The organism is Candidatus Rickettsiella isopodorum (assembly GCF_001881495.1).
Classification (GTDB): Bacteria; Pseudomonadota; Gammaproteobacteria; order Diplorickettsiales; family Diplorickettsiaceae; genus Aquirickettsiella; species Aquirickettsiella isopodorum.
The window spans coordinates 1-115,343 of the sequence record NZ_LUKY01000033.1 but is presented as its reverse complement, the minus strand read 5'-3'; the positions used below and the strand labels follow the sequence as shown (position 1 = coordinate 115,343).

Sequence of the window (115,343 nt, the reverse complement as noted above, 5' to 3'; positions counted from 1 at the left end):
AAATCTAATTTTAAGATTTAATAAGAATAAAGAGCTTTTAGATATATTCGACTTTATCAATTTCTAAATTAACCAAACCAGCAGGAGTTTGCACATCTACACTGTCGCCTTCTTCTTTTCCAATGAGTGCACGGGCAATGGGGGAGGCGACTGATATTTTTGAGTGTTTGATATCTGCTTCGTCTTCGCCAACGATTTGATAAGTAACCTCTTCATCCGTCTTAGTATTAAGTAGATGTATGGTAGAACCAAAAATAATTTTGCCATGATTATTTATTTTGGTGACATCAATGATTTGCGCATTGGCTAATTTATTTTCGATTTCGGTGATACGACCTTCGATGAAGCCTTGCATTTCTTTCGCGGCATGATACTCGGCATTTTCCTTAAGATCACCGTGTGCACGCGCTTCTGCAATAGCCGCAATCACTTGTGGTCGTTTTGAGGTTTTTAATTGATGAAGTTCTTCCTTTAAATGTTCAGCACCGCTGATAGTCATAGGAACTTTTTTCATGATTTCTCTCTAGCTTTGCTTATTGTATCTTTCTTCAGCATTCATACTGAATCATTGATATATTCTTCGCACTTGAATTTTTGACTGTGTTGTCACTCAATTCGCGAAATCCCCATGTATCTTGAATACATTCCGGTTGCTTCATTCTCACGGCGCCTTGCTAAAAATCCGATTGTTGTAAGTATAAGATCGATGATACCTTTTTTAATCTAATTTTTCGAGTTTCAGTTTTGCTTACTGAAAAATTTCCTTATATTTTCAAACCACGCTTTTGCTTTAGGATAGTGATTTCCATTTTGTAACTCCTTTTCCAGCGTCATGATTAATTCTTTTTGTGTTTTGCTCAGGTTAACGGGTGTTTCTACAATAACACGACAAAGTAAATCACCGGTTACACCAGGGCGCCCAGGGACTCCTTTACCACGCAAACGTAATACCTTTCCACTTTGTGTTTCGGCTGGTATGTGTAAGTTTACCACGCCTGTTAAAGTGGGAATTTGTATATCACCACCTAATAGTGCAAGCGTTAAGTTAATAGGAACATCGCAATATAAATGATTACCTTCACGTTTAAATAAAGGATGTGGTTTCAGATGAATTTGAACATACAGATCGCCGGGCGGTGCGCCACGACTACCTGCTTCGCCTTCACCGGCTAAACGAATTCGGTTGCCTTCGTCTATACCGGCTGGAATCTTTACTGACAAAGTCTTAGTTTCTTGAATTTGGCCTTGACCATGACAGTCTGGGCAAGGATCAGTAATAATGCGTCCTTCACCATGGCATTCAGGACAGGCTTGTTGAATAGTAAAAAAACCTTGCTGTATGCGAACTTGACCTTGGCCTTCGCAGGTTTTGCAGATAGTGGGTTTAGTGCCTTTACGCGCACCTGATCCATGGCAGCTTTTACAGGTAACAAGACGCGGAATGCGGATTTGTACAGTGGCACCATGAATTGCAGATTCTAAATCCAATTCTAGGGTATAGCGTAAATCGGCACCGCGTTGTGTGCGTTGGCTTTGTTGGGGGCCACCACGATTACCGAAAATATTACCAAAGACATCACCAATATCACCAAAAACATCATTAAAGTTAAATCCATGTGCACTTTGTGAGCCACCCATTCCCGCAGCATCTACGCCAGCATGACCAAATTGATCATAAGCAGTCCGTTTTTTAGAATCTGATAAAACTTCGTACGCTTCACTGATTTCTTTGAATTTTTCTTCAGCATCTTTTGCTGATTTATTCTCAGCAGCATGATGTTTATCAGGGTGATATTTCATTGCCAATTTGCGATAGGCTTTTTTTAGTTCACTATCTGACGCGTTGCGTGAGACACCCAGTGTTTCATAATAATCAGCTTTTTTTGCCATAAGTAAGGACCAAAGATAAATCCCTAGCTAGTATCGCTAGGGATTTTGATATTTTTAATGGAAATATATATAGGGTTCGATCTCTTTACTGACTTTAGCCAGCAAGGAGAAGAGGTGGTTACTCTTTATCCTTATCATTATCTTTTTTATCCTTGTCTTTGTCTTTCACTTCTTCGAATACCGCATCAACAACATCATCTTTATTGTCTTTAGCGCCGTCCTGAGCAGTGTCAGTTTGACTTCCAGCATCACCTGCTTCAGCATTAGGTTGTGCATAAAGACGATCAGACATTTTTCCGGATAGCTCTGTAAACTCTTTAAGTTTAGCTTCTATGCTTTCCTTATCAGTGCCTTTTAGCGCTTCTTTCAATTCCTCTATTGCCTTCTCTAATTGAGCTTTTTCATCAGCACTAATTTTATCGCCAACGTCGGTTAGTGCTTTGCTAGTGGTATGAATTAAACTGTCTGCTTCATTACGCGTTTTGGTGAGCTCGCGGAACTTGCGATCATCGTCCGCATGGACTTCAGCATCTTTGACCATTTGTTGAATTTCCTCTTCAGATAAACCACTACCTGACTTGATAACAATTTTTTGTTCTTTCCCTGTGGTTTTATTTTTAGCAGATACGTTAATAATACCGTTTGCATCGATATCAAAGGTGACTTCGATTTGTGGTGTACCACGCGGGCCTGGCGGAATATCTGTCAGATCAAAACGCCCCAATGTTCTGTTGTCCTTGGCTTGCTCACGTTCGCCTTGCAATACATGAATCGTAACTGCCGGTTGATTATTTTCTGCAGTGGAAAATACTTGGCTTTTCTTAGTAGGAATAGTGGTATTTCTTTCAATCAGTGGAGTCATTACACCACCTAAGGTTTCTATTCCTAAAGAAAGTGGAGTGACGTCTAACAATAGGACGTCTTTAACATCACCACCTAATACACCACCTTGAATAGCAGCACCAATAGCGACTGCTTCATCTGGGTTGACGTCATGACGAGCGTCTTTCTTAAAATAAGCTTTAACCACTTCTTGTACTTTAGGCATACGGGTTTGCCCACCAACCAAGATGACTTGTGATATTTCGCTGAGAGAAATTTTGGCATCTGAAATAGCTTTTTTACAAGGCTCAATAGTGCGTTCAATTAAATCTTCTACCAGTGACTCTAGTTTGGCACGCGTTAATTTAATATGTAGATGTTTAGGACCACTGCTGTCGGCGGTAATGTAAGGAAGATTGATCTCTGTTTCTTCAGTTGAAGAGAGCTCAATTTTTGCTTTTTCAGCGGCTTCTTTCAGACGCTGTAAAGCAAGTGGATCCTTATGTAAATCAATCCCTTGATCTTTTTTAAATTCATCCGCTAAATAATTGATAACGCGTAGATCGAAGTCTTCACCACCAAGAAAGGTATCGCCGTTAGTAGCCAACACTTCGAATTGATGTTCACCTTCAATTTCAGCAATCTCAATAATAGAGATATCGAAAGTACCTCCTCCTAAGTCATAAACGGCTATCTTGGAGTCACCACGATTTTTGGCTAAACCGTAGGCAAGTGCAGCGGCTGTGGGTTCATTGATAATGCGTTTAACTTCAAGTCCTGCAATGCGGCCTGCATCTTTAGTCGCTTGACGTTGTGAGTCATTGAAATAGGCGGGTACCGTAATAACAGCTTCTTTTACTTCATATCCTAAATAAGCTTCCGCATCTCTTTTTAATTTCATTAAGATTTGCGCAGAAACTTCCTGGGGCGATAGTTTTTTACCATTTACCTCTACCCAAGCATCCCCATTCTTGGCTGGAATGATTTTATAGGGGACCATCTTGATATCTTTTTGTACGGCCTCATCATCGAATTTCCGACCTATCAAACGTTTTACTGCATAAATGGTTTCTGCAGGCTTGGTGACTGATTGACGTTTTGCCACTTCGCCTACTTTAACCTCATTATGGTCAAAACTAACGGTAGAGGGAGTCGTTCGCCGCCCTTCTTTGTTCTCGATTACTTTTGCTTTGCCGCCTTCCATAATGGCCATACAAGAGTTTGTAGTACCCAAATCGATGCCGATTATGGTGTTTCTTGGTGGTTGTGCACTTGCCATAAATTTCTCCGCGTTAAGTAGCTAATTCTTTACTGGTATCAATTGAGTTGAAAATGATTTGTTGATTGAAAATTAACAACTCCTATTAAAGTTGGGTTAGGAAGTTTAATTTTCAAGATACAGGATCATGAAGTTTTTTCTTTAGCTTTTGAAACCACGACCAAAGCAGGGCGCATAAGCCTTTCATTAAGCAAATAGCCTTTTTGTAGTACCCTTATAATCGTATTCGGCTCCAGTTCATCATTTTCTTCAGCGAGCATTGCTTCATGAAAATGCGAATCGAAGGCTTGGCCAGCAGGATCTATGGATTTTACGCCGTTTTTTTCTAATAAGTTTTGTAGCTGTTTAAGTGTCAGTTGGATGCCAGATAAAGCAGCATCCTGTTCTTCAGCCTTGGCATGATCGAGAGCGGTTTCTAGACTATCTTTTATAGGTAGCAATTCTTTGATAAATTTTTCTAATGAAAATTTATAGGCGTTTTCAATGTCGCGTTTAGTACGACGTTGGATATTGTCCATTTCAGCCAATTGATAAATTTTTTGCTCTTCTAATTTGGCTAATTGACTTTTATATTCACTGAGTCGATTTTCCGCCTTAAGTAACTGTTCTTCTAAGGCATCATAAGAAGGATGGGTTAATTGTTTCTCCTGTGCTGATTTTTTCTTTTCTTCAGAGGGAGATTTTCCCTCCTTAGCAGATTTAGAGGAATCTTGTTTTGCTGTAATATTGAGTTTTTCCCAAGTGGATTTTTTAGATGGATCTTTTTCGGTCATTTCTGACAGGCTCCTATTTTTTAAAGGAAAAAAATATCTGCTCTATATTAAGATAGAGATACCTACGTAAATTATGGAGACTCGAGTGCTTGGATTCAAGAGTTTGAGCTTTAGGCAAGATAAAAATTTAACTAAAAATCTAATCAAGACTAATATAGAGGTATTCCTGTTGACTCCCCTGATAGTTTCGACCAGGATATTTCCAATTTTTAATATATGAAATAAAGCTATGAGCAAAATTTTTACAACCATCGGTTTGATCGGCAGACAAGGAATGAAGGATGTCAGTGATACACTCATCGCAGTATTGGATTATTTGCAATCTCATCAGTATGAAGTATTGGTCGAAGAAGAAACGGCACATTGTTTTAAAAATCGCCAATTCACGTCTAGTGCACGCGAGCAATTGGCACAAAAAGTTGATCTGCTGATTGTGGTAGGCGGTGATGGGAGTCTTATCAACGCAGCCCATAGTGCGGTAAAGCATAATACACCTGTGTTAGGCGTTAATCGTGGCCGTCTCGGTTTTCTTACTGATATTCATCCTCAGGATTTAGAAAAGAAAATAGGTGAAGTATTAAATGGAAATTATCAAGAGGAGAAGCGCTTTCTATTAAATGCAGCGATAACCATGCAATTAGATAAGCAACAAGCAGGTATTGCTTTAAATGAAGTGGTGTTGATGCCGGGTAATGTGGCGCGTATGATCGAATTTTCTATTACGATCGACGATCAATTTGTTTGTGCTCAACAAGCAGATGGCTTAATAGTGGCGACACCGACGGGATCAACTGCTTATGCCTTATCAGGTGGAGGTCCAATTTTATACCCACAACTCGAGGCTATCGTATTAGTTCCCATGTTTCCACACACCTTAAGTGCAAGACCCATTGTTGTTTCGGCAAAAAGCCGTATTGTGATTCATATTGATACACACAGCACGGCGGCCCCTTGGTTAAGTTGCGATGGCCAGGAGCGCATTTCAGTTCCTATAGGTGCTAACATTAGCATTCAAAAAAATGATAAAGCACTCAGGTTAATCCATCCCTTAGATTATAATTATTTTGAAACCTTACGTAGCAAGTTACATTGGCATAAACATAATCATACGAAATAAAGAAAAATAGAATGGTTTATTTTTTAAATAAATAATTTTTGTTTTAAATTTAATTATTTAAAATTATTTTTTATTGATTGATTGTTTTTATGATTTTTTGTATTCTTTCAGTAAAAAATAATAATGAAAATAAGAGTTTTTTATGTCCGACCTGAATCCTCCCAGATTTGATAGCACTGTAAATGAGCTTAGTGTTTTCCCCAATCTAAAAGCAACTAAGGACTGGTTGGAAAATAACGAACTAGATACCAGTGATACGACTATTTTAGTTCCTTTTAAAGATAAAAATAATAAAATACATTTTTTAAAACCGATCAATCCTAATTTTTTTTCAGATCCAAAAAATGAAAAAATGATCAATGAAACTAACAAAGATATTCGAATTATAGGAGCAGCGAATAGTTGCCATATACACGGATTTTTTGAAACTATTCAAGCCCTCATTACTACAAAGCGTGTTCCTCATTTGAATGAGTTAGAAGGAGAGACTATCAATCTTGCCGATCATGGCTTTATTATTATTTATAAAAAAGGAGAAAAAAAAGCCGGACGTGATTTCTTTAATTTTTTTGAGAACGAAAGGAAAAGGTTAATTGAAGAGATTAAAAAAGCACAAACAAATGAGGCAGCACATATTAATCAAGCTGAATTTTTAGAAGCTCTTTCTAAATTGGCTCTAGATTTGAAAATAAAAGGAGGGATGTGTTATTTTTTTGGAACAGATAAAAATGGTAAACAACGGGTTTATCGAGAAATTTTTAGACAAAATGCGAATAATACAAAACTTGCTAGATATTTAGAACAAGAAGCAAAATGGCATGAATCTAAAAGACTTAAAGTAAAGGAACATAAATCACAGAACCATCATATAGTGCGATTTTTAATCGATTGGTGTAAGTGGACAATTTTTGCAGTGATCACTGCAATAGGGACAGGGTTGATACTTGGGTTTTTTATTCCTCCGCCGATAGGAACTATTGCTGCAGCAGTTATAGCGGTTGTTACGTTTGTTGGAATGAGTAGTATCGGATTTGCTAAAGCAGATAAAAACAATCCTACTACGATAGAACGGAGCGATCCAGAATTTGAAGAAGAATCTGAAATTACTTTTTCTTCTCAAATAAAGCAGAGGTTGGCTAGTTTAAAAGATTTTTTTGCTAGAAAAGCAAGCAGAATTATAGTTTCGCCTGCTGAGAATATTGGCAGTGAAATATTCACAACTACCGTTGATGTCACGACTGAGTCTAAATCATACCAATCTTGTACAACACTAGTTAAATCAAGTTTTCAATTAAGCTTACTATTTAAAGAAGAAAATAATGTTTCCATCATTGAAAATAATCACTGCGTAACACTTACACATCATTGAGAAACGAATGATATTTATTTGCAACCACAGTAAAAAAGTAGTTTGCTCGGTTAGTATGCATTAAAGAAAATAACAAGGAAGTTTATGTTACTAAGTCAATTAAACAATCAAGAGACACAAAAAATATTAGTCGATTTACTTTTTAAAAAAGGCTATTGTTTATGTATTCCAGATACAAAACTTATTAAGTCACGCTTCGAACAGGTATCTCCAAACTGGCTACAAAAATTTTTCTTAAGTAAAAATGCGTTTGGGCTTTCAGTAATCCCGATGTTCATGCTTATTTTTGTAAAAAATAAGCATTTAACAGCGGATCAAAGTAAGCATTTACTTGAATTATTGCAGGTATTAATGTCGCAAGCAGAAATCGATACTATCGATCAAATATTCTTTGATACTAAAGTGAAGCGAGTAGCTTGGGCTTATTATATCTTAGATGAGTTATTAAAATTTACGTTAGATGATTTTGTTATATCGGATAAATATAGCAGCAGAATTATGACGATGGCGGAATGCATAGCGTTTTTTTTTGATAAGGCGAGCGTAGTGGCTATAACCAAATTAACTTTAAATAGCGAAAATACCGGTTTTAATGTTATCCACAAACTCATGTATGTTATAGCTTATGAGAATTTACACCCCAACCAGGTGACTTATTTAAGTAATATTAGTAAAAAAATAATTGATAAAACGACAAATTTTGAGTTGCAAACATTAATTTTTCAGACGCAACGTAATGGCTATAGTTTCATTTGGTGTGTTTTAGGGACATGGTTGCAGCTAGTTTTTGAATGCGAAAATTCAAATCAATTTAAAGTTAGCCATTATACACAATTGATTAATTTTTTATTTGAAAAAATCGATTGTGAAAATTTACCCTCAATTTTGTTAGAAAATGAAACGAAAGGATATATAATTATTTTACGTTACCTATTTTTCAAACGATTTGAGCTGGGTACATTTCACTATGATTTAACAGAATCGTTCACTTTTTTTAAGCAATGGTGTAAAAAGATATTTTCTATACTTACCATCCAGCAAATTGAATTTATCTTAGATAATTTACCGCTATTATTAATTAATGATTTAAGTCTTTCTAATGATGATCGGCGATATTTAATACGAAATTTTTTTGCGTATTTGTTTGAGTTTTGCAAATTACAACCCCAGGAGATTGCTCTATTAAAAGATTTGCAAGAACGAATAGAAGAACGTTTTCCCTCTCGTAGTAAAATAATAAAATTCTTTCGGCAAGTAAGAGCACCTTGTCATTTTTTTAACTGCACTCATTTCCGGAATCTAATAAATAAAGAGGATGAAATTTCTCTTGATGAAAGCAGTCATCTGCTAAGTCCTTATTGTGCTAGACTAAATCCTAATTATTTGACAGTAAGTCTATAAGGGGGAATTTAATAATGCGCAAACAATATGTCATCGGCAATTGGAAGATGCATGGTAGCAAGACTTTCGTGACTGAATTGTTAAGCAACATTAAGGAGTTTGTACAAAAAAATCAATCAAACGTAAACATAATTGTGTGTCCCCCTTATGTTTTCCTTGATCAAACGCAAATAATGCTAAAAAAAAGCCAGCTGCAATGGGGCGGACAAAATATGGCTGCCGAGCAAGAAGGTCCCTACACGGGTGAGATATCGACGTTGATGCTATACGAATTTGGTTGTCGATATGTTTTATTAGGTCATTCAGAACGACGTCAATTATATGGAGAAACGAATGCCCAAATCGCAAAAAAATTTAATTTAGCTATAAAATCTGGATTGACTCCTATTCTTTGTGTGGGTGAGACATTAGCGGAACGTCAAGCCAATCAAACCCACGCCATATTGCAAACCCAACTAGAAAAAATAGTGGATTATGGTAGCGATGTTTTAAAACGAGCTATTATCGCTTATGAGCCTGTTTGGGCTATTGGCACAGGATTGTCAGCCCAACCTGAGCAAGCCCAAGAAGTACACCAATTTTTACGTGAGTACATTAAATTTTTGGGCTCGGATCTTGCACAAGAATTACCTATCCTGTATGGTGGCAGCGTTAAAGTCAGCAATGCGGAAGCTTTGTTCCAGATGCCTGATATTGATGGTGGGCTGATTGGTGGAGCATCATTAGATGCGGTAGAGTTTTTGCATATTTATAGAATACTTGTTTCAATAGCAGATCGTAAAGTTTAATTATCATTATATAACTCATAAGGTTTATGTTACAGCAGTTTTTAGTTTTAATGCACGTTATTATTTCGATAGCATTGATTGCTTTGGTTTTAATACAACAAGGTAAAGGTGCCGAGTTAGGTGCAACATTTGGAAGCGCTGCTTCACAGACAGTCTTTGGCAGTCAAGGATCAGGGTCTTTTTTACTTAAATTAACCGGTTTACTGGCATTATTATTTTTTGTTACCAGTCTTAGTTTAGGTTATGTAGCGGGGCATACTAGGAAACAGGATCCCATCCAAAAATTAGCTAGTATGGCTCAACAATTGCCATCCACAATTAATAAAACTAATAATATAGCATTGACAGAAAAGAAAAATTTACCTTTAAACAAAAATTCAGGAAAATCAACTTTCGAGCATAAACAATCTTATCCCTTACCCTCTGAATTTTCTTAATATTCTTCGTTGCCGAAGTGGTGAAATTGGTAGACACGCCGTCTTGAGGGGGCGGTGGCGAAAGCTGTGCCGGTTCGAGTCCGGCCTTCGGCACCAACTACTTATATTCAACCCTTCAAGGTACGAATAGATACCTTGAAGGGTTACCAAAGAATTTTTTATTTAATATCTTCTGGTAATACAGATGAATGATGAGATGAAATCAGCCATTTGTGCCCATTCCAATGATAAGTAAATGTATAACGCGAGTGAACCTTTTTTCCATCTTTTAAGGTAAAAGTATATAAACCGGTATCTATAGCTTTATTACAGCCTATCTTTATGGTACGAGAATCGATTTTTCCAACCGGATGTTTACTTAAAAAACCTTTAAAATAAGCAATCCGCTCTGTATTATTTACTCGGGGCTTATTCGATATGGTGGCCAATAATATCGCGTTTTCCATATAATTAGCATTAACTTTAATCGGGTTTCTTGTTTTGAGGGATGCGTTCCAGCGATCAAATAAAGCAGCTATTTCTTGTTCGTTAGTTTTAACACAAGCAATATGGTTAGTTGAGCTCATAGCCATAATGGTAGAGGTTGTTAATAAGCTGCTTAATAATAAAACAGTTGTAAAAATAGACTTCTTACGCATAGTAAAATCCTTAAAAAATTAAACTTAATAATAGTAGGTTAGTTATTTGATGTCTGTAATTAAATTAACTATCTCTAAGTAATTCATTAATTGCAACCTTGGCTCGGGTTCGTTCGTCAATTTGTTTGATAATAACTGCACAATTGAGATGACAATGTCCCGTTTTAGAGGGAAGGCTTCCAGCGAGCACTACCGAGCCTGCGGGGACATGACCGTAAATGATTTCGTCTGTTTTCCGATTATAAATAGGCGTATTACTTCCAATAAAAACACCCATCCCAATGACACTATTTTCTTCAACTATGACACCTTCTACCACTTCAGAACGTGCACCAATAAAACAATTATCTTCAATAATAGTTGGTTTGGCTTGTAGCGGCTCTAATACGCCACCGATTCCGACACCGCCAGATAAATGAACATTTTTGCCAATTTGTGCGCAGGAACCAACCGTTGCCCAGGTGTCGATCATGCTTCCTTCATCGATATAAGCACCTATATTAACAAATGACGGCATGAGGATCGTATTTTTAGCAATATAAGCACCTTGTCGGACACTCGCATTGGGTACGATACGTAAACCCTGTCGTTGAAATTGTTGTTTATCGTAATGTGCAAATTTTAATGGGATTTTATCAAAATAATGTGTATAGCCTGCATCCAGTAATTCATTCTTAGCGATTCGAAAAGATAATAAAATAGCTTCTTTTATCCAGGTATGAACTAACCATTGATGATGTTTTTTTTCAGCGACTCGCAATTTACCTTTATCAAGTAAATCAATAACTTCTAGAACTGCTGATTTACTTGCGTTATCAATCGTTTCAGCATTAATTACATTTATAGTTTGATAAGTTTTTTCGATAATGGTTTTTAATGGCGTCATGGGTAAGAAACTCACTTGGATTTAGATAAAATAATTACTCGTTGGCAATGATCGTTTCAGTTGTTTCATCTTCTTTTTCATTAATTTTATCAGGACTTGGTTTGGAATGATAAGCCAAAGTATAGACTACCGGCAAAATAAATAAGGTGAAAAGAGTACCAAGAGACATTCCTCCCAAAATAACCCAACCTAATTGATTGCGCGCATGACTACCGGGACCATGCGCAAGCGCCAATGGGACTGCTGCAAGTAACATGGTCGCTGTCGTCATAAAAATAGGACGTAAACGTAATGAAGCGGCTTCAATGGCGGCTTCTTTTACAGAAATAGTTCGATTTTTTTGTAATTGTCGGGCGAATTCCACGATTAAAATACCATGCTTAGTAATGAGCCCAATTAAAGTAATTAAACCAATCTGCGTATAAATATTTAAACTGCCATGGGTTAAATAAAGTGCTAATAAAGCGCCTGTGAGTGATAATGGCACTGCAATAAGTATAATCAAAGGAGCACGGAAACTTTCGAATTGAGCTGCAAGGACCAGAAAAATAAATAACAAAGCAAACAAAAAGGTTTGCTCCATGTTATTTCCTGCTTGTATAAATTGACGAGTTTCTCCAGAAAAATCAATTTGTACGTTATGAGGAAGAATTTTCTGTGTCAAAGTTTTTAAATAGTTAACAGCAGCACCAATGGTATAACCTGGGGAAAGATTAGCGCTAAAGGTCACAGCGCGTAATTGTTGAAAACGATTGAGACTTAAGGCGGTAGAAGAATTTTCTATATGAACGAAATTAGCTAAGGGAATCAATTTGTTATTTTGTCCACGTACGTTGATGAGTTTCAGCTGTTGATCAGTACGCATAAAATTTGGATATAATTGGGGAATTACTTGATAACTACGACCATTCCAGTTAACTAAACTCGCTTGTGGAGCGCCGATCAATATATTTAAACTATTAGCGATATCGCTCATCGAAATATCTGACGAATTGGCTTTGTCTCTATCAATATTAAGTTGAATTTGATTCGCATCCATTTTGAGATCCGATTGTAAACCTAAAATACGAGGATTATTTTTGGTAATGGCTAACTGAAGTTTTTTACTGAGTTGATACAGGGTCTTATAGCTGGCGGTACTTTTAAGAACAAACATCAGAGGCGCATGACCCGTAGCACCAGGTAGAGCATGGGGATTAAATGCAAATGTTTGTAGACCAGTAACCCTAGAAAAACGCTTAAATAAAGTTTGAATAATGTCGATACTTGTTTTACTTCGTTCCTGCCAAGGTTTTAAAATTAAAAAAGAGAGTGCGTTATTGGTGATAGGCATTCCTATTAACGTAATATAAGTAGCTATCTCAGGAGTGGATTGATAGATGGCTTGAATTTTAGCCATATATTTTTCCATATAGGCTAGGTTAGCAGAGGTGGGTCCCGTTGCTGTACTTATAATAAGACCTTGATCTTCTTGTGGAGCTAATTCGCTAGGTAAGGTTTTAAATAATCCGAAACAAACAAGATAAACGACTACACCCATACCTAAAATGATATTTCGATGATTTATCGCTAAAAGTAAATATTTTTTATAAGCGGTTATTGTGATCTTAAAAAAAAGATCGATTTTTAAGCTAAAACGAGAGGCTTGCTGCTCAGATTTTAAAAGCTTAGCACACATCATCGGTGATAAGGTTAAAGCAATGAAACCTGAAATAATGACCGCTGCAGCTAAAGTAAAAGCAAATTCACGAAATAATAAACCGGTCATATCGTTGATAAAACCAATCGGTGCATAAACGGCTGCTAAGGTTAACGTCATGGCAATGATGGCAAATCCAATTTCTTTGGTGCCAATGATGGCGGCGTTTTCCGGTGTTTTTCCTAAGTTAATATGACGATGAATATTTTCTAGCACTACAATCGCATCATCCACGACTAATCCAATTCCTAACACCCACGCTAAAAAGGTTAATACGTTTAAGGTGTATCCTAAGGCCCACATCGCGGTACACACACCCATTAACGATAAAGGGATTGTGACCAATGGAATTAAACCTGCGCGAAAATTAGCAAGAAATAAAAAGAGGATGCAAAATACAAATAAACAGGCTTCAAAAATAGTTTTTTTAACATCATGTAAGGATGCAGCAATAAATTTTGAAGTATTCCACACTAAATGAATTTTTATATCGGCTGGAGCTGATTTTTCTAATGTAGGTAACAGTGCGATTACCACTTTGGAAACATCTAAAGGGTTAGCAGTGCTAAGAGGCACGATGCCCATAATGACTGATTGTTTATTCCCATTCACATTGGCGCTGCTTTCATCGGATTCGACACCAAGAACAGCTTGACCCACATCGGACAAACGCACTAAATAGTTATTTTGTTTTTGGATAACTAAATTATTTAACTCAGCTACAGTACGTATATCCGTATTGGTATTGATATTAATGATTTGATTAGGAGTAATCAGTGATCCGGAAGCCGATTGAATATTATTTTGCTGTAACGCAGTGATAATATCACTCGCCGTTATCTGGTGAGCGGTCATTTTTATTGGATCGAGCCAGATTCGCAACGCATAATTATTATCCCCGAATATTTGTGCTTGACTGACACCAGGAATAGTTTGTAGTTGAGGTTGAATAACACGTGTTAGATAATCAGTTATTGCAGGAAGACTTAACGTATCACTAGAAAATGAAATAAAAAGTGTTGGATTCGCATCCGGATCTTTGGTATTGATAACGGGATCTAAAACTGCTTTTGGCAGTTGTTTTCGTACGGAAGCAATCGCATTACTGACATTAGTCATCGCTTTAGTGAGGTCATAACCGAGTTTAAATTGTAGGGTGATTTGGCTAATACTTTGTTTGCTTGAAGAATGCATAATATCTATCCCTTCAATACCGCCTAAAGCATTTTCTAGAGGGGTAGTAACAAAACTTTCCATTAATTGGGCAGGCGCACCTGGATAAGTGGTTTGTATGTTAATGACAGAAGGAGATATAGAAGGATATAAGCGTATAGGCAAGGATAAAAATGCTTTAAAACCGACTAGCAAAATAAATAAACTTAAAACAATACTTAATATCGGTTTTCGGATAAAAAGTTCTGTGAATTGCATGGATTTATTTCTCAACTAAGACGACAGAGTTTGCTTGTACTTTAAAGCCACCCACACTAATGATCTGATCACCGGCATGAATATCACTACTTAATAAACCCATTTTTCCATCTTTGTGAAAACAGATATTGACACATGTTTTAACTGCTTTATGATTAATGACGCGATATATAAAGCTACCTTTTTCATCCGTATTAACGGCGGTTTCTGGGACGATAAATAATGTTTGTGGTTTGCCGATTTCTATTTGGATATCGACGAAAGCACCTGGAAGTAGTTTTTGTTCGGCATTATTAAGACTTGCACGGACCGCTATACTGCGTGTGTCGTTATCGATGTGTGAATCTAACGCATAAATACTGCCCACAAATGTTTTATCTGGATAAGCACTGGCGTGAATCAATACCTTACTGCCAATAGCGATTTTGCTAGCTTCTGTTCCCGGTAAATTGAAATCTACCCATAAGGGATTAATGGCTTCCAAATCGACAATAGGTTTTGTAGGATCAATCATGTCACCCAAATTGATTTGACGCAGACCTAATCGACCACTGAACGGTGCACGTATTAATGTTTGATTAAGAAGGGCTTGAGTTTGCGCTTGTTTAGCGAGATTGATTTGGTAACTTGCCGAAACTTTATCAAGGTCTGCTTGTGCAAATACCTTTTTTTTAAAAAGTGTTAAACCACGTTCATAATCCGCTTTACTTAATTTGGTTGCTGCCTTGGCGCCATCTAACTGGGCTTTTAAAATATCCGGATTAAGCTGTAGTAAGGGAGTACCTACTTTAACATTTTCACCGGAACGGAAATAAATGGCAGTAATCCGACCAGTTGTTTCTGCTTTAATGACGGTGCCTTGACTGGCGGATAGGCTTCCGACAGCTTGAGTCTTTTTCTGCCACGCTTCTAAGCGTGCAGGTATCGCCTCAACTAATAACGGGGGGGGCTGGCCAGCCGCTTTTTTATTATAAGAAACGACACTTGCCGTACTGGCGACAATTAAAATACACAGAAGAATAGCGTAAATGAAGCGCATATTATTATCTTTATTTTGTGACGCTTTTATTTCAGTCAATACTGAGGACTAAGGACTATATAGGCCAAATAGTTTGAAATCAACTAAACTACTTTGTAAGTGCTTAATAGAGAGTAGAGAGCTACTATTAAAGACTAGATAATGCCTTGTTCTTCGCTGCGCTTGGTTAACACTTCATACCCCGTGTGGGTAACGAGTAGTGTGTGCTCCCATTGCGCCGACAAACTATGATCTTTAGTAACCACTGTCCATTGGTCAGGCATGAGTTTAATAAACTGCTTACCCGCATTGATCATCGGCTCGATAGTGAAAGTCATGCCAGGGATTAATTGAATGCCGGTACCGGCTTGACCATAGTGTAGCACTTGCAGATCTTCATGAAAGAGTCGTCCAATACCATGACCACAATATTCACGTACCACAGAAAATCCTTCTGATTCGGCAAAGTGTTGTATGCAGGCACCAATGTCACCCAGATAAGTGCCAGGTTTGACCAAGCGTATGGACTTATATAAACCTTCTTGCGTTATTCTTGATAAACGCTGCGCTAATATCGAAGGTTTACCGACAAAAAACATTTTACTTGTATCACCATGGTAACCGTCTTTAATAACAGTGACATCAATATTAATCATATCACCGTCTTTTAGTACTCGATCGCTAGGAATGCCATGACAAACTTGATGATTGATAGAGGTACAAATTGATTTTGGAAAACCACGATAATTTAAGGGAGCAGGAATCGCCAGCTGATTATTGACTATATAATCGTGGCAGATTTTATCGAGTTGATTGGTTGTAACGCCCACTTTCACATACGGAGCAATCATTTCTAAAACTTCTGCCGCTAATCGACCCGCAATACGCATTTTATCGATTTCTAGTGGAGTTTTTATAATAATAGGTGACATATTATTTGGTTAAGATTTGCATATACTCTTCGCCCTTGAATTTTTGTCTGTGTTGCCGCTCAATTAGCAATCCTCATGTATGTCTAAATACACTCCGGTTGCTTCATTCTCGCGGCGCCTTGCCAAAAATACCATTGCTGTGAGTATAAATTAATTGATTTTACCATGGCAATGTTTATATTTTTTTCCAGAGTCGCAAGGGCAAGGATCATTGCGTCCCGTTTTATTAGTATTTCGCGTACTAAGTGTGGATGCAGTTTCATTAGTTAACGAAGTCTCATCGGCTGCCAGTAAATCTTGATGTTGAAAATCGAGTAATTGTGGCATTTGTTGGCGTCGTTGTTCCTCTAAGCGTTCGGCATCTTCAGGTGTTCTTATTTGCAGACAGCTCAGTAAACTAATGATTTGATATTTTAACTGTTCTAAAAGTTCAGCAAATAACAAAAAGGATTCGCGCTTGTATTCTTGTTTCGGATTTTTTTGTGCATAGCCACGCAGATGTATCCCTTGGCGTAAATGATCCATAGCCGCGAGATGATCTTTCCACAAAGTATCGAGTGTTTGTAGCATTAAGGTTTTTTCAACTTGACGTAGTGTCGGAGAACCAAATAAATTTTCTTTTTCAGCGTAAGCGTTTTGAGCGGCGAGTAATATTTTTTCGCGGAGATTTTCTTCTAAACAATTCGGATCTTCTAACCAAGTGTCTATGGGTAAATCTAGACAAAAATCTTGTTTCAACTGATTTTTTAAGTTGGATATATTCCATTGCTCTTCTAAACTTTGCGGCGGAATAGAGTGTTCAATAGCGCTATAGATAACATCAGTCCATAAATTATTAATGACAGGTGAAATATCTTCTGTAGCCAATAACTCGTTACGTTGTTCATAAATTACTTTACGTTGTTCGTTAGCCACGTTATCAAATTCTAATAATTGTTTACGTACATCAAAATTACGACCTTCAACTTTACGTTGTGCATTTTCTATAGCACGTGTTATCCAGCGATGCTCAATGGCTTCGCCCGGTTGCATGCCAATCTTTTGCATAATCATGGCAACTCGATCCGATGCAAAAATCCGCATTAAATTATCTTGTAAGGATAAATAAAAACGTGAAGAGCCTGGATCACCTTGTCTTCCCGAACGACCTCGTAATTGATTATCGATACGACGGGATTCATGTCGTTCGCTACCAATGATATGTAAACCACCTGCGGCAATTACTTCATCATGTTTTTTTTGCCAGTTGAGTTTATGCTGTGTAATTTCTTTGGCAGAGCTACCACTCGGTAAGGCAGCGAGTTCAGCTTTTAAATTACCACCTAAGACGATATCTGTTCCTCGGCCAGCCATATTGGTGGCAATGGTTACTGTGCCAGGACGACCGGCTTCAGCAATAATTTGTGCTTCTTTTTCGTGAAACTTGGCATTCAGTACTTGATGCGGAATGTTTTCTTTTTGCAGAAGTTGCGATAAATATTCTGATGTTTCTATCGATGCAGTCCCGACTAATACCGGTTGTTTACGTGCCTGACAGGCTTTAATATCATCGATAATGGCATTAAATTTTTCGTCTTTAGTCAGGAAAATTTGATCGGCTAAATCTTGGCGAGAAACCGGTAAGTGCGTGGGAATCACGACAACTTCTAAATTATAAATTTGTTGGAATTCATAGGCTTCAGTATCGGCTGTACCGGTCATTCCCGCCAATTTATGATACAGGCGAAAGTAGTTCTGAAATGTAATTGAAGCTAACGTTTGATTTTCGTTTTGAATGTTTGCTTTTTCTTTGGCTTCAACCGCTTGGTGTAAACCATCAGACCAGCGTCGACCCGACATTAAACGGCCAGTATGTTCATCGACAATGATCACTTGATTATTTTGCACGATATAATCGATGTCACGTTGGAATAAATAATGTGCACGTAGTGCCGCATAAACATGATGCATCAGGCCAATATTAGTGAGATGGTATAAATTTTCACCGGAATTTAATAAACCTTGTTTTACTAATAACTCTTCTAATTTTTGATGTCCTTCTTCTGTTAAATAGGCTTGTTTCGCTTTTTCATCGAGATAAAAATCGCCAGGACCGTCTTCTTCTTTTCTTAAAACGAGTTTAGGTATAATTTGATTGATTTTGATATAAAGTTCAGAACTTTCTTCACTGGCTCCTGAAATAATTAATGGAGTGCGTGCTTCATCGATTAAGATGGAATCCACTTCATCGACAATGGCAAAGTTTAAAATGCGTTGTGATTTCTCTGCCAAAGAAAAAGCCATATTATCGCGTAGGTAATCAAAACCAAATTCGTTATTGGTACCATAGGTAATATCAGCCGCGTAAGCAGCTTGACGCTCAGGAAGTGGAAGATCGGATACGATAACCCCCGTACTTAACCCTAGAAAATTATAGACTGGTCTCATCCATTCCGCGTCGCGTTTGGCTAAATAGTCGTTGACAGTAACGATGTGCACGCCTAAACCACTTAACGCATTCAGATAAGCAGGTAGAGTTGCGACTAAGGTTTTACCTTCGCCGGTACGCATTTCAGCAATTTTTCCGCTATGTAAAACCATACCACCAATTAATTGTACGTCGAAATGACGCAAACCTAACACCCGAGTACTCGTTTCACGCACGACAGCAAATGCTTCTATTAGCAATTCATCTAAAGAACAACCCTCTTTTAAACGAACTTTAAATTCGAAAGTTTTAGCTTGCAGTTGCGTATCGGATAAGCTTTGCATGCTGGGTTCTAGCGCATTTATCGCAATCACAGTTTTTTCAAATTGTTTGAGTAGTCGTTGATTACGGCTAGGAATAAATTTACTTAAAAGCGTAGAAATCATAAATATAAAAAAGTCTCAGTGTGACTCAACAAAAGCCCAGAAAGTGTGCTCACTCTACTAAAAAGTAAGTGATAGTGCTAGTCGTTGTTCAATAGCGGACAAGATAGTGGCGGCATCTAAATCTACTTGTGCAAGTAATGTATTAGGGTCACCGTGCTCAATAAATCGATCAGGTAGCCCTAAGATTAATACATCACAAGGAATACCTTGTTGATGTAAAAACTCACTCACTGCTGACCCGGCACCCCCTACCTTAACATTTTCTTCTAAGCTGACCAATAAACCATGTGTTTTTGCTAGATTACGCAACAATTTTTCGTCTAAAGGTTTGACAAAGCGCATATTGACGACAGTGGCACCCAATGATTCGCCGACAGTGAGAGCGGGGCGCAACATAGAACCAAAGGCCAGCAAGGCTATCGATAGTCCTTTGTGGCAGATTTCAGCTTTACCAATAGGGATACACGACATGTCTTGTTTAACTAAAGTCCCTATCCCTGCACCGCGCGGATAGCGTACCGCACAAGGTGTTGTTAGCTGAAACCCAGTATAGAGCATTTGCCTTAATTCATTTTCATTACTCGGTGTCATGATCGTTAGATTGGGAATACAACGTAGATAGGATAGATCAAAGCAGCCATGGTGAGTAGCGCCGTCTCCACCGACAATTCCGGCTCTATCTAAAGCAAACAATACCGGTAGATTTTGTAGTGCAACATCATGTATCAGTTGATCATAAGCACGTTGCAAAAAGGTAGAATAAATGGCAACAACAGGTTTTTGACCTGCGCAGGCTAGGCCTGCTGCAAAAGTGACCGCATGTTGTTCGGCGATGCCGACATCAAAGTAGCGATCCGGATAACGTTCTGAAAATTCAATCAGATCAGAGCCTTCACGCATTGCGGGCGTAATCGCGATCAAGCGATCATCGATGGCGGCCATATCACAAATCCAACGTCCGAAAATATTGGCGTAGGTTATAGGTTTGGGTTTATATGCGTTAGTGGGTAATGTAGGCGTTAAAAACGTAGGATTGACGGCGTGATAAGCAATAGGGTTTTGTTCTGCAGCAGCATAACCTTTGCCTTTGGTCGTAATGATATGAACCAGTTGAGGACCAGATAATTGACGTAAATTACTTAAAGTATTGAGTAATAAAGGTAAGTCATGCCCATCAATCGGCCCAATATAATTAAAACCTAATTCTTCAAACAAAGTACCCGGGACTAACATTCCTTTGACGTGCTCTTCGGTGCGTTTAGCGAGTTTACGTACACTCGGAATAGACTCCAAAATTCTTTTGCTACCTTCTCTAACGCTAGAATAAAGTTTACTTGATAATATTCGTGCAAAATAATTAGATAAGGCGCCTACATTGTTGGAGATCGACATGTCATTATCATTCAGTACCACTAAAAGATCCGCATGGATATCGCCTGCGTGATTTAAGGCTTCAAAAGCCATACCCGCGGTCATCGCCCCATCTCCTATGACGGCAATTGTTTTTTGAGCGGTTCTATTTTTTTTTGTTGCGACACTAAATCCTAATGCGGCGCTAATCGAGGTACTGGAATGACCGACACCAAAACTATCAAATGAACTCTCTTCACGCGAAGGAAAAGGAGCTAAACCATGAGTTTTCCGAATTGTACATAACTGTTCGCGGCGACCGGTGAGTATTTTATGTGGATAAGCTTGGTGACCGACATCCCAAACGATATGATCGTAGGGCGTATTAAATACATAATGCAAAGCGATCGTTAATTCCACGGTTCCTAAGTTAGCAGCAAAGTGACCTCCGCATTGATCAAGCGTTTGAATGAGAAATGATCTGAGCTCCGTTGCTAATTGTGGTAATTGCGTAGGTGTCAATTTACGTAACTGTGCGGGAGAGTTAATCTGTTCTAATAGACTCTTCGTACTTGAGTTTTTATCTGTGTTGTCGTTCAACTCGTAATCCTCAAGGTTGTTGGATACCCTCCGGTTGTTTCACAACGCGGTCCATTCCCAAAATCCCAATTGCTGTGAGATATTAAAGAGCCTATGCTATTTTTAAGGTCCATGTAGGTTATGTTTATAAGATATAAAATTATCCTGATGTTTGATTGGCGTTATTGATGTTTTGTGCTTGCTGTATGAGTTGCGATCGCCCTTGATTATTGAGCTCTAATACTAAGACTGACATAGTAGCGAGTAAACGCTCTAAAGTCATCCGTGTTTGATAGCTTTCCGCTAAATTTTCTGCTAATAGTTCGACTTGTTGGCGCTGCAAGGTAGCCGGATTTTCTTGGATCAAATCATTTTTATACCAATTTTTATCAAGAATTCGGCGCGTTGCCATAAAGTTTTCTAATTTTAGCAAACTAACGGGAGCTTGAGTTTGATTACTTAATGCGACTAATGCAGGCCTAACTGCAGGATCTGCTCTGCTAGGATCTATCGGTTGCCTTTCTGTATAGAGTTGATAAAGATTACTCATCGCGACACCTTGTATGGCTAAATAGCTGCGCAAGCTCGCGAGATAGTCTCGTATGGGTTTTTCATTCAGTTTAATTCTTAGGTTATTTGCTTTATCTCCATTTAGATTAGCAACCAGTTGGTTGAGGTTGATAGTATTGATAGGCGTTAGAGAAGAATTTAAGGCGTTAATAACATTTTGAGCTTCAATGGCTTCGGTACCATTATAACTAATAGGTTGTAGCAGGCTATTGATATCTATCGATTGTAAAGGATTTTTTTCTACACTAGGATTGGTTTTTGTATTCGGGTTCCAAGTAAAAGCGACGATATTATTACTTTTATCGCTTAAGTTAGCAAATTGCGTTAGTACTTGCTGTGTCAATAAACTAACTAAAGGTGAACTGGGATATAACAAATAAGCAGCTTGGGCATTGTTAATCGCAATGGTTAAGTCATCACCTATCGGCGCAGTGTTCATCGTGTTGGCTTTGATGGCGATTTGTCCATAACCTGCGACAAGCTTATCAACACTACTATTATTACTGGAAGTATCGGCATGGCTAGAAAGACTAAAAAAGCTTAAGCTAGCTAAGCTAATACTTAAAATACTATTTTTTAACGTTTTTATTTTTGATGAGTGAGACATAACAACATCCTCATGGAGTTTGAAAGTAAAGCGTCTTAGAAATTAGCATGGGGTCGCACTTGGTTTGTATTAGAGTTGGGTTGTGAATGGGCAAAAATATTCGGAGGAGCAGGAGTAGTTGCATTAGCAGAAACATTGGGCGTTGTAGGCCCAGGAATAGGTGCATTCGCATAAGGGTTTATTTTAGCGTTTTTTTCCCAAATATTAGGAGGTTGTTTTGCCCAGGGATTAGGTTGCAACCAAGGATTTTTATCCGATGAATGCGTTGAGTTTGCAGGGGTATTATCAGGGATAAAAGCTTTATCGTTATTTGAACGGGGTGTCGGTTTTGCTGTAGGAGATACCGTTTGATTTTGTTGAGTCACATTTTCTGGATCGGCATTGGCTTTTAAGGCATTCAGAACGGCTTGTGAGGCATTAGTTTCAGACTGTTTGATTTCATCTCGATAGGTTTGCAAAGGATCGCTTTTTGTTGATTCAGAATAGGCATGTGCTAGACCGATGAAGGAGTAGCTGAGAAAAATTATAGCGCATCTAGATAGCCAAGCTTTTAACATAATTATTCACCTTCTAGTGCTTTTAAAACGAAATCCAAACGTTCTTGTGAAAAAACTCTAGCCAATAGCCGTAAGCGTTCAAAACTAATATTTCTACGTAAAAATAAACCCGCTTCATCTTGTGGGCCATTACTGATTTCTTCGGCATGCATGAGCAGTTTAGCAGCAGAACCCGGATGTGACGTGTCTAAAGCTTGGAGGAGGTGCAAGGTACGAGACATACCTAAATGATTACCTAAGCGGATAAACAAAGCTTGTTGGGAGAGTTTATCGAGATCGACTTTATCGATATCATTAAGTTCTTTACCCAGCTCTAGAATGCTTGCTTCAAGCGCGTCATCACCATCTTTAGTCCAAGACTCTACGCTTTCCATGAAACAAAGAACTCGATAGATCAAGGGATCTTGATAGTGTTTCCAATAGAGGTGTGAACCTTTGTGAGTGAGATCGGGCATAAATAGTATCTTTTTTATTGGTCTACTTTAATAAGTATAAAGCCGAAAAGGAATCTTGATTATCCAACTTAATGCAAGCTAAATCAAACTCTAAAAAAAAATCAACTGGATTTCCTAAGCTAATTTTTTATCGTAGGTTCCTGTATGGCCCTCCATGTATCGTGTCATTAAAATTTGCAAGTTGGTTTCGGTCAAGATAATATAGGCGATTAAACCGCGGAGTAGCACGTGAGTTTTTTTGGTAGTATAAAAAAAATAATTAAGCCTGCTGTCGATGTCCCAAAGTGGATAGGCTATCGACAATTGGTTAAAAGCAACCGCTTGTTTTTCGGATTTATTAAAAAATTCTTCATTCCCGATCAAGCTAAGACCGAGGAATCCTTTGAAGAAGCACTATTACGTCTTAAGCTGACTCCAGCTGATTTAATTCAACGTAGCAAAGAATTTACACGTTTGATGAAGGTATGGATTTTTCTTTTCTTTCTTAGCATTAGCTATGGCATTTATCTTTTTTATAATCATGCTTTGCGAGGGTTTTTTCCTTGTCTAGGCATTAGTATTATTATTTTAACGCAAATTTTTCGCTATCATTTTTGGCTTTTTCAAATTAAACAGCGTCGTTTAGGTTGTGGTTTTCGTGATTGGTTGGGCAGTCAATTTATTATTGGAAAGAAAAAATAATGAAAAGGTTTCTATTAAGTGGCTTTCTTTACTTGTTTCCATCCTTGTTATTAGCGGATACCTTAAGCTTAACACCACCCAGTACCGATTTATCCATGTCGTATTTAGCGACTATTTTCGGCGTGGTGGATGGCGTATTACATGGAACAGGAAGTCAGATTTTAGGAACAATGTTTGGCGCATTTAATTCCATTATATTAGTCATGGCTTCCATGATATTAAGCTATGTCTTATTTGTATCTATCTTAAATACCTCACATGAAGGCGAATTTCTAGGTAAGAAATGGTCTTCGATTTGGGTGCCAGTTAGAACGGTTATGGGAGTTGGTTTATTATTACCTAAGGCAACCGGTTACTCCTTTATACAAATCATGGTGATGTGGGTGGTAGTACAAGGAATAGGTGCGGCGGATGAAGTTTGGAATGTCGCCTTAAATTATATGAATCGTAATGGAACTATTGTCGAGCCTATCCAATCCTTAGCACCTAATCCAGATTCTGGTAAAGCAAATAATACTTTTCTTATCAATAATGCAGGAAGTATTTTGAAATTAGAAACCTGCATGCTAGCGGTACAAAATGCTTTAAAACGTCAAAATACATCGTTTGTTGAAGTACCTTCTCATTCAGCAGGAGTTACTCCTTCAACGTTGTCTGTTCCCGATTTTATGAGTTCTCTGTCTGTGACAGGTAAAGGTCCTGATGGATTAAACACCGGTTTACCGATAAATTACTCAAAAGACACAGGTGGTTTTATAACATTTCCTGGAAAAGAAGGTTTGATCAATACACCTTACAATAAATATATCGGTATGTGTGGAAATGTTTCTTGGAACTTTATTGGAAAAAGTGATAATGACCAAGTTTATAACCCAGCACAATTGACAGCGAATGATAGTGCCAGTATTGCAGCGAGACAAATGACGTTAGATTTAGGCGGATTAGCTAAATCAATTGCGAATGAATTAGTACCCCCCTCTGCAGGAAAACCGGTAATTCCAGTTCATTTAAAGCCAGAAGATAGTATTTTTAATCCGGATGCCTTAGTGGATACGGGGGATGATTATCTTGGTATTGTAAAACCCGCTTTGCGATCCTTAGATGACGAGGCTAATAAAAAATATAAGGAATTCATCAAGAAGGCTAAAGATACAGGTTGGATACTGGCAGGAAGTTACTACTATAACATGGCGCGTTTAAATCAAAGTATCAAAAATAATACAGGAATGCTGGCTATTAAGGATAAATTGATACCTCTGTTTAATCCAGCCTACGAGAAAGGTAGTTTTAATGATATCGTTGACGATAATGTTAAAATTAATTTAAAAAATAATTTGCCGATTAATAATGGGGTTATCGACCAATATGTTACTGCCGAGATTGCCAGGGCAGGAATGAATAACAACCCAGGGCTTAATCCAGATCCTTCTTTCCCAGCTAATTCAGGAGAACAATTTGGAGGGACTATCGTATCTGGAATAATGCATATTATATTCCCGCGCGTATATGACTTCGAAAAAACGTTTGCAGATAATATAAATAAAAAAAATATGGATCCTATTTTTGCTTTAGTCTCGGTAGGAAATGGCCTAGTCACTATGGTTGAGCAAATATGGATATCTATTTTGGCCACTGTTGCAGTATTAGGGGGAGTAGGTGGTGTGGTTTCGTTTTTCTTCCCTGGGCCTGCAATTGTAGCGGGTTTGGTTGCTATGCTCATCGTATCGTTAATAATGCCATTAATTACTATTTGGATGGGAGTTAATTTGGTTCTGGGTTCGGTATTATCTTATTACGTACCGCTTATTCCATTTTTCCTATTTACGTTTGGTGCTATTACATGGTTTGCAGTCGTATTAGAGGCAATTTTAGCTGCACCATTAGTAGCATTAGGTATTACTCACCCTGAAGGGCATGACTTTTTAGGAAAGGCAGAGCAATCGGTTATGTTGCTGGCTAGCGTTTTCTTACGGCCCATGCTAATGATATTTGGTTTAATTTTCGGGATTATTTTATCCTATGTTGCGCTGTCAGTATTTAATCGTGGTTTTGCTATTGCAGTACAATTTTTAACGGAATATAACGGCGATATATTCAGTATTGTTTATCAGTTAGCGATGATGGCTATTTATACCGCCGCAATATTAGCTATTGTTAATCGTAGCTTTGCGATGATTTATGAGGTGCCAAATAAGGTACTGCGCTGGATCGGTGGCCCACAAGAAAGTGGTCATGAGGAATCCATGTTGCAGAGTATTCGCGGTCAACATGATCGTGATATAGGTCAAGTGGGTCAATTAGCACCTAACAATCAAACGATTAGTGAGACGGCTGCAGCGGGTTCACAGATGTCAAATGCTATGTTGCCAGGCAACCAAACCTCTGCTAGCAGCTCTGGCGGCACAGAGGGTGGCGATGGATCACCTCCTACTGGTGGAGGAGGAGGATCAGGTGGTGGCGTACCTCCTGCTGGCGGTGGTGGTGGATCAGCCGCAGGTGGTAGTGGTGCTAGTAGCGCTGCGAGAACTGCAGCTGAGGTAGCCGTCTGATAGTTTTTATATTAAAAAAAGGTTTAATGATTCATGAAAGATGCTGAATTCAATTTAAATTTAGATGAGCTATTTACCCAGCTTGCTGAAATTACACAGAATTCAGAGATTAATCCACAAGCCTATGTGTATTTGTTGCTTTTATGGGGTTATTTTGAAGTTTCTGTGGAGGACGGAAGCCAAGGAGATAGTTCAGGAAGCGGAAGCGCAATATTATCCAGGCCAAATATTATCCAAATTGAACAAGGTTATCAAATTTTTGATTATGGCACACATCTGAAAACAGCTGCTGGAAAATATTATGGCAGTTACACAACGGGAAGATTACTGATAACTGTGAGGGCGATAATTAAGTTGTTGAGTGAACGCGGAGCTAAAAAGCTACAATTTGATGGATTGGACGCAGCCAAGCGCTTTGCTTGGCTCGAATGTGAAAGGTACAAAATAAAAGTAACTAATTTTACACCCGATAATAAAACCCAAATATTACATAATCGCTTACCGCGTCTAGACAGTTTACGCAGCAGCATTCCTTACACATCAAGTAAATAAAATCCTGTTTTTTTATTTCACCCGAATAGCCAATCGATACATGTATTTTTTCATTTAGGCATAGTTTTTGAAAAGAAACTAGGGTCCTCTTGATCTTAAGTAGGGTATTACTTCCTCTTCTTCGGTCTCTGAATTATAACCAGAATCGCTTGAAGTAGGAGTTATTGATCCCGGTTTTTTATTCGTTAATAGTTGTCGATGGTGTTCAGACAAGTCTTCATTTCTTTTATCCATAATTGACTGTAATCTTTTTATACTGTCAACATCTAAAGGACCTACTTCTTGAGTAATTTTCCCCTTTTCATCAGAAGTTGCTGGAGAAGTTGCCTTAAATCTTATTTTGCTAAGATCGATTTGATGACCTTCTTGGATGAGTTCCTCTAAGGCTTTAACAATTCTATTTTTATTGTTATAGATACCCCTAAGCAAAAATAAAATGAGTAAATAAAGTAGGGCTAAAGCCGGTGTTCTATGTTGAATACCAATATCAGCTATTTTCTTGAACATTGCATAATCTTCAGCATCAATGAGCTGAAGAACTATGTCGTTGTTTCCATTGGCTATATCAATCCGAATTTGTTTTTTGATATTTTCTATGTCAACCTTGCGGTCTATTTTTGATTCTGGTTTTGTTGGAACTTTTAATTCTTCAAGCGCTGGTAACGGCTCAACTGTAAAATTTATATTTTTTTGTTGTTTATTTCTGATTGATATATTATCTGAATGAAACTGAAGTTTGGCGAAAGTAGAGGGTAGTAAGGTTTTCCATTTCTCTAAATAATCGTTCAGCTGGTTATAATTTTTATTGAGATGTTCATTGAAAGCCGCTTTAATCTTATCCTTATCATCGGTAGTAAAAACGAGTCCATTTGTGTTTAACATACCGGTTAAATCTTTTAGCAAATTTTCTTTAGTTCGATTTAACTTAGCTTGTGCATTACTAAGTGCCGGATCTAAGCTAAAGGTTGTTAGAAATTCTTTTCTAGTTTCAGTAAATATTTTTTCATGAGTCTCTCTAGCCGCGTTAAATTTTTCTAGTACTGGGCTAGTATCAGTTTGCTTTAATATCGCAAAGGTTTCTTTTCCTGCAGCAGAAAGTTGTTTCTGAAATTCCGGTCCAAAGGCTTCTAAAAACTCGTCTCCAGTAAATTGGGATAAGTCATTTGGTGATTTATTGTTAATAACCAAAGCAGATAAGATATTATTATATATAGTGTCTATGTTTTTCAACATGGTTTTATCCTCTTGACCGTATTATTTGATGGCTAATGGATTCAGCTTTTAGTTTTTCGGATATATCTACCAGTTCATTGGCATGCAGAGTAAATTTTTCTTTAAATACTTCTTCTAGCTTAGCGTATTCTTCTTTCCCAGGTTCATTTTTAATATGACAAAGTATTCGTGTTCCTTTTAGAAGGTTACTATTATCGAGGAGTTTGTTATAGGTCTGAGAGAAAACATAAAGTATTTTCTGCATTTTGGGTGAACAATTGCCAAAGGTGAGTGTATAAGGAGTACTCACTTCACTTACTTTAAAGCTATTAACGAGATGCATCATTTGTGCAAAGCTGACTTCCTCTAGATAGCTATCTTTGTTTCTAAAAAATTTCTTAATTGTTTTATAGGCTAAGCATTGTTCATTACTGCGTGTGACAGCCCACTTACATTCGCTTCCATTGGTTAATGCTTGTGCAAATGTAACTGTTTGACCTATCGTAAGCGCGTTTTGTTTATAAAAAGCATTTTTGTCGATTCGGACCTCATAAGACGAAGGTTCCATTACTATTAGATCGGGTTTTGATGAGTTAGCAATGATACGACACTTATAAGGGAGATACACTCCTTTTGGCGTAACCATAGTTCTTTTTTCTTCGGGGTCGTTCTTTTTAAGCATCTGCATATTTTCAAGTTTAACTATTCTAGTATTTATTTCCTTGCTAAAATGATTATTCGATCGCAGCTTTTCTGTTAAAGCATAAAGCTGGTGAATTTCGTTTTTCCATTTTTTTCTTTCTTCAAGTGTTTTTTCGAGATCATGAAATTTATATAATATCTCCAATGCATTGGTAACGAGTAATGAGATAGCTTCTTTATTAGGTCCAAATTGATTTGCATGATGAGTCAGAATATCGTTAGTAATTTCTTTAGCGATATTATTGCTAATTAACATCCATTTGCTCACATCATTTTCTAATCGATGGTTTATCTGATCAAATAAGGCTGTAATTTGTTCATCGTTAAGGTTAGATCTTTCATTGTCGTCTTTAATTGGAAAAGTAAGAGGTAAAGAGTTATTTAGATTAGCTTTGAAAACCGCATAGTCATCAACTAAATGGGGATATTTTTTTAGTTGCGTTTCAATTTTCGAAATTATCTTATAAATCGTCGCTGGGATTTCTGCATTTATTTCGTATAATCTTTTTAATTCTTTAGTTAATTCAATAAGCGATTTTTGTGTAATGGCTTCATCTACTATGTGTGGTAGTGGAAATATGTTATTAAATTCATTATTCAAATTTTTTTGTTGCTTTTGATCGAGTTCTAAATTAATAGATTTGTTTGTTACTATTCGCAATGCTTTCTCTAACCAAGCTTTTGGAGATAAACTAATTATGTCATTATCAGATGGCATAGCTTGATTAGTCTCGACTAAAGCTTTTTTGCGAAGTATTAAGCGTAACTCCTTGAAGGTATCATCATCTATTTTACTTTCATAATCAGAAGGTAAATGAGGATACTTAACCCGTAAACCTGAGACAAATTCTTGTGCTGAATCGACATATTGTAGTTCTGATGGAAACATTAGTTTTTCATCTTCTGTCAGAAGATGGTCAATGGGTAGTTTCTGTGGATCATTAGCCGGTCGAATATGATTTGTGTTAATTTTTTCTAAAATAGGATCTAAATGAACATTAGGAAAATAATGATTAAAAGTTTGATCAATTTCTTGTGAAAGTTGTTCGTACAATTTTTGTCTGCTTGCTTCTAAAAGATTCAAATTATCAGCGGCACAAGTACTTTTTGTCTGTTCTATAATACCTTTTATACTGTTTGTTTCCAGTAGCTGGGTTACTAATTCCTTAGTAGCTTTTTTTATGGTTTCCGTATGTTCCGTAGGTAGTAGTAACCCATTTCTAAAAATTTTATCTTCTAATGTTTTTTTAGCAGCTTCTTTAAGATTAGCTTTTTCCGTCGTTTGCAAATTTTTAATGCAAAGAGTTATTAGAAGATCTCTGCCTATTTCGGCTATATGATCCTTGAAATTTTTTTGATTTACCCACAAAGTTGGAAAAATATATGAAGCTAAATCTTTTACCTCATCTAAATAGGTTGAAGCCATTAAACCATTAGTATGTATTTTTTCTATAGTTTTAGTGAGTAGCTGTGTTTTATTAGATAATGCAAAAATTAAGTTTTTAATTTCATCTGCTGAGATTTTCTGAAGTTTATCTTTAAAGTCAGATAATTCACTTCTATCGATAGTGTCATTGAATAAATTTTTGGCAGCCGTAGAAGCTATTTGTAAAAATTCTGTAATGAAAGCTTGACTAATTTCCGGGTGATTGTCTTCATTCAATGTACCGACTATCTCTTCCGCATGTTGTATCAGACTTTCAGCGTTATCACGATTTTTTCTTAGGATGTCGTTCAATAAATTTGCACAAGCTCCATTTATAAAAGAATCAGGAAAGATTAATGGAGCTAATACGCTATTTGCTTTTTCTTGAGTTAATAAATCAGCATGCCCAGTTTGAGTATGTAATTCAGTAAGTACGGCTCTTATTTCAGCTTTAGTATCGTCATTCTTAAGTAACCTATTAATGGTATGATTAGCTAAAGTTTTACGATTTAATTCTTCACTCTCTAACTTTAATAAATTATTAAATAAATCGGAATTACTATTTAATAGGTCGTGATCCTGAAAAACCTGCGCATATTCATCATTAAGGTATTTTAGTAGTTCTACTTTAAGCTTTTCTTGAAACTCCTCATTTGAGATTATGTTTTCTATGGGGGTTTCTTGTGTTAAAGGTATGAGCGTAGCACCATTTATAGAATTTATTATCGGTGCTATAGACGCTTCTTCAATGTGTTCAACACTTTTAAAGTTTATCAAATCTTCGCTTGAAGAATGATTTTTGACAAGTATCGTACCTTGTTTATTCCTGAACTGCTTCAAATCAGGTGAACTATGTGATCGACTTAGACTCGAATTGGACGAATGAGTGGATGTTCTGAATGAATTCGGCTCAATAAATGAATTCAGCTCAATAAAAGCTTCATCTTCGCTTTCATCTGAAAAGTTGTTAAAGAATTTATTTATATTTTCATTAGAAATTTTAGAGGTCGGAGAATTCGAAGAATCAGAAGGGTGTCTTGATGAACTCTCTGAGCTAGCGCTATTTTTTTTACTCAAATTAGTATGATGGGCTCGATTAAGATAGTCTTCATGTATAATTTGGTGTTCTAAATCGATTATATCGGTTTCGTTTTTTGGCATACTCCACTCTCCATGTTTTATGTTTTTTACTAGAATTTCTTTTAATTGTTTTTCTTCATTTTCAAATTCAATTTTATTTGATTTATTATTTTTTACAGATAACGCCCCTTCACTAAGATTAGCATAATTTGTTTGTAAATAACTGTCATCCTTTTGACTAGATTGGAGTTTAATTTTTTTTGAGTTATTTGTTTCACTATGGCCCTCTTGTCGTGCTACTTGGTTTTTTTCTAAAAGTTGATTATCAGTAAAGGTACTGTTTATAAAGAAATCATCATAGAAGAAGGATTCATCGTCTTCGTTTTCATGATGATCTTGCTTGAATGTTTCAATAACATGCTTCTCAAGCTTTTTTATTTGATACTTAAGCTTTTTTATTACATCTTCTGATTTTTGAAGTTCTTTTTGTAAGACGGTTATTGCTTTTTCTTTAATAGCGGTAAGCTGTTGTTCTTTTGCTGTAAATTGGTTTAAGGTATTTAAGTTTGAAATAATTTGCTGCGCTAACAAGTTAAGTTTTTCAATGATTAAATCGTTATTAGAAATACCATCTTTTTTATCGTCATCAAACACTATTTTTAGATAGTGCTGCATAGGTGATGATAATTGTTTTTTCACTTCCTCTGACATGGTTGATTCAGTGAAATTTTCTTTTTCTTCTCTTATCTTTTGCGTTGGATTTGATTTTTCTAAATAATTTTGTATTACTTGGACGAATTCATTGACTGCCAGATGAAGTTCTTTTGATTGTTGATCTAACTCTTCTCTTTCTGGGGGATCGGATAGTGGCATTTTTTATTCCTTGTATTGAATTATTATTCTTATTGTTAACAAAGATTTTTTACTTATTTAATTCTACGTGATGAACATTAAGAAACTCTTAAGGTTTTCTTAATGAAAGGTTACGACAGCTTAATATTAAAAGGCGAAGACAATTAATTTAGTTCTATAAGCCAAAGAAATGGGAGAAAAGCTAGAAATTTGAATTATTTAAAAAAATTATTTCATCGGTAAATTATAAAATTGAGCGATAATTTTCCAGGCTTGTTCGGCACTTTCAACATAGTGAAATAATTTTAGATCTTTGGCATCGATCATTCCTTCGCTAAGCAAAAATTTAAAATCGATTAATTTTGACCAATATTTTTTGCCAAATAATAGTAAAGGAATAGGTTTGATTTTTTTGGTTTGTAACAGTGTTAAAGCTTCGAACAGTTCATCTAAGGTGCCGTAGCCTCCGGGAAAGCAGACTAAGGCTCTGGCACGGATCAAAAAATGCATTTTTCGGATGGCAAAATAATGGAATTGAAAACAGAGTTCTGGTGAAATATAAGGATTATGGGTTTGCTCGTGGGGTAACACGATATTTAAACCGATACTTTTTGCTTTGACATCCTGTGCACCACGGTTGGCTGCTTCCATGATACCGGGACCACCGCCGGTGACAATGACAAAATGGCGACGTCGATTTTTTTGGCAGCGTTCAGAGACTATTTGGCTAAAACGTTGTGCTTCTTGGTAATATTTACCCTTTTCGAGTTGATTTTTAAGCAATTTTTCTGTTCTTCTGGTCGCTATACGAGTGGGGTATTGCTTTAATTTTTGTTGTACTTGCTTTAATTGTTGCTTGGTTACTTCAGGATCGACCACTCGCGCGCTACCAAATACGACAATGGTGGACTCTATTTTTAATTTTTGTTGGGAAAGCTCCGGTTTCAATAACTCCAATTGTAAACGTACTGAGCGGAGTGACTTATGCAGCAAAAAATCATGATCTAAAAAAGCCAGCTCATAGGCAGGCCAGGCTACTTTTTGCCGACTACGCTTTTTAACTTCAACTTTTGCTGATGAAAAGGGTTTGGAATCTGCAGCATCCATTTACATTAACCTACTAGGTATAAATGTTAAGTATATCAGCGCTAATCCAGTGTGCCTAATGCAAATAATGATAACAATGTTATGTGAAACGATATGCATAAAGAGAGTATTTGGGTGAGAGCATCGTGAGCAGTAGATATATCCGATAGAGCGCTGGATGAATTAGCTAAAAAAATGACGTAACTTAGCTATTAATCTGTTGATAGAGTTCGATTAGCTCTTGTGTTGAAGAGTCAAAACGTTCAGTGAGTTGTTGGTTTCTAGGGTTATTTAAACTTTGATAAATCTTTTTATTTAATTGTTTGCCGAATTCAACACCCCATTGATCAAAGGGATTAATCTGCCAGATGACACTTTGCACGAATACTTTATGTTCGTAAAGCGCGATCAGTAATCCTAAACTAAAAGGATTAAGTTCATTCAACGCCAACATATTATTAGCATGATTTCCAGGCAGATTTTTGTAACTAATATTGCTGTAGTAACCTTCCATAAAAGCTTTACTTTGACTTAAAGCACTGGCGATGACGTGTTGATGATGCTGAATATTAAGTTTGGGATCACGTAGAGTGCAAATAAAATCAGCTGAAAAATGCGCAGTCCCTTGATGAAACAATTGATTAAAAGCATGTTGAGCATTTAAACCAATGTCTCCAAAAATAATCGGACAGGTGGCATAATTTACCGGCTCACCATTGATACGTGTCGATTTACCATTACTTTCCATCTCTAATTGTTGTAAATAAGCAGGAAAATATTTTAATCCACTATCGTAAGGTAATATTGCATGAGCTGAAGATTGAAAAAAATTGACTTGCCAGATACTTAATAAACCTAATAAAACCGGTATATTGGATAGCCAGGGTTGACGGAAAAAATGTTGATCCATCGCATGACCTCCATTGAGCAGTTCGCGGAAATTTGGCATGCCGATGGCTAAGGCAATCGATAACCCAACAGCCGACCATAATGAATAGCGGCCACCAACCCAATCCCAAAGTGGAAATACATGATCAGGATCGATACCAAAAGTGATAGCTTTTTCGATTTGACAAGTGACGGCTAAAAAATGTTGTTTAATCGATGCGGAAGTAAACTTTTCTTGAAATAACTTTACTAGCGTGGTTGCATTTAAAAGAGTTTCACAGGTGCTAAAAGATTTGCTGGTAATAATAAATAAACTAGTTTCGAAGTTTATTTTTTTTAATAAATTTGATAATGTGCGTTCATCGATTTGAGAAATAAAATGAAAACGTAGCGAGTTTTGTTGCAAGGGTTTCAGTGCCTGGAAGGCCATTAAGGGTCCTAAATCTGAGCCGCCTATTCCTAAATTGACGATATCGGTTATTTTTTTTCCGCTAAAGCCATGCCATTGGTGCTGATGAATTTGGTCTACGACGCGTTGCATTTTGTTTAAGGTGGCGTGAATTTGGACTAAAATATCTTCACCATTCACAATTAATCCTTTTTTTCTTGGGTCCCGTAATGCAGTATGTAAGGCTGGAAGTTGTTGTGTCGTATTGACGCAGGCTCCGGAAAATAAATTATTAATATGTTGTTTCAGATGGGCATTATTTGCCAATTGAACTAACAGAGTCAGTGTTTTTTCAACTATAGGATTTTTTGAATAATCAAAATATAAGTTTTTTTCTGTTAGGCTAAATTTTTTAACGCGTAATGGATCATTTAAAAATAATTCTGCGAGCGGTGTTTTTTTTATTTGTAAAAAATGTTGTTTTAAGTTTTTCCAGCTATCCGACTGAGTCAATCCGGATTCGATTCCATTCATATTGTTCTTCCTCGTCTGGGACGTTTGGCTCCTCGGGGTGCTTGAGTTGCGGCTTGTATTAATTGTTTTCTGGTGTCATCATCCGCTTCTAAAAAACGTGCCCACCAATGGGCTATTTCGACATCAATTTCCTTCATTTTGGCACGCAACAATAAAAAATCATAAGCGGCACGAAAGCGTGGATGGTTCATTAAACGGTGCAGCATAAAAGGGCGGCGTTGTAATAATCGATGTTGTAAATCCCAAATTTCTCGAATGGTGGTACTATAACGACGTGGGATGGTAATCAGTTTTTGCTGTTTACTCAGTGCGTAGCTTACTGCATGCTGATAGGCAATAAATGTTGGTGTATGTTGTGCAATAAGTTGTTGAGCTTTGGTTTGTACGGTAGGCCATAAAAACACAGCAAATAAAAATGCCGGTGAAACGGTTTTCCCTTGTTGGATACGTTTATCGGTATTTTTACAGGCCAGTTCTAGAAGTCTGTCGGTGGTGTCGTCAAACTCATCTTGCTCGGGTCGAGGAAATAATTCATTGATTAAGTGATATTGTTGAAGTAATTGATAGTTTTTTAAAGCTTGGCCATGATGAAAAAGTTTAAGGACTTCTTCAAATAAACGGGCTGGGGGTACATGCCGAAGTAGAGGAGCCAGTTCTTGTATCGGTTCTGCTGTGGCTGCATCTAATTGGAAATCTAATTTCCCAGCAAAGCGAATAGCCCGTAATAGCCGAACGGGATCTTCTTGATAACGCAGCCGGGGTTCGCCAATAATGCGTACTATTTTATTTTGTATATCGGCGAGTCCACCACAGTAATCGACTAAAGAAAAATCAGCGATGTTGTAGTAGAGGGCATTCATAGTAAAATCTCGCCGCCAAACATCTTCTTCGATAGTTCCGTAGACATTATCGCGTAATAACATGCCATGCGTAGCAATCTTACGATGTTTAAAGGATTTTTTTTTGCTTTGGGCTCGAAAGGTGCTGACTTCAAGGATTTCTCGGCCAAAGCGTATATGCGCGAGACGAAAACGTCTGCCAATCAATAAGCAATTGCGAAAAAGTTTTTTGATATTTTCAGGACTGGCATTGGTGACAATGTCAAAGTCCTTAGGTTTTTGATTCAGTAAAATATCACGTAAACATCCACCCACTAAATAGGCACTGTATTTATGTTGATTGAGTCGGTATAGAACCTTTAGCGCATTATGACTAATATCCTTGCGGGAAATAGTATGTTCAGCCCTAGGAATAATTTTGGCCGGTGGATGAGCTATTTTTTTTGGGAATAACCGATGAAAAAACTGCTTAATAATGATGATCTTCCTCTTAATGTGTTGTTAAAGGGTTATTTTAGGTCACTGGATTTGGGTAGGAGATTTTTTGTTCAAAGGATTATACTAAGAACGGACTTCCCCTAGGCATGCATCTTATCAAGATTATCTCATAGTCGCTTAAATTGCTTATGCTAGCATAACGCAGGCTTTTTGTACCTCAAGCAAACCGATACGCTATCTCGAGGAGAGCATGGCCATGTTTACCAGACAAGAAACTTATCTGATCTCACTAGCAAAGGCGGTTAAGGAAATTTTTTAGAAGCCAACAAGGGTCATTTAAGTCGACGCTTTATAAACTAACACGATCAATAAATCTTCTTTATGTAGAATAATATTTTTACTGGGATTAATTTTTCTTACCCCTTTGCGTTCCATACCTAACACTATTCCGTCGATATGATTTTTTTGCATGGCTTCAGCAATGCTAAGGCCGATGAAAGGATGAGTTTTATCGAGTAAAAAAGTTTTTAACTCAAGGTAATTGTATAGTTCTAGTTCTTCTTGATAGGTAGTAATTTGTAATAACTGACTAAACGTATCGATTTGTTCGTCACTACCTAAAATAAACAGCTTATCATAAAGCCTGATTTTTTCATGGTGTGCTGGAGTAAGGATAATTTTAGGGCCACGATAAAGCGCAATGACATGTATGCCAAATTGCTGAGCAAGATTCAATTCTTGTAAAGTTTTATTGATAAAATAATAATTATTCTGAATGTTAGTGCCTTTTAAATTAATACCCCAAGCAGTTAATTCATCTTTAGAAGTTTCTTGAATGCTGGGTGTTTTGATATTGGCTAGAAATCTTTTTTCTAGCCAAGGATAAAATTTTTGCAGTGGTTTATGCAATAAACTAAATAAAGTAAACGCAATAATGATTAGCAGTAAAATAATAGACCAAGTATGAAAATAGGTAATTGCCAAAGTGGTAATGACAGTTAAAGTAAAGATCCATCCTAAGGCGATGATAGGTTTAATTGCAGTATGACGTCGATGCGGGAATGCGCGATAGGCAAAGATCATGCCCCAGATAAACGGTGAAGCTAATAATAAGGCGACGAGACAACTTAACGTATTGACCCAGTAGGTTTTTATAATCCATTCGCTGATTTTTGGAAATATCCATTTTTCACTCAAGCTAAAAATGATCGCTACCATGACACTATTAATCAATAAACGCGTGATGTATTGGCTATACATAACACGTTTTTTCTTCAGTCTTAGGTAGCGATGAATGAGTATGGTGTAATGGCTTAATAGTTCTTTTGCGTGCATAGGAAGATTTTTTTCTAAAAGTTTACTTAGAGGAGCCGAAGACATGATGAGATAGGGTGTCGTAAAGGTCGTAACAGCCGATACGGCAATGATAATCGGGAAGAGAGCCGGGCGGGTTACCTGTAATGTCAGTCCTAATCCGGCGATAATAAAAGAAAACTCACCAATTTGCGCCATACTAAAACCTGTGCGTACCGAAGTGGTTAAACTTTGTCCTGCCGCTAAAGCACCGGTGCCAGTAGCAAAAATTTTAGCAATAATAGTGATGATGGAAATTAGTACGACTATCCAAATATTTTGCATGATGATACTCGGATCGATAAGCATTCCCACCGAAATGAAAAATACTGCCGCAAAAATATCACGGATAGGTCGCATATATTGTTCAATAAACTGAATTAAATCTGTTTCAGCTAAAATAGAACCCATAATAAAGGCACCTAAAGCGGTGGAATAACCAAAGTAGGCAGCAATACAAACTAATATTAAACATAAAGCGACGGAGACGATAGTTAAGGTTTCTTGATTGGCAACATCGACTAATTTTCGAATCAAAGTGGGAATTAAAAAGTAACCGATCAAAAACCAACTACCGACAACTATAAAAAGCTTAATTGCTGAGTCTGCGAGTGTGGCAGAAATAATTGCGTGTGTACCGACTACAATAGAGAGCCCGGCAAGCAATAAAATGGCTAACAGGTCCTCAACTATCAACACGCCAAATACCAATTCAGCAAAGTGTTTGTTTTTTAAACCCAATTCTTCCATGGCTTTGATGATGATAGTGGTGGATGAGATGGAAAGTGCGGCACCTAAAAAAATACAATCGTAAATAGACCAACCTAAAATTTTGCCTAATAAAAAACCAATCAATAAAACTATCAGTACTTCAAATAAACCAGTAATGATAGCCGGTGTTCCGACTCGTTTAAGTTTATGAAAACTAAAATCTAAACCCAATGAAAACATCAAAAAGATAACACCTAATTCAGATAGCGTGTGCAAACTGGGCACATCGGTAACCAGGTCATAGGGAGGAACATGAGGGCCGACAATAATGCCGGATAATAGATAGCCCAATACGACGGGTTGTCTTATTTTTTGAAATAAAAGCGTGACTAAACTAGCTACGCCTAGTATGACAGCAAGATCTTTAATAAGTGGAGCAAGGGGTTGCATAGATCTATTGTTAGTCGTCTTTTCAGATATATCAAGTTTACATTGAAAAAATAAGCTTGAAAGCTTCCAGTTTCTTTACAAAATCTATATTGCTAAAAACAATAGATTAAGTTATAAATTTTATAGATAAGGGTAATGGTAAAGTTCTTTAAATGATTGGCTTAATCTTATCGATGCTTATTTTTATTTTTGTCGAGAAATGTTTGAATCAACAATAAAAACAAGAGGTTTAAAATACTATGACAACATCACTATCCCTAATTGGGTATGCATCCGGTATGGCCGCGAATGACGTAGGTTGTGCAGAAGGTCCGTTACAACTGCAAAATCATGCCTTAGAGCAACAACTATCCGAACAACATTTACCAAGTCATTGGCAAGCTATGTTAGTGCCGCGGAGTGGCAATAAAAACAATAGATTGCAGCGCGTAGTAGAGCTCAATACCGAATTATCTACCATAACTTTTGATTTAACCCAACAAAATAAACGTTTTGTTGTATTTGGGGGCGACCATTCCTGTGCGATAGGAACTTGGAGTGGCGTGGTAGCTGCACTGGAAAAACAACAACAAAGCAATTTGGGATTGATTTGGATTGATGCGCATATGGATAGTCATACCTTTGAAACGACTTCCACAGGTAACATTCATGGTATGCCACTAGCAGTTCTACTGGGTTATGGTGACACATCGCTAACACACATCTCAATACCTTATCCTAAAATAGATCCGAAACATTTGGTTTTAATCGGTATTCGTAGCTTTGAAGCGGAAGAAGAGAAATTATTAGAGCGTTTAGGTGTACGCATTTATAACATGGAAGTGATTGAGAAACGGGGGTTGGAGACGGTATTTGCCGAAGCGATAGCCTATGTAAAAAAAAATTGTTTAAGATTTGGTGTTAGTTTGGATTTAGATGGGATTGATCCTTTCGATGCGCCCGGTGTGGGCGTGCCAGAAGCTGACGGTATTTCAGGAAAGAATTTATGTCAAGCACTGACTCAATTACGCCAAGAATCATTACTTATTGGAGTTGAAGTAGTTGAGTACAACCCTTATCATGATCAGAATCACAAAACGGAAAGATTAATTAAAGAAATATTGCTGAGTATTTTTGGAGTTTAAACTAAATGAGTAAGCAACCCGTTTTAGCCGATCAACAGCCAACCTTTGCTAATGATCTAAGGCTTAATAATCCTATCGAGCTTGAGCAACGTTATGGCGCGGCCAATTATGACCCTTTACCCGTGGTGCTGAGTCATGGTTTAGGTGCTGAACTTTGGGATATTTCTGGTAAACGTTATATCGATATGATGAGTGCTTATTCAGCAGTGAGCCATGGGCATAGTCATCCTCGTTTAGTGAGTGTTTTAACGCAGCAGGCACAACGCTTAGCCATTTGTTCTCGCGCTTTTTATAGTGATAGGCTGGGAGCTTTTTTAAAGCGTATCTGCGATTTAACTCAAATGGAGTGTGCTTTACCCATGAACACGGGTGTTGAAGCGGTAGAAACCGCGATCAAAGCCGCTAGAAAATGGGCTTATACTATAAAAAAAGTATCAGAAAACCAAGCTGAAATTATTGTTTGCCGAGGTAACTTTCATGGCCGTACGACGACAGTGGTAGGCATGTCATCAAAGCCTCAGTATCAATTCGGTTTTGGTCCGTTTGCGCCAGGATTCAAAACCATAGAATATGGTGACGCAGCTGCTTTGTCGGCTGCAATTACCCCAAATACGGCTGCTTTTTTAGTCGAGCCTATCCAAGGTGAGCGAGGTATTGTTGTGCCTCCCCAAGGATATTTACAAGCTATTGAAAAAATTTGTCGGAAAAATAATGTTTTGCTTATTTTGGATGAAATACAAACCGGTTTAGGGAGAACCGGTCGATTTTTGGCCTATGAACATGAAAACGTTAAACCCGATGGTTTAATTCTAGGTAAAGCATTAGGCGGTGGTTTGTTGCCGGTTTCATTGTTTTTAAGTCGTCGTGATATCATGCATGTTTTTACACCGGGTGATCATGGCAGCACTTTTGGTGGTAATCCTTTAGCGGCAACAGTCGCATTAGAAGCTTTAAACATACTATTTGATGAAAGCCTAATCCAACGTTCAGCAGAGTTAGGGGATTATTTATATCAAAACCTATTGAAAATATCATCACCGTTAATCAAAGAAATTCGTGGTAAAGGTTTATTCATAGGTGTCGAACTGGATGGACGCTATGCAAAAGGGCGTGATATTGTTTTACAGTTATTAGAGCAAGGTTTATTAAGCTATGAAACCCACGATACCGTTATTCGCTTAGCGCCGCCTTTAGTCATTAGCAAACAACAGTTAGATAAAGCGCTAAGCATATTAAAAAAAGTATTGTTAGCGAATACTGTTCAGCAAAATTAAAAGCATATTAATCAAAGATACTCACAGCAATTAGATTTTTGGCAAGTGCCGCGTCCATGCAAGAATCTGGTTTATACAATAACCATGAGGATTGTAACTTGAGCGCGAACGCAGAAAAAAATTCAAGTGCGAAGAGCACTGAGGTAGGTTCCTAAGCCGGTTAAAAACATCTGTACGGCAATAGTGGTTAATATCATTCCCATTAAACGTTCTAATGCAGCAATTACTTTGATACCCAATAATTTTTGTAAAGGTACAGCAATTAAAAGTAATAGTGTCGCTATCAATGAAGCGGCCGCTAAGGCGGCAAACCATTCGCCCATTTGATGAGGTGCTTGACTGGCGAACAAGATGACGGTAGTCATGGCAGAAGGCCCAGCGAGCAGAGGAATGGCCATAGGAACAATAAAAGGTTCTCCTTGAGTTTGATCAGCTAATTTATTTTGGCTCATAGGGAACAACATTTTAATGGCAATAAGAAATAAAATAATTCCGCCCGCAATCCCTAATGCTTCTTCACTAATATGTAAGCTATCTAAAATTGGTTTTCCACAAAATAAAAAAAGTGTCAGGATAGCAAATGCAATTAAACTTTCACGCAAAATAATTTTAGTGCGTCGGTTGGGATCAACTTGTTTGAGTAATGATAAGAAAACTGGAATATTTCCCAGCGGATCCATGACTAAAAAAAGTGTCACCGTAGCAGAATAAATGTTCATTTGAAAATGCATGATAAATAGATACTCACAGCAATTGGATTTTTGAGAAGATGCCGCAACCATGCAGCAATTTATGTGTATACAATATTATACCTGAGAATTCTGAGTTGAATGGTGCACAGAAAAAAATCAAGTGTGAAGAGTATACAAAAAAATATTTATGTATTGTAATGAGAATAGTGGTTGACATCCAGCCTTGACTTTCGCAAAATAGCCCCTCAATTTTGAGGAGGGGTTCCCGAGTGGCCAAAGGGAGCAGACTGTAAATCTGCCGGCTCAGCCTTCGAAGGTTCGAATCCTTCCCCCTCCACCAGTTAATTTTTAGATATTAAATTTGCGGGTGTAGTTCAACGGTTAGAATTCCAGCCTTCCAAGCTGGCTATGTGGGTTCGATTCCCATCACCCGCTCCAGAAAGCAATGCAGCATGAGTGCCAACAGATAAAAATTCAAGTGTGAAAGAGTATAATGCGTGCAGGCCCACATGGCTCAGTGGTAGAGCACTTCCTTGGTAAGGAAGAGGTCACCGGTTCGATCCCGGTTGTGGGCTCCATGATGGTTTAGATTTTTTTATAGTAAATTAATTACAGAAGCATAGAATCGAGTATTTTGTTTGATTTCTAGGCGATTGTTTTTGAGAAGCGGAGTGTACACGCAGTACATGAGCATCGGAAAAGACAATTCAACAACGAAGTCAAACAAAAGACGAAGATTTGTTAAGATGAGTAGAATTAGGCCAGTAGCTCAATAGGCAGAGCGGCGGTCTCCAAAACCGCAGGTTGGGGGTTCGATTCCCTCCTGGCCTGCCATAAACCTAGGTTTGCTAAGGTTTAACTAGTGTATTTGACGTCGAGGGGTGCATAAACTGGGCGTGAGAACAAAATCAAATGACTCAGTTTTGTAGAAAATATAGAAATAGGTGAAATGAAGAACGCAAAGGTTGAAAGCAAGGTAACTAGAAGAGAGTGGATACTCTGGATAATAATGGGAATTATTATCCTATTAGCTGTTTATGCCAATAATTATTTTTCTCATCAGGCCATTGCTATTCGCTTGATAGGGTGGATAATAGCTGCTCTTATACTGACATCATTATTTTTTTATACCGCACTAGGGCGGCGATTTTGGGCGTTTGCGCAAGCTTCACGTGCTGAGTTACGCAAAGTAGTTTGGCCAACACGAGAAGAAACGGTCCGTACTACTTTGATCGTTATGGCGATGGTTATAGTAGCGGGTTTGTTTTTATGGGGCATAGATACACTCTTATTATGGGCAGTTTCTTTTTTAACAGCGTAAATGAAGAGGATAGTTAACGAATATGGCAGAAAAAAAATCAGAACTTCATTCCGGTGTTTCAGAACAATCATCGAACGATCCTATTTCAACTAATGAAAAGTCATCTGCAACAGAACAAAAGACTCTACATGGATCTATGCAATGGTATGTCGTCCAAGCACGTTCAGGTTATGAACGCAAGGTTTTAGATGCGTTAAATGAACGAATTAAGCAACAAGGTTTGGCTGGTAAATTTGGTCAAATTATTGTTCCGACGGAAGAAGTCGTCGAAATACGCCAAGGCCGTAAGCGTAAAACGGCACGTAAGTTTTACCCAGGCTACGTTTTAGTTGAAATGGATATGGACGAAGATAGCTGGTATCTGGTTCAGAAAACACCGGGTGTAATTAAATTTATTGGTGGAACAAGTGATAAACCAGTGCCTCTAAGCAGTCGAGAAGTTGATAAGATTTTACAGCGTATGCAGGAAGGTGTAGACAAACCCCGGCCTAAAGTCTTATTTGAAGTAGGTGAAGTGGTGCGTGTTGTGGATGGACCTTTCGCTGACTTTAATGGTGAGGTCGAAGAAGTAAATTATGAGAAAAACCGCATGCGTGTTTCAGTCATTATTTTTGGCCGTTCCACGCCGGTTGAATTAGAGTTTGGTCAAGTTAAAAAAGCTTGATACATTGTAGAGCCCTTTACTAAAAGTAAAGAAAGAAAAATTAAATCATATGGACTGATGTTAAAAAAAGAGGATTTTGGATGGAGAGCGAGGTGTTAGCTTTTCTAGGAACGGAGTTGACCATTGATGTCAATGAGTATCATAGATAAAGCTAGCAACAAAGCACCGCCAAAAAAGCCGATATTTAACGTCAATCCATCAATGGGAAGCTTAGTGATAGTTAAGCGTTAGAACCCGGAGGTAAAAATGGCAAAGAAAATACAAGCTTATGTGAGGTTACAGGTAAAAGCCGGCGAGGCTAATCCTGCGCCACCTATTGGTCCTGCTTTGGGACAACAAGGGGTGAATATTATGGAATTCTGTAAGGCCTTTAATGCGCGTACCCAAAGTGTAGAAAAAGGGATGCCGATGCCGGTAGTAATTACGGTGCACACGGATCGTAGCTTTACCTTTATTATAAAAACCCCTCCTGCTTCCTATTTAATCATGAAGGCAGCGGGCATCAGCAAAGGTAGTAGTATTCCCAATAAAAATAAAGTCGGTAAAATTACTCGTAAACAACTCGCTGAGATTGCAACGGTTAAAATGCCTGATCTAACCGCAGGTGATTTAGCAGGTGCTATGCGTACAATAGCTGGCACAGCGCGTAATATGGGCATTGAAGTTGAAGGGGAAGTATAAAATGGCTAAATTAAGTAAACGTTTTCGTTTGATTAAAGAAAAGCTGCTACCTGGGAAGGTATATACAGTGGTAGAAGCCGTCACCTTACTTAAAGAATTTCCAGTTAAGTTCAATCAAAGTGTTGATGTCAGCATCAATCTAGGTGTTGATCCACGTAAATCGGATCAGACCGTTCGTGGTGCGGTTGTATTGCCACACGGAATAGGTAAAACGTTGCGTGTTGCTGTGTTTGCGCAGGCAGCCAATGCCGAAGCAGCGAAGGCAGCAGGCGCTGATATCGTCGGTTTTGAGGATTTAGCTGAAACCATTAAAGCCGGTAACTTAGACTTTGATGTGCTTATTGCAACACCGGATGCTATGCGCTTAGTGGGTCAACTTGGCCAGATATTAGGACCTAGAGGCTTGATGCCTAATCCTAAATTAGGCACAGTAACGATGGATGTCAATACAGCAGTCGCCAATGCAAAATCGGGTCAAGTGCGTTATCGTGCTGATAAAGGCGGAATAATTCACTGTACGATTGGTAAGTTAAGTTTTGAGCCTCAGCAATTATTGCAGAATTTAGAGGTACTGGTAGGGGCGGTTAAAAAAGCCAAACCTGCTACTGCTAAAGGGATTTATCTAAAGAAGTTAAGTCTATCTAGTACCATGGGGCCTGGTTTATTAATTAATTTAGCATCGCTAGAAGCAAGTTAATGAGGCACGTTGCTCTATTTGTGTAGATACGGAATAACCTAAATAAGTGGTTTATATCTTGACTATTTAGCTTATTTAGGATAGAAGAGCTACCCCCGCTTGATATAAGTAGCGGGAATGAATTCGCAGTTAAAGGGCTTTCCCTCTAACTGTCGGAGACCGTAGGTGCATCATCATTAACCAAAGATAGATTTATGTCTTCTTATTAATTTGATGCTTAATTTTTTTACCTACGCAGACGGTGAACCTTTATGGCCACCGAGCCTTCAACCATCACCCAGTAATACTCGATGGTTGAAATAATATATGAGGAGAAAACCAACGTGACATTAAGACTTGAAGATAAACAGGCCATTGTTGCGGAAGTTGGAGAGGTTGCAAAAAATGCGTTATCAGCAGTCACTGCTGAATATCGTGGTTTAAGCGTCGGGGAAATGAGTCAATTACGATTGCAAGCGCGCAGCTCTGGAGTGTATTTACGTGTCGTGCGTAATACCTTGGCGCGACGTGCTTTAGAGGGTACAGGCTTTGCGTGTTTACAAGATACGCTGGTAGGGCCTTTGCTTTTAGCATTTTCCCAACAAGAGCCTGGTGCGGCAGCGCGGCTTATTCGAGCATTTATCAAGCAAAATGAAAAATTGATCGTTAAGGCAGTCGCCTTAGATGGTCAATTATTAGCGGTGAATGAGCTCGAAAAACTCGCTAACCTTCCAACCCGTGACGAAGCCATTGCGACATTGATGGCAGTTATGAAAGCACCAATGACTAAGTTAGTGCGTACACTCGCTGAGCCACAGGCTAAATTAGTACGTACGTTGGCTGCTATACGTGACAAGCAGCAAGCCGCCGCGTAATGGTGTTTTAATTAAAGTTATTTTTTTGGAGTGATTAATATGAATGCTAAAGCAAAAGAAAATGTATTAGATGCAATTTCTAACATGAGCGTCATGGAAGTTGTTGATCTGATTAAGAATATGGAAGAAAAATTTGGTGTTTCTGCAGCCGCAGCGACAGTCGCCGTATCAGCAACACCAGGTGCCGCTGCCGCAGCGGTTGAAGAAAAAACCGAATTCAATGTGGAATTGAAAGAAGTGGGTGCTAATAAAATTAATGTGATTAAAACAGTGCGCGAAGCGACGGGTCTTGGCTTAAAAGAAGCTAAAGATTTAGTTGAATCAGCACCTAAGGCGGTCATTAAAGAAGGTTTATCGAAAGCAGATGCTGAAGCGCTTATTGCTAAGCTTAAAGAAGCAGGTGCTACAGGCGAAATGAAATAAGTCTTATAACAGTAAAGAATGCTCAGATTTATGCTGGGCATTCTTTGTGTTATGAAACTAGTTTTTAAGCACGCTGTCGGTTTAATTTTTGAATACACAGCACAATTTATAAAATTCATGTTTAAGACGATGTTAATCGTAAGGACGTAGGCTAAAAAGGGACTTAGAACGAGATTGAAGTTTTATGCTCACAGCAATGGGGTTTTTGGCAAGGCGCCTCGAAAACGAAGCAGTCGGAATGTATTGTGGTATACATGAGGATTGCGAGTTGAGCGGCAATGCAGAAAAAAATTCAAGTGTGAAGAGTAGTTAAAAAATAGGCTTTAAAGCGTTACTGATAGCCAACACTAACATAAGCCCAGCTATAATGGGCACGATTTTTCTTTATTTATTCTGTTCTCTAACTAGGTGAACTTTAGATGGTAATTCGGACATCCCCAGCAACTGAGCAAACAAAAACCCCTTATTCGTTTACTGAAAAAAAACGTATTCGCAAAAATTTTGGTAAACAAGCAACCATAATGGAAGCGCCCTATTTATTAGCGACGCAAATTGAGTCTTATCACCGATTTTTACAAGTAGATACCTCACCAGATGCGCTGGAAGATGTAGGGCTTAATGCGGCTTTTAAATCTATATTTCCTATTTCTTCTTATTCGGGTGGTGAAGCCACACTGGAATATATTACTTACCGAATAGGGCAACCTCCTTTTGATGTTAAAGAATGTCAAGCACGTGGTTTAACGTATGGTGCTCCTTTGCGTGTTAAAATGCGTCTGATCATTTATGATAAAGAAGCAGCGCCAGGCTCAACCAAGATCAAGTATATTAAAGAGCAAGAAGTGTACATGGGTGAGTTACCATTGATGACAGACACAGGAAGTTTTGTAATTAATGGAACCGATCGAGTAGTTGTTTCGCAGTTACATCGTTCACCCGGTGTATTTTTCGAGCACGATAAAGGCAAAACCCATTCTTCGGGTAAATTGTTGTATGCAGCGCGAATTATTCCTTATCGTGGTTCGTGGTTAGATTTTGAATTTGATCCTAAAGATAATTTATTTGTTCGTATTGATAGACGACGTAAATTAGCGGCTACCATACTTTTACGCGCCTTAGGATATACCTCAGAAGAAATATTAGAGTTATTTTTTAGTAATAATGTTTTTCATTTAAAAGGTGAAAATGCAGTTTTGGATTTAGTGCCTGAACGTTTGCGTGGTGAAATTGCGAGCTTTGATATTAAAGACGAAGCAGGCAAAATTATTATTGAGCAAGGTCGGCGTATTGCAGTTAGACAGATCCGTGAAATTGAAAAAGCTAAGATTAAACAATTAGAGTTACCGATTGGTTATTTGATAGGAAAAACACTGGCTAAGCCTATTATTAATGCAGAAACGGGTGAGATTCTATTTGAGGCAAATACAGAATTAACTGCAGACATAGTCAAAAAATTGATAGAAGCACAAGTAGAAAAAGTAGAAACCTTATATACTAACGACTTGGATTCAGGTGCTTATATTTCGACAACTTTACGTATTGATCCAAGTCATAGTCAGCAAGAAGCATTAGTTGAAATTTACCGCATGATGCGTCCAGGGGAGCCACCGACTAAAGAGGCGGCGGAAGCCTTGTTTAAAAATTTGTTTTTTGTTTTGGATCGTTACGATTTATCTGCTGTAGGACGGATGAAATTTAATCGACGTTTAGGTCGAGAAGAAATTACCGGGCCAGGCACCTTGACCAAAGATGATATTGTGGCTGTATTGCGTGCATTGATCGAAATACGCAATGGTAAAGGTGATGTGGATGATATCGATCATTTAGGTAATCGTCGTGTACGTAGTGTCGGTGAAATGGCCGAGAATCAATTCCGTATTGGTTTAGTGCGTGTTGAACGAGCAGTCAGAGATCGCTTAAGTGTGGCTGAGTCTGAAAACTTAATGCCACAAGATTTGATTAACGCTAAACCTATTTCAGCGGCTATCAAAGAATTTTTTGGATCCAGTCAGCTATCGCAGTTCATGGATCAAGTGAATCCTCTTTCCGAAATTACGCATAAGCGTCGGGTTTCTGCCTTAGGGCCCGGTGGTCTAACACGTGAGCGAGCGGGTTTTGAAGTTCGAGACGTGCATCCAACCCATTATGGCCGTGTTTGCCCGATTGAAACGCCTGAAGGTCCTAATATTGGTTTGATCAATTCCTTGGCGGTGTATGCTCGAACTAACCATTATGGATTTCTCGAGACACCATACCGTAAAGTTGAAAATGGCAAAGTAACCAAAGAGATTCAATATTTATCTGCCATTGAAGAAGGTAAATATGTTATTGCGCAGGCTAACACACGTCTTGATGGTCATGGTAAGTTGATCGATGACTTAATTCCTTGCCGGCATCGTAATGAGTCGATGCTGACGACAGCGGATAAAGTCAATTACATGGATATTTCGCCTGCTCAAGTTGTTTCGGTGGCGGCCTCTTTGATTCCTTTCTTAGAGCATGACGATGCAAACCGTGCGTTGATGGGCTCGAACATGCAACGCCAAGCGGTACCTACCTTGCGCACAGAAAAACCTTTAGTGGGTACGGGTATGGAGCGCAAAGTAGCGGTTGACTCAGGTGTGGTAGTGGTGGCTAAACGGGGCGGTTTTATTGATTCAGTTGATGCAGGTCGTATCGTTGTGCGTGTTGACGATGAAGAAGCGACGGCAGGTACAGCAGGTGTTGATATTTACAATCTAACAAAATATACCCGCTCTAATCAAAATACCTGTATTAATCAACGACCTTTAGTAAAGAAAGGCGATCAGATTAAAAAAGGGGATGTGATGGCGGATGGTCCATCGACTGACTTAGGTGAATTAGCTTTAGGACGTAATTTGCTCGTCGCCTTTATGCCATGGAATGGTTATAACTTTGAAGATTCTATTTTAATTTCAGAGCGTGTTGTTTCTGAAGATCGTTTTACTACAATACATATCGAAGAATTAACCTGTATTGCACGAGACACTAAGTTAGGAACCGAAGAAGTGTCATCCGATATTCCCAATGTCGGGGAAAGTGCACTTTCTAAGTTAGATGAGTCGGGTATTGTCCATTTAGGCGCTTGGGTAGAGGCGGGTGACATATTGGTTGGAAAAGTGACACCGAAAGGTGAAACACAATTAACGCCCGAAGAAAAATTATTACGTGCTATTTTTGGTGAAAAAGCGTCGGATGTAAAAGACAGTTCCCTACGTGTTCCTTCAGGAATGCGTGGCACGGTCATTGATGTCCAAGTATTTACACGAGATGGTTTAGAAAAAGATAAACGCGCGTTAAGTATTGAAGAAACAGCTTTAGATAAAATTAAAAAAGATTTATATGACGAATTTAGAATTTTAGAAAATGATTGCTATCAGCGTTTAGAAACTTTATTGGTGGGTGCGACAGCTAGCAGTGGGCCGAATAAATTAAAATCAGGCAGTAAAATTTCGTTAGAATATTTACAAAATCTGCCAAAAGATCAATGGTTTTCTGTCAGTTTACGTGATGAAGCGGCTAACCAGCAATTGGAAGCCGTTGCTAAACAGTTAGAAGGAGCACGTCTTGCCTTAGATGAAAAGTTTGAAAATAAACGAAAAAAACTAACCCAAGGTGATGATTTGGCGCCCGGCATACTCAAAATTGTTAAAGTGCATTTAGCCATCAAGCGTTGTATTCAGCCAGGTGACAAGATGGCCGGCCGGCATGGTAATAAAGGAGTTATTTCTACCATTATTCCTGTCGAAGATATGCCTTACATGGAAGATGGTACGCCGGTTGATATTGTTCTTAATCCTTTAGGTGTGCCATCACGTATGAACGTGGGTCAGGTGCTTGAAACGCATTTAGGTTGGGCAGCAAAAGGTTTGGGTATTAAAATTGCTAGCATGCTGGATGCACGAAAGAATATTAAAGAAATTAAACACTTCTTAGGATCTATTTACAACGATACTAAAGAAACGGCACAAAAAGTAGATTTAGACAAATTATCGGATGAGTCTGTTGTGGAGCTGGCGCAAAATTTACGTAACGGTGTGCCTATGGCGACCCCTGTTTTTGATGGTGTGATCGAAGCCGAAATTAAACGCATGTTACGTTTAGCCGATTTACCAGAATCAGGACAAACTACGCTCTATGATGGTAGAACCGGCGAACGTTTTGAACGGCCTGTTACGATTGGTTATATGTACATGCTGAAGTTGAATCATTTAGTTGACGATAAGATGCATGCACGTTCTACCGGTTCTTATAGTTTAGTCACTCAACAACCCTTAGGTGGTAAAGCGCAATTTGGTGGCCAGCGATTTGGTGAAATGGAGGTTTGGGCGTTGGAAGCTTATGGAGCGGCTTATACTTTACAAGAGATGTTAACCGTCAAATCGGATGATGTTGCCGGCCGAACGAAGATGTACAAAAACATTGTTGATGGCGACCATCAAATGGAAGCGGGTATGCCTGAATCATTTAACGTATTAGTCAAGGAAATACGCTCCTTGGCAATTAATGCAGAATTAGAAACCAAAGATTAATCTGAAGTGGAGAGTAACACCTTGGCTACTAAACCAAAAGCAGACACTATAAAGTCAGAGCTAGAGCATGCGACGACGACTGCATCCGAAATGGCTAAAGCCACGCCAGCACCTTCCGATCAAGTGAAGTCGGAGCCCGCTCAAGAAAGCTTGGCAAGCATGGCGGAAGCAATCGAGTCGAACTCAAACAACGAAAGAATTAAGGCACTTACGGATAAACCGTTGATGTCAGATTTGTTAGGGATACTAAAGCAAGAAGATTATTTAGATGAGTTTGATAATATTCGTATCTCCTTAGCTTCACCGGAAATGATTCGCACCTGGTCTTATGGTGAAGTGAAAAAACCAGAGACTATTAATTACCGTACTTTCAAACCGGAAAGAGATGGATTGTTTTGTGCAAAAATCTTTGGACCGATTAAAGACTATGAGTGTTTATGTGGTAAGTACAAGCGGCTTAAACATCGCGGTGTGATTTGTGAAAAATGTGGTGTCGAAGTGGCATTGACGAAAGTACGACGTGAGCGTATGGGTCATGTCGAACTAGCCAGTCCAGTCGCTCATATTTGGTTTTTAAAATCTTTACCTTCACGTATCGGTTTATTACTCGATATGACCTTACGCGATATAGAACGCGTTCTGTATTTTGAAGCATTTGTGGTCATAGAGCCCGGTATGACGACATTGGAACGGGGTCAACTTTTAACGGATGAGCAATACTTAGAGGCTATCGAGGAACATGGTGACGAATTTGATGCACGTATGGGTGCCGAAGCCATACAGCAATTATTGATTACGTTGGATTTGAAAGAAGAAATTAATACTTTACGTGAAGAAATTCCTAATACCAGTTCAGAAACCAAATTAAAAAAATTTTCTAAACGTTTAAAGCTGCTGGAAGGGTTTGATCAATCGGGAAATAAACCGGAATGGATGGTTTTAACCGTATTACCGGTATTACCACCTGATTTACGCCCTCTAGTCCCTTTAGATGGAGGACGCTTTGCAACGTCGGATCTCAATGATCTTTATCGTCGTGTGATCAATCGTAATAACCGTCTAAAGCGTTTATTAGATCTGAACGCACCGGATATTATTGTGCGTAACGAAAAACGTATGTTGCAAGAATCAGTCGATGCCTTATTGGATAATGGTCGACGTGGCCGTGCGATTACCGGTAGTAATAAACGACCATTAAAATCTTTGGCGGATATGATCAAGGGTAAACAAGGTCGATTTAGACAAAACTTACTGGGTAAACGGGTCGATTATTCAGGTCGTTCGGTTATCGTTGTAGGTCCTACTTTAAAATTACATCAATGTGGTTTACCGAAAAAAATGGCTTTAGAGTTATTTAAGCCTTTTATTTTAAGTAAATTACAATTCCGTGGTTTAGCATCTACGATTAAAGCCGCTAAGAAAATGGTAGAAAATGAGTCACCAGAAGTTTGGGATATACTCGAAGATGTGATTCGTGAACATCCAGTCTTATTAAACCGAGCACCGACACTGCATCGTTTAGGTATTCAGGCATTTGAACCTATTTTAGTTGAAGGGAAAGCCATTCAATTGCATCCTTTAGTTTGTACGGCGTATAACGCAGACTTTGACGGTGACCAAATGGCAGTGCATGTTCCGCTTACTATCGAAGCACAGTTAGAAGCACGAACGTTGATGATGTCGACTAACAATATTTTATCCCCAGCGAACGGTGAGCCCATTATCCTTCCGACTCAGGACGTGGTTTTAGGACTTTATTATTTAACACGCGACAAAATTAATGCCAAAGGAGAAGGTTTAGTTTGTGCCGATATTAACGATGTGCGCCAGTTGTATGATGCAGGTTATGCAGATTTACACGCCAAGATTAAAGTTAGAATAACGGAAGTACTATTCGATGCGAAAGGTGAACGTAAGGAAACAGTTAAGCTAGTTGACTCCACCGTGGGTAGAGCTTTATTACGTGAAACGCTGCCAGATGGCTTACCCTTTTCTTTAATTAATAAGACACTGAATAAAAAAGCGATATTAAGTCTTATCAATGAATGTTATCGACGCTTGGGTTTGAAAGCGACGGTTATTTTTGCTGATAAATTGATGTATACCGGCTTTGGCTATGCTACACGTGCGGGTATTTCGGTAGGGATTGAAGATCTGATCATACCTGAAAATAAAGCCGCAATTATTGCGGCCGCTGAAACCGAAGTAAAAGAAATTGAAGCGCAATATGCATCCGGTTTAGTCACGCAGGGAGAACGTTATAACAAGGTGGTTGATATTTGGTCGCGTACGAATGACCAAGTGGCTAAAGCAATGATGGAAAAATTAGCGACTGAAAATGTAACAGCCGCTGATGGGTCGATAGTATCGCAAGAGTCGTTTAATCCAGTGTACATGATGGCTGACTCTGGCGCCCGGGGTTCACCCGCGCAAATGCGTCAGTTAGCTGGTATGCGAGGTTTGATGACTAAACCGGACGGCACCATTATTGAGACACCGATTACGGCTAACTTCCGTGAAGGTTTAGACGTATTACAATACTTTATTTCTACGCACGGTGCGCGTAAAGGTTTGGCCGATACTGCGCTTAAGACGGCTAATTCCGGTTATCTGACGCGCCGCTTGGTGGACGTAGCGCAAGATATGGTCGTCACTGAAGATGATTGTGGAGCGACCTTAGGCATTGCGATTACTCCCCACGTTGAAGGGGGAGAAATCATGGTCCCGTTACGTGAGCGTGTATTAGGCCGTGTATTGGCTGAAGATGTTAGTTTACCAGGCAGTGACGATATTGTGGTGAGTAAAGGCACCTTATTAGATGAAGATTGGGTCAATATCTTAGAAGAACGTGCCGTGGATCAAGTGAATGTGCGTTCGCCGATTACTTGTGAAGCTAAATATGGAATTTGCGCTGCCTGTTATGGTCGTGACTTAGCGCGTGGTCATTTAGTGGGTATTGGCGAATCAGTTGGTGTTATCGCTGCTCAATCGATAGGGGAGCCTGGTACACAGTTAACCATGCGTACCTTCCATATCGGTGGTGCAGCCTCACAGATTGCTTTAGCGAATCATATCCAAGTGAAGTCTAAAGGCCGTATTAAATTACATAATATCAAGCTCGTTAAACACAATGATGGTCACTATGTGACCGTCTCGCGTTCAGGTGAGTTAACATTATTGGATCCCCAAGGTCGTGAAAGAGAACGCTATAAATTGCCTTATGGTGCCACGATTAAAGTTTCTGATGGTACCGAAGTGGTTCCAGGCCAGTTAATTGCTCAATGGGATCCACATACGCATCCCGTGGTAACGGAAGTAGCCGGTTATGTTAAGTTTATTGACTTAATTGATGGTATTACGATGAATCGACAAACCGATGAGCTTACCGGTTTAACCAGTATTGTGGTCATGGATTCCAAGCAACGTGGCTCAGGTGGTAAGGAATTACGTCCTATGGTCCGACTGACCGATAAAGAAGGCAATGACCTGTTCTTACCGGGTACGCGTTTGCCTGCGCATTATTTCTTACCAATTAATGCTATTTTGAGCTTGGAAGATGGTGCGGCTGTGGGCGTGGGTGACATCGTGGCACGTATCCCACAAGAAACCTCAAAAACGCGTGATATTACAGGTGGTTTACCGCGAGTTGCAGACCTTTTTGAAGCACGTAAGCCTAAGGAGCCTGCTATTTTAGCCGAAATTTCCGGTATCATCAGTTTTGGTAAGGAAACGAAAGGTAAACGACGCTTAGTGATTACCGGCAATGACGGTGAAGCGTTTGAGGCGTTAATTCCTAAATGGCGTCACGTAACGGTTTTTGAAGGTGAACATGTAGAATGTGGTGAAATTGTTGCCGATGGGCCTTTAAATCCACATGATATCTTACGTTTGTTAGGTATTAACGCACTGACTAATTATATCGTCAGTGAAGTGCAAGAAGTTTATCGCCTACAAGGTGTGAAAATCAATGATAAACATATTGAAGTCATCGTTCGTCAAATGTTGCGTAAAGTAAACATTCTTGATTCGGGTGAAAGCAGGTTCTTAAAAGGTGAGCAATTAGAAGAGTCTCGTCTCAAAGAAGAAAATAGAAAGCTGGTTGCTGAAGATAAATTACCTGCACGCTTTGAAGCGGTTTTGTTAGGTATTACTAAAGCTTCTTTAGCGACGGACTCCTTTATCTCAGCGGCGTCATTCCAAGAAACGACACGAGTATTAACCGAAGCAGCTGTTACTGGAAAGCGCGATGAACTGAAAGGATTAAAAGAAAATGTGATTGTGGGCCGTTTAATACCCGCAGGGACAGGGTTTGCTTATCATGCCGAAGCGCGTCGTCAGCGGGCTGCCAATGTATTGGCAAGACAGCAACGCTTAAATGCTACAGCAGCAGCACCACAAATGACAGCGAGTGATGTAGAGCAAGCACTCAGTCAGGCGTTATCTGAACCTAAAGAGGATAAAAAATCATAATTTTTGAGACTGAGGATTTTAAGTGAGAGCTTTTAGTCCTTTTACGCTTTAAGAAAAGAATGCACCTTAGGGTGCATTCTTTTTTATACCTTATCTTTACTTTTCTACCACTTGCTCAACTATTCTAATTTTTCGAAATCAAGAATCGATGTCTATTCATTTTTTTTTAATAATTCTATGTTTTAATTAAGTAATATCAATCAAAACATGTACTTATAAAACGAAGCAAAGGTTCTCGTATGACAACTGAAAAACTTAGTTTATATGATAATTTTACTCTCCGAGGAGAGTCTTATAAAGCAGGGATGTTGTTGTTGATAAAGTATTTAACTGAACAAGAATGGAAGCTAGGCAATAAGTTTTCAGCTAGATTAGATTTCATTGGCGAACAAATTGAAAGACTTTATAAAGATTATGCGGATGATCTTAAAAGGGAAAAAATATCCTCTTTTAAAGCAGCAAACGAGAGTTTCACTAATAGATTACTTAAATCTTATATTTCAATACTGGATTTTCACACAACACTAGAAACCCCTTTTCAATCCTTGCTTGTTGCTGAACGTTATTCGGTGTGGCTAAAAGGACGTAGGTCTTTCGAGACACAAGTGAGTTTTCCAGCAAGAGAAAACGATACTAATCCAAAAAACTTAAACATAGTTTTGAGTGAAAAACCTCTTGTCGATAAAGAGTTGTTGTTTCCAGAATATTCAGATAACGATACGCTCTGGCTTAAATCCTTGGCTATATGGCAGCAGAGTTTTATTATAGAAAATCAAAAAGAACTAGCGGCTTGTTCTATTCCTTCTTCACTACGTAATGTGCCCGGTCTTGCTAATTTATCGTATCATGAATGTAAGATTAATAATGCGGTGGCTTTATCTTATTTTCGGCACGCCGCTCAACTCCCTATTGATTTGCTTGAAAATAAAAATACTGACGATGAGCAATTTCGTTTAACGTGTTTAAATTTAGCTTCTCAGATTAGATTGAGCTTAAAAGAAAAGTCTGATGTCCTTGAATCTACCTCCGAACTAGTTATTTTAAGCCAATCTATTTTGTCACCTGGAAAAATAGCGAGTGCTAAAGCTAAGTTTTTTAGTAGGGCTAGCGATAACGACACACAAATATATGCGCTCAAAGAAAGAGCGGTTAAACTTTTTCAGTACGCTTTAGCAAATCCTGAAACGTCAATTGAGGATCTCAAAGTCAAAGCGCTTTTTTTTACTCAAAATGAGCAAAATGAAAATCTATTCTATAAGGATTTTTTAAAAAAATGGAGATTGTTTGACCAGGATAATAAGGCTTATCAATATAAGCCCATTAGATTAACTTTATTATCAACAAATAATCCATTTAATGTATTACGTCATTTTGGAACTTATCCTCTTCAGAATAAACATAATGAATTCAATACAGCACTATTGCTAGGCGCTGTTGCCCGTTATTTAAATCCTTTATTTCAGCTAAAACCTAAAATTAATCAACAAAACAAAGGAGTGGAAAGCTGGCCTCAATTGATAAAATACATGAATCAATTCGAGAAAGCTGAAAGTTTTAATTTTCAGTTACGTAAATTGATAAAAGAGCTGAATTTCTGCGAAAAAGTAGGAAAAATATCTGCTAATAGTAGAAAATCTTTAGTTAAGATGCTTGAGAGTTTTTTTAATGAAGAGATTAGAAAAATTTTGGGTGAAAATGTATTTCAATTACTGCATGCCTTACAGACTCTATTATCAATTCCATCTGGGCAAGGTGTCTTAGCCAGTGATGAAAGACATAAGCCACAACTTAGAAGTTTTGCTGAGACAATCATTGTTAATTGCTTGGGAGGTGTTTCTTGGATAGCTTGTAAGAGTGGGAAAGATCGTACGGGAGGCGCATCCATAGCAGCGGATGCAGCGGCGGTTTACTATCATCAGAATAAAAAATTCCCTCATTATCAGGATAATAAATCGGATAGAGGCAATTATTTAACCCTATTAGAAGAATTATTCAAGTCTAAACATCAGCAACACGTTGCTTCAGAAAATGCGCCTGGGGCTGAAGGCTTAGTTAAATCAACTTATTTTTTGCCTAGCGATTTAAAGCTAGATGTAGAAACAGTTCAATTAGAAACCAAGCTCGCTCGCTTAAATAAGCCTAAAGCAGTAAAAAATACACCTACGGAATTTTTTAATCTTCGAATTTTAAATGAAGATTTACAGGATATAAAAGATAAGACAATCAATGTGACATTGGGTACCAATGTCACAGAAGGTGATTGGGAGAGAAATTGGGAGGTTTATTTTATCAATGGAAGAAGTGTTAAGGAGCTACGAAAGAACAAGATGTTTGAAAGCAAACAGGATCTATCCCAATTTATTGAAACTCATCTGCTTGAACAAATAGAAGACAAAGAGTTAAAAAAATATTATATCGCGCTGGTTCTCTACTCTTTTCATCAGGGAGGTTTTCCACATACTTTCTCTAAGTTAAGCATGCAATTAATGAATGAATGTTATCAACAGCATAATCAGAATGCTATTATTGGACAACCGGATATGCGGATAAACTTTTCTTGGTCAGAGGATGGTAAGGGTATCCAAATTGAAGAGATTAATACCTATAAAGAAAAAAAATCTTTTGATACTTCGGATAACGAAGTCGTATTGGTCGAGAAAGGAGACTACTATTGCCAAACTTCTTCTTGCATTTCACTGAATCTTAGTAAAGTTAAAAATAATGGCTATAAATTAGCGGCCAGTATTCAAAGTGCCAATATAAACTGTACAGAAGAGCTGCTTAAACCCGTATTTTTTTTAAAAAAATCAAATTTATCAGAAGCTTTTATACACTTATTGCAGTTATTCTTAGCCGCTATTAAACGCTATTTTGACAAGCTAGTTAAATTTGATCCTGTCCTAAATGAGCGTTGGTTATCTAAGGCTAACTCAGCATTTTTCCAAAAATCAACGGCCACTGCAGAGAGTGAGAAGAGAGAGCAGCAGTTTCATCTGCTGGACATGATTTCGCCTGATTTTTTAATCATAAATGACAGGATGAGGGTAGCATCAACGTAGGTTTTTTTGAGGAGTAGGACATCAGGTATGAGGCTCTGCGTGCAGCTAAGTACTTTGTGCGTAAGATGAGTGATAGGGGCAAACGATATGCTTTTATCACTTTTGTTTTTTATCCCTATTTGTAAAGATAAAAAGACTAGAAAAATACAAAAGTTTGTAGGAAAAATAAGCAGAGAAAACGATGTCGACACTTGACATCTTAGAGCGGTCTCTTTACAATCTCGCCCCTCTTCGTTCGATGAAGAAAGATTTTTTTGAGCTTACTGTAACACCTAAAAAATTTAGTGTAATAGCAAATAAAAGTTTGATTTTCACTAAAAAAGAAAGTATTCAGAGTAAATTTAAGCCACATTTTTGAGTAAAGAGATTACATGGCCACAATTAACCAGTTAGTACGAAAACCACGTGTCCAAAGACGCACTAAATCAATGGTGCCTGCATTGGGTGAATGTCCCCAAAAACGCGGTGTTTGTACACGTGTTTATACGGTTACCCCTAAAAAGCCAAACTCGGCTTTACGTAAGGTAGCGCGGGTTCGTTTAACCAACGGTATGGAGGTAACGACTTATATCGGTGGTGAAGGCCATAATCTTCAGGAGCATTCGGTTATTCTGATGCGCGGCGGACGGGTAAAAGACTTGCCTGGTGTTCGATATCACGTAGTGCGGGGTGCTTTAGACACTTCCGGTGTATCGGGCCGAAAACAAGGCCGTTCTAAATATGGGGCTAAAAGGCCTAAAGATAAATAAATTAAATAGCTAGGAATTTGAGTTATGCCAAGAAGACGTGTTGCTGCTAAAAGGGTTATTCTTCCTGATCCTAAGTTTAAAAGTGAGTTATTGAGTAAGTTTATTAACTCAGTGATGAAAAATGGGAAAAAAGCGGTTGCAGAAAAAATCGTTTATGGTGCTTTAGAGCGGCTGGATGCTCGGTTAAAAGATAAATCTAAAAAAGTAGAGAGAGATGAACAAGAGGGTGTAGAAGGTAGTGGTGGTAAACAAGGTTTCGATGCTGGTGCCTTACTCGATATCTTTGATCAGGCTTTAGATAATATCCGACCGAATGTAGAAGTGAGAGCAAGGCGTGTGGGTGGCTCAACCTATCAGATTCCAGTAGAAGTGCGCCCTTCTCGACGTACAGCCTTAGCGATGCGCTGGCTTAAGGTGGCAGCGAGCCAACGTAGTGAAAAGACCATGGCGCAACGCTTGTCCGCTGAAATTTTAGATGCTTATGACAATAAAGGCATCGCAGTGAAAAAAAGAGAAGATACGCACCGTATGGCGAAAGCTAACCAAGCCTTTGCCCATTTTAGGTTCGGTTGATTTTAAAAAATTTATAAAAGGTACTGAGTGTGGATCGACAAACGCCCATAGAACGCTATCGAAATATCGGTATTATTGCCCATATTGATGCGGGGAAGACAACAACAACAGAGCGTATTTTGTTTTATACGGGGGTATCCCATAAGCTGGGTGAGGTCCATGAAGGGACTGCCATTATGGATTGGATGGCTCAAGAACAAGAACGTGGCATTACGATTACCTCAGCAGCGACCACCTGTTTTTGGGATGGTATGGCACATCAATTTCCTCAGCATCGTATCAATATCATTGATACGCCTGGCCACGTCGATTTTACTATTGAAGTGGAACGTTCGCTGCGCGTGCTGGATGGGGCTTGTGTCGTCTTTTGTGCTGTGAGTGGTGTGGAGCCACAATCTGAAACGGTATGGCGCCAAGCAAATAAATATCAAGTGCCACGTCTTGCTTTTGTGAATAAGATGGATAGGGCGGGTGCTAATTTTTTGCGTGTAGTCGATCAAATAGCCAAACGTTTAGGGGGGCGTCCGATTCCTATTCATATTCCAATAGGTGCGGAAGAGAATTTTGAAGGCGTCGTCGATTTGGTACAAATGAAAGCTATTTACTGGGACGAAAGTACGCAAGGTATGCGTTTTGAATATCGAGATATTCCTGAGGCTTTAAAAGCTGAATGTGAAGTTTGGCATGAAAAGCTAATTGAAGCGGTGGCTGAAGCTTCTGAAGAGATGACAGAGCGTTATCTCAATGGCGAAAAATTTAGTATCGACGAAATCAAGCAGGCTATCCGTATATTGACTTTAGATAACAAGATTGTGCCGGTACTGTGTGGGTCTGCCTTTAAGAACAAGGGTGTACAGGCGATGTTGGATGCTGTTATTGAGTATTTGCCGGCGCCTAATGATGTTGCCGCTATTAAAGGGGTACTCGATGATGCGGGCCAAACAGTCGCTGAAAGGCCGCCTGTTGATGATGCGCCTTTTGCTGCGCTCGCTTTTAAAATTGCTACGGATCCTTTTGTAGGATCATTGGTATATTTTCGAGTCTATTCCGGTGTTGTCAAGAGTGGTGATAGTGTTTATAACCCTGTTAAAAGCAAAAAAGAGCGTATAGGGCGTATTGTGCAAATGCACGCTAATACTCGTGAAGAAATAAAAGAAGTCAGAGCAGGTGATATTGCTGCCGCGGTGGGTCTGAAGTACACCACCACCGGTGATACGCTTTCAGATCCGAATAATATTATTACGTTAGAGCGCATGGAGTTTCCTGAGCCTGTGATCTCGGTTGCGGTAGAGCCTAAAACCAAGGCTGATCAAGAGAAAATGTCGATAGCGTTGAGTAAACTAGCCCAGGAAGATCCTTCTTTTCGCGTGCGCGTTGATGAAGAATCAGGCCAGACCATTATTTCTGGTATGGGTGAGTTGCATTTAGAGATTATTGTTGACCGAATGAAGCGAGAATTTAGTGTCGAAGCTAATGTCGGCAAACCACAAGTCGCTTATCGAGAAACGATACGTAAAGCCGTCGAGCAAGAAGGAAAGTTTGTTCGTCAAAGTGGTGGTCGTGGTCAATATGGTCATGTATGGATAAAGTTAGAGCCACTAGAAGCCGGTAAAGGTTATGAATTCGAAAATGCTATAGTCGGTGGCGTTATTCCTAGAGAATATATTCCAGCTGTTGATAAAGGAATAAAAGAACAATTAGAAAATGGTGTGATAGCCGGTTATCCTGTTGTCGATGTGAAAGTAACCCTTTTCGATGGGACTTATCATGATGTTGATTCCAGTGAAATGGCTTTCAAAATTGCGGGTTCCATGGCTTTTAAAGAAGGTGCTCGGAAAGCAACGCCCGTATTATTAGAGCCGATTATGAAAGTTGAAGTAGTAACACCCGAAGACTACATGGGTGACGTCATGGGTGATCTGAATCGTCGTCGTGGCATTTTGCAAGGTATGGAAGATTTGCCTGCCGGTGGTGGAAAAATGATACGTGCTGAGGTGCCACTTTCAGAAATGTTTGGTTATGCCACAGATCTACGTTCAGCAACTCAAGGACGTGCTACTTATACGATGGAGTTTGGTAAATATAACGAGGCTCCCGCAAATGTTGCGGATGGTATTATTCGTAAAAAAGATGATAGTAATTAATAGATATTGAGGTAAAAATTATGGCCATTGGAAAATTTGAACGAAATAAGCCCCACTTAAACGTGGGAACTATAGGCCACGTTGATCATGGTAAGACAACATTGACGGCAGCGATTACCAAATGTATGGCAGATAAGTTTGGTGGTGAAGCAGTTGCGTTTGATAAAATTGATAAAGCGCCAGAAGAAAAAGCCCGTGGTATCACTATTTCAACCTCACATGTTGAGTATGAAAGCGATAAGCGCCACTATGCGCATGTTGATTGTCCCGGTCACGCCGATTATGTCAAAAACATGATTACCGGTGCGGCACAAATGGACGGTGCGATACTTGTGGTGAGTGCAGCTGATGGCCCCATGCCACAGACACGCGAACACATATTGTTAGCACGACAAGTAGGTGTACCTAATATCGTTGTGTTTATGAATAAATGCGACATGGTAGATGATGCAGAATTATTAGATTTAGTGGAAATGGAAATCAGAGAATTACTTTCTAAATATGAATTTCCTGGTGATGATATTCCAGTTATTCGTGGATCAGCTAAAAAAGCCATAGAAGGTGATTGTGAAGGGGGTGGTGTTTATGCCTTGGTTAAGGCAATGGATGACTATTTCCCAGAACCTGTTCGTGATACCGAAAAACCTTTCTTAATGCCTATCGAAGATGTCTTTACTATTTCAGGTCGTGGTACGGTAGTAACTGGCCGTGTAGAACGCGGAATTGTTAAAGTGGGTGATGCGGTGCAAGTGGTTGGTTTAAGAGCAGTACAAGATACAGCAGTAACAGGTGTGGAAATGTTCCGTAAGTTGCTTGATCAAGGTGAAGCAGGCGACAACATAGGTGCGTTGATCCGAGGATTAAAACGTGAAGATGTGGAACGCGGACAAGTATTGGCTAAGCCAGGTACAGTAGAAGCTTGGACTGAATTTGAAGCGGAAATTTATGTGCTGACGAAGGAAGAGGGTGGTCGTCACACGGCATTCATGAATAATTATAAACCACAATTTTATTTCAGAACGACCGATGTTACTGGAACGATTAAGCTTCCCGAAGGATCTGAAATGGTTATGCCGGGTGATAACGTTAAGATAACAGTGACGCTGATGAATGAATATGGTGTTGCCATGGAAAAAGGCTTACGTTTCGCCATTCGTGAAGGTGGTAAAACCGTAGGATCGGGTGTTGTTTCTAATCTCCTTAAAAAAGGTAAAAAGGCCTAAAGGTCAGTAGGTAGTGTTATGTCTTTACAAAGTCAAGATTTTCGTATTGTGTTACATGCGTTTGATCATCGTTTAATTGATAAGGCAACAGAGAAGATTGTAAGTTCATTAAAACGTACCGGTGCGATCATTTGTCCTATCCCTTTACCGACAAAGATTAAGAAGTTAACGATTAATACTTCGCCGCATGTTGATAAAGACGCTCGTGATCAATATGAAATACGTACACATAAACGTTTAATAGATGTTTACGCTTCAACTGATAAAACAGCAGATGCGCTTAAGCGTCTGGATGATTTACCTTCTGAGGTTAGTATCGAGCTACGAACCATGAGTGATAAAAAAGAAAAGAGCGACAAAAAAGATAAGTAATTTGATTAAAAATGCTAATTCAGTGAAGGTATTTAGTTATGACAATGGGTTTAATAGGTCGAAAATGTGGTATGACGCAGATATATGCTGAAAATGGCGCAGCGATACCTGTCACACTCATTGAAATACTACCTAATCGTGTGGTTCAAATTAAAACTAAAGAACGCGATGGGTATGAATCTGTTCAAGTAACCACCGATAAAAAATCTTCTTCGCGTCTCAATAAGCCTGAAGCAGGTCATTTTGCTAAGGCAAATGTTGAGCCTGGAAAAGGTCTTTGGGAATTTAAATTAAATGATGAGGATAGTGAATTTATTAAAGATTTATCATTAGGAAAAGAAATTACCGTTGATAAATTATTTAAATTAGGTGCGTGGGTAGATGTAACAGGGACTAATAAAGGTAAAGGATTTGCCGGCGTTGTTAAGCGGCACCACTTTGCTACGCAAGATGCTACGCATGGTAACTCGCTTTCACATCGTGCGCCCGGTTCTATAGGTCAACGTCAATCACCGGGTCGAGTATTTAAGGGAAAAAAAATGTGCGGGCAGTTAGGGAATCATCGCTGTACGATTCAATCTTTAGAAGTGGTTAAGGTCGATTCTGAAAGGCATTTGCTGCATATAAAAGGAGCGATACCAGGTGCACCTGGTGGACAGGTTATTGTTAAACCTGCGGTAAGAAAAAAGAATAAACGAAACAAAGGTTGATCTCTTGGTATATACTCGCAGCAATCGGATTTTTGGAAAGGCGGCGTGATGAAGCAACCGCAGTGTATATTGCATACATGAGGATTGTAAATTGAGCGGCAACACAGACAAAAAATCAAATGCGAAAAGTATAGATTGATTTGAAATATAAATAGTTGGAATGGCTCTATGCAAGTGGCTTTAGTAACAAAGAATGGTTCGAATCAAGAATTACAGCTGTCAGAAGCTGTTTTCGGATGTCGTTTTAATGAACCTTTAATTCATCAAGTGGTCACTGCTTATTTAGCAGGAGGACGGCAAGGTACACGTGCGCAGAAAAATCGCGCTGCAGTGAGTGGTGGCGGAAAGAAACCTTGGAAACAAAAAGGTATGGGGCGCGCAAGAGCAGGTACTATTCGCAGCCCATTGTGGCGTAGTGGTGGAGTTACTTTCGCAGCAAGTACGCAAGACTTTTCGCAAAAAGTAAATAAAAAAATGTATCGTGCTGCGATGCGATCGATTTGTTCAGAATTATTACGCCAAGACCGGTTTGTCGTTTTGGAATCCTTTGAACTTGAAAAAGCTAAAACACGTGATTTACTGGCTAAACTCCAAGAACTCAAAATTAACCAAAAAGTGCTGATTGTTCTTGAAGAAATTAATGAAAATATTTATTTAGCGGCAAGAAATTTACATAAGATTGAGTTAACCGATGTAGAAGCTATCCATCCTGTTAACTTAATTCATTATGAAAAGATATTAATTACTGCGCCTGCTTTAAAACAAATTGAGGAGCTATTAGCATGATGAATATTGCCTTAACTCAGCAGTTGCGCCGGTTTAAAATTATTGAAAGACCACATTTGTCGGAAAAGTCTACCATGCTAGCGGATAAGCATCGTCAATTTGTATTTAAAGTATTAAAAAATGCGAATAAATCAGAAATCAAACAAGCAGTAGAATCTCTGTTTAATGTTAAAGTAAATGCTATTCAACTCTTGAATGTAAAGCCTAAAGATCGGCGCTTTAAGCAAGTTGAAGGTCAATTAAAAGGTTGGAAAAAAGCGTATGTAAGCTTGAAAGCGGGTTACGACATTGATTTTACCGGAACAAAATAGAGAGAAATAAGTATTATGCCTAGTAAAAAAGCAAATCCTACCTCGCCAGGTCGACGTTTTGTCGTTGAGGTCTCCAAAGTAGGTCTACATAAAGGTAAACCGCATAGTCGTTTATTGGCTCCAAAACCTAAAAAAGGTGGACGTAATAATCAAGGGAGAATTACAACACGTCATCAAGGTGGAGGTCATAAACAGCAGTATCGTTTGGTTGACTTCAAGCGTGACAAAGAAGGAATCACTGGCCGCGCTGAAAGAATAGAGTACGACCCAAACCGTACCGCTCACATCGCTTTAATAGTGTATCCGGATGGTGAACGACGTTATATTTTGGCACCGAATGACCTTAAAGTGGGCATGGAAGTGACAGCGGGTCCAGAAGCGTTGATACGTTCTGGTAATTCTCTTCCTTTGCGTAATATTCCTGTTGGAACAGTATTACATGCGATTGAACTCAAGCCTGGTAAAGGAGCTCAGTTAGCACGCAGTGCGGGCGCGTATGTACAGCTGATTGCACGTGAAGGAGATTATGCTACTATACGGCTGCGATCGGGTGAGCTGAGAAAAATACCCGTTGAATGTAAAGCGAGCATAGGTGTTGTTAGTAATAATGATCATAATCTGCGTTCTTTAGGAAAGGCAGGGGCATCCCGTTGGCGTGGAATTCGCCCTACCGTCAGAGGTGTGGCGATGAACCCAGTCGATCATCCACATGGTGGTGGTGAAGGTAAAACTTCAGGTGGACGACATCCTGTCAGTCCTTGGGGTCTTCCAACCAAGGGTTATAAGACTCGTCGAAATAAACGCAATGAAAAAATGATCGTACAACGACGCAAAAAGAAATAATTTAATTTAATGAGGTGATACGAGTGCCACGCTCAGTAAAAAAAGGTCCCTATATACAGGGACATTTAACGAAAAAGGTACAAGCAGCCCAAGTGGCTAGTGTTAAACGACCTATTAAAACTTGGTCGCGTAGCTCTATGATTTTGCCTGAAATGATAGGTTTGACGATAGCCGTTCATAATGGTCGGGATTTTGTTCCTATCTACATTACAGAAAATATGATAGGTCATAAATTGGGAGAGTTTTCAATTACACGTACTTTCCGTAGCCATAGAGCAGCCGATAAGAAAGCCAAAGGCACAGATGAAAAAAAGTAGTTAAAGAGGTATAGAAAGTGGAAGTTGCAGCACATTTAAAATACGCACGATTATCACCGCAAAAGTGTCGATTAGTAGCGGATCAAGTACGCGGATTGACCGTGGAAAAAGCACTGCAAATATTGGACAATAGTGTCAAGAAAAATGCTAAGGCGATAAGAAAAGTTTTAGAATCAGCCGTAGCGAATGCAGAACATAATGCGGGCGCTGATATCGACACACTGAAGGTATCAACTATTTTTGTTGATGAAGGCTCTACTTTAAAGCGTATGCATGCCAGAGCTAAAGGTCGGAGTAATCGCATACTAAAACCAACTTGTCACATAACAGTAAAAGTGTCAGATGATAATGGGGAGAAAAACTAATTATGGGCCATAAGGTAAATCCTGTTGGAATTCGTTTAGGTATTACCCGAACATCGACAGCAAGATGGTATGCAAAAAAATCCCGTGAGTATGCGGATAATCTTTACAAAGACTTATGTGCTCGCAAACTGATAGAAAAAGCATTATATCAAGCGGGAGTATCTTCCATACAAATAGAACGTGCCGCTAGAAAATCGAAAATAACTATCTCTGTTGCAAAACCAGGCGTAGTGATAGGTAAGAAGGGTGAATATATCGATCGACTAAGAGAAAAGTTAGAAAAAATTATGCTGGTACCCGTACGGCTTTCCGTAGTGGAAGTAAAAAAACCGGAATTAGACGCTAAATTAGTTGCCGAAAATATTGCGCAACAATTAGAACGCCGTGTTATGTTTCGTCGAGCGATGAAACGTGCTGTACAAACAGCCTTACGATTAGGTGCGCTCGGAATTAAAATTAATGTGGCGGGACGTTTAGGTGGCGCAGAAATAGCACGTAGTGAACGTTATCAAGAAGGAAGTGTTCCATTACATACTTTCCGTGCAGATATTGATTATAGTTTAGCGGAAGCGCAAACAACCTATGGAAAATTAGGTGTAAAGGTTTGGATTTATAAAGGTGAAATTTTTGATCGCTCAAAAATTTCGAATTTAGAAACTACAGAGGCCAAGACACAATTTCTTGATGATCGAAATCAAAAGCATTATAGTCGCAGACGTCAACCCGCTACGGCTAAGCATCATCCTGTGAATAAAGAAATTGTAGATGAAGCTACGCGTTAAAATAATATTGAAGAATAGATAATTTGGGAAAAGATTATGTTGCAACCCAAGCGGACAAAATATCGTAAGCAATTTAAAGGGCGTAACCGCGGTATTGCTACACGAGGTACAGAAATTAGTTTTGGACAATATGGCTTGAAAGCAACCGCTGCAGGCTTTATTACTTCAAGACAAATTGAAGCGGCGCGTCGTGCTTTAACGCGACACATAAAACGAGGTGGAAAAGTTTGGATTAGGATATTTCCTGACAAGCCGATCACCAAAAAACCTTTAGAAGTACGTCAGGGTAAAGGTAAGGGGAGTGTTGAATATTGGGTGGCGGTCATTCAACCGGGTCGTGTTTTATTTGAAATGGAAGGTATCTCTGCTGATACCGCTAGAGTTGCTTTAAAATTGGCAGCTGCAAAATTACCTATGACCACTAACTTTGTTACGCGGACGGTGCTTTAATGAATAAAAAAGAATTACGAAATTTATCTGTTGAGTTACTTAAAGAAGAAACCTTTAAGTTAGGACAGGAAAAATTTAAATTAGAAGCACAGCATGCAACGCATCAATTGACTGCGACACATCGATTGAGAGCAGTGAGACGGCTGTTAGCGAGATCATTAACTATTTTACATGAAAATATGGGCCAAAAAATATGAGCCAAACTAAAGTCAACCGAACCTTAATGGGACGAGTTATCAGCAATAAGATGGATAAAACCATCAATGTTTCTATAGAGCGTAAGGTAAAGCACCCTAAGTACGGAAAATATTTAAAGCGAAGTAGTAAAATTCTTGCGCATGATCCTGAAAATCAATGTCAGGAAGGTGATACGGTTATTATTCAAGAAGGACGTCCTATTTCAAAACACAAAGCTTGGTCGCTCGTGCAAGTGGTAGTAAAGTCAATAAATCAGCAACCCGTTCCTGAAGAAACGGTGGAATAGGGGAAGTTTTTTATGATACAAATGCAAACAGAATTAGCTGTAGCAGATAATAGCGGTGCACGTAGCGTGATGTGTATTAAAGTATTAGGCGGATCAAAGCGACGCTATGCCGGAGTGGGAGATGTCATTAGAGTTAGCGTTAAAGAAGCTGTTCCGCGCGGTAAAGTGAAAAAAGGAGAGGTTTGGCATGCTGTCGTTGTGCGTACTAAAAAAAGAGTACGTCGAAGTGATGGTAGCGTGATACGTTTTGATAGCAATGCGGTTATTTTGTTGACTGCACAATTACAACCACTAGGTACACGGGTATTTGGTCCTGTTCCGAGAGAATTACGTACCGAACGCTTTATGAAAATTATCTCATTAGCATCTGAAGTATTATAAGGGTAGAGTACACCATGCGTAAAATTAGAAAGGGTGATACCGTCATTGCCTTAACCGGTAAAGACAAAGGTAAGCAGGGTAAGATATTGAATATTAGCGTTGCTAAGAACCGTGCCCGTGTAGAAGGGATTAACTTAGTAAAAAAACATGTGAAACCCAACCCACAAAAAAATATTGCAGGGGGGATCGTCACACAAGAATCGCCTATTAATTTAACGAATTTGGCTTTGTATAATCCAGTAAGCAAAAAAGGCGATAAAGTGGGGATCAAAAAGCTAGAGGATGGAAAGAGGGTGCGTATTTTTAAATCCAACGGTGAACTGGTTGATATCTAATAATTAGGTGAGATTTGATGGCAAGGTTAAAAGAGCATTATTTAAATACGGTTACGAAACGGCTTAAGCAAGAATTTGCTTATGAAAGCGTTATGGAAGTTCCCCGTATTACTAAAATTACACTTAATATGGGTGTAGGAGAAGCCGCAGCAAATAAGAAAATTATTGATGCAGCTGCGTCGGATATGACGTTAATTGCTGCGCAAAAACCGATTATTACCAAGGCGAAAAAATCTAACGCAGGTTTTAAAATTCGTGAAGAGTGGCCTATTGGTTGTAAAGTAACACTGCGAAAAAACCGTATGTACGAGTTCTTGGATCGTTTAATCAGTGTCGCAATACCGCGAATTCGAGATTTTCGTGGATTTAGTCCTCGATCATTTGATGGTCGTGGAAATTATAGTTTAGGAATTCGTGAGCAAATCGTTTTTCCTGAAATTAAATACGATACGATTGATGCGTTACGAGGGTTGGATATTACGATTACAACTACGGCAAAAACTGATCGGGAAGGTCGGGCTTTATTAGCAGCATTTGAGTTTCCGTTTAAAGAGAATTAATATTTATGGCAAAAAAAAGTGTAATTATGCGTCAAAAAAAGCGCGAACTCATCGTAAAAAAATATGCGGTAAAGCGTGCTGAGTTAAAAGAAATTATTTACAGTACGAACGCATCAGATGAAGATAAATGGTTGGCGCAACAGAAGATTCAACTATTACCACGTGATTCTTCTTCAGTGCGATTACGCAATCGTTGCCGTTTAACTGGGCGACCTCGTGGGGTCTATCGGCACTTTGGATTGTCTCGAAATATGCTGCGGATTTATGCTATGAAAGGTGAGCTCCCAGGATTAGTTAAATCAAGTTGGTAAGGTAAAAAATATGAGTATGCAAGATCCTATCGCAGATATGCTCTGCCGAATGAAAAATGCCCAAGCTATTGATAAGCCAACGGTATCAATGCCTTCATCAAAAATAAAGCTAGCTATTGCTAAATTATTAAAAGAAGAAGGTTATATCACTGATTTTCAATGTGAGGAAAAAGAGTTTAGATCCTCACTGACAATTTTTTTAAAATATTACTTAGACAAGCCTGTTATCGCGTCATTAAAACGGGTAAGTCGTCCCGGGTTGCGAATTTACCGTTCGGCAACTGAGCTCCCTAAAGTGGTAGCAGGGTTAGGAGTCGCTATTATTTCTACTCCGAAAGGGTTAATGACAGATAGAGCGGCTAGAGCTTTAGGTCAAGGCGGCGAAGTTATTGCTATCGTTGAATAAACGTTAAGATAAAGGTTGGTATGTCAAGAGTTGCAAAAAATCCAATAAATTTCGGCGATGCGCAAGTCACGCTGGATGGCGAAATATTAGTTGTTAAAGGCAGTAAAGGGGTATTAAATTTAAAACTGACTAAACAAGTGAGTATTGAAATTAAAGATAAATCTTTACAAGTTACTCCTAGAGACAGTAGTACAGCGGCGGATGCTTTAGCAGGAACAACCCGTGCCAATATTGCTAATGCGATTGTAGGGGTAGTTGATGGATTTAAGAAAGTGCTGCAATTGGTAGGCGTCGGTTATCGTGCTAATGTACAAGGAAAAAAAATTAACTTAACATTAGGCTTTTCACACCCTAGAGATTATGAAATTCCAGAGGGAATTATTATAACAACACCGACGCCGACCGAAATTGTGATACAAGGGTTTAACAAGCAATTAGTTGGACAAGTTGCGGCGGAAATACGCCAGTATCGTCCGCCTGAATCTTATAAAGGTAAAGGTGTGCGTTATGCGAATGAACGCATTAAATTGAAAGAAACTAAGAAAAAATAGTCACTCGAGGTAGGCATGTTAGACAAGAAGTTAAAACGAAAACGCAGGGCAACTAAGACACGTGCTAAAATACGTCAGTTAGGTGTACCACGTTTATGTGTTGCACGTACTTCTAAACATATTTATGCGCAAATTATTATATCTGCCGATCGCGGTGATAAAGTATTAGCAAGTGCGTCTACACTAGATAAAGAAATCAAGACCTTAGGTACTACAGGAAATAGTATTAAGTCAGCGACAATGGTTGGTGACTTTATTGCAAAGCGAGCATTAGCGGCTGGAATTAATCAAGTGGCTTTTGATCGTTCAGGCTTTAAGTATCATGGTTGTATTAAGGCATTGGCAGAGGCAGCCCGGGAAGCCGGTTTGCCCTTTTAATTAAAAGGTTATTCATCGATGAGTTTTGATCAATCAACGAAAAGTGATGGCTTGCAAGAAAAGTTAATTGCAGTCAATCGTCATGCTAAAGTTGTCAAAGGCGGCCGAATTTTTAGCTTTGCAGCGGGAGTTGTCGTAGGCGATGGCAAAGGCCGTATTGGATTTAGCAAACGTCCGGCGAGAGAAGTGTCTGTTGCTATGCAAAAAGCACTGGAAAAGGCACGACGTGACATGCTTTATGTAGAACTGAACAATCATACGATATACCACCCATTGATAGGGCGGCATGGGGCGACTAAAGTAATTATACTTCCAGCTGTTGAAGGAACAGGGATTATTGCCGGTGGTCCTATGCGTGCCATTTTTGAAGTGCTGGGTATTAAAAATGTCATTGCAAAGATTATTGGATCCTCAAATCGAATCAATGTCGTGCGCGCCACTTTAAAAGCGTTGTCGAGCATGTCTACACCTGAAATGATTGCGGATAAACGTGGAAAATCGATTAAAGAAATTTACGAATAATTAGGTAAGTAGATATGTCAGAAAAAAAATTGCGCTTGACTCTCATACGTAGTATCTCAGGGCGTTTACCTCATCATACCGCGACGGTCCTGTCATTGGGCTTAAAGCGATTAAATCAGGTCGTTGAAGTGAAAGATAACTTACCTATGCGTGGGATGATCGATCAAGTATCTTACTTAATAAAAGTTGAGGAAATTTAACCTATGTATCTTAATACATTGAAGCCTGCTCCTGGCTCAAAACCTGTTGGAAAGCGTGTAGGAAGAGGAATAGGTTCCGGCTTAGGGAAAACTTGTGGACGAGGTCATAAAGGGCAGCGTGCACGAGCCGGCGGCTTTCATAAACTAGGTTTTGAAGGTGGACAGACACCTTTACAGCGTCGTTTACCTAAATTTGGCTTTACCGCACTGAAATCATTGCCATTACAAGTGTTACGAATTGACGTTTTAAATAAAATTAAAGTAGATGTTGTTGATATCCAAGTGTTGAAAGAATGTCGATTAGTTCCTGCATGCACAAAAGAGGTTAAATTGATAGCAACAGGTAAACTTGGAAAGTCGGTGACTATAAAAGGTTTAAAGTTAACTAAAGGAGCAGAGGCATTAATTAAAGCAGCTGGTGGCAGTGTTGAGGTTTAAATAGATGGATAAAATTAGCCATCTAACGGCTTCTTCAGCTTCGCCAAAGGGACGTACACCCAACAGCGGATTTAGCGAGCTTAAAAGACGTTTACTCTTTGTTTTACTGGCGTTGGTTATTTATCGTATCGGCGCGCATATTCCTGTTCCGGGTTTAGACCCGCATCGTTTAGCTGATTTATTTAGTCATCAGAGTAATAGTATCTTAGGGCTTTTTAACATGTTTTCCGGAGGTGCTCTGTCCCGGTTCACTGTCTTTGCTTTAGGTCTTTTACCTTATATTTCAGTTTCTATTATTGTTCAGCTTTTAACAGCGGTAACGCCTGCATTAGAAGAGCTTAAGAAAGAAGGAGAAGCAGGGCGTCGTAAACTTAATCAGTACACACGTTATGGAACAGCACTCCTGGCGTTAGTTCAAGCAGTAGGTATGGCAAAGTGGTTAGTGGGTAATCACGTTGTTTTAAATCCAGGTTTTTTCTTTTATTTTGTTGCTACAATCACGCTGGTTACCGGTACGATGTTTTTGATGTGGCTAGGTGAGCAAATCACCGAGCACGGTATCGGTAACGGTATTTCCCTGATAATTTTTTCAGGAATTGTATCAGGGCTACCAGTCGCTGTGGCTAAGTCCTTAGAGCAATTTAGACAGGGACAGGTGCAGTTTTTAACACTACTTTCTATTTTGACTGTTATTGTGTTGGTAACCGCTTTTGTCGTATTTATGGAACGAGGACAGCGCCGTATTACCGTTAATTACCCGCAGCGTCAACAAGGTCGAAAAATTTATAGTGCGCAAACGAGCCATTTGCCTTTAAAGATCAACATGGCCGGTGTTATTCCACCCATATTTGCTTCAAGTATTATGTTGTTGCCTGGCACCTTTGCGAACTGGTTTTCCAATGTGAAAGGCTTGGGATGGCTGGGAAAACTTAGTTTTTGGTTAGCGCCGGGGCAACCTCTTTATATCTTGTTATTTGCTGCGGCAATCATATTCTTTTCTTTTTTTTATACGGCACTAGTTTTTAATCCTAAAGAAACAGCGGACAATTTGAAAAAATCAGGTGCATTTATTCCCGGCATAAGACCTGGTGAACAAAGTGCGCGATACATTGATACGACGATGACCAGATTGACCTTAATAGGTTGTATTTATCTGGTTTTGGTTGCTTTATTACCGGAGTTTATGATATTTACTTGGCATGTCCCTTTTTATTTTGGGGGCACATCCCTATTAATTATTGTAGTGGTCATCATGGACTTTATGGTCCAGGTTCAATCTTTATTGATGTCGCATCAATATGAATCACTACTTAAAAAAGCTAATTTGAAGGGTTTAGGCGGGCAGGGTAATGCCTATTAGTTGGTTTAGAGCGCTGCTAATAAGCTTTTCTTCATCCTCCTTTTATATAAAGTAGAACGTAGCTAAGGCTAGCTATTTGTGCGTAAGGATTAAAATTTAGAGGTTATTATGAAAGTTAGAGCATCAATTAAAAAAATTTGCCGAAATTGTAAGGTTATTAAGCGTAAGGGAAAATTAATAGTTATTTGCTCTGCTGAAGCTCGTCATAAACAACGCCAAGGTTAGCTGCTCTGCTTGAATAGGGAGAGGCTGTATTTTCTGCGAGTGTTATTGATTTTTTGTCAGGAGTGAGATACCCTACTGCGCCTTCTGAAATATCTTAAATTTAAAGGTTTGGAGTGAAAAAATGGCTAGAATAGCCGGTGTCAATATACCAATAAATAAACATGTCGTTATAGGCTTAACTGCCATTTATGGGGTCGGGCGATCGCGTGCTAGGGAAATATGCAAAGATCTGAATATTTCGCCTGAGACCAAAATTAAGGAACTTTTAGATGCACAGTTAGATGCGATACGACAGAAGATTCTTACTTATAAAGTAGAAGGTGATTTACGGCGAGAAGTTTCTATTAGTATCAAGCGTTTGATGGATCTAGGCTGTTATAGAGGCATTCGGCATCGTCGAGGCTTACCAGTCCGTGGTCAACGCACTCGTACTAATGCACGCACGCGTAAGGGTCCTCGTAAAATGATCCGTAAAGATTAATGACCGTGTCATTAATCAATAAAATGTAATATATAAGCTTAGGTATTTACTAATATGACAGATTACAATTCACATGCTTCTCAGCCGCCTTTGACTATGGCCGATAAGGCTTTAGCAGGAGCGCACCGTAAGCGTAAAGAGGTTGTTCCGGATGCCATCGTTCATTTGAGCACCTCGTTTAATAATACGATTATTTGTATACGCAAGGGTGGAGATACCTTAGGCATCTCTTCTGCTGGAGCTTGTGACTTTAAAGGGACAAAAAAGGGGACAGCTTTTGCTGCCCGGGTTGCATTCGAAAAGGCCATAGAAAAAGCTTATGATAAATACAGAACTAAATATAAACATAATTTAGGACGTGTTGAAGTGAGAATTAAAGGACCTGGACAAGGATCCGAGCAAGCAATTATGGCACTGAAGAACAAAGATATTGAGGTGACACAAATTTTGAATATTACGGGTGTGCCGCATAATGGTTGTCGACCTCCGAAGCGGCGTCGAGTTTAGAATATATTAATAATTTTTGGAGTAAATAATTTAATGGCTAGATACCGAGGTCCTACTTGTAAATTAGCACGCAGACTGGGGACTGATTTACAGTTAAAAAGTGGTATACGTGCGCTTGATAGCAAATGTAAATTAGCTACGCCTCCAGGTATGCATGGCGCTAAACGCGGAAGATTATCTGAATTTGGCGTATTGTTTCGTCAAAAACAATTAATTCGACGTACTTATGGTATATTAGAAAAACAATTTCGGCTTTATTATGCTAAGGCTTCTAAGCGAAAAGGTATTACCGGCGAAAATCTCCTTAAATTGCTAGAATGTCGCTTAGACAATGTTGTCTATCGTATGGGATTTGCTTCGACACGTGCCGAAGCAAGACAGTTAGTCTCACATCGCTCCGTAAAAGTGAATGGAAATATTGTTAATATCCCTTCATACCAAGTTGAAGCGGGTGATGTTATTGAATTAAAGGAAAAAAGTAAGGCCCAAACTCGTATTCAAGCCGCACTAGAACTCGCGAAGCAAAAACCTCAGCCTGCTTGGATAGATGTGGATTCCACTAAATTACAAGGAATCGTTAAGTTAATTCCTGAGCGTAGCGAATTGCCTTTAGAATTTAATGAGAATCTAGTCGTTGAGTATTACTCTAAGTAAGAAGGTAGCCCATGTCGACGAATGTTAAGAAGTTTTTAACCCCACAAACCATCGAAGTGCAAAATATTGCGCCTAATAGAGCGCTAATTACTTTGCAACCTTTTGAAGCTGGTTTCGGCCATACCTTAGGAAATGCCCTGCGTCGTATTTTGTTATCGTCTATGCCAGGTTGCGCCGTTGTAGAAGCAAAAATCGAAGGTGTACTACATGAGTATAGTAGTTTAGAGGGTGTTCAAGAGGATATTATTGATATTTTGCTTAACTTAAAAGGCGTTGCTTTTCAGATGCATGGCAAAGAAGAAGCTATGCTGGAATTAACAAAGAATACGGTAGGACCTGTACGCGCGGGTGACATCACTTTACCACATGATGTTGAAGTTAAAAATCCTGATTTTGTTATTGCGCATTTAACTAAGCCGAAAGAATTTAAAATGACACTTAAAATAGTCAGAGGCCGAGGATACCAGCCTGCGTCTCTACGTAAAGCAGATGAGCAATTCGTGAGTGAAGTTGGCTCATTACAATTAGATGCACGTTTTAATCCTATTTTACGCGCAACCTATTCAGTTGAAAATGCACGTGTCGAGCAACGTACGGACCTAGATAAATTAGTGATTGATTTAGAAACTAACGGTACGATTGAACCAGAAGAAGCAATACGTCGTGCAGCTACGATCATACAAGAGCAATTACATACTTTTGTTGAGTTACAACATGAAACGGAAGATGAAGTGGTTGAAGACTTGATTGATATTAACCCGATGTTATTACTTCCTGTGGATGAGTTAGAATTAACGGTACGTGCGGCTAATTGTTTAAAAGCCGAACATATTTATCGGATTGCCGACTTAGTCACTAAAACAGAATCGGAACTTTTATCAACCCCGAATTTAGGTAAAGTGTCTTTATGGGAAATTAAAACCGCTCTACAAAAACGAGGATTGTCCTTAGGAATGGATGTCCCTATTCAGCAATTGACCTCTCTAAAAAAATCATTAGAAGGTGCAGAAGAAGCGGAAAAATTAGAAAAAACTGAAGATATTAATAAAGATTAATTTAAAAGGCTAAGTGTTATGCGTCATCTTAATTCCGGTCGTCGATTAGGCCGAACCTCCAGTCATCGGATCGCGATGTTTCGAAATATGGTGAGTTCTTTGTTAACCAAAGAAATCATTTGTACCACCTTAGCTAAAGCTAAAGAACTTCGTCGAGTTGCTGAACCACTCATTACTTTAGCAAAGGTAGATAGTGTCGCTCAGCGACGTTTGGCGTTTGACCGTTTACGAAACAAAGAAGCCGTTGCTACGCTATTTAATACCGTTGCTCCTCGTTTTAAAAAAAGACCCGGTGGCTACTTACGAATTTTGAAATGTGGATATCGTGCGGGTGATTGTGCGCCTATGGCTATGGTGGAACTTGTCGAACGTACTGAGAATGACACTAACTAATTCAGTATATAATCGGTAAAAACCAGCAACGAGACTGTTAAAAATTCAACTACGGAACGCAGAGTGTAATTTATTTACATTCGAGTTATTTCTTTAGCCTTATCCAAGGCCATATCTAATTCTAGATTAAATTGCGCTAATAATTTTTTAGAATAGTTATGTTTTGCCGTGGTGTTTTCCAGCGCAACAATGCTGGCTTTAAGCCGCAGCCAGCCGCAATAAGAACAAGAACCTTGTAATTTGTGTAAAAGCTCTTCTAGTTTTTGCTGTTGTTTTTCTCGAAAGGCTAGATTGATTTCGGTTTGTAGTTTAGGGGTTTCTTGTATAAATAGACCAAGTAATTCTTTTAATACTTTGTTCGAATCTTTAGTGAATATTTTATCTATATTTTTATCAATGATCGGCAGATCAGATGGTTTTTTTTCCATATTCATTATCCTCTAGTTGCCACATGCCTTTAAGTAGTTTAATCAATTGGCTTAGTCTAGGCGAGAGGTATTCATTGTATCTACCTATGAGTGTAATCTGTTGATTGTTTCTCAAGTAGGGCTATGTTTAAATGTGGAATATTTTAATCAATTTTTAAAAACTCTGTGGCTAAATTATCTTATTGTATATCTGATGAAGAGCTTAAGGCAGCATTATTAGAATTTAGACATTTACAAGATATATTACGCTGGGGTTACACTCAATTTAATAAAGCGAATCTCTATTATGGTCATGGTACTGATAATGTATGGGATGAAATAGTCTATTTAGTGTTATCTACATTAAAATTAGGGCCACATTTAAATCCTTGTTTTTTAGGGGCAAGTTTAAGCTTAGCTGAGCGTCGTTTGCTTATAGAAAATATTCGCCAGCGCGTTGAAGAACGTATTCCTACTGCTTATTTGGTGAATGAAGCACGCTTTGCCGGTTTAACTTTTTATGTCGATGCGCGCGTATTGATACCGCGTTCACCCATAGCAGAACTTATTCAACATGCATTTACTCCTTGGGTTGAAGATACTAAAAGAATCAATACCCTACTTGATATTGGAACAGGCAGTGGTTGTATTGCTATTGCTTGTGCTTATGCTTTCCCTGAAGCACGTGTTGATGCCATCGATAATTCTAAGGATGCACTCACAGTGGCAGCTGTTAACGTAGCGGCTCATAAATTGCAAGGTCAAATCAATTTAATTCACTCCGATCTTTTCGAAAACCTAGACAGTCGACTTTACGATATTATTATTAGTAATCCTCCGTATGTTGATGCTGAAGACTTTGCGAGTTTGCCAATAGAATATCAACATGAACCGGCTATGGCTCTGGCAGCAGGGAAGGAGGGTTTAGATTTTGTTATTCAAATTCTTAGACACGCCAACAAATATTTAAAAAAGAAAGGTATTTTGATCGTAGAAGTAGGTAATAGTAAAAGTGCTTTGGTCAAACGTTATCCACAAATTCCTTTTTTATGGTTAGAATTTGAACAGGGTGAGGCGGAAATATTTTTATTAACTCAAGAGCAGTTAACTCGTTATGAGCAAGAAATTTAATTTAGCCATCGTTGGCGCAACAGGTTTTGTTGGTCAAGCGGTATTAACTATTTTACAGCAACGAAAATTTCCGATTAACCATCTTTATCTACTGGCTAGTGAACGTTCTTCTGGCGAGATTATGGAATTTAATAAACAGCAACTGATCGTATCTGATTTAGTTGAATTTGATTTTAAGCAAGCTGACATCGCGATATTTACAGCGGGTTCGGACGTTTCTGCTCAGTATGTTCCTAAGGCTACGCAAAATGCTTGTTTAGTTATTGATAATACACCTCAGTTTCGTTACGACGACGATGTGCCTTTAATAATTCCGGAAGTGAATCCCGAAGCATTAGCCGGCTATAAAAAGCGTCGTATTATTGCTAATCCAAATTGCTCTACGATACAAATGCTAGTTGCTTTGAAGCCGATCTATGACGCTGTGGGCATAACGCGTATTAATGTGGTTACTTTTCAATCTGTTTCTGGCGCAGGGAAAGCCGCTTTTCATGAACTGATTCAGCAAGCAGGCCAATTATTAAATGGGTTACCTATTAATAAGCAGCCGAAAGCTTTTACTCAGCAAATTGCCTTTAATGTCATTCCGCACATTGATGAGTTTGTAGAAAATGGGTATACCCGTGAAGAAATGAAAATGGTCTGGGAAACACAAAAGATTTTTGCCGATCCGGAAATTCAAGTGAATCCTACTGCGGTACGAGTATCTGTGTTTCATGGACACTCTGAAGCGGTACATATAGAAACTAAGAAAAAAATCAGTGTTGACCAGGTCAAGCAGTTATTAAAAAAAGCGCCTGGCGTATTAGTTATCGATAAACTTGCCAATAATGGCTATCCGACACCTATTTCTCATCCTGGTAGTGATAAAGTATTGGTAGGCCGACTTCGAGAGGATATATCTCATCCTCTAGGCTTGGACCTGTGGATAGTAGCGGATAATATTCGTAAGGGTGCCGCTTTAAATGCCGTACAAATTGCTGAACTGATGATTAAGCACATTATCTAGCCTACTATTAAGAGTAAGAATTCGCTGCTTCAAATTCCTTCAGTATATCCCTTTAGAGTAAGGTGGGTTAAAATAGTTGTATTGAGGAGTTTTTGACCAGGTGTCGTAATATGACTGATAATCCAAGTAAAAAAAATCTTCTTTTAGAACATGACGAACTGTGCTTTTCCCCTGAAATGTCAGCTTCCTTTTATTTAAATAGTGATTCAGTAGTGGATGGTGAAGACGATGAAGAGAGTGGCAGCGGCGCGGGTACTGTTACGCTGAGTGTTGAACAACTATCGGCTTATCTGCAAGCCCTATTTAATAAGGAGCGTCGGCAGCGTATAGACGGACAGAGAAAATTTGCAGTCTGTCCTCTATCAGAAGATCCTAATAATTTACTAGGTAAGAGAAAATCGCAATCAGGCGGTTTTGGTGAGTCGCCGCAAATGCATCCTTTATTAGCGCATAGTCAGCAGTTTAGTGGTGATGATCCTTCAATAAGCGCAAACCCTGTAGAAAACTCTGAGGCTAAAGAACGGTTTCCTGAAAAACGGCTAGAAAATCAATTGCGTTTACAAAAAAATCTTGGTTTAGGTGCAAGCAAAAGTGTAACGCTTGTTAGATAATCATGGTAAAACATACTTTTGCTCATGAAATTTTGTTTGGTACACTCAGTGGCGTAGAGCAGTTTATACGAGCAGGTGCGGATATAGAAGAAACCGATGAATATGGTTTTTCACCGTTAATCGAAGCGACGATTGCTAATAAGCTAGAGATTGTTGCTCTGTTACTAGAATATGGAACGGATATCAATAATGCCGATACCACGGGTCGTACGGCATTACATTGGGCAGTTGATAATCATAATTTAGCTTTATGTGAGTTATTACTTGCAAATAAAGCGGATGCGAATGCTTATACTACCGCGGGACAACCTGTTTTAGTTTATCCCTTATTGAGACAGCAAGTTGAATTAAAAAAATTACTCTATCGATATGGCGCTAAACTAGGTTTCGCTCAAGACTTTATTCAAGCTAAGTTACTCGGCCATCGTTACGAATTGATAGGTCAGCTAGATATTATTAATGGCACAGGGAAGTTTATAGAAATAAACTATGAAGGATTTTTTTTAGAGTTTACATTGGATGTCATGCTCAATTCTTTACGCCGCTATCAGAATAATTTTTCTTCGCGTCATTTGCGGTCTTATTTTGACAATTTAGAAAAATTGATTGCCGCATTTTCTAACGCGCAGGCATTACTCAAATATCAACGTTATACGATTAATATTAAAGATTATGCGCATAGTATCGATGCCTTATTAGATCAAGAGTTACTATTATTACCCGTTGCTTATGAGGGCCATGCCATTGCATTGATTAAATATAAAAATTGGCTGGTTCGCTGTGATCGAGGTGAAAACAGTCATCGTGAAGGCAGCATTGTTATCTATGAATGTCAACATCCTTATGCTTGGGATAATGAGTTTTGTAAACAATTAATCTACATGCGTCAATCTCGTGAGTTTCTGACACGAGGAATACATCGCCATTTAGGTTTAGTTCCCATCGTGAACTTACCCATACAGGGACAAATTATCGGTAATTGCTCCTGGGCGAATATAGAAGCGAGTATTCCGGCGATATTGTTTTTGTTATCTGCGGTGACTGCTGAAGGTCAATTAGTTTCTTGTTTTGAAAAAAACCAACAGCAAGCATTACGTTTTTTTCAGAATTGGCAAACCTGGGATAAAGATCGTGCTCTAGAAGAATGTATCCAAGGATTTTATTATTGTAATAAAGCGCGAGGGGCGACTAAAGCGACAATTCTAGCCGCCATTTTATTCCAACAGTCGACGCAGGATCTTCATGATCTAAAGCAAGCGGAAGCCATGTTAAAAATTTTAACGTTAGCAGAGTATAATTATTTGCTAAAAAGTTACTTGAAAGTATATTGGCAATTAAATAAAACAGCCCAGGGAAAAAACTTAATAGGCTTGTTGGACGCTTGTGGCGCAAGTCGCGAATTTTTATAATATACTGCTTCGTACAGGAAGAGGCGGAATTTTCCAATTCATACAGTTATTCTTTGATATTTATAAGTCCTTTAGGGATTAGCTAAGCCCTAAATCCTTCCTTTAACTATGCCGCATCTATAGTTTTTCGATGAATCGAAAGAGAGGCATAAACCTAGATTAAAAAGCTTATTTTTCAACTAAAGCAGATTAATTGTTTAAAGCAGTAAAGACTTAATTAGAATGTTTTATCCCATTGTAATTACTGTGCTGAATGGAGTATACTCTGTGCCGCTATCGCGGGGTGGAGCAGTCTGGTAGCTCGTCGGGCTCATAACCCGAAGGCCGTAGGTTCAAATCCTACCCCCGCTACCAATTTTATTGCGTGAGAGGCCCCATTATGGGGCTTTTTATTTTGACTAGACTAGCGCTAAATGTCAGCTTTTGGTGCAGCGCTTTGTTGCCGGCTTTGTCTGCGGTGCTTATTTATCTGAGTAAGTTCCGCTCCTTGAAAAGCCGGTGTCGCGCGCTGCATCCAAAATCTTTTTTAGTGTTAGCTAGTTGAGAATGGGTAATTTTATAATTCAAAGCCCTTTGTTGTATGCTCACAGCAATGGGGTTTTTGGCAAGGCGACGCGAGAACGAAGCAGCCGGAATATATTCAAGATACATGAGGATTGAAAGTTGAGCGGCAACACAGACAAAAATTCAAGTGCGAAGAGCATAGACGATGAAAAACAATTCAGCGATAGAAGCAAAAATATTACCAACGGTTGAGGCCTTAGGTTATGAGCTATGGGCTTGCATCTATCTGACTCAAGGCCAACACAGTATATTACGCATCTATATTGATAGTCAGAAGGGTATTACGCTGGCTGACTGTGAACGAGTAAGCCGCCAGATTAGTGCATTATTGGATGTAGAAGATCCTTTGCTAGGCCGTTATAACTTAGAAGTTTCTTCTCCGGGGCTAGATAGACCCCTTATTAAAGAGAAGCATTTTCAGCGTTATGTTGGTTACACTGTGCGTATTTCTACGCATACACCTATCGAGAATCAACGCAAATTTAAAGGCCTTTTGCAATCAACAGGAGTAGCTGGGATAGTGTTGAACCAAGATGGGAAAGAATTAGTATTAACATGGGACAATATTTTGCGTGCGAATGTATTGCCTGAGATGAATAAATAACCGGAGGCAGGCGGCTATGAAAAAAGAAATTTTATTAGTGGCAGAGACGGTATCTAATGAAAAAGATGTTGATAAAGAGTTAATCTTTAAAGCGATAGAGGCCGCTTTAGCGATGGCTACTAAGAAAAAAGCAGGTGAAGATATTGATGTCCGTGTTGCGATTGATCGCCGCACGGGTGACTATGATACTTTTCGCTATTGGACAGTGGTTGCAGATGAAGTGGAGACTAATCATCTTGAAGAGGCTCATATCGCTTTCGAACCGTTAAAACAAATACTATTAAGCGAGGCTAAAAAACGTAATCCGAATAGCCAAATAGGAGATGTGATAGAAGAACATATGCCTTCTGTGGAGTTTGGTCGTATTGCAGCGCAAACGGCTAAGCAAGTCATCATCCAAAAAGTCAGAGAAGCTGAACGTGCCAAGATAGCAGAGGCTTATGCCAGTCGAATTGGCGAGCTGTTATCAGGCATAGTCAAACGAATTACCCGAGAAGGTTTGATTGTGGATTTAGGTGCAAGCATAGAAGCGTTTGTCCCACGCGAAGAAATGATACCCCGTGAAGAAGTCCGATCCGAAGATCGTTTGCGCGGTTATTTATATGCAGTGAATCCACAAGTGCGAGGTCCCCAGTTATTGATGAGCCGTACTCGCCCAGAAATGTTAATCGAGCTCTTTAAGATAGAAGTACCAGAGATTGGTGAAGAGTTGATTGAAATTAAAAGTGCAGCGCGTGATCCCGGTTCACGTGCAAAAATTGCGGTTAAAACGAATGATGGTCGCATTGATCCGATAGGTGCTTGCGTTGGAATGCGTGGGGCGCGAGTACAAGCGGTCTCCAGTGAACTAGCGGGTGAGCGAATTGATATTGTGTTATGGGATGATAATCCAGTGCAGTTAGTTATCAATGCCATGGCACCCGCTGAAGTTGCTTCTATCGTAGTGGATGAAGATACCAAAGTGATGGATGTGGCTGTACAAGAAGAACAATTATCACAAGCTATCGGTCGAAATGGTCAGAATGTACGTTTAGCCAGTGAACTAACAGGCTGGATTATTAATGTTATTACCGTAGAAGAAGCGGCAAAAAAAATAGTGAAAGAATCGGAAGGTTTACAAAATTTTTTCATGGAACAGCTTGCTATTGATGAAGAGCTTGCCGAAATGTTAGCCCGAGAAGGATTTACGAGTTTAGAAGAAATTGCTTATGTATCAGCGCAAGAGTTGCTAGATATTGAAGAATTTGACCCGGAATTAGTAGAGACTTTGCAGAATCGTGCCAAGGAAGTGTTATTGACACAATCTGCAGTGACTAAGAAGCAAAAATTGGCGACATCTGAACATGAAAAATTTTTAGAACCGCATCAAGATTTACTTTCCTTAGAAGGTATTACTGAAGAGATAGCAACCACTTTAGCTAAAAAAGGGGTTTCCTCACGCGAAGCATTAGCTGAGTTGGCAGTCGATGATTTATTAGATATTATCGAATTAGATCGCGAAAAAGCCGGTAAATTGATTATGGCAGCGCGAGCTCCTTGGTTTGCTGAAGAAAAAAAATAAGTATCTAAAAATTGAGTGATTATTTTTTACTTGAAAAATTAGAGTAAAATAAATGGTAGTGTAAGCTTATAAAGTTCGATAGATAAGCAGTAAATAATAGGTATTGTATTTCAAGATGCAAATGAACGGTATATACATTCAGAAAAACTTAGTCGGTTTTCGAAGCTGTCAGATATTGGCAGGAGAAGCATAGATATGACAGAAAGTATTAAAGATAAAACTGCAAATAAGGTTTCTAATGAACTTGAAAAAGAAACCTCTGTGGATAATAACCCTAAAAAAGTGATTACCTTGACGCGTACGCGTAAAAGTACGAGTTTACTTAAAGTGAAAGATACGTCGGGTAAAGCCAAGACCATTAAAGTTCAAGTTCGCAAAAAAAGAACTTATGTGAAAAGTAATGAAGGCTTAATCGATGAAGAAACTAATCGCGCTAACGAAGCGAAAGAAAAAGAAGCGGAAGAATTAGCCTATCAAGCAGAAAAAGCCGCTGCAGAAAAATTGAATACACCCGAAACTCCCGCTGAAAAAACTTCTGAAAGTAAGATACCTGCTGAAGAGCTTGCTAATGAGATTGTGGAAAAAGAACAAATTTCTACGCCAGAAAAAAAATCCGTAGAGCCTTTACCCATTCCAGAAAAAAAAGCTAAGCCAATTAATGAAAAAGTGATTATTGCATTACCCACGAATACAGAAAGATTGGAACGCGAGAAGAAACATAAAAATCGCAATTTAAAAGAAAAAGAAATGGCGAAGTACCGACACAAAGCGATTTATCAACTTGAAGATGAATCCGATGAACAATTCCGTCATCGTAAGAAAACCGGTAAACACAAGCGACCGGATCAATTTTTACAACAGCAATTTGAGAAACCGACTGTGGCGGTTGTTCATGAAGTTGGAATTCCTGAAACGATTACTGTTGGTGATTTAGCGCAAAAAATGTCAATCAAAGCAGCGGAAGTCATTAAGTCATTAATGAAGCTGGGCGTGATTGCAACCATTAATCAAGCGATTGATCAAGATACTGCGACACTCGTGGTTGAAGAGATGGGACATATTGCTAAGCTTGTTAGTGCCAATGCATTAGAAGAAGGTTTAGTGAATACAACCCAACAGCAAATGGGTGAATTATTGGCTCGCCCACCGGTAGTAACTATTATGGGTCACGTAGACCACGGAAAAACATCTCTTTTAGATTATATTCGACGTACCAAAGTGACACAGGGAGAAGCGGGTGGTATTACACAGCATATCGGTGCTTATCATGTAGAAATACCCAAAGGAATGATTACTTTTTTAGACACACCCGGTCATTCGGCTTTTACCGCGATGCGTGCACGCGGTACACGAGTAACGGATATTGTTGTTTTGGTTGTTGCGGCGGATGATGGTGTCATGCCACAAACAATAGAAGCCATTCAACATGCTAAAGCAGCAAATGTTCCCATCGTGGTTGCGGTGAACAAAATTGACAAGCCTGAAGCCGATCTCGATAGAATAAAAAATGAATTAGCCAAACAGGGTCTCAATCCTGAGGAATGGGGCGGCGATACCATGTTGATTCCTGTTTCCGCCAAAACAGGACTAGGCATTGATGATTTATTAGATTCCCTTTTGGTGCAAGCAGAAGTGCTAGAACTGAAAGCACCGCAAGAAGGTCCAGGACAAGGAATAGTGATAGAGTCGCGTTTAGATAGAGGAAAAGGGCCCGTTGTGACGATATTAGTGCAACAAGGAAAACTACATAAAGGCGATCTGCTATTAGCAGGTACGGCTTATGGTCGTGTCAGAGCATTGCTCGATGAGCGAGGTAAATTAGTCGAAGCCGCCGGACCTTCTATGCCCGTTGAAGTATTAGGTCTGTCGAGTGCTCCAGTGGCGGGTGACGAAGCAGTGGTTGTTGCTGACGAACGAAAGGCGCGAGAAATTGCTTTATTCCGTGAAGGAAAATTACGCGAAGCTAAATTAGCGCAACAACGTATGATTAAGACCGACGATATTTTTGGTCAATTGGATGAAAACCAAATTAAGACTTTAAATATTATTTTAAAAGCGGATATGCAAGGATCAGCTGAGGCTTTACAGGAAGCCTTGAATAAACTTTCTACTTCTGAAGTTAAAATAAAACTTGTCTATGTGGGTGTAGGTGCGATTACCGAATCGGATGCTAATCTGGCTTTAGCTTCAAAGGCATTAATTTTAGGATTTAATGTTAGAGCAGATGTGACTGCAAAAAGAACGGTAGAAAAAGAAGGCTTAATAATGAATTATTATAGCGTTATTTATGATCTGATAGACCAAGTTAAAAACATTATGAATGGGTTGTTAGCGCCAGAAATAAAAGAAAATATTTTAGGTTTAGCAGCGGTTCGCGAAGTGTTTCGTTCTGCTAAGCTTGGTGTTATTGCCGGTTGTATGGTGACAGAAGGATTAGTACGGCGTAATGCGCCTATTCGAGTATTGCGTGATAATGTGGTGATTCATGAAGGTGAATTACATTCATTACGCCGTTTTAAAGATGACGCAGCTGAGGTTCGTCATGGTATGGAATGTGGAATCGGCATTAAAAATTTTACTGATGTTCGGGTTGGCGATATGATCGAAGTGTATGAGCGTGTTTCTATATCAAGAACTATCTAATGCCAAAGGAATTTAGTCGTGTCGCGCGCATTGCCGATCTGATCCAGAAAGAATTAAGTAATCATATTTTGAATAAAGAAATAGCGGATACCCGCTTGAAATTTATTACAATAACTGCAGTAAAAGTTTCACGTGATCTATCTTATGCCGATATATTATTTACACAATTAGATGTGGAAAATTCAAATGATAAACAACAAAATAAGGAAATAGCCGTTAAATTATTAAGAAAAGCAGCGCCTCGTTTACGTTATGCCTTAGCACAGCGATTACAATTACATAAAGTTCCTAGCTTGAGATTTTTTTATGATGATTTCATGGAGGAAAGTGATCGTATTCATAATTTAATCGATCGTGTTATTGCTAAAGATAAGGCCAAGCGTTCTGAATAATATTCACAAAAAAGAATAAGTTATGCACCCCGTAACCTCCAAAAAGCGTTCCATCAATGGTATTTTATTGCTTGATAAACCAAAAGGGATAACCTCAAATCAAGCATTACAAACAGTAAAACAATTATTTTCGGCAAGTAAAGTGGGGCATACAGGAAGCTTAGATCCTTTAGCAACCGGTTTGCTGCCATTATGTTTCGGAGAAGCGACAAAGTTTTCTCAGTTTTTACTCAATGCCGATAAAATTTACTCTGTCAGTGCCTGCTTAGGAATTAAGACCAATACCGGTGATGCTGAGGGAGAAGTAATAGAATCACGCCCCGTCGCTAATTATTCGCTCGATCAACTTGAAAGTGTCTTATCGACTTTTCGTGGATCGATTTCACAGATTCCACCGATGTTTTCTGCATTAAAATATAAAGGTCGACCTTTATATAAATTAGCTCGGCAAGGTATCGTGGTAGAACGTAGTCCACGAAGCGTTACCATACATAGCTTACGCCTGATTGATAGTAACGATCCAGGTATAGACTCACAGCAATTGGGTGTTTGGCAAGGCGTCGGAAAAATGAAGCAGCCGGAGTGTATTAACCTGCATGAGGATTGCAAGTTGAGCGACAGTCTAGATAAAAGCCAAAGTGCGAAGAGTATGCTCAATTTAGAAATTAAATGCAGTAAAGGGACTTATATTCGTACCTTAATTGAAGATATCGGTGAAGCCTTGGGTTGTGGTGCTTACGTACAGGACTTGCGTCGTTTAGGTGTAGCTCATTATCTTGCGGAAGAAATGGTGAGTTTGGCAGAATTACAAAGATTGAGCCAGGCCGAATGTGATCAAAAATTATTGCGTCTGGATAGTTTATTAGAAGAATGGCCGGTTTTGAAAGTTTCTCAAGCAGCCGCTTACTATCTTTATCGTGGACAAGCGGTGTTGTTACCTAATTTGCCGAAGCAAGGTTTGCTGCGTTTACTACTACAAGAAAGTGGGCGCTTTATGGGTGTTGGAGAAATTTTGGAAGATGGTCGTCTGGCCCCGCGCCGTTTAGTGGATTTAAATAAATTAACTATTTAAACGGGCAATCGCTGTTAACTTTCTCTGATCGAGTCTAATTATTTTCCATGAAGTATTCAATAATTTTTATTCTAAATAATTAAGCTGCTTTTTTAGATTTTATGCTTTTGCCTAGTTATAGGCATAAATTGATCATATTTTAACCAATTAATAGCAATCTTATGGTAATTAACAGGGTCTTTGCTAGGCTTAAAGGAGAGACGTACTTAATATGTTTTAATTAGGAGCTCATATGAACAAAGGTAAATTTCCTCATAAGAAACAACAAAATCCTTTCCAAAGCCAAGGTAACAAACCGCAATGGCCAGGTCATAACCCAAACCAAGAACCAAACAAGCACAACCCTGGACATAACCCTGGACACAACCCACAAGGTAATCCAAACAAACCACAATGGCCAGGTCATAAAGACAAACGCTAAAATGTCTGTTAATGCTTTTGGATAAGCGGGCTAAGTTTTTTAGCAGTTGATTGGGGCAGGAGCGCAACTGAGATGGATGATCCTTACCGATCATCCATCTTTTTTTATATTATACTTTTCGCACTTGAATCAGTGGCGGCTCATGAGTCGTTCTTTTCGCGGCCTTGTCAAAAATCCCATTGCGGTGAGTCTACATAGAATCTTTATGCTTTTACGCGGGAAAGATATTCGCCGGTACGCGTATCAATTTTAATTGACTCACCAATTTGGATAAACAGCGGGACTCGTACAATAGCACCTGTTTCTAAAGTAGCTGGCTTTCCACCTCCACCTGACGTGTCGCCTCGTACTCCAGGATCTGTTTCCACTATTTTTAAAATAACAAAATTAGCCGGTATTATACACAAAGGCGAGCCGTTAAATAAGGTCAGTGTGCACGAGTCTTGCTCTTTTAACCATAGTTTCGCTTCAGTTACGGCGGATGCGTCGGCGGCATATTGTTCATAGGTCTCGGCATCCATAAAATGCCAAACATGTCCATCGTTGTAGAGGTATTGAACTTCAATGTCAAAGACATCAGCAGCTTGTAAGGTATCCCCAGATTTTAAAGTACGTTCAATGACACGATTGTTTTTCAAATTACGTAATTTAATACGATTAAAAGCCTGTCCTTTTCCTGGTTTTACGTAATTATTTTCTAATATCATGTAAGGGTCATTATCTAACATGACTTTCATACCGTTTCTTAATTCATTGGTCGTGTAATAAGGCATAATTCGAAAGTTAAAGTTTAAATAAACGTTCGCGATAATAACGTAATTCGTTAATAGAGTCTCGTACATCTTCTAGGGCGAGATGCTTTGATTTTTTTTTATAGTCCTCTAAAATGCTAGGTTTCCAGCGATAAGCGAGCTCTTTTAAAGTGCTGACATCTAAATTCCTATAATGGAAATATTTCTCCAATACCGGCATGCAACGGGCCAAAAAGCGACGATCTTGGCAAATACTATTGCCACACATAGGTGATTTATTCGGAGGAACATGTGTCATAATAAATTCTAAGGTTTGTTTTTCCGCTTCTTCTTCAGTGGTTTTGCTCACTCTCACTCTATCGAGTAAACCCGAACCCTTATGCTGGCGTTTGTTCCAATCGTCCATACCAGTTAAGATATGTTCGGATTGGAAAATAGCAAACACAGGGCCTTCTTCTATAATCTCTAATTGAGAATCAGTGATAATGGTTGCAATCTCGATAATTTTATCTTGATTGGTATCAAGTCCTGTCATCTCGAGATCGATCCAAATTAAATTATCTGCTTTAGGCGTCATGTAAGGCCCTTTAATAATTATTACTATAAAAACGCTCAGTTGAGAATGCGAATTTCTTAAAATCGGACAAGCGTTAGATCCGATTTCATGATGGACAGGCTAAGTGCTCACCATTTAAGAAGAGTAAGGCCCTTCTTAAAAAACTCTCATCGTGAGAAGCGGTGATTGAATAGGATTACATCGCAATTTTCAATCACAAAAAATTATTTATCGTTACTATTATACCGCGGCTCATTAAAGATGCGAATATTTTAAAGTAACTCGAATCGTATCGTTAATGATGCCATAATTAATGAGTCTACATAGGAAAATTTATGTTATTGCTATTTATTTTTAGCTTAGTTGCTTATTTACTCGGTTCTTTGTCGAGTGCAATTATTGTAAGTCAATGTGCGGGTCTAGCGGATCCTCGTACGCAAGGTTCTGGAAATCCAGGGGCGAGTAATATCCTAAGGATAGGCGGGAAAAAATTAGCAGGCATCGTTTTATTAGGCGACCTACTTAAAGGTTGGATCCCAGTTATGTTAGCTAAATTAGTTGGATTGCCTTTAGCGTCCTTAGCCTGGGTCGCCTTTTTTGCTTTTATAGGTCATTTATATCCCGTTTTTTTTAGTTTTCGCGGCGGTAAAGGTGTCGCTACCGCATTGGGTGGATTACTTGCCTTAGCTTGGCCTGTCGGTTTGATAGGAGTATTGAGTTGGGGCTTGGCGTTGTTTTTATTTCGTTATATTTCTGTTGCTTCCATGCTAGCGGCAGTGGTGACATTTTTTTATGTTTTTTACGTTTATTCCTTTCCGGTTTATTTGCCTATCTTTTTAATGACAGTATTACTCATAGCGCGTCATTTCTCAAATATCCAACGTTTATTTCAAGGGACAGAACCACGATTAACTAGAACTAACTTAAATCAGAAAAAATAATTTTTAGATAGTGTAAAAATTTCTACTAAATCAAAAACAATTTAATCCAATTGATCTAAAGGATAACGTGCAATAGTTTTTATCCCTAGATGATCACTTTGACCTAAATTTAAACGTCGATAACCTAAATAAGCAATCATTGCACCATTATCCGTACAAAAACTCGGTCGTGGGTAGTAGAGTGTGACGTCATGCTTTGCTGCCATCTTAGCCAGTTCTTTTCGTAGCCAGGTATTAGCAGCTACACCACCGGCGACCACTAAACGGCGTAGACCAGTTTGATTTAAAGCGCGCACTGCTTTGATGACTAAAGTATCGGCTACAGCCGATTGAAATTCATGGGCAATATTGGCTTTAGTTTGTTTCGTTTTATCACTATTTTTTAATGTGGTACTCACAAAGGTTTTGAGGCCACTAAAACTAAAATTACAGTCCGGTCTATTCACCATAGGCCGTGGAAAAGAATAGTGATTAGCTTGACCTTGAGCAGCTAATGCCGCGATAGCAGGACCACCCGGATAGTTTAACCCTAATAATTTGGCTGTTTTATCAAAAGCTTCACCGACTGCATCATCTAAGCTGACACCGAGTATTTTATAGTCGCCAATGCCGTTTACTTGGGCGAGTAGGGTGTGACCACCAGAGACGAGTAGGGCAATAAAGGGGAATTCGGGGACCTGATCTTCTAACATAGGCGCAAGCAAATGGGCTTCCATGTGGTGTACGCCTAAGGTAGGAATCTCCAGTGCCCAACCTAAACTACGTGCAAAAGCCGCACCAACTAATAGAGCTCCGGCTAAGCCGGGGCCGGCACAATAAGCGATTCCATCAATAGCCGAAAGCGTGAGATTAGCGGCAGCTAAGGATTCTTGAAGTAAAGGTAATATTTTAAGAATATGGTCACGTGAGGCGAGTTCTGGAACGACACCACCATACTGATTATGTAGCTCAATTTGACTATAGAGAGTATGAGCAATAAGGCCTTTTTGGCCATGGTAAAGGGCGATGCCGGTTTCATCACAGGAAGTTTCAATCCCTAATACACAATGTATGTTTTTTGGGTGGAAATCGGTTTGTTTTGAATAGAAACTTTGCATTTTTATGGATTGCTGGTTAGAATTGGCACCTATTTTAACTTTAATTGAGGAAGTGTACTACATGCCCGGCGTAATACTTAAAACCAGCGAAACACTCGAGTCGGCAATCCGCCGTTATAAGCGTGCCTGTGAAAAGTCAGGTATTTTCGCTGAAGTGCGTCGTCGTGAATACTACGAGAAACCAACTGAGGCACGCAAGCGTCGCTTTGCTGCAGCAGTTAAACGTTGTCGCAAGCGTTTGATGCGCGATAATCCTTGCTTTATAGCTAAAACGAAACGTAAGCACTAAAATCATGGCTACCTCTCTCAAACAGCGAATTCAGGAAGATATGAAAGCAGCCCTTCGAGCACACGATAAGCAGCGTTTGGGTGTGGTGCGACTCATCTTGGCAGCGATTAAGCAGGTTGAAGTGGATGATCGCGTTGATGTAGACGACCAGCGTGTTACACAGATATTGAATAAAATGATTAAGCAGCGCCGCGATTCTATTGCTCAATATGACGAAGCTAAACGTGATGATTTAGCCGATCAAGAACGTTTAGAAGTAGAGGTTATTCAAACCTATTTACCCGAACCTTTAAGTGAAGCAGACATTGATCAGTTGCTGTCTGAAGTCATAACAAAAGTAGGCGCAACTTCGATTAAAGATATGGGAAAGGTCATGGCAGAACTGAAAGAAAAATTGCAAGGTCGTGCGGATATGACACGGATTAGCGCAAAAATTAAAGAACGCTTGACTTAAACCCTCGTTTATTTCTTAAGTAGCACCAGACAAAAATTCAAGTGCAAAAAATAGTACTCACAGCAATTGGATTTTTGGCAAGGCGCCACGCGAATGAGCAACCGGAGTGTATATATTATACATGAGGATTGCGAATTGAGTGGCAACGCAGACAAAAATTCAAGTGCGAAGAGTACCAGGAATATATGTCACTAGCGCCTATCCCACAGGAATTTATTAATGAGCTCTTAGCGCGTGTTGATATTGTGCCGCTTATTGATGCACGTGTACCACTACGAAAAAAAGGCAAAAATTATATTGCCTGCTGTCCTTTCCATTCCGAAAAAACACCTTCCTTTACGGTGACACCTGAGAAGCAATTTTACTATTGTTTTGGTTGCTCTGTGGGTGGAAATGTGATCAGTTTTTTAATGGAATATGAAAAATTAAGTTTTTTAGAAACAGTGAGCTTATTAGCGGAACAAATGGGTATGGAAATTCCGCAACAGGCAAAGCATCAAGAAGTTTATAAAGGCTCTGCTAATCTTTATGGTTTGTTAGAGGAAGTAGCGCAGTTCTATGCTAAAGAATTACGACATAATACGTTCGCTATTAATTATCTTAAACAACGTGGACTATCCGGCGAGATAGCTAAGAAATTTAACTTAGGTTATGCACCAGCTGCTTGGGATACATTACTCAAAACATTTAAGGATACAGAAAATTTATTTGCAGCGGGTTTGTTAGTCAAAAAATCTGAAGGCCAAGGTTATTATGATCGTTTCCGAGACAGAATAGTGTTTCCTATTCGAGATAGAAGAGGGCGTGTTATCGGGTTTGGTGGTCGCGTCTTAGCGCAACAGGAACCTAAATATTTGAATTCTCCAGAAACACTACTTTTTCATAAAGGTAAAGAATTGTATGGTCTTTATGAAGTCTTTCAGGTCAATCGTCAGCTTGAACGCATCCTAGTGGTTGAAGGTTATATGGATGTTTTAGGCTTATTTCAAGCTGATCTTCCTTTTACCGTTGCAACGTTAGGGACAGCCACCAGCCGCGATCAAATTAGTCGACTCATGAGCTATACGCAGGAAATAATTTTTTGTTTTGATGGCGATCTTGCGGGTAAAAAAGCAGCATGGCGCGTACTCGAGCAGAGTTTAGATTTATTAACCGATGGATATATACTGCGTTTTTTGTTATTACCCAATGGCGAAGATCCCGATTCTTTTATACAGAAAAAAGGCCGAGCTGAATTTATTGCCTATTTGCAACAAGCCCAATCCTTAGCACAGTTTTTATTTGGCTATTTGCTAACACAAGTCGATATCAATCAATTAGAAGGTAAAGCACGCTTAGCTAGGTTAGCCGTTCCGTTGATTGAAAAAGTTGCGGTAGGTATTATGCAGCATAAATTATTTGAACAACTGGCTGCTTTAGTGAATATGGATGTGGTGACTTTAAAAAAAGTGACAATCAATGATACTAGTCACTCAATAAAAGCGATGCAAAAAAAAATAAACCCAGTAAATAGAGTGAATCGCTCATCGCCCATGCGTTTGGCCATTGCTTTATTAATACAATTTCCACAAATTATTAAATCACTTTCTGACAAGCAATGCCATACGTTGAGTACATTAGAGTTACCAGGCAGTAATTTATTAGTTAAATTATTTGTTTTGCTAAAACAACATCCTGAATTAACGAGTGCGATGTTACTTGAATATTGGCGAGAAGATGAAGTTCACTATAAAATTCTCAAACAATTAATCAGTTACCCCCTAACTATTCCCGAGTCAGGTGTACAAGCGGAATTTCACGACTTACTTAAACATTTAAAAAAAGCGGTGGCAGACACCCAAATTGATAAGTTATTACAACATGGAAAACAATGCGGTTTAAACGAACAGGAAAAAAAACATTTATATCATTTAATGTTAAACAATATTAATGATAACTAATTGATTTCATTTTAATCAGAAGGTTTTCTGACAGATAGAAGTTTTCTATTTTAGATCAAAAGCGCACAAACAACTAATGGACTTTTTGTAAAACCTGTGTATTTTGTGTGATGTCCAAGTGTAGTCCTAGTGAAGTTAAACGCTTAAAAATAGTTACACAAGGAAGTAATACAACCCTGACAACAGCCTTAAACGTGGAGTTAATATGTATATTGGCGTTCCGAAAGAAATTAAAAACCATGAGTATCGAGTGGCTATCGTTCCTTCTATCGTTCGCGAATTGACTGAGCATGGTCATCAAGTATTTATTGAAACGAATGCAGGGAGCGGCGTTGATATTTCTGATAGTGACTATCAAGAGGCAGGCGCTATTATTCTGAATACCGCTCAAGAGGTTTTTGAACAAGGAAATCTCATTCTTAAAGTGAAAGAACCTCAACCACAAGAATGTGCTTATTTAAATGAAGAAAAAACTTTATTTACTTTTCTGCACTTAGCCGCCGATAGAAAGCAAACTGAATTGTTATTAGCGTCGAACTGTACCGCTATTGCTTATGAAACAGTGACCGATGCACGGGGAGGCTTACCTCTATTAGCACCTATGAGTGAAGTGGCAGGACGTATGTCAATCCAAGCGGGTGCACATTGTTTAGAGAAGGCACAAGGTGGAAGAGGTATTTTATTATCGGGTTTACCCGGTGTAGCATCGGCGAGTGCCGTTGTTTTAGGTGGAGGAGTCGTCGGTAGTAATGCCATCCGTATGGCCTTAGGTCTAGAAGCTCAAGTGACCGTATTAGATAAATCTGCCGCTAAATTAAAAGAACTCGATCTGCAATTTGGGGGACAGCTGAATACTATTTTTTCCACACAAGATGCGGTAGAAAAATATGTAGCGCTGGCAGATTTATTAATAGGTGCGGTATTAGTCCCAGGTGCTGAAGCGCCGAAAATTGTAACACGGGAGTTATTAAAAAAAATGCGTCCCGGTTCGGTTGTTGTGGATGTGTCTATCGACCAAGGCGGATGTTTTGCGACAAGTCGGCCGACAACCCATACGGATCCTACCTATATTGTCGATGATATTGTGCATTATTGTGTGAGTAATATGCCGGGAGCTGTGCCACGTACCTCTACGTTTGCTTTGACACATGCCACACTTCCTTACATTTTGGCCCTAGCCAATAAAGGAATTTATAGAGCTTTGGCTGAAGATGTTCATTTAAGAAATGGTTTGAATATTTCACGTGGTCGGATCACACATCAAGCGGTGGCGAATGTGTTTGATAAGCCTTATGTTTCTGCAGGGGAAGTCTTAAATGCTTAATTGTTTTACACATGAATCCTCACAATCGATTCCTCTTACGGCCATTTTACCTGAGCAATGGTCAGATTGGTTAGCGGATCAGACAAAATCAACACAACATTGGTTACAGACCATAAATTTTATTGCAAGGCCAGGAAGCTATAGTTTTATTCCTGGTACAGCAGGAAAGCTACAGCAAGTTTTGTTGGTGCGTAATGATGAAGCAGACTTTTGGACATTTGGTTTGTTACCTAGTGTACTGCCTGAAGGACATTATCATGTAGCAGATATGGATAAACCCAAATTAGGGGAACAGATTGCTTTAGCATGGGGTTTGGGGGCGTATGAATTTATCCGTTATAAATCTTCAACTCGGCCTTTAGCACAATTGCTTATTTCGAGTAAAAATCATGATCAATTCATGATAAAACTTGAGGCGATTTATCGCGTCCGTAATATGATCAATACACCGGCGGATGACATGGATCCAGCCGAACTCGCAGAAAATGTATTTCAGATCGGCAAAAAATATCATGCGACGGTTACACAAATAGTCGGTGACGAACTGTTAACGGCTAATTATCCAGCTATTTATACTGTGGGTAAAGCCAGCTGTCATAAGCCGCGTTTAGTTGATTTAAAATGGGGAGATAGCAAACATCCAAAAATTACCTTAGTGGGGAAAGGCGTGTGTTTTGATTCCGGTGGATATAATTTAAAATCCAGCGGCAATATGTTAGCGATGAAAAAGGATATGGGTGGAGCAGCTAATGCCATAGGCTTAGCCGAAATGATTATGGCGTACCAATTACCCGTACGTTTACGCTTATTAATTCCAGCCGTCGAAAACATGATTGCGGGTAACGCTTATAAACCCGGCGATATTATCCAAACTCGACATGGCTTAACCGTAGAGATTGGAAATACAGACGCCGAAGGTCGCTTGATTTTAGCAGATGCTTTGTGTGAAGCCGATAGTGAAAATCCAGAATTGTTAATCGATTTTGCTACATTAACAGGTGCCGCACGAGGTGCTGTTGGAACAGAAATAAGTGCGTTTTTTACCGATCATGAGCAATTAGCGCAGCATATTATCCAACATAGTCAACAACAACAGGATCCAGTATGGCGCTTACCTTTATATAAACCTTATCAAAAGCTACTCGATAGTAAATTTGCTAATATGAGTAATTGTGGTTCTTCTCCTTTTGCCGGGGCTATAACCGCGGCTTTATTTTTGCGTAGTTTTATTAGTGAAGAGACAACGTGGTTACATTTTGATTTTAATGCTTACAATGTTAATACCAGACCAGGCCGACCGGAAGGTGGAGAAGCCATGGCGATATTAGCCGTATTTAGTTATTTATTAGAAAGATATCCTTTTCAAAATAAAAACAAAGTTATTTAATGACTATTAAATTATTAGAAGCAAAGCTAAATATTTTTGCTTTTTCTACATTTGATTCAGAATATGGATCAGTAATACCTAAATTGACCATTGGTTTATGCAGAGGCATGATGACCGCTCTAGCACATAACGCTTAAATTTTTTATACTAAAAAATTATTATTAATGTAGTTACTTAGTATTAAAAAATTAAATTAAAGCTTAGAGTAGGTAGTAGAGGTTTAAAAAATGAATTAAAATGTTAGATATAAAATAAATTGAAAAATTTATATTAAAAAAATATTAATAAAATCATATGAATAAAAATATAGGGATTAATAGAAAAATTCAACAGCTGCAAACTACGAATAGTTTGTTTATGCTTTTTTACGAGGAAGAAACGCAGTTTGATTCAGTTAACTTATCCACACTGCTTAATAAACTCAGCAAAATCATTTTCTGGAAATATTTCTCTCCTTGCGAAAAAAATATTTTAAAAATAGTTTCTTTAATTCCGTTCTATGATTTTGAACCTCGGGGGATAGCTAACATATTAAATGCTTTTTCTAAATGGCCAATTTCCATACACAAAACCTCCTATGCAGAAGCGATTAAGCATTTAATACAAAAAATTCCTTATCAAGCTCATGATTTTAATGCACAGGAAATTGCAAATACACTTAACCCCCTAAGCAAATGGCCTGAGTGCGTGAAAGAAGTTTCTTGCCAAAAAGCGATCGATGCGCTCGTTAATTGCATTCCTGAAAAAGCCCATGGTTTTAATACACAGGAGATTGCAAACACACTCAACTCTCTCAGCAAATGGCCTGAGTGCGTGAAGGAAGATTTTTACCAAAAAGCGATGGATGCGCTTGTTAATTGCATTCCTGAAAAATCGCATGGTTTTAATACACAGGATATTTCGAATACACTCAACGCATTGAGTAAGTGGCCTCAATGTATGAAGCGAGTCTCTTACCAAAAAGCGATGGATGCGCTTGTTAGCTGCATTCCCGAGAAAGCCTGTGATTTTAAGGCACAGCATATTTCGAATACACTCAACGCATTGAGTAAGTGGCCTCAATGTATGCAGCAAGCTTCTTACCAAAAAGCGATGGATGCACTTGTTGATTGCATTCCCGAAAGAGCGCATGACTTTAATCCACAGGGTATTGCGAGTACGCTTAATGCATTAAGTAAGTGGCCTCAATGTATGAAGCGAATCTCTTTCTCAAAAGCGATCGATACACTAATCGATTGCATTCCCGAAAGAGCCCATGACTTTAATGCACAGTATATTGCGAATACACTCAATGCACTGAGTAAATGGCCTGAGTGCATGAAGAAATCCTCTTGCTCAGAAGCAATAGATATACTAGTCGATTACATTCCCGAACAAGCCTATGGCTTTAATGCACAGGGGGTTGCGAATACACTTAATGCATTAAGCAAATGGCCTCAATCAATGAAGCGAGTCTCTTACTCAAAAGCGATCGAGATACTAATCGACTGCATTCCCGAAAGAGTGCGTGACTTTAATGCACAGGGTATTGTGAATACACTCAATGCATTAAGCAAATGGCCTGAGCACATGAAGGTAGTCTCTTACTCAAAAGCAATCGATACATTAGTTGACTGTATTCCCGAGAAAATCCATGGTTTTAATACTCAGGGTATTGCGAGTACGCTTAATGCATTAAGCAAGTGGTCTGAGCGCATGACAGAGAGAGGCTTTTACGTAAAAGCGAGGGATGTACTTGTTAGCCGCATTCCTCAAAAAGCTCATACCTTTAAGGCGCAGGAGATTGCGAATATATTTAATACACTGATTAAATGGCCTGAATGTATGAAGGAGGCTTCTTACGCAATAGCAATGGATACGCTAGCAAGCGGTATCCCTGAAAGAGTTTATGACTTTAATGCACAGGAGATTGCAAATACACTCAACTCCCTAAGCAAATGGCCTGAGTGCATGAAGAAATCCGTTTACTCAAAAGCGATAGACAGGCTCGTTGAGTGCATTCCCGAAAGAGCGCGTGACTTTAATGCGCAGGATATTTCGAATACACTCAATGCATTGAGCAAATGGCCTCAATGTATTAAGAAAGCTTCTTACCAAAAAGTGATAGATGGGCTTGTTAGCTGTATTCCTGAGAAAGCGCATGATTTTAATACACAGGAGATTGCGAATACACTCAATGCACTAAGCAAGTGGCCTGAACGCACGAGGGGAGTTTTTTATCTTAATGCGATTGATGCGCTTATTGACTGCATTCCTGAAAAAAGCCATGATTTTAATGCACAGTATATTGCGAATATACTCAATGCACTCAGTAAGTGGCCTAAGTCCATGAAGCGAGTCTCTTACTCAAAAGCGATAGAGATACTAATCGACTGCATTCCCGAAAGAGCCGATGACTTTAATGCACAAGATATTTCGAATACACTCAACGCATTAAGCAAGTGGCCTAATCGGATAAAGGAAATGTCTTACTTAAAAGCGATGAACGCGCTCGTTGACTGCATTCCTGAAAGAGCGAATACTTTTGATTCGCACAATATTGCAAACATACTTAACGCATTCACCAAGTGGCCTGAGTGCATGAAGAAATCTATTTACTTAAAAGCGATAGACATTCTCGTTGAGTGCATTCCCGAAAGAGTCCATGATTTTAATGCGCAGACTATTGTTAGTCTAGCCTTCACAGGTTCTCTATTCCAACTCGCGGATTATTCAAATTTTTTATTAATTAAGATGAGAGAAATAATTAAAAATAATGAAAAAATTATTCTAAAAGAATTAGATCCCATCATCGCTAAACAACTTTATCAAATTCATCAATATCAACCTGATCTCATGACAGACGAACTTGAAACAGTTATTAAAAGCGATCGGCTTAAGCTCAAATTTAAATCAGAAAAAACAATTCAGTCTAAGCTGCAGCAAAGCATATTTCAGCAGCTAACTGTTTCTTTCCCAGAAACTGAATTTATAAATGAGTATTTTATAGGTTTTACACGTGTGGATATTGCTTGTCCCAAAGAAAAAATTCTTATACAAGTCAATGGTCCGGATCATTATGTAGGTAAGAGTCTGAATCTATCGAGTCAATTTAATAAGCACCTTTTTGAAAAACTAGGTTGGTCTGTAGTTATTATTCCGTATTTTGACTGGGATGAACTTTTTCATAACAAAGATAAACAAATGTACCTCGAGAAAAAGGTCCCTTCATTATTAAAATGGCCGCTTGAAGAAAATCGTAGAGGAGTTATTCCGTATGAAAATGTTAACGTTTCCGATTTGTCATCCGTTCATTATGAAAACAAAAAAGAAAAAGCTTTAGGTTTATTTAAAAGGAAAAAACAAGTAAGACTTCAAAAAAAGATAGGAAATACAGATCATTATAAACCTCTGGTTTCACAAGTATGGGAAAATATACTCCAAAATAACCCTCTATTAAAACAAGTTAGACCCGATGAACTTGAAACAGCGTATGATGTTTTCAAAGGATTCTATCAAGATTTGTCTAGACAAATAAGTTTAAAGATTCTTAAAAAAATAACGCGTAAAGGATTGGATGAAGCCATCTACTTAAAAAAAGTTGAATTAGTTTCATCCAAAACACTCTTTTATTTTTTTCAATGCAAACCCTTCCGTTATGGAATACGTCTTAATGCAGGAATTTATCCAGAGTTAGCCTTTACAGAAAGTAAACTGAAAGAAACATTATACCAAGCTTGCGCGTTAGCCAAAAAAGCGCAATAGATTTTTAATGATAAAAAAGCTTTTTTGTTACAGAATATTTTTTGATCCTATAAACTTTATCCCATAACCAATTTGATAGTTAATGATTACTCGATATCCTGACACTCAGCAGCAAATAAAGTATTTTCTAATAACATAGCCACCGTCATAGGGCCCACGCCGCCCGGTACAGGAGTAATATAACCCGCAATTTCTTTAGCACTGGAAAATTCGATATCACCATGCAGTTTTCCACTGGGTGTGCGTGTGATTCCGATATCAATCACAATAGCACCGGGTTTGATCCAAGGGCTTTGAATAATGCCTGCTTTACCTATAGCACTAACTAACACATCGGCTTGTCGGATATGAGTGTGTAAATTACGAGTGGCACTGTGACATAGTGTGATGGTACAACCTGCATTTAAGAGCTCTAAGGCCAAGGGTTTACCTACGATATTTGAAGTGCCGACAATAACAGCATTTAAACCTTTTAGTTGAATTTTTTCATAAGCCAATAAACGCATTACGCCATAAGGAGTACAAGGCCGTAAAAAAGGGCGGCCTTGTGCTAAAAGACCTAAGTTGCTTGGATGAAAACCATCCACATCTTTTTTCGGATCGATACTATCGAGAATACGCCCGGTATTAATAGAAGCAGGAAGAGGCAGTTGAATGAGTATACCGTGCACTTTCTGATCAGCATTCAAGGTTGTAATTAAATGAAGTAATTCGAGTTCAGTGGTGTGCTGGACTAAATCATAGGCCATCGAGTGGATACCTATATCTCGACAAGCATCTCGTTTGTTACGGACATAAATTTTCGAAGCCGCGTCTTCACCGACCAAAACGACCGCTAAACCAGGTGTGATAAGGTTTTGTTTGCGCCGTTGGTTCAGTCGACGTTTGAGAGCGAGGCGTGTTTGTTGAGCAATCGCTTTGCCATCGATGATAATTGCAGTCATAATTACTTTTTAGCTTACCGTTTTAAAAAAGAGCAATCTAGGCATTATATGTTAGATCCCAAGTATTTACGTAACGATATTCAAATTGAAGAAATTTCTAAACAACTAGCTAATCGTGGCTATCAACTCGATACACGTTTGGTATCGCGTTTAGAATCACGTCGCAAAGAGCTACAATCTGAAACAGAAACTTTGCAGAACAAGAGTAATCGCAGCGCAAAAGCGATAGGCTTAGCAAAGTCCAAAGGAGAATCAATCACGGCCTTACTCGAAGAAGTTGCAGGGATAAAAAAACAACGTGAAGTGTGTGAAGGTCAACTCAAGGAGGTACTCGAGGAATTATCAGCTATTTATTTAACTATTCCCAACCTACCGCACGAATCAGTACCTGTTGGACAGAATGAATCTCAGAATAAGGTGTTGCGTCATTGGGGAAAAGTACCTCATTTTGATTTTTCTGTAAAAGATCATGTGGCATTAGGTGAAGTAAACGGCTTGATGGATTTTTCCAGTGCAAGCAAAATTGCCGGATCCCGATTCGTCGTATTGATTGGCAAGCTGGCGAAGTTACAACGGGCGTTGATTCAATTTATGTTAGAGGTGCATACTAAACAACATGCTTATCAAGAAGTCTATGTGCCGTATATTGCCAATAGCGAAAGTCTACTCGGCACAGGCCAATTACCTAATTTGGTGGATGAATTATTTAGTTTAAAAGGTGAGCAAGGTTTTTATCTCATTCCTACCGCTGAAGTATCCGTGACCAATCTCGCTCGCGATACTATTTACACGGCGACGGATCTCCCTAAAAAATATGTTGCTCATACGCCCTGTTTTCGTAGCGAAGCGGGCTCTTATGGTAAAGATACCCGTGGTATGATCCGTCAACATCAATTTGAAAAGGTAGAATTGATTCGTTTTGTAGAACCCAAAAATTCCTATCACGCTTTAGAAGAATTAACCCAGGAAGCCGAGACGATACTACAAAAATTAGAATTACCTTACCGTGTGGTTGCTTTGTGTACCGGCGATTTGGGTTTTAGTTCGGCAAAAACTTATGACCTCGAAGTATGGTTGCCTAGTCAAAATACTTATCGTGAAATTTCATCGTGTAGTAATTTTGAATCGTTTCAAGCACGGCGTTTAGCGGCTCGTTGGCGTAATCCGGAAACCGGTAAAATTGAATTGATACATACGCTTAATGGTTCAGGTTTAGCAGTGGGTCGTACCTTAGTGGCATTGATGGAAAACTATCAAACTAAAGAGGGAAAAATACGTATTCCAAGTGTCCTAAAAGATTATATTCAAGCTGATTTCATTTAATTATATCGTTATGCAAGATGACAACAGATCGCAGACCGGGATTATTACTTTAAGAGTGGTTGTCTTAGGAATCTTTTTAGCGCTATTGTTGGCGGCATCAAGTACTTACTTAGCTTTAAAAGTAGGTATCTTACCTTCAGCATCTATTCCTGCCGCCATATTAGCGATGGCAATCCTGCGTTTATTTCACAATGGAAATATTTTTGAAGCGAATTTGATTCAAACCGCCGCTTCAGCGGGGGAAGCGGTTGCAGGAGGTATCGTATTTACGATTCCCGCGCTGATCATTATCGGTTATTGGAATCATTTTCCTTATTTTGCAAATTTTGCAATTGCTTGTTTAGGAGGATTATTAGGTATTTTATTTTCGATTCCGTTACGTAAAATTTTAATCAATACGCCACAACTTTATTTTCCAGAAGCGCGTGCCATATCCGAAGTTTTAAAGTTAAGTCAAAAACAAAGTTTTCCTATTAATAAAATGTTAGTTGGCACTAGTTTGGGAGCGGGTTTGGAATTTGCGCAAACAGGTTTAAAAATTATTGCCGTGTCCACTGAAAAATGGGTGGTATTCGGACAATCGAAAATTATCGGTTTTGGCTTAGGTTTCGCACCCGCGTTAATCGGCGTCGGTTATTTAATTGGTTGGAATGTAGGACTTAGCTTGTTGTTAGGCGCGTTTATTGCTTGGGGGATTAGTTTACCCTTACTAAGTTATTTGATGCCAGTAGGTAACACTTTTATTTTAGCAAAAAGCTTAGCTGTTTATTCTAGTGACATACATTATATTGGTTTGGGTGCAATGTTAGCAGCCGGATTCTGGACGTTATTAAATTTATTACGTCCTTTTTATCTCAGCTTGCGTTTATTACTACGAGGTCTATTTCATCCGTTAAAAAATCAGCTATCACCTACCGAGCAAGATATCCCGCTGAATTATTTACTTTCGAGTTTAGTTTTAGTTATTTTCAGTATTTATTTCTTATTCAATTATCTATTACCTATTCAAAGTTTACTGTTTACGTTTCCGCAATTATTTCTTGTCGTTGCGGTGCTTTATGTGCTTGTGATAGGTTTTGTATTTGCAGCGCTTTGCGGTTATTTTTCCGGTTTGGTGGGTGTAACAGCGAGTCCTGGTTCTGCTATTGTCATTTCAGGCTTGCTATTCATGGCATTAATTTTACGTGGCGTGCTGTTTTTTAAAGGACAAGACTTGCTAAGTTCACAACTACTCAATGCAGCGGCGATAACGATCATTATTGGTGCCGTCGTAGCGGGTGCAGCGTGCATAGCGAACGATAATATTCAAGATTTAAAAGTAGGGCATTTAATTGGTGCGACACCTTGGCGGCAACAGCTTATGTTGATACTCGGTGTTGTCATCGCATCTTTAGTTATTCCCTACGTGATGCAGTTGCTTTTTAATGTTTATGGATTAACCACCGTATTACCCCATGCGGGTATGGATCCCCAACAAACTTTACCGGCGCCACCTGCCGCCATGATGGCCGGTTTAACGCAAGGTGTATTTAATCATGATCTACCTTGGAACATGTTAGCGATGGGCGGGGCTATCATGCTGGTATTAATCATAGTGAACACAGTAGGAAAAATTAATCTTTCTTTGTTGGGTGTCGGCATGGGAATTTATTTACCATTAAGCTCTTCTACACCCTTGTTTATAGGAAGTTTGTTTGCTTATGGGATTAAGTTTTTTTTACAGAAAAAAATCAATCGCCAAACAACCCCATCGGATTTTCAACAGCACAATGCCATTTTGTTAAGTTGTGGTTTAGTAGCGGGCGCCGCTTTAATGGATGTATTTCTTGCTATTCCTTTATCTATTACAGGAAATCCGCGCCTATTTGCTGTTTTACCTATAAGTTGGCAAGCACTTGCCAGCGGGTTTGGGTTTTTAAGTGTGTTGGGTTTAGCCGTCTGTTTCTATTGGACTATTTTGAAAAAACCCCCCTCATCCCTAACGTAAAGACTTGCCTCAGTAGGCCGAATCGCAGTCTGTATAATTGATAATGATTATCATTACTATTGAACTCCTCTATAATAGTTGATAAACTCTGAGCCAGAATAATTACAAAAATGACTGATAAGTATGTCTGTTTCATCTGTTTTAAGTAACCGACGACCTCTAAAAAAACCCTTATTTTGGCTGAGTCTATTAGGGCCAGGTTTAGTGGTCATGTTGGCTGATACCGATGCCGGTAGTTTAATTACCGCCGCTCAAAGTGGTGCTGTTTGGGGCTATAGATTATTAGCATTACAGTTTATTTTAATGCCTATCCTATATATCGCCCAGGAATTAACGATACGGTTAGGTATTGCCACAGGGATGGGTCATGGCGAGTTAATTAAACATTATTTTGGTAAAACGTGGGCATGGTTGTCAGTATCAACCTTAGTGATTTCGTGTATTGGCGCCATACTCAGTGAGTTTAGTGGTTTGGCAGGCGTGGGAGCACTCTTTAATATTCCGGCCTGGGAAACCTTATCCTTAGTGGTGGCTTTTTTGACCTTAGTCGCTTGGACTGGTTCTTATCGTTCGGTTGAACGGATCGCTATTCTATTAGGATTATTCGAATTGGTTTTCTTATGGGTTGCTTGGGATGCTAGACCGGTAGGGCATGAAATACTGAGCGGCTTTACGCATATTCCCTGGCAGAATAAATCTTACCTCTATTTACTGGCCGGAAATATTGGTGCTGTGATTATGCCCTGGATGATTTTTTATCAGCAATCAGCGGTATTAGATAAGGGACTTAATGCCAGTCATTTACGAATAGCACGCTGGGATACAGCGATAGGGGCGATCATTACGCAATTAATTATGGCCGCCTTATTGATTGCTACTGCAGCCACTATCGGAAAAATAAATCCATTAGCGCCGCTTAATACCGTCCAACAAATTAGTCAGGCGATTACGCCCAGTTTAGGTTTTACAACGGGTCGAGTTTTATTTGCTCTCGGTATGACGGGTGCGGCACTGGTTGCGAGTATTGTAGTTTCTCTAACCGCGGCTTGGGGTTTAGGTGAAGTGATGGGGTTTCGTCGGTCTTTAGAGCATCATCCTAAAGAAGCACCCTGGTTTTACGGAGTTTATACCTTAATTTTAATTCTAGGTGGCATACTGGTAGCTTCCGGCAGTGTGAATTTAGTGAATCTAAGTGTGGGTGTCGAAGTAATGAACGCCTTATTATTACCCATTGTCTTGGGCTTTCTGTATCTTTTAGCGTTGCGTACTTTACCTAAAGCGTTTCGTTTAAAACCCGCTTATGCTTTATTAGTGGGTGTGATTTTATTAGTGACTTCTTCGTTTGGTTTGTTCGGGGGAATTTCAGGAATTTTATAGACCTTTAGAAAATTAAATGGCTACCGAATTATCTAAGAGTAAAAATCAATAGATTGAAGGGCTGGGTTAAGCAATGATTGCACTAATCGAAAAAAAATGTGTATTAGGATTGCTATTCACTACCAAATTGTCTACAATCTCGGCTTCCGTTTTCATGGGGCCGTTAGCTCAGTTGGTAGAGCAGTAGACTTTTAATCTATTGGTCGATGGTTCGATTCCATCACGGCCCACCAGTAAAATCAAAGACTTAGATACTAACCTACCTAACCATGTAAAGTTGAATGTACCAATTTTGTACCAGCAATTCTTTCTGCTGCTCGTTTAAGTTGGTCACTATTTAAATGCGCATAACGTAATACCATTTTAAAAGAACTCCAACCTCCTAGTTGTTGTAACTCTTGTAAAGAAGTTCCATTTTGCACATGCCAGGAAGCCCAAGTATGACGTAAATCGTGCCAACGAAAATTTTCTATTCCTGCTCGACTTAACGCTTTTTTCCATGCCTTAGTATTACATTGTTTTATAGGTTCACCTTTATAAGTAAAAACAAACTCCGAGTGCTTAAATAATTGTTTTCGTAAGCTTGGAGGAGTAGGTATTGTTGTTGATATTGAAGAAACCGATACCGCAGAACAAGTCAACGCAAAGACGATCATAGCGATTAACCAAGCTTATTTTGCCGTGCCAGATTTACGAGGCACCTTCTTAAGAGGCTGGGATAAAGAGGCTAAACTAGATACCGGTGATCGATTTTTTAACTATGGACAAGGACTGATTAAAAACACTATTGGATCGCTCGAATTGGATGAAATACTGACTCATAACCATTCTTATACCACAGGTTTTGAAGATCCCCCGAGAGGTAAAGAAGCCATGACTGAAAAATGTTACCACGGTACGTATCCCAACAGTGCTTACGTTGATTATCAAGGGGGTAATGAATCAAGGCCTTTAAATAGTGCGGTTAATTTTGTTATTAAATATTAAATATACTTTTTTATGATAAAAAAAATATTACTACTCTTATTCTTAGGAAGTCTAATCGGCTGGATAGCTAGTTGTGCCTGGAGGGCGCCTTTACAAGTGAATGTACCGGTTTCTTGGCATGGTTCACATTTTCAAGCTGAACAATTGGATACAGAAAAATAATTGAAAAATCTATAATCAATTCGATAGGAATCCGTCATGGTCGAGGTGAAGAATAATTTAAAGTTTGCCAAGTTTGCCCTTGCTCTTTCGCTTCTGAATAAAACATATGAATATTCATTTTTTTCGTTAAGACACTAATCTCTGTTTCCATAGCATTAATTTCTGTTTGCATCCGCGCTTGGTTTTTTCTCGTTTCGGCATTTTCTGCCTCTAATTCTGAAAATTTTTGATCCATCCACTCTCTAAACTCTTTTCTATCGCGTTCTGCTTCCTCTAGTAGTTTATCTAAATTTAACTTCCATTTAGGAATATATCGCTTTAATTTCGTTAAGCCTTTACTCAGTCTTTCAAGCGAGTTTTCAGCAAAGTATTGAAACGCTTTAAATAACTCAGTTTGGATTAACTTTAAACGCTCATCACCATGAGATTTATCTGGATGAAATAATAAACTACAATGTCGAAAAAAATAGGTTAATCGATGCTGTAAAAACTCAGACCGGTCTAAAGCATCCTTATAGTTAACTCGCCTATACCTCACTTCATTGATTTTATTTTCATGATTTTTCAACTGCGTATCAATAAGTAATTGTAATCTGTTCAAATTTTTTTCTAATAAGGATTGGATTACGTCGTAAGACGGAAGCTCCTCTTTTAGCATTTTTTTTAGGGTTTGTCGTTGTAGGGTTAGCCATTCATTTAAATCAAGCCATTCATTGGCATCCATCGAACAGGCATTACTATCGACATAAGATTCCTCATTTTTATCCATTACTGTCACAGAACCTACATACATCAACTCTTGATTTGAATTTTCTTCAATAGGCAAGCTTGATTCTTGTTGAATACTATTTTCTTGACATGAATTTTTTATATAATTTTTGAGCATTTTTTCCATCCTTTGATATTCTTCTTCTAATTTTTTTCGTAAAGATTTACGATCATACCCGTTAGACAGCTCTTTTAAATATTTATTTAATAATTTTGCAAAAACCTTTTGTCTTTTCTTTTCAAATTTTGTTAATAATAAATCCAAGTTTTTCTCGATCCATTGAGTATTTCCTGCGTATTTTTCTAAATAGTTTTCTAATACAGTGGTATCCTGTTTTACTTTATTAATAAGTGAGTTTATCAGTCGTTGTTCTGGTTCAGAAAGTATTATACGTTTCTCTAACACAGGATGATCCTTACGAATAATCCTAAAAGACAAACAACGCTTATAATAAGCTAAAATAACGATCTTGTTATCAATATCCGTGAAAAAACTTAATAGCCAACGGCGCCAAAAAGGCTTTTCCCAATAAGCTGCAATTTCCTTTTGTAGTTCAGCAGGAGAAAGACCGCATAGCTTAAGATTTTTCAAATGACTATCTTCGCGTTTCCATAGAGAATACCTTACACTGATCTGAGGGGAAACTTCAATAAAATCTCCCCATTTTATTCTCCACCACCAGGACATCCATTCAAAGGGTTTATAAGAAAGTCTCAGACCAATATCTGCAATTAACATAGTTATTATCATCTCATTTAATAAATCCTTTGATGATTAGGGCTGAAAAGCTCCTTGTGCTTCATTGTTAGCTTGATTGGGCAAGTTAAAAAGCGGAGGTTTCGCTTCTGGAAAAAACCCATGGGCACCCATTTGCTTACTTAATTTATGAATCTGTGCTTCCATTTGTGCTTGCGTTTTTCTCATTTCAGCATTCTCTGTTTTCATCATTTCAATTTGTTCATTAAATACCAATCTATCTTGTTCACGCGCTTCTTTGATTTGATTTATGCTTTTATCAAAGACTGATTTTTTAGAATCCAGCAATTCATATTCAAATTTAGTGATTAATTTTAAACTTTTTTCATGTAAAAATGATGAGTTAAAGAAACCACGTATAGCCTCCGTCGAGTTTTCTTTCATTTTGATTATTATCTTATGCATCTTATCAAAAAAATTATACAGAGTGAGTTCTTGTTCAGAAACTTGCAGACATTCATTTAAATTTAGATACATCTCTGCACACTCTTGGCCCCTTTTATCTGAAGGATTTTCAAAGTCGACTATTTGTCTCCAAGTCATTAATATTTTTTTAGCTATCGATACTAAAAGAGAAGGATTATCTCTTTTCACCAGTTGGGCGCCATAATTATCTAAGTGATCTTTAAATTCTCCAAATAGGTTTTTTAATTTAGAACTAGGACCAAAAAATTCTATAGCAAGATTCATGATCTGCTGATCCTGTTGAATATATTCCACAACCATTCTTTTTAAAATTCCTTTACTTTGCAGGACTTTAACTAAAAAGGGTTCTTCATTATTGTCAGGATATTCAAATAAATTGACATGGATATTAAGTAAAGCTTTTAGCGCTGACGGATTTTGAGTTTTTAAAGCTTTTTCCAGCAAAACATAACCGATTGTTTTACTTCCATCTGCAATTTGTAGTTGAAACAGATCAGATTCTTCCAATTGTGAATATTGCCGAATATGATCTAACACAAGTTCTTTTATAGTTCCTGAATTTTGCAGAACTTTAACTAAAAAAGGTTCATCCTCATGAGGATGAAATTCAAACAAATTAGCATTCGCATTTAATAAGGTCTGTATAGCTCTTTGATTATTAGTTTCTAAAGCCTTTTCCAGCAAAATAGAGCCCATCGTTTTAGTTTTATTGGCGGGTAATGTATTCAGGTGCAATTGAACAAGATAAGGGGATTCTTCGTCAATCAGATGGTGATGTTCCTGATAAATACGATGTAGAACGTCAGTATAGTTTCCATCAGTAAAAGCCAAAGCGGCTTGACCTTTTAATAAAAACTCAAATTGTTTTTCTAATTGTGCTTGTTGTGTCGCTTGATAGTTATTGAGTTTAAGTTTTTTCAGTAATTCTAACGATTTAATGGCAATTTGAAATAACCTATCTTGCGTTAAATATTTTTCTTTGAATCGCTCTAAGCCTGGCTTTGATAAACGCTTTTTTAAAGGTTGATAGGCACTTAGTAACTCTGCATCAGTGGGTTCTGGTAGCGTGATTTTAATTTTATAATTCTTATCTAATAGATTAGCCAAGGCCTTATAAGCAAAGCTATCAAGAGCACTGTTACCTAAATTTAATGATTGAAGCGAAGAATGTCGCTCCAAAACTTGACAAAATGCTTCCCAAGACGATGGATCGGCTTCGGTAATATCGAGATGCAAATGTTCTAATTTCGCAGTAGCTAAAAAAGAAATTAAATTGTCTCGATATTTAGAAAGCGAGAAAGGAGTTATACTTAATTGTTTCAAGGAAGAATTTCTGCTTAATGATTTTAATAATTCATTATAAAAATCCTGAGTTGCCTTCGCATCAACCTGATGATAGGGACAAAAGAAAAGTTGATCGAGTTCGATTGTTCTCCAGGGTTGAGTTAATAAAGAAAGCAAGGTTTCTTGCAATATTACTAATCCTTGGGAGAATTCAGTGGTGCTAAAGAACATCCAGCGTTATTGTAAAACAACTCCCTTTTCCTTCTTGGCTCGTAACCTTTATTGATCCACCTAATTGTTCTAAACTTTCTTTAACAAGAGATAAACCCAATCCACTACCGAGATATTTAGTTCGGTAAGAAGAATCAACACGATAAAAACGATCAAATACCTTATCCAATTTATCCTCAGGAATACCAATTCCTGTATCGATTACCTGCATTTCTATTTGTGTATGAGTAGTTAGATCGAGCCATTTTATAGCTAAGGTAATTTCTCCTTCATGAGTAAATTTGACGGCGTTAGAGAGGAGATTGACTAAGACTCGCTTTAACTTGATAGAATCACTAAAAATAAACCGCAGCGACATATCACGCTTGACGTGAAAGCTTAAACCTTTATTGAGCATAGAAGGTTCCATTAATTCCCTGATCTCATTAACAAACTGGGTTAAATCTATTTCTTCCTTTTTTATTAGATCAACAGGGTTTTCAAGTGCACAGATGTCTAGGACAGCAGTCAGTAATTCTAAAAGCTGCTTTCCCGCCTGATAGATCCATACACCATATTCTTTATCTTGCGCTTGGGTTCCTAGCTCGGCTTGGATTTCAGCAAGACCTAGGATACCTGTTAAAGGGGTACGTAAATCATGACTCATATTGGTTAAGAAGGTTTGTTTAGCGACCTCTGCTTTTCTTAACGCCGTAATATCAAACGACAGTCCAATAACACCTCGAAAACCGTCTTCACTATGTGGAATTTTGATAGTGAAGAAATTTTTTTGACGAACATCTTCGAATAAAATAGATTTTTCTTTAGAGGTAATCACACTTTTAGTGGTTAGCCATTCTTTTTCTCCGAACATCCTCACATGTTTTCCTTGAATTGCTTTCAGTTCCGTTTGGTTGGCCGCTTTAAGCATATGCTCATTAACCCATTGAATGATTCCATCTTCATTGATAAGGAAAAGATTGAGAGGGAAAAGAGTACCTAATGCATCGGCGATCTGTTTAATAGTGTTTGAAATCATATACTCTTCCTATGTGTTATTGTTTTTCTTTGATCGATAGCGTCTTGTTCTGATTGATCAATCTGACGGATTAATTTTTTAAATTCTTTAATAAACCGTATTTCTTGAGGTAAATTCCAGTTATGGGCTTTTAAATTGCATTGGATGTAACAAGCAAGATGACAAGGCTGCTCCTTAAAAAAGGTAGATTTTGATAGAGACGAAGAAGCCGATGAATCAGACTGTAATGATTTATCAAGTTTTATTTCATACCGAATATATCGTAGCGAGGAATCTTTAAAATACTTATTCCAGATATGGCGACCAGGTGGGTTGATGCCACCTGGGTAGGTGAATAAATCCGCATTACACTTATGTAATTGAAGTATCGCTGCGCATTCTTCCAGCACGTAATTAACCGCAACTTTTAAAAAATAGTCATAACTTACCTCTATTTTTTCTTTCACAAAGCGATTCATTTTTTTTGTCACGTAAGTTGAGGCATGCTTATTGACTAAATTTTTAAATTCACGATCGTTATGATCATAATCGTCTCTAACTTTTTTAAAAAATTCCTCGAAATTTTGCGAATCTATTGAATAAGATTTAGTTAATAGCTCTTTCCAGCTAATGATTTCAATCGGTAAAGTATATTTAGAAGGAATCTTGATGTTCTTTTTTATCCATTGACGATCAAATTCATGGATTTTTTCTTCTATTTCTTGATCTGAAAGTGGCGTTGATTCTAATGATACATAATGCCGTTGTAGCCCTCCTGTTGTGACAACGATTAATTTTTCGATACTTTTTTCTTTATAACAATGATCAACTAGATCACAAAAATGATCCCAATGATCTCCAGTTTGTCCTTGGTTTCCACAACTAATAGCCGTCATTAAAACAGCGGTGCTTTTATGTGGCAAAGTGATCGAATCTTTAAAACGGGCTTGTAGTTTAGTCATAGCTATTCTCCTTCTTTATTATTGTTCACTAGTATCACATGGGGTATTAATGCGCTTTCTTAATAAAATTAAATAGGTTCCCTCACTAACCTATAACCTATACCGCGTACGGTATGAATAAAGTGAGGATTGCCTAATTTCTTTCGTAAATTATGGACATGGACTTCGAGTGTATTACTATCGATTTCATCCCCCCAACCATAGAGGCATTGCGTAAGTAAGTCGCGCGAAACAACGTGACCGGCATTTTCTAATAATTTTTGCAGTAAGCTAAATTCACGGCGAGACAGACTAATAGCGAGTCCTTTGAGCGTAACGGTAAATAAACTGGGGTTTAATTCGATATCCTCATACGTTAATACAGGAGAGGCTCGGTTATTGGCGGAACGTCGTTGTAACGCGCGTATTCTGGCGGATAGTTCATCTAAGTCAAAGGGTTTAGTTAAATAACCATCCGCGTCATTATCTAAAACTTTTATTCTCTCTTTAGCGGATTGAGATACGGTTAAGATAAGTATAGGCGTTGTGATGCCCGGTCCACGTATCTTATGAAGGATACTTAATCCATGTGGATCCGATAAATTTAAATCAAGTAAAATAACATCAAATGTTTCAGTTTTTATATAACTTAACGTGACCTTATCATTGGTCACTCGATCCACCGTATAACCATACGGTTTTAGCCCTTTTTTGACTTCATCATTTAATGCTCCATCCTCTTCTACTAATAGAATGCGCATAGTATCCTCATTATTATTATTATTTTTACAGGTGCTCATATTTTCTCAAAAAAGTATTTTCTATTTTTCATGAGGGGCTCTTTTTTTCGTTAGCATGAAAATTTGACCACTGTTGATATTCATTAATACTGTGCATCGCTTTCTCTCGTATAGAAAAGGGCAAATGACGCAAATCATTTATCTTTTTTATCCATTCCGCAGGAGAATTTTCTTGCCATTT

The 115,343-nt window shown here is 38.6% G+C and carries 105 protein-coding genes, 7 tRNA genes and 1 pseudogene (1 of these 113 running past the window's edge); 81 read left to right on the top strand and 32 right to left on the bottom strand.

Annotated elements, in window-relative coordinates; all coding sequences use genetic code 11:
• A protein-coding gene (locus A1D18_RS04480; RefSeq protein WP_071662615.1) for a hypothetical protein crosses the window boundary here: on the top strand, positions 1-21 show its final stretch. The gene continues 591 nt to the left of window position 1, outside the view; the window shows 21 of its 612 coding nt (coding positions 592-612); the start codon falls outside the window, past its left edge; it ends in the stop codon at positions 19-21.
• Between the two features lie 16 nt (positions 22-37).
• Here the strand turns inward: A1D18_RS04480 and greA are convergent, their stop codons facing one another.
• The 4 genes from greA to grpE form a co-directional block, all read right to left on the bottom strand.
• The gene (gene greA / locus A1D18_RS04475) at positions 38-514 is read right to left on the bottom strand and encodes a transcription elongation factor GreA (RefSeq protein ID WP_171910817.1); all 477 of its coding nucleotides are present in this window, start codon (positions 512-514) and stop codon (positions 38-40) included.
• 224 nt (positions 515-738) lie between these two features.
• Complete coding sequence (gene dnaJ, locus A1D18_RS04470; protein ID WP_071662614.1) at positions 739-1,890, bottom strand: molecular chaperone DnaJ; 1,152 nt, start codon at positions 1,888-1,890, stop codon at positions 739-741.
• 118 nt (positions 1,891-2,008) lie between these two features.
• On the bottom strand, positions 2,009-3,991 hold the full coding sequence (dnaK, locus tag A1D18_RS04465; protein ID WP_071662613.1) for a molecular chaperone DnaK: 1,983 nt from the start codon (positions 3,989-3,991) through the stop codon (positions 2,009-2,011).
• A 125-nt stretch (positions 3,992-4,116) separates the two neighbouring features.
• Positions 4,117-4,764: a nucleotide exchange factor GrpE gene (grpE, locus tag A1D18_RS04460; protein ID WP_084028740.1), complete on the bottom strand. Its 648-nt coding sequence runs from the start codon at positions 4,762-4,764 to the stop codon at positions 4,117-4,119.
• Positions 4,765-4,993: 229 nt separating this feature from the next.
• Here grpE and A1D18_RS04455 point away from each other — a divergent pair, with 229 nt between their 5' ends.
• The 6 genes from A1D18_RS04455 (at position 4,994) to A1D18_RS04430 (ending at position 9,972) form a co-directional block, all read left to right on the top strand.
• On the top strand, positions 4,994-5,881 hold the full coding sequence (locus A1D18_RS04455) for an NAD(+) kinase (RefSeq protein WP_071662612.1): 888 nt from the start codon (positions 4,994-4,996) through the stop codon (positions 5,879-5,881).
• A gap of 142 nt (positions 5,882-6,023) precedes the next feature.
• Entirely contained in the window at positions 6,024-7,250 is a 1,227-nt protein-coding gene (locus A1D18_RS04450) for a hypothetical protein (protein WP_071662611.1), read from the top strand.
• A gap of 84 nt (positions 7,251-7,334) precedes the next feature.
• A complete protein-coding gene (locus A1D18_RS04445) occupies positions 7,335-8,651 on the top strand; it encodes a hypothetical protein (protein ID WP_071662610.1) in 1,317 nt (438 codons plus the stop codon).
• A 14-nt stretch (positions 8,652-8,665) separates the two neighbouring features.
• Positions 8,666-9,439, top strand: a complete 774-nt coding sequence (gene tpiA / locus A1D18_RS04440) for a triose-phosphate isomerase (RefSeq protein ID WP_071662609.1) — start codon at positions 8,666-8,668, stop codon at positions 9,437-9,439.
• A 26-nt stretch (positions 9,440-9,465) separates the two neighbouring features.
• Positions 9,466-9,876: a preprotein translocase subunit SecG gene (gene secG, locus A1D18_RS04435; protein WP_071662608.1), complete on the top strand. Its 411-nt coding sequence runs from the start codon at positions 9,466-9,468 to the stop codon at positions 9,874-9,876.
• Between the two features lie 11 nt (positions 9,877-9,887).
• Positions 9,888-9,972 (top strand) — tRNA-Leu (locus A1D18_RS04430).
• Positions 9,973-10,034: 62 nt separating this feature from the next.
• On the opposite strand, the gene A1D18_RS04425 is transcribed toward A1D18_RS04430, so the two are convergent.
• The 10 genes from A1D18_RS04425 to icmW form a co-directional block, all read right to left on the bottom strand.
• Positions 10,035-10,514, bottom strand: a complete 480-nt coding sequence (locus A1D18_RS04425; RefSeq protein WP_071662607.1) for a DUF4440 domain-containing protein — start codon at positions 10,512-10,514, stop codon at positions 10,035-10,037.
• Between the two features lie 64 nt (positions 10,515-10,578).
• The gene (gene dapD / locus A1D18_RS04420; RefSeq protein WP_071662606.1) at positions 10,579-11,400 is read right to left on the bottom strand and encodes a 2,3,4,5-tetrahydropyridine-2,6-dicarboxylate N-succinyltransferase; all 822 of its coding nucleotides are present in this window, start codon (positions 11,398-11,400) and stop codon (positions 10,579-10,581) included.
• Between the two features lie 34 nt (positions 11,401-11,434).
• On the bottom strand, positions 11,435-14,530 hold the full coding sequence (locus A1D18_RS04415; protein ID WP_071662605.1) for an efflux RND transporter permease subunit: 3,096 nt from the start codon (positions 14,528-14,530) through the stop codon (positions 11,435-11,437).
• A gap of 4 nt (positions 14,531-14,534) precedes the next feature.
• Positions 14,535-15,569, bottom strand: coding sequence for an efflux RND transporter periplasmic adaptor subunit (locus A1D18_RS04410; RefSeq protein ID WP_071662604.1), 1,035 nt, complete (start codon positions 15,567-15,569; stop codon positions 14,535-14,537).
• 134 nt (positions 15,570-15,703) lie between these two features.
• Complete coding sequence (gene map, locus A1D18_RS04405; RefSeq protein WP_071662603.1) at positions 15,704-16,480, bottom strand: type I methionyl aminopeptidase; 777 nt, start codon at positions 16,478-16,480, stop codon at positions 15,704-15,706.
• Between the two features lie 150 nt (positions 16,481-16,630).
• Complete coding sequence (secA, locus tag A1D18_RS04400) at positions 16,631-19,333, bottom strand: preprotein translocase subunit SecA (protein ID WP_071662602.1); 2,703 nt, start codon at positions 19,331-19,333, stop codon at positions 16,631-16,633.
• Between the two features lie 57 nt (positions 19,334-19,390).
• Positions 19,391-21,283: a 1-deoxy-D-xylulose-5-phosphate synthase gene (gene dxs, locus A1D18_RS04395; protein ID WP_071662601.1), complete on the bottom strand. Its 1,893-nt coding sequence runs from the start codon at positions 21,281-21,283 to the stop codon at positions 19,391-19,393.
• 139 nt (positions 21,284-21,422) lie between these two features.
• On the bottom strand, positions 21,423-22,439 hold the full coding sequence (locus A1D18_RS04390) for a hypothetical protein (RefSeq protein ID WP_071662600.1): 1,017 nt from the start codon (positions 22,437-22,439) through the stop codon (positions 21,423-21,425).
• Between the two features lie 35 nt (positions 22,440-22,474).
• Positions 22,475-22,996 carry a hypothetical protein gene (locus A1D18_RS04385; protein WP_071662599.1) on the bottom strand — a complete coding sequence of 174 codons (522 nt, stop codon included), beginning with the start codon at positions 22,994-22,996 and terminating at the stop codon, positions 22,475-22,477.
• 2 nt (positions 22,997-22,998) lie between these two features.
• A complete protein-coding gene (icmW, locus tag A1D18_RS04380) occupies positions 22,999-23,451 on the bottom strand; it encodes a type IVB secretion system protein IcmW (RefSeq protein WP_071662598.1) in 453 nt (150 codons plus the stop codon).
• A 228-nt stretch (positions 23,452-23,679) separates the two neighbouring features.
• Here icmW and icmV point away from each other — a divergent pair, with 228 nt between their 5' ends.
• Genes icmV through A1D18_RS04365 form a run of 3 tightly spaced genes read left to right on the top strand, consistent with a single transcriptional unit; the run spans position 23,680 to position 27,233 of the window.
• The gene (gene icmV / locus A1D18_RS04375; protein WP_071662597.1) at positions 23,680-24,132 is read left to right on the top strand and encodes a type IVB secretion system protein IcmV; all 453 of its coding nucleotides are present in this window, start codon (positions 23,680-23,682) and stop codon (positions 24,130-24,132) included.
• Entirely contained in the window at positions 24,132-26,681 is a 2,550-nt protein-coding gene (dotA, locus tag A1D18_RS04370; protein WP_071662596.1) for a type IVB secretion system protein DotA, read from the top strand. The genes icmV and dotA overlap by 1 nt, the downstream gene beginning before the upstream one ends.
• 33 nt (positions 26,682-26,714) lie before the next feature.
• A complete protein-coding gene (locus A1D18_RS04365) occupies positions 26,715-27,233 on the top strand; it encodes a regulator of G-protein signaling domain-containing protein (RefSeq protein WP_071662595.1) in 519 nt (172 codons plus the stop codon).
• A gap of 78 nt (positions 27,234-27,311) precedes the next feature.
• Here the strand turns inward: A1D18_RS04365 and A1D18_RS04360 are convergent, their stop codons facing one another.
• From A1D18_RS04360 to A1D18_RS04335, 6 genes are all read right to left on the bottom strand, one after another.
• On the bottom strand, positions 27,312-28,466 hold the full coding sequence (locus A1D18_RS04360; protein WP_071662594.1) for a hypothetical protein: 1,155 nt from the start codon (positions 28,464-28,466) through the stop codon (positions 27,312-27,314).
• A 4-nt stretch (positions 28,467-28,470) separates the two neighbouring features.
• Positions 28,471-32,526: a hypothetical protein gene (locus A1D18_RS04355; protein ID WP_071662593.1), complete on the bottom strand. Its 4,056-nt coding sequence runs from the start codon at positions 32,524-32,526 to the stop codon at positions 28,471-28,473.
• 207 nt (positions 32,527-32,733) lie between these two features.
• Positions 32,734-33,612, bottom strand: a complete 879-nt coding sequence (locus tag A1D18_RS04350) for an LOG family protein (RefSeq protein WP_071662592.1) — start codon at positions 33,610-33,612, stop codon at positions 32,734-32,736.
• Positions 33,613-33,796: 184 nt separating this feature from the next.
• Positions 33,797-35,401 (bottom strand): glucose-6-phosphate isomerase, encoded by a 1,605-nt coding sequence (gene pgi, locus A1D18_RS04345; protein ID WP_071662591.1) that lies wholly within the window; start codon positions 35,399-35,401, stop codon positions 33,797-33,799.
• On the bottom strand, positions 35,398-36,654 hold the full coding sequence (gene pcnB / locus A1D18_RS04340) for a polynucleotide adenylyltransferase PcnB (RefSeq protein WP_281244160.1): 1,257 nt from the start codon (positions 36,652-36,654) through the stop codon (positions 35,398-35,400). The genes pgi and pcnB overlap by 4 nt, the downstream gene beginning before the upstream one ends.
• Positions 36,655-37,014: 360 nt before the next feature.
• Positions 37,015-39,192, bottom strand: coding sequence for a cation:proton antiporter (locus A1D18_RS04335; RefSeq protein ID WP_071662589.1), 2,178 nt, complete (start codon positions 39,190-39,192; stop codon positions 37,015-37,017).
• 239 nt (positions 39,193-39,431) lie between these two features.
• Here A1D18_RS04335 and A1D18_RS04330 point away from each other — a divergent pair, with 239 nt between their 5' ends.
• Both A1D18_RS04330 and rocD read left to right on the top strand, forming a co-directional pair.
• Positions 39,432-40,316 (top strand): arginase, encoded by an 885-nt coding sequence (locus A1D18_RS04330; RefSeq protein WP_071662588.1) that lies wholly within the window; start codon positions 39,432-39,434, stop codon positions 40,314-40,316.
• Positions 40,317-40,321: 5 nt separating this feature from the next.
• A complete protein-coding gene (gene rocD, locus A1D18_RS04325; RefSeq protein ID WP_071662587.1) occupies positions 40,322-41,590 on the top strand; it encodes an ornithine--oxo-acid transaminase in 1,269 nt (422 codons plus the stop codon).
• 122 nt (positions 41,591-41,712) lie between these two features.
• On the opposite strand, the gene A1D18_RS04320 is transcribed toward rocD, so the two are convergent.
• Positions 41,713-42,309 carry a MarC family protein gene (locus A1D18_RS04320; RefSeq protein ID WP_071663005.1) on the bottom strand — a complete coding sequence of 199 codons (597 nt, stop codon included), beginning with the start codon at positions 42,307-42,309 and terminating at the stop codon, positions 41,713-41,715.
• Between the two features lie 228 nt (positions 42,310-42,537).
• On the opposite strand from A1D18_RS04320, the gene A1D18_RS04315 reads away from it, so the two are divergent.
• The 45 genes from A1D18_RS04315 (at position 42,538) to rplQ (ending at position 77,870) form a co-directional block, all read left to right on the top strand.
• Positions 42,538-42,622 (top strand) — tRNA-Tyr (locus A1D18_RS04315).
• Positions 42,623-42,645: 23 nt separating this feature from the next.
• Positions 42,646-42,720 (top strand) — tRNA-Gly (locus A1D18_RS04310).
• Between the two features lie 65 nt (positions 42,721-42,785).
• Positions 42,786-42,860, top strand: a tRNA-Thr gene (locus A1D18_RS04305).
• A gap of 180 nt (positions 42,861-43,040) precedes the next feature.
• Positions 43,041-43,116, top strand: a tRNA-Trp gene (locus A1D18_RS04300).
• A gap of 115 nt (positions 43,117-43,231) precedes the next feature.
• Entirely contained in the window at positions 43,232-43,603 is a 372-nt protein-coding gene (gene secE, locus A1D18_RS04295) for a preprotein translocase subunit SecE (RefSeq protein WP_071662586.1), read from the top strand.
• 136 nt (positions 43,604-43,739) lie between these two features.
• Positions 43,740-44,267, top strand: coding sequence for a transcription termination/antitermination protein NusG (nusG, locus tag A1D18_RS04290; protein WP_071663004.1), 528 nt, complete (start codon positions 43,740-43,742; stop codon positions 44,265-44,267).
• A gap of 246 nt (positions 44,268-44,513) precedes the next feature.
• Positions 44,514-44,948, top strand: coding sequence for a 50S ribosomal protein L11 (rplK, locus tag A1D18_RS04285; RefSeq protein WP_071662585.1), 435 nt, complete (start codon positions 44,514-44,516; stop codon positions 44,946-44,948).
• Position 44,949: 1 nt separating this feature from the next.
• Entirely contained in the window at positions 44,950-45,645 is a 696-nt protein-coding gene (gene rplA, locus A1D18_RS04280) for a 50S ribosomal protein L1 (RefSeq protein WP_071662584.1), read from the top strand.
• A 323-nt stretch (positions 45,646-45,968) separates the two neighbouring features.
• Complete coding sequence (gene rplJ / locus A1D18_RS04275; protein ID WP_071662583.1) at positions 45,969-46,499, top strand: 50S ribosomal protein L10; 531 nt, start codon at positions 45,969-45,971, stop codon at positions 46,497-46,499.
• A 39-nt stretch (positions 46,500-46,538) separates the two neighbouring features.
• Complete coding sequence (gene rplL, locus A1D18_RS04270; protein ID WP_071662582.1) at positions 46,539-46,922, top strand: 50S ribosomal protein L7/L12; 384 nt, start codon at positions 46,539-46,541, stop codon at positions 46,920-46,922.
• 419 nt (positions 46,923-47,341) lie between these two features.
• On the top strand, positions 47,342-51,475 hold the full coding sequence (rpoB, locus tag A1D18_RS04265) for a DNA-directed RNA polymerase subunit beta (protein WP_071662581.1): 4,134 nt from the start codon (positions 47,342-47,344) through the stop codon (positions 51,473-51,475).
• A gap of 225 nt (positions 51,476-51,700) precedes the next feature.
• Entirely contained in the window at positions 51,701-55,945 is a 4,245-nt protein-coding gene (gene rpoC / locus A1D18_RS04260) for a DNA-directed RNA polymerase subunit beta' (RefSeq protein ID WP_071663003.1), read from the top strand.
• 239 nt (positions 55,946-56,184) lie between these two features.
• Positions 56,185-59,004, top strand: a complete 2,820-nt coding sequence (locus A1D18_RS04255) for a hypothetical protein (RefSeq protein ID WP_071662580.1) — start codon at positions 56,185-56,187, stop codon at positions 59,002-59,004.
• 371 nt (positions 59,005-59,375) lie between these two features.
• Positions 59,376-59,753, top strand: coding sequence for a 30S ribosomal protein S12 (gene rpsL, locus A1D18_RS04250; protein WP_071662579.1), 378 nt, complete (start codon positions 59,376-59,378; stop codon positions 59,751-59,753).
• 24 nt (positions 59,754-59,777) lie between these two features.
• The gene (gene rpsG, locus A1D18_RS04245; protein WP_071662578.1) at positions 59,778-60,326 is read left to right on the top strand and encodes a 30S ribosomal protein S7; all 549 of its coding nucleotides are present in this window, start codon (positions 59,778-59,780) and stop codon (positions 60,324-60,326) included.
• Between the two features lie 23 nt (positions 60,327-60,349).
• Complete coding sequence (gene fusA / locus A1D18_RS04240) at positions 60,350-62,470, top strand: elongation factor G (protein WP_425429442.1); 2,121 nt, start codon at positions 60,350-60,352, stop codon at positions 62,468-62,470.
• Positions 62,471-62,490: 20 nt separating this feature from the next.
• The gene (gene tuf / locus A1D18_RS04235) at positions 62,491-63,693 is read left to right on the top strand and encodes an elongation factor Tu (RefSeq protein WP_071662576.1); all 1,203 of its coding nucleotides are present in this window, start codon (positions 62,491-62,493) and stop codon (positions 63,691-63,693) included.
• 18 nt (positions 63,694-63,711) lie between these two features.
• A complete protein-coding gene (gene rpsJ, locus A1D18_RS04230) occupies positions 63,712-64,065 on the top strand; it encodes a 30S ribosomal protein S10 (RefSeq protein WP_071662575.1) in 354 nt (117 codons plus the stop codon).
• Between the two features lie 38 nt (positions 64,066-64,103).
• Positions 64,104-64,775: a 50S ribosomal protein L3 gene (rplC, locus tag A1D18_RS04225; RefSeq protein WP_071662574.1), complete on the top strand. Its 672-nt coding sequence runs from the start codon at positions 64,104-64,106 to the stop codon at positions 64,773-64,775.
• 168 nt (positions 64,776-64,943) lie between these two features.
• Complete coding sequence (gene rplD, locus A1D18_RS04220) at positions 64,944-65,561, top strand: 50S ribosomal protein L4 (RefSeq protein ID WP_071662573.1); 618 nt, start codon at positions 64,944-64,946, stop codon at positions 65,559-65,561.
• Positions 65,558-65,872 (top strand): 50S ribosomal protein L23, encoded by a 315-nt coding sequence (gene rplW / locus A1D18_RS04215; protein WP_084028736.1) that lies wholly within the window; start codon positions 65,558-65,560, stop codon positions 65,870-65,872. Before rplD ends, rplW begins: the two co-directional genes overlap by 4 nt.
• A gap of 15 nt (positions 65,873-65,887) precedes the next feature.
• Positions 65,888-66,715 (top strand): 50S ribosomal protein L2, encoded by an 828-nt coding sequence (gene rplB, locus A1D18_RS04210; RefSeq protein ID WP_071662572.1) that lies wholly within the window; start codon positions 65,888-65,890, stop codon positions 66,713-66,715.
• A gap of 23 nt (positions 66,716-66,738) precedes the next feature.
• Entirely contained in the window at positions 66,739-67,032 is a 294-nt protein-coding gene (gene rpsS, locus A1D18_RS04205; protein WP_071662571.1) for a 30S ribosomal protein S19, read from the top strand.
• Positions 67,033-67,049: 17 nt separating this feature from the next.
• Positions 67,050-67,397 (top strand): 50S ribosomal protein L22, encoded by a 348-nt coding sequence (gene rplV / locus A1D18_RS04200; RefSeq protein WP_071662570.1) that lies wholly within the window; start codon positions 67,050-67,052, stop codon positions 67,395-67,397.
• A 2-nt stretch (positions 67,398-67,399) separates the two neighbouring features.
• The gene (rpsC, locus tag A1D18_RS04195; RefSeq protein ID WP_071662569.1) at positions 67,400-68,179 is read left to right on the top strand and encodes a 30S ribosomal protein S3; all 780 of its coding nucleotides are present in this window, start codon (positions 67,400-67,402) and stop codon (positions 68,177-68,179) included.
• A 36-nt stretch (positions 68,180-68,215) separates the two neighbouring features.
• A complete protein-coding gene (gene rplP / locus A1D18_RS04190; protein WP_071662568.1) occupies positions 68,216-68,629 on the top strand; it encodes a 50S ribosomal protein L16 in 414 nt (137 codons plus the stop codon).
• A complete protein-coding gene (gene rpmC / locus A1D18_RS04185) occupies positions 68,629-68,826 on the top strand; it encodes a 50S ribosomal protein L29 (RefSeq protein ID WP_071662567.1) in 198 nt (65 codons plus the stop codon). The genes rplP and rpmC overlap by 1 nt, the downstream gene beginning before the upstream one ends.
• Entirely contained in the window at positions 68,823-69,113 is a 291-nt protein-coding gene (gene rpsQ, locus A1D18_RS04180; RefSeq protein WP_071662566.1) for a 30S ribosomal protein S17, read from the top strand. The genes rpmC and rpsQ overlap by 4 nt, the downstream gene beginning before the upstream one ends.
• A 12-nt stretch (positions 69,114-69,125) precedes the next feature.
• Positions 69,126-69,494 carry a 50S ribosomal protein L14 gene (rplN, locus tag A1D18_RS04175; protein ID WP_071662565.1) on the top strand — a complete coding sequence of 123 codons (369 nt, stop codon included), beginning with the start codon at positions 69,126-69,128 and terminating at the stop codon, positions 69,492-69,494.
• Positions 69,495-69,508: 14 nt separating this feature from the next.
• Positions 69,509-69,829 (top strand): 50S ribosomal protein L24, encoded by a 321-nt coding sequence (rplX, locus tag A1D18_RS04170; RefSeq protein WP_071662564.1) that lies wholly within the window; start codon positions 69,509-69,511, stop codon positions 69,827-69,829.
• 17 nt (positions 69,830-69,846) lie between these two features.
• Entirely contained in the window at positions 69,847-70,389 is a 543-nt protein-coding gene (rplE, locus tag A1D18_RS04165; protein WP_071662563.1) for a 50S ribosomal protein L5, read from the top strand.
• Between the two features lie 5 nt (positions 70,390-70,394).
• Entirely contained in the window at positions 70,395-70,700 is a 306-nt protein-coding gene (rpsN, locus tag A1D18_RS04160) for a 30S ribosomal protein S14 (RefSeq protein WP_071662562.1), read from the top strand.
• 10 nt (positions 70,701-70,710) lie between these two features.
• Positions 70,711-71,106, top strand: a complete 396-nt coding sequence (gene rpsH, locus A1D18_RS04155) for a 30S ribosomal protein S8 (RefSeq protein ID WP_071662561.1) — start codon at positions 70,711-70,713, stop codon at positions 71,104-71,106.
• 20 nt (positions 71,107-71,126) lie between these two features.
• Complete coding sequence (rplF, locus tag A1D18_RS04150; RefSeq protein ID WP_071662560.1) at positions 71,127-71,657, top strand: 50S ribosomal protein L6; 531 nt, start codon at positions 71,127-71,129, stop codon at positions 71,655-71,657.
• Between the two features lie 15 nt (positions 71,658-71,672).
• Entirely contained in the window at positions 71,673-72,035 is a 363-nt protein-coding gene (rplR, locus tag A1D18_RS06710) for a 50S ribosomal protein L18 (RefSeq protein WP_084028735.1), read from the top strand.
• An 18-nt stretch (positions 72,036-72,053) separates the two neighbouring features.
• Complete coding sequence (gene rpsE, locus A1D18_RS06705) at positions 72,054-72,557, top strand: 30S ribosomal protein S5 (RefSeq protein ID WP_084028734.1); 504 nt, start codon at positions 72,054-72,056, stop codon at positions 72,555-72,557.
• 14 nt (positions 72,558-72,571) lie between these two features.
• Entirely contained in the window at positions 72,572-72,757 is a 186-nt protein-coding gene (rpmD, locus tag A1D18_RS06700; protein ID WP_084028733.1) for a 50S ribosomal protein L30, read from the top strand.
• A gap of 3 nt (positions 72,758-72,760) precedes the next feature.
• On the top strand, positions 72,761-73,195 hold the full coding sequence (gene rplO, locus A1D18_RS04140; protein WP_084028732.1) for a 50S ribosomal protein L15: 435 nt from the start codon (positions 72,761-72,763) through the stop codon (positions 73,193-73,195).
• A 4-nt stretch (positions 73,196-73,199) separates the two neighbouring features.
• Positions 73,200-74,555 (top strand): preprotein translocase subunit SecY, encoded by a 1,356-nt coding sequence (gene secY, locus A1D18_RS04135; RefSeq protein WP_071662559.1) that lies wholly within the window; start codon positions 73,200-73,202, stop codon positions 74,553-74,555.
• Positions 74,556-74,663: 108 nt separating this feature from the next.
• On the top strand, positions 74,664-74,780 hold the full coding sequence (gene rpmJ, locus A1D18_RS04130; RefSeq protein ID WP_071662558.1) for a 50S ribosomal protein L36: 117 nt from the start codon (positions 74,664-74,666) through the stop codon (positions 74,778-74,780).
• Between the two features lie 121 nt (positions 74,781-74,901).
• Positions 74,902-75,261, top strand: a complete 360-nt coding sequence (rpsM, locus tag A1D18_RS04125) for a 30S ribosomal protein S13 (protein WP_071662557.1) — start codon at positions 74,902-74,904, stop codon at positions 75,259-75,261.
• A gap of 54 nt (positions 75,262-75,315) precedes the next feature.
• A complete protein-coding gene (gene rpsK, locus A1D18_RS04120; protein ID WP_342741274.1) occupies positions 75,316-75,768 on the top strand; it encodes a 30S ribosomal protein S11 in 453 nt (150 codons plus the stop codon).
• 33 nt (positions 75,769-75,801) lie between these two features.
• Complete coding sequence (rpsD, locus tag A1D18_RS04115; protein WP_071662556.1) at positions 75,802-76,422, top strand: 30S ribosomal protein S4; 621 nt, start codon at positions 75,802-75,804, stop codon at positions 76,420-76,422.
• Positions 76,423-76,433: 11 nt separating this feature from the next.
• Positions 76,434-77,477 carry a DNA-directed RNA polymerase subunit alpha gene (locus tag A1D18_RS04110; protein WP_071662555.1) on the top strand — a complete coding sequence of 348 codons (1,044 nt, stop codon included), beginning with the start codon at positions 76,434-76,436 and terminating at the stop codon, positions 77,475-77,477.
• Positions 77,478-77,495: 18 nt separating this feature from the next.
• On the top strand, positions 77,496-77,870 hold the full coding sequence (gene rplQ / locus A1D18_RS04105) for a 50S ribosomal protein L17 (protein WP_071662554.1): 375 nt from the start codon (positions 77,496-77,498) through the stop codon (positions 77,868-77,870).
• Positions 77,871-77,944: 74 nt separating this feature from the next.
• On the opposite strand, the gene A1D18_RS04100 is transcribed toward rplQ, so the two are convergent.
• Positions 77,945-78,298, bottom strand: a complete 354-nt coding sequence (locus A1D18_RS04100) for an Hpt domain-containing protein (protein WP_071662553.1) — start codon at positions 78,296-78,298, stop codon at positions 77,945-77,947.
• Between the two features lie 165 nt (positions 78,299-78,463).
• Here A1D18_RS04100 and prmB point away from each other — a divergent pair, with 165 nt between their 5' ends.
• The 11 genes from prmB (at position 78,464) to A1D18_RS04045 (ending at position 89,694) form a co-directional block, all read left to right on the top strand.
• The gene (prmB, locus tag A1D18_RS04095; protein ID WP_084028730.1) at positions 78,464-79,408 is read left to right on the top strand and encodes a 50S ribosomal protein L3 N(5)-glutamine methyltransferase; all 945 of its coding nucleotides are present in this window, start codon (positions 78,464-78,466) and stop codon (positions 79,406-79,408) included.
• Positions 79,392-80,417 (top strand): aspartate-semialdehyde dehydrogenase, encoded by a 1,026-nt coding sequence (locus A1D18_RS04090; RefSeq protein WP_071662552.1) that lies wholly within the window; start codon positions 79,392-79,394, stop codon positions 80,415-80,417. The genes prmB and A1D18_RS04090 overlap by 17 nt, the downstream gene beginning before the upstream one ends.
• Before the next feature lie 110 nt (positions 80,418-80,527).
• The gene (locus tag A1D18_RS04085) at positions 80,528-81,028 is read left to right on the top strand and encodes a hypothetical protein (RefSeq protein ID WP_071662551.1); all 501 of its coding nucleotides are present in this window, start codon (positions 80,528-80,530) and stop codon (positions 81,026-81,028) included.
• A 2-nt stretch (positions 81,029-81,030) separates the two neighbouring features.
• Entirely contained in the window at positions 81,031-82,437 is a 1,407-nt protein-coding gene (ankH, locus tag A1D18_RS04080) for a Dot/Icm T4SS effector AnkH/LegA3 (protein WP_071662550.1), read from the top strand.
• Between the two features lie 277 nt (positions 82,438-82,714).
• A tRNA-Met gene (locus A1D18_RS04075) sits at positions 82,715-82,791 on the top strand.
• A 355-nt stretch (positions 82,792-83,146) separates the two neighbouring features.
• Positions 83,147-83,605: a ribosome maturation factor RimP gene (gene rimP / locus A1D18_RS04070; RefSeq protein ID WP_071662549.1), complete on the top strand. Its 459-nt coding sequence runs from the start codon at positions 83,147-83,149 to the stop codon at positions 83,603-83,605.
• Between the two features lie 16 nt (positions 83,606-83,621).
• Positions 83,622-85,166 (top strand): transcription termination factor NusA, encoded by a 1,545-nt coding sequence (gene nusA, locus A1D18_RS04065; protein WP_071662548.1) that lies wholly within the window; start codon positions 83,622-83,624, stop codon positions 85,164-85,166.
• Positions 85,167-85,361: 195 nt separating this feature from the next.
• Positions 85,362-87,809 carry a translation initiation factor IF-2 gene (infB, locus tag A1D18_RS04060; protein ID WP_084028729.1) on the top strand — a complete coding sequence of 816 codons (2,448 nt, stop codon included), beginning with the start codon at positions 85,362-85,364 and terminating at the stop codon, positions 87,807-87,809.
• Positions 87,809-88,201, top strand: a complete 393-nt coding sequence (gene rbfA / locus A1D18_RS04055; protein WP_071662546.1) for a 30S ribosome-binding factor RbfA — start codon at positions 87,809-87,811, stop codon at positions 88,199-88,201. The genes infB and rbfA overlap by 1 nt, the downstream gene beginning before the upstream one ends.
• A 22-nt stretch (positions 88,202-88,223) precedes the next feature.
• A complete protein-coding gene (truB, locus tag A1D18_RS04050; protein WP_071662545.1) occupies positions 88,224-89,273 on the top strand; it encodes a tRNA pseudouridine(55) synthase TruB in 1,050 nt (349 codons plus the stop codon).
• Positions 89,274-89,505: 232 nt separating this feature from the next.
• Positions 89,506-89,694 carry a hypothetical protein gene (locus tag A1D18_RS04045; protein WP_071662544.1) on the top strand — a complete coding sequence of 63 codons (189 nt, stop codon included), beginning with the start codon at positions 89,506-89,508 and terminating at the stop codon, positions 89,692-89,694.
• A gap of 203 nt (positions 89,695-89,897) precedes the next feature.
• Here A1D18_RS04045 and efp read toward each other — a convergent pair whose 3' ends face one another.
• Both efp and orn read right to left on the bottom strand, forming a co-directional pair.
• Positions 89,898-90,467: an elongation factor P gene (gene efp / locus A1D18_RS04040; protein ID WP_071662543.1), complete on the bottom strand. Its 570-nt coding sequence runs from the start codon at positions 90,465-90,467 to the stop codon at positions 89,898-89,900.
• A gap of 10 nt (positions 90,468-90,477) precedes the next feature.
• Complete coding sequence (gene orn / locus A1D18_RS04035; RefSeq protein WP_071662542.1) at positions 90,478-91,023, bottom strand: oligoribonuclease; 546 nt, start codon at positions 91,021-91,023, stop codon at positions 90,478-90,480.
• A 314-nt stretch (positions 91,024-91,337) separates the two neighbouring features.
• Here orn and plsY point away from each other — a divergent pair, with 314 nt between their 5' ends.
• Positions 91,338-91,943, top strand: a complete 606-nt coding sequence (gene plsY, locus A1D18_RS04030) for a glycerol-3-phosphate 1-O-acyltransferase PlsY (RefSeq protein WP_071662541.1) — start codon at positions 91,338-91,340, stop codon at positions 91,941-91,943.
• Positions 91,944-91,984: 41 nt separating this feature from the next.
• Here the strand turns inward: plsY and tsaD are convergent, their stop codons facing one another.
• Positions 91,985-93,040 carry a tRNA (adenosine(37)-N6)-threonylcarbamoyltransferase complex transferase subunit TsaD gene (gene tsaD, locus A1D18_RS04025; protein ID WP_071662540.1) on the bottom strand — a complete coding sequence of 352 codons (1,056 nt, stop codon included), beginning with the start codon at positions 93,038-93,040 and terminating at the stop codon, positions 91,985-91,987.
• Between the two features lie 61 nt (positions 93,041-93,101).
• Between tsaD and rpsU the strand changes: the two genes are divergently transcribed.
• From rpsU to A1D18_RS03995, 6 genes are all read left to right on the top strand, one after another.
• The gene (rpsU, locus tag A1D18_RS04020) at positions 93,102-93,329 is read left to right on the top strand and encodes a 30S ribosomal protein S21 (RefSeq protein ID WP_006035291.1); all 228 of its coding nucleotides are present in this window, start codon (positions 93,102-93,104) and stop codon (positions 93,327-93,329) included.
• Between the two features lie 4 nt (positions 93,330-93,333).
• Positions 93,334-93,783 (top strand): GatB/YqeY domain-containing protein, encoded by a 450-nt coding sequence (locus A1D18_RS04015; RefSeq protein ID WP_071662539.1) that lies wholly within the window; start codon positions 93,334-93,336, stop codon positions 93,781-93,783.
• A gap of 185 nt (positions 93,784-93,968) precedes the next feature.
• Positions 93,969-95,723 (top strand): DNA primase, encoded by a 1,755-nt coding sequence (dnaG, locus tag A1D18_RS04010; protein WP_071662538.1) that lies wholly within the window; start codon positions 93,969-93,971, stop codon positions 95,721-95,723.
• A gap of 205 nt (positions 95,724-95,928) precedes the next feature.
• Positions 95,929-97,047, top strand: coding sequence for an alanine dehydrogenase (ald, locus tag A1D18_RS04005; RefSeq protein ID WP_071662537.1), 1,119 nt, complete (start codon positions 95,929-95,931; stop codon positions 97,045-97,047).
• Complete coding sequence (locus tag A1D18_RS04000) at positions 97,040-98,434, top strand: leucyl aminopeptidase family protein (protein WP_071662536.1); 1,395 nt, start codon at positions 97,040-97,042, stop codon at positions 98,432-98,434. Before ald ends, A1D18_RS04000 begins: the two co-directional genes overlap by 8 nt.
• Positions 98,435-98,728: 294 nt before the next feature.
• Entirely contained in the window at positions 98,729-102,178 is a 3,450-nt protein-coding gene (locus A1D18_RS03995) for an RAP domain-containing protein (RefSeq protein WP_071662535.1), read from the top strand.
• An 86-nt stretch (positions 102,179-102,264) separates the two neighbouring features.
• Here A1D18_RS03995 and folD read toward each other — a convergent pair whose 3' ends face one another.
• The gene (gene folD / locus A1D18_RS03990; RefSeq protein WP_071662534.1) at positions 102,265-103,122 is read right to left on the bottom strand and encodes a bifunctional methylenetetrahydrofolate dehydrogenase/methenyltetrahydrofolate cyclohydrolase FolD; all 858 of its coding nucleotides are present in this window, start codon (positions 103,120-103,122) and stop codon (positions 102,265-102,267) included.
• 48 nt (positions 103,123-103,170) lie between these two features.
• On the opposite strand from folD, the gene serS reads away from it, so the two are divergent.
• The 4 genes from serS to A1D18_RS03970 all read left to right on the top strand — a co-directional run bounded on the left by serS (position 103,171) and on the right by A1D18_RS03970 (position 108,042).
• Positions 103,171-104,445: a serine--tRNA ligase gene (serS, locus tag A1D18_RS03985; RefSeq protein ID WP_071662999.1), complete on the top strand. Its 1,275-nt coding sequence runs from the start codon at positions 103,171-103,173 to the stop codon at positions 104,443-104,445.
• A gap of 10 nt (positions 104,446-104,455) precedes the next feature.
• Positions 104,456-106,432 (top strand): OPT family oligopeptide transporter, encoded by a 1,977-nt coding sequence (locus A1D18_RS03980; protein WP_071662533.1) that lies wholly within the window; start codon positions 104,456-104,458, stop codon positions 106,430-106,432.
• Between the two features lie 123 nt (positions 106,433-106,555).
• Positions 106,556-107,809 (top strand): NRAMP family divalent metal transporter, encoded by a 1,254-nt coding sequence (locus tag A1D18_RS03975; protein ID WP_071662532.1) that lies wholly within the window; start codon positions 106,556-106,558, stop codon positions 107,807-107,809.
• A 157-nt stretch (positions 107,810-107,966) separates the two neighbouring features.
• Positions 107,967-108,042 (top strand) — tRNA-Lys (locus tag A1D18_RS03970).
• Between the two features lie 30 nt (positions 108,043-108,072).
• On the opposite strand, the pseudogene A1D18_RS03965 reads toward A1D18_RS03970, so the two are convergent.
• A pseudogene (locus A1D18_RS03965) lies at positions 108,073-108,408 on the bottom strand (tyrosine-type recombinase/integrase); the annotation flags it as partial.
• 82 nt (positions 108,409-108,490) lie between these two features.
• On the opposite strand from A1D18_RS03965, the gene A1D18_RS03960 reads away from it, so the two are divergent.
• Together A1D18_RS03960 and A1D18_RS06870 are read left to right on the top strand one after the other, a co-directional pair.
• Positions 108,491-108,796, top strand: a complete 306-nt coding sequence (locus A1D18_RS03960) for a hypothetical protein (RefSeq protein ID WP_071662531.1) — start codon at positions 108,491-108,493, stop codon at positions 108,794-108,796.
• Between the two features lie 12 nt (positions 108,797-108,808).
• Positions 108,809-108,958, top strand: a complete 150-nt coding sequence (locus A1D18_RS06870; RefSeq protein WP_171910815.1) for a hypothetical protein — start codon at positions 108,809-108,811, stop codon at positions 108,956-108,958.
• Positions 108,959-108,992: 34 nt separating this feature from the next.
• Here the strand turns inward: A1D18_RS06870 and A1D18_RS03955 are convergent, their stop codons facing one another.
• From A1D18_RS03955 to A1D18_RS03935, 5 genes are all read right to left on the bottom strand, one after another.
• Complete coding sequence (locus A1D18_RS03955; RefSeq protein WP_143750429.1) at positions 108,993-110,477, bottom strand: hypothetical protein; 1,485 nt, start codon at positions 110,475-110,477, stop codon at positions 108,993-108,995.
• Between the two features lie 24 nt (positions 110,478-110,501).
• Positions 110,502-112,382 (bottom strand): hypothetical protein, encoded by a 1,881-nt coding sequence (locus A1D18_RS03950; protein WP_143750428.1) that lies wholly within the window; start codon positions 112,380-112,382, stop codon positions 110,502-110,504.
• Between the two features lie 31 nt (positions 112,383-112,413).
• Positions 112,414-113,442 (bottom strand): sensor histidine kinase, encoded by a 1,029-nt coding sequence (locus tag A1D18_RS03945; RefSeq protein WP_071662528.1) that lies wholly within the window; start codon positions 113,440-113,442, stop codon positions 112,414-112,416.
• Positions 113,439-114,383 carry a hypothetical protein gene (locus A1D18_RS03940; protein ID WP_071662527.1) on the bottom strand — a complete coding sequence of 315 codons (945 nt, stop codon included), beginning with the start codon at positions 114,381-114,383 and terminating at the stop codon, positions 113,439-113,441. The genes A1D18_RS03945 and A1D18_RS03940 overlap by 4 nt, the downstream gene beginning before the upstream one ends.
• A gap of 68 nt (positions 114,384-114,451) precedes the next feature.
• The gene (locus A1D18_RS03935) at positions 114,452-115,123 is read right to left on the bottom strand and encodes a winged helix-turn-helix domain-containing protein (RefSeq protein ID WP_071662526.1); all 672 of its coding nucleotides are present in this window, start codon (positions 115,121-115,123) and stop codon (positions 114,452-114,454) included.
• Positions 115,124-115,343: the final 220 nt, after the last annotated feature.

Excerpts from the sequence above, each read along its gene's own strand:
- A1D18_RS04355 (WP_071662593.1), bottom strand. The coding sequence starts at position 32,526 with ATGCCACTATCCGATCCCCCAGAAAGAGAAGAGTTAGATCAACAATCA.
- A1D18_RS04000 (WP_071662536.1), top strand. The coding sequence starts at position 97,040 with ATGCTTAATTGTTTTACACATGAATCCTCACAATCGATTCCTCTTACG.
- pgi (WP_071662591.1), bottom strand. The coding sequence starts at position 35,401 with ATGAATGGAATCGAATCCGGATTGACTCAGTCGGATAGCTGGAAAAAC.
- rpmJ (WP_071662558.1), top strand. The coding sequence starts at position 74,664 with ATGAAAGTTAGAGCATCAATTAAAAAAATTTGCCGAAATTGTAAGGTT.
- rpmC (WP_071662567.1), top strand. The coding sequence starts at position 68,629 with ATGAATAAAAAAGAATTACGAAATTTATCTGTTGAGTTACTTAAAGAA.
- rplC (WP_071662574.1), top strand. The coding sequence starts at position 64,104 with ATGACAATGGGTTTAATAGGTCGAAAATGTGGTATGACGCAGATATAT.
- A1D18_RS06870 (WP_171910815.1), top strand. The coding sequence starts at position 108,809 with ATGATAAAAAAAATATTACTACTCTTATTCTTAGGAAGTCTAATCGGC.
- rplP (WP_071662568.1), top strand. The coding sequence starts at position 68,216 with ATGTTGCAACCCAAGCGGACAAAATATCGTAAGCAATTTAAAGGGCGT.
- rpsJ (WP_071662575.1), top strand. The coding sequence starts at position 63,712 with ATGTCTTTACAAAGTCAAGATTTTCGTATTGTGTTACATGCGTTTGAT.
- secE (WP_071662586.1), top strand. The coding sequence starts at position 43,232 with ATGAAGAACGCAAAGGTTGAAAGCAAGGTAACTAGAAGAGAGTGGATA.
- A1D18_RS04410 (WP_071662604.1), bottom strand. The coding sequence starts at position 15,569 with ATGCGCTTCATTTACGCTATTCTTCTGTGTATTTTAATTGTCGCCAGT.
- A1D18_RS04015 (WP_071662539.1), top strand. The coding sequence starts at position 93,334 with ATGGCTACCTCTCTCAAACAGCGAATTCAGGAAGATATGAAAGCAGCC.
- secA (WP_071662602.1), bottom strand. The coding sequence starts at position 19,333 with ATGATTTCTACGCTTTTAAGTAAATTTATTCCTAGCCGTAATCAACGA.
- rplN (WP_071662565.1), top strand. The coding sequence starts at position 69,126 with ATGATACAAATGCAAACAGAATTAGCTGTAGCAGATAATAGCGGTGCA.
- rpsH (WP_071662561.1), top strand. The coding sequence starts at position 70,711 with ATGAGTATGCAAGATCCTATCGCAGATATGCTCTGCCGAATGAAAAAT.
- efp (WP_071662543.1), bottom strand. The coding sequence starts at position 90,467 with ATGCCTTATTACACGACCAATGAATTAAGAAACGGTATGAAAGTCATG.
- rplR (WP_084028735.1), top strand. The coding sequence starts at position 71,673 with ATGTTAGACAAGAAGTTAAAACGAAAACGCAGGGCAACTAAGACACGT.
- rpsD (WP_071662556.1), top strand. The coding sequence starts at position 75,802 with ATGGCTAGATACCGAGGTCCTACTTGTAAATTAGCACGCAGACTGGGG.
- nusA (WP_071662548.1), top strand. The coding sequence starts at position 83,622 with ATGAAAAAAGAAATTTTATTAGTGGCAGAGACGGTATCTAATGAAAAA.
- map (WP_071662603.1), bottom strand. The coding sequence starts at position 16,480 with ATGTCACCTATTATTATAAAAACTCCACTAGAAATCGATAAAATGCGT.
- A1D18_RS04455 (WP_071662612.1), top strand. The coding sequence starts at position 4,994 with ATGAGCAAAATTTTTACAACCATCGGTTTGATCGGCAGACAAGGAATG.
- rpmD (WP_084028733.1), top strand. The coding sequence starts at position 72,572 with ATGTCAGAAAAAAAATTGCGCTTGACTCTCATACGTAGTATCTCAGGG.
- plsY (WP_071662541.1), top strand. The coding sequence starts at position 91,338 with ATGTTATTGCTATTTATTTTTAGCTTAGTTGCTTATTTACTCGGTTCT.
- rpsN (WP_071662562.1), top strand. The coding sequence starts at position 70,395 with ATGGCAAAAAAAAGTGTAATTATGCGTCAAAAAAAGCGCGAACTCATC.
- A1D18_RS04360 (WP_071662594.1), bottom strand. The coding sequence starts at position 28,466 with ATGTTGAAAAACATAGACACTATATATAATAATATCTTATCTGCTTTG.
- A1D18_RS03945 (WP_071662528.1), bottom strand. The coding sequence starts at position 113,442 with ATGATTTCAAACACTATTAAACAGATCGCCGATGCATTAGGTACTCTT.
- rplL (WP_071662582.1), top strand. The coding sequence starts at position 46,539 with ATGAATGCTAAAGCAAAAGAAAATGTATTAGATGCAATTTCTAACATG.
- A1D18_RS04335 (WP_071662589.1), bottom strand. The coding sequence starts at position 39,192 with ATGCAACCCCTTGCTCCACTTATTAAAGATCTTGCTGTCATACTAGGC.
- rpsL (WP_071662579.1), top strand. The coding sequence starts at position 59,376 with ATGGCCACAATTAACCAGTTAGTACGAAAACCACGTGTCCAAAGACGC.
- rpoC (WP_071663003.1), top strand. The coding sequence starts at position 51,701 with ATGTCAGATTTGTTAGGGATACTAAAGCAAGAAGATTATTTAGATGAG.
- rbfA (WP_071662546.1), top strand. The coding sequence starts at position 87,809 with ATGCCAAAGGAATTTAGTCGTGTCGCGCGCATTGCCGATCTGATCCAG.
- rplE (WP_071662563.1), top strand. The coding sequence starts at position 69,847 with ATGGCAAGGTTAAAAGAGCATTATTTAAATACGGTTACGAAACGGCTT.
- A1D18_RS04320 (WP_071663005.1), bottom strand. The coding sequence starts at position 42,309 with ATGAACATTTATTCTGCTACGGTGACACTTTTTTTAGTCATGGATCCG.
- A1D18_RS04350 (WP_071662592.1), bottom strand. The coding sequence starts at position 33,612 with ATGGATGCTGCAGATTCCAAACCCTTTTCATCAGCAAAAGTTGAAGTT.
- truB (WP_071662545.1), top strand. The coding sequence starts at position 88,224 with ATGCACCCCGTAACCTCCAAAAAGCGTTCCATCAATGGTATTTTATTG.
- rocD (WP_071662587.1), top strand. The coding sequence starts at position 40,322 with ATGAGTAAGCAACCCGTTTTAGCCGATCAACAGCCAACCTTTGCTAAT.
- rplW (WP_084028736.1), top strand. The coding sequence starts at position 65,558 with ATGATGAATATTGCCTTAACTCAGCAGTTGCGCCGGTTTAAAATTATT.
- tsaD (WP_071662540.1), bottom strand. The coding sequence starts at position 93,040 with ATGCAAAGTTTCTATTCAAAACAAACCGATTTCCACCCAAAAAACATA.
- orn (WP_071662542.1), bottom strand. The coding sequence starts at position 91,023 with ATGACGCCTAAAGCAGATAATTTAATTTGGATCGATCTCGAGATGACA.
- rplF (WP_071662560.1), top strand. The coding sequence starts at position 71,127 with ATGTCAAGAGTTGCAAAAAATCCAATAAATTTCGGCGATGCGCAAGTC.
- A1D18_RS04255 (WP_071662580.1), top strand. The coding sequence starts at position 56,185 with ATGACAACTGAAAAACTTAGTTTATATGATAATTTTACTCTCCGAGGA.
- serS (WP_071662999.1), top strand. The coding sequence starts at position 103,171 with ATGTTAGATCCCAAGTATTTACGTAACGATATTCAAATTGAAGAAATT.
- A1D18_RS04110 (WP_071662555.1), top strand. The coding sequence starts at position 76,434 with ATGTCGACGAATGTTAAGAAGTTTTTAACCCCACAAACCATCGAAGTG.
- rplO (WP_084028732.1), top strand. The coding sequence starts at position 72,761 with ATGTATCTTAATACATTGAAGCCTGCTCCTGGCTCAAAACCTGTTGGA.
- rplD (WP_071662573.1), top strand. The coding sequence starts at position 64,944 with ATGCAAGTGGCTTTAGTAACAAAGAATGGTTCGAATCAAGAATTACAG.
- icmW (WP_071662598.1), bottom strand. The coding sequence starts at position 23,451 with ATGCCCGATCTCACTCACAAAGGTTCACACCTCTATTGGAAACACTAT.
- rplA (WP_071662584.1), top strand. The coding sequence starts at position 44,950 with ATGGCTAAATTAAGTAAACGTTTTCGTTTGATTAAAGAAAAGCTGCTA.
- rplQ (WP_071662554.1), top strand. The coding sequence starts at position 77,496 with ATGCGTCATCTTAATTCCGGTCGTCGATTAGGCCGAACCTCCAGTCAT.
- ankH (WP_071662550.1), top strand. The coding sequence starts at position 81,031 with ATGGTAAAACATACTTTTGCTCATGAAATTTTGTTTGGTACACTCAGT.
- A1D18_RS03995 (WP_071662535.1), top strand. The coding sequence starts at position 98,729 with ATGAATAAAAATATAGGGATTAATAGAAAAATTCAACAGCTGCAAACT.
- rpsU (WP_006035291.1), top strand. The coding sequence starts at position 93,102 with ATGCCCGGCGTAATACTTAAAACCAGCGAAACACTCGAGTCGGCAATC.
- rplX (WP_071662564.1), top strand. The coding sequence starts at position 69,509 with ATGCGTAAAATTAGAAAGGGTGATACCGTCATTGCCTTAACCGGTAAA.
- greA (WP_171910817.1), bottom strand. The coding sequence starts at position 514 with ATGAAAAAAGTTCCTATGACTATCAGCGGTGCTGAACATTTAAAGGAA.
- dnaG (WP_071662538.1), top strand. The coding sequence starts at position 93,969 with ATGTCACTAGCGCCTATCCCACAGGAATTTATTAATGAGCTCTTAGCG.
- dapD (WP_071662606.1), bottom strand. The coding sequence starts at position 11,400 with ATGACGCCATTAAAAACCATTATCGAAAAAACTTATCAAACTATAAAT.
- secG (WP_071662608.1), top strand. The coding sequence starts at position 9,466 with ATGTTACAGCAGTTTTTAGTTTTAATGCACGTTATTATTTCGATAGCA.
- A1D18_RS04445 (WP_071662610.1), top strand. The coding sequence starts at position 7,335 with ATGTTACTAAGTCAATTAAACAATCAAGAGACACAAAAAATATTAGTC.
- rpsC (WP_071662569.1), top strand. The coding sequence starts at position 67,400 with ATGGGCCATAAGGTAAATCCTGTTGGAATTCGTTTAGGTATTACCCGA.
- folD (WP_071662534.1), bottom strand. The coding sequence starts at position 103,122 with ATGACTGCAATTATCATCGATGGCAAAGCGATTGCTCAACAAACACGC.
- rpsG (WP_071662578.1), top strand. The coding sequence starts at position 59,778 with ATGCCAAGAAGACGTGTTGCTGCTAAAAGGGTTATTCTTCCTGATCCT.
- A1D18_RS04365 (WP_071662595.1), top strand. The coding sequence starts at position 26,715 with ATGAAAGATGCTGAATTCAATTTAAATTTAGATGAGCTATTTACCCAG.
- rpsK (WP_342741274.1), top strand. The coding sequence starts at position 75,316 with ATGACAGATTACAATTCACATGCTTCTCAGCCGCCTTTGACTATGGCC.
- rpsM (WP_071662557.1), top strand. The coding sequence starts at position 74,902 with ATGGCTAGAATAGCCGGTGTCAATATACCAATAAATAAACATGTCGTT.
- secY (WP_071662559.1), top strand. The coding sequence starts at position 73,200 with ATGGATAAAATTAGCCATCTAACGGCTTCTTCAGCTTCGCCAAAGGGA.
- A1D18_RS04045 (WP_071662544.1), top strand. The coding sequence starts at position 89,506 with ATGAACAAAGGTAAATTTCCTCATAAGAAACAACAAAATCCTTTCCAA.
- tpiA (WP_071662609.1), top strand. The coding sequence starts at position 8,666 with ATGCGCAAACAATATGTCATCGGCAATTGGAAGATGCATGGTAGCAAG.
- A1D18_RS04450 (WP_071662611.1), top strand. The coding sequence starts at position 6,024 with ATGTCCGACCTGAATCCTCCCAGATTTGATAGCACTGTAAATGAGCTT.
- tuf (WP_071662576.1), top strand. The coding sequence starts at position 62,491 with ATGGCCATTGGAAAATTTGAACGAAATAAGCCCCACTTAAACGTGGGA.
- A1D18_RS03935 (WP_071662526.1), bottom strand. The coding sequence starts at position 115,123 with ATGCGCATTCTATTAGTAGAAGAGGATGGAGCATTAAATGATGAAGTC.
- rpsQ (WP_071662566.1), top strand. The coding sequence starts at position 68,823 with ATGAGCCAAACTAAAGTCAACCGAACCTTAATGGGACGAGTTATCAGC.
- rplK (WP_071662585.1), top strand. The coding sequence starts at position 44,514 with ATGGCAAAGAAAATACAAGCTTATGTGAGGTTACAGGTAAAAGCCGGC.
- A1D18_RS04390 (WP_071662600.1), bottom strand. The coding sequence starts at position 22,439 with ATGTCTCACTCATCAAAAATAAAAACGTTAAAAAATAGTATTTTAAGT.
- A1D18_RS04425 (WP_071662607.1), bottom strand. The coding sequence starts at position 10,514 with ATGCGTAAGAAGTCTATTTTTACAACTGTTTTATTATTAAGCAGCTTA.
- nusG (WP_071663004.1), top strand. The coding sequence starts at position 43,740 with ATGCAATGGTATGTCGTCCAAGCACGTTCAGGTTATGAACGCAAGGTT.
- dnaK (WP_071662613.1), bottom strand. The coding sequence starts at position 3,991 with ATGGCAAGTGCACAACCACCAAGAAACACCATAATCGGCATCGATTTG.
- rpsE (WP_084028734.1), top strand. The coding sequence starts at position 72,054 with ATGAGTTTTGATCAATCAACGAAAAGTGATGGCTTGCAAGAAAAGTTA.
- A1D18_RS04415 (WP_071662605.1), bottom strand. The coding sequence starts at position 14,530 with ATGCAATTCACAGAACTTTTTATCCGAAAACCGATATTAAGTATTGTT.
- A1D18_RS04100 (WP_071662553.1), bottom strand. The coding sequence starts at position 78,298 with ATGGAAAAAAAACCATCTGATCTGCCGATCATTGATAAAAATATAGAT.
- A1D18_RS03940 (WP_071662527.1), bottom strand. The coding sequence starts at position 114,383 with ATGACTAAACTACAAGCCCGTTTTAAAGATTCGATCACTTTGCCACAT.
- A1D18_RS03955 (WP_143750429.1), bottom strand. The coding sequence starts at position 110,477 with ATGATAATAACTATGTTAATTGCAGATATTGGTCTGAGACTTTCTTAT.
- A1D18_RS04385 (WP_071662599.1), bottom strand. The coding sequence starts at position 22,996 with ATGTTAAAAGCTTGGCTATCTAGATGCGCTATAATTTTTCTCAGCTAC.
- A1D18_RS04085 (WP_071662551.1), top strand. The coding sequence starts at position 80,528 with ATGACTGATAATCCAAGTAAAAAAAATCTTCTTTTAGAACATGACGAA.
- A1D18_RS03980 (WP_071662533.1), top strand. The coding sequence starts at position 104,456 with ATGCAAGATGACAACAGATCGCAGACCGGGATTATTACTTTAAGAGTG.
- rimP (WP_071662549.1), top strand. The coding sequence starts at position 83,147 with ATGAAAAACAATTCAGCGATAGAAGCAAAAATATTACCAACGGTTGAG.
- A1D18_RS03975 (WP_071662532.1), top strand. The coding sequence starts at position 106,556 with ATGTCTGTTTCATCTGTTTTAAGTAACCGACGACCTCTAAAAAAACCC.
- A1D18_RS04090 (WP_071662552.1), top strand. The coding sequence starts at position 79,392 with ATGAGCAAGAAATTTAATTTAGCCATCGTTGGCGCAACAGGTTTTGTT.
- dnaJ (WP_071662614.1), bottom strand. The coding sequence starts at position 1,890 with ATGGCAAAAAAAGCTGATTATTATGAAACACTGGGTGTCTCACGCAAC.
- infB (WP_084028729.1), top strand. The coding sequence starts at position 85,362 with ATGACAGAAAGTATTAAAGATAAAACTGCAAATAAGGTTTCTAATGAA.
- A1D18_RS04330 (WP_071662588.1), top strand. The coding sequence starts at position 39,432 with ATGACAACATCACTATCCCTAATTGGGTATGCATCCGGTATGGCCGCG.
- rpoB (WP_071662581.1), top strand. The coding sequence starts at position 47,342 with ATGGTAATTCGGACATCCCCAGCAACTGAGCAAACAAAAACCCCTTAT.
- grpE (WP_084028740.1), bottom strand. The coding sequence starts at position 4,764 with ATGACCGAAAAAGATCCATCTAAAAAATCCACTTGGGAAAAACTCAAT.
- rplB (WP_071662572.1), top strand. The coding sequence starts at position 65,888 with ATGCCTAGTAAAAAAGCAAATCCTACCTCGCCAGGTCGACGTTTTGTC.
- ald (WP_071662537.1), top strand. The coding sequence starts at position 95,929 with ATGTATATTGGCGTTCCGAAAGAAATTAAAAACCATGAGTATCGAGTG.
- dotA (WP_071662596.1), top strand. The coding sequence starts at position 24,132 with ATGAAAAGGTTTCTATTAAGTGGCTTTCTTTACTTGTTTCCATCCTTG.